Annotated in this window: 114 protein-coding genes and 1 pseudogene (1 of these 115 cut by a window edge); 64 read left to right on the top strand and 51 right to left on the bottom strand. The window is 64.3% G+C overall.

Features of this window, described 5'->3' with window-relative positions; translation table 11 throughout:
* The 3 genes from ACFFP0_RS21255 to ACFFP0_RS21245 form a co-directional block, all read left to right on the top strand.
* Positions 1 to 498, top strand: the 3' end of a protein-coding gene (locus ACFFP0_RS21255) for a sensor histidine kinase (protein WP_377264193.1). Its footprint begins 1101 nt before the window's first position; only the last 498 of its 1599 coding nucleotides appear in the window; the start codon falls outside the window, past its left edge; it ends in the stop codon at positions 496 to 498.
* Positions 470 to 1384 (top strand): peptidoglycan-binding domain-containing protein, encoded by a 915-nt coding sequence (locus tag ACFFP0_RS21250; RefSeq protein ID WP_377264192.1) that lies wholly within the window; start codon positions 470 to 472, stop codon positions 1382 to 1384. Before ACFFP0_RS21255 ends, ACFFP0_RS21250 begins: the two co-directional genes overlap by 29 nt.
* Positions 1385 to 1484: 100 nt before the next feature.
* Positions 1485 to 1829, top strand: coding sequence for a DUF1491 family protein (locus ACFFP0_RS21245; protein WP_377264191.1), 345 nt, complete (start codon positions 1485 to 1487; stop codon positions 1827 to 1829).
* Between the two features lie 3 nt (positions 1830 to 1832).
* On the opposite strand, the gene ACFFP0_RS21240 is transcribed toward ACFFP0_RS21245, so the two are convergent.
* On the bottom strand, positions 1833 to 2924 hold the full coding sequence (locus ACFFP0_RS21240) for a DUF2336 domain-containing protein (RefSeq protein WP_377264190.1): 1092 nt from the start codon (positions 2922 to 2924) through the stop codon (positions 1833 to 1835).
* Between the two features lie 731 nt (positions 2925 to 3655).
* On the opposite strand from ACFFP0_RS21240, the gene ACFFP0_RS21235 reads away from it, so the two are divergent.
* The gene (locus tag ACFFP0_RS21235; RefSeq protein ID WP_377264189.1) at positions 3656 to 3832 is read left to right on the top strand and encodes a hypothetical protein; all 177 of its coding nucleotides are present in this window, start codon (positions 3656 to 3658) and stop codon (positions 3830 to 3832) included.
* 26 nt (positions 3833 to 3858) lie between these two features.
* On the opposite strand, the gene ACFFP0_RS21230 is transcribed toward ACFFP0_RS21235, so the two are convergent.
* The 5 genes from ACFFP0_RS21230 to ACFFP0_RS21210 all read right to left on the bottom strand — a co-directional run bounded on the left by ACFFP0_RS21230 (position 3859) and on the right by ACFFP0_RS21210 (position 8540).
* Positions 3859 to 4449 (bottom strand): DUF1254 domain-containing protein, encoded by a 591-nt coding sequence (locus ACFFP0_RS21230; protein ID WP_377264188.1) that lies wholly within the window; start codon positions 4447 to 4449, stop codon positions 3859 to 3861.
* On the bottom strand, positions 4442 to 5029 hold the full coding sequence (locus tag ACFFP0_RS21225; protein WP_377264187.1) for a DUF1214 domain-containing protein: 588 nt from the start codon (positions 5027 to 5029) through the stop codon (positions 4442 to 4444). The genes ACFFP0_RS21230 and ACFFP0_RS21225 overlap by 8 nt, the downstream gene beginning before the upstream one ends.
* A gap of 38 nt (positions 5030 to 5067) precedes the next feature.
* The gene (locus ACFFP0_RS21220; protein WP_377264186.1) at positions 5068 to 5799 is read right to left on the bottom strand and encodes a type II toxin-antitoxin system YhaV family toxin; all 732 of its coding nucleotides are present in this window, start codon (positions 5797 to 5799) and stop codon (positions 5068 to 5070) included.
* 3 nt (positions 5800 to 5802) lie between these two features.
* Positions 5803 to 6135 (bottom strand): type II toxin-antitoxin system PrlF family antitoxin, encoded by a 333-nt coding sequence (locus ACFFP0_RS21215; RefSeq protein WP_377264185.1) that lies wholly within the window; start codon positions 6133 to 6135, stop codon positions 5803 to 5805.
* A 161-nt stretch (positions 6136 to 6296) separates the two neighbouring features.
* Positions 6297 to 8540 (bottom strand): transglycosylase domain-containing protein, encoded by a 2244-nt coding sequence (locus ACFFP0_RS21210; protein ID WP_377264184.1) that lies wholly within the window; start codon positions 8538 to 8540, stop codon positions 6297 to 6299.
* A gap of 186 nt (positions 8541 to 8726) precedes the next feature.
* Here ACFFP0_RS21210 and ACFFP0_RS21205 point away from each other — a divergent pair, with 186 nt between their 5' ends.
* Positions 8727 to 9188 carry a YcgN family cysteine cluster protein gene (locus tag ACFFP0_RS21205; protein WP_377264183.1) on the top strand — a complete coding sequence of 154 codons (462 nt, stop codon included), beginning with the start codon at positions 8727 to 8729 and terminating at the stop codon, positions 9186 to 9188.
* Positions 9189 to 9377: 189 nt separating this feature from the next.
* Entirely contained in the window at positions 9378 to 10472 is a 1095-nt protein-coding gene (locus ACFFP0_RS21200; RefSeq protein ID WP_377264182.1) for a helix-turn-helix transcriptional regulator, read from the top strand.
* 29 nt (positions 10473 to 10501) lie between these two features.
* Here ACFFP0_RS21200 and ACFFP0_RS21195 read toward each other — a convergent pair whose 3' ends face one another.
* Together ACFFP0_RS21195 and ACFFP0_RS21190 are read right to left on the bottom strand one after the other, a co-directional pair.
* The gene (locus ACFFP0_RS21195) at positions 10502 to 11317 is read right to left on the bottom strand and encodes a hypothetical protein (protein ID WP_377264181.1); all 816 of its coding nucleotides are present in this window, start codon (positions 11315 to 11317) and stop codon (positions 10502 to 10504) included.
* 2 nt (positions 11318 to 11319) lie between these two features.
* Positions 11320 to 11655 carry a hypothetical protein gene (locus ACFFP0_RS21190; protein ID WP_377264180.1) on the bottom strand — a complete coding sequence of 112 codons (336 nt, stop codon included), beginning with the start codon at positions 11653 to 11655 and terminating at the stop codon, positions 11320 to 11322.
* Between the two features lie 124 nt (positions 11656 to 11779).
* On the opposite strand from ACFFP0_RS21190, the gene ACFFP0_RS21185 reads away from it, so the two are divergent.
* Genes ACFFP0_RS21185 through ACFFP0_RS21175 form a run of 3 tightly spaced genes read left to right on the top strand, consistent with a single transcriptional unit; the run spans position 11780 to position 14909 of the window.
* On the top strand, positions 11780 to 14227 hold the full coding sequence (locus tag ACFFP0_RS21185; protein ID WP_377264179.1) for a heavy metal translocating P-type ATPase: 2448 nt from the start codon (positions 11780 to 11782) through the stop codon (positions 14225 to 14227).
* Positions 14224 to 14649, top strand: a complete 426-nt coding sequence (gene cueR, locus ACFFP0_RS21180; protein WP_377264178.1) for a Cu(I)-responsive transcriptional regulator — start codon at positions 14224 to 14226, stop codon at positions 14647 to 14649. Before ACFFP0_RS21185 ends, cueR begins: the two co-directional genes overlap by 4 nt.
* A 59-nt stretch (positions 14650 to 14708) precedes the next feature.
* The gene (locus ACFFP0_RS21175; RefSeq protein WP_377264177.1) at positions 14709 to 14909 is read left to right on the top strand and encodes a heavy-metal-associated domain-containing protein; all 201 of its coding nucleotides are present in this window, start codon (positions 14709 to 14711) and stop codon (positions 14907 to 14909) included.
* A gap of 50 nt (positions 14910 to 14959) precedes the next feature.
* Here ACFFP0_RS21175 and ACFFP0_RS21170 read toward each other — a convergent pair whose 3' ends face one another.
* Positions 14960 to 15112, bottom strand: a complete 153-nt coding sequence (locus tag ACFFP0_RS21170) for a hypothetical protein (protein ID WP_377264176.1) — start codon at positions 15110 to 15112, stop codon at positions 14960 to 14962.
* 162 nt (positions 15113 to 15274) lie between these two features.
* Between ACFFP0_RS21170 and ACFFP0_RS21165 the strand changes: the two genes are divergently transcribed.
* Positions 15275 to 15478, top strand: coding sequence for a hypothetical protein (locus ACFFP0_RS21165; protein ID WP_377264175.1), 204 nt, complete (start codon positions 15275 to 15277; stop codon positions 15476 to 15478).
* Positions 15479 to 15633: 155 nt separating this feature from the next.
* Positions 15634 to 16764, top strand: coding sequence for an esterase-like activity of phytase family protein (locus ACFFP0_RS21160; protein ID WP_377264174.1), 1131 nt, complete (start codon positions 15634 to 15636; stop codon positions 16762 to 16764).
* Positions 16765 to 16853: 89 nt separating this feature from the next.
* Here the strand turns inward: ACFFP0_RS21160 and ACFFP0_RS21155 are convergent, their stop codons facing one another.
* A complete protein-coding gene (locus tag ACFFP0_RS21155; RefSeq protein ID WP_377264173.1) occupies positions 16854 to 17492 on the bottom strand; it encodes an outer membrane protein in 639 nt (212 codons plus the stop codon).
* Between the two features lie 201 nt (positions 17493 to 17693).
* Between ACFFP0_RS21155 and ACFFP0_RS21150 the strand changes: the two genes are divergently transcribed.
* Positions 17694 to 19082 (top strand): MFS transporter, encoded by a 1389-nt coding sequence (locus ACFFP0_RS21150; protein ID WP_377264172.1) that lies wholly within the window; start codon positions 17694 to 17696, stop codon positions 19080 to 19082.
* A gap of 72 nt (positions 19083 to 19154) precedes the next feature.
* Here the strand turns inward: ACFFP0_RS21150 and ACFFP0_RS21145 are convergent, their stop codons facing one another.
* From ACFFP0_RS21145 to ACFFP0_RS21135, 3 genes are read right to left on the bottom strand one after another with little or no spacing between them, the layout of a single operon-like run.
* Positions 19155 to 19613, bottom strand: coding sequence for a hypothetical protein (locus ACFFP0_RS21145; RefSeq protein ID WP_377264171.1), 459 nt, complete (start codon positions 19611 to 19613; stop codon positions 19155 to 19157).
* Complete coding sequence (locus tag ACFFP0_RS21140; RefSeq protein ID WP_377264170.1) at positions 19610 to 20383, bottom strand: hypothetical protein; 774 nt, start codon at positions 20381 to 20383, stop codon at positions 19610 to 19612. The genes ACFFP0_RS21145 and ACFFP0_RS21140 overlap by 4 nt, the downstream gene beginning before the upstream one ends.
* A 60-nt stretch (positions 20384 to 20443) precedes the next feature.
* A complete protein-coding gene (locus ACFFP0_RS21135) occupies positions 20444 to 20641 on the bottom strand; it encodes a hypothetical protein (protein ID WP_377264169.1) in 198 nt (65 codons plus the stop codon).
* Positions 20642 to 20929: 288 nt separating this feature from the next.
* Between ACFFP0_RS21135 and ACFFP0_RS21130 the strand changes: the two genes are divergently transcribed.
* The 3 genes from ACFFP0_RS21130 (at position 20930) to ACFFP0_RS21120 (ending at position 24730) form a co-directional block, all read left to right on the top strand.
* Positions 20930 to 22390, top strand: a complete 1461-nt coding sequence (locus tag ACFFP0_RS21130) for a protein adenylyltransferase SelO (protein ID WP_377264168.1) — start codon at positions 20930 to 20932, stop codon at positions 22388 to 22390.
* Positions 22391 to 22653: 263 nt separating this feature from the next.
* On the top strand, positions 22654 to 23226 hold the full coding sequence (locus ACFFP0_RS21125; RefSeq protein WP_377264167.1) for a hypothetical protein: 573 nt from the start codon (positions 22654 to 22656) through the stop codon (positions 23224 to 23226).
* A 76-nt stretch (positions 23227 to 23302) separates the two neighbouring features.
* A complete protein-coding gene (locus ACFFP0_RS21120; protein ID WP_377264166.1) occupies positions 23303 to 24730 on the top strand; it encodes a DNA-packaging protein in 1428 nt (475 codons plus the stop codon).
* Between the two features lie 30 nt (positions 24731 to 24760).
* Here the strand turns inward: ACFFP0_RS21120 and ACFFP0_RS21115 are convergent, their stop codons facing one another.
* On the bottom strand, positions 24761 to 25021 hold the full coding sequence (locus tag ACFFP0_RS21115; protein ID WP_377264165.1) for a hypothetical protein: 261 nt from the start codon (positions 25019 to 25021) through the stop codon (positions 24761 to 24763).
* A gap of 128 nt (positions 25022 to 25149) precedes the next feature.
* Between ACFFP0_RS21115 and ACFFP0_RS21110 the strand changes: the two genes are divergently transcribed.
* From ACFFP0_RS21110 to ACFFP0_RS21020, 19 genes are all read left to right on the top strand, one after another.
* Positions 25150 to 25764 (top strand): hypothetical protein, encoded by a 615-nt coding sequence (locus ACFFP0_RS21110; protein ID WP_377264164.1) that lies wholly within the window; start codon positions 25150 to 25152, stop codon positions 25762 to 25764.
* Between the two features lie 48 nt (positions 25765 to 25812).
* Positions 25813 to 26121, top strand: coding sequence for a Dabb family protein (locus tag ACFFP0_RS21105; protein ID WP_377264163.1), 309 nt, complete (start codon positions 25813 to 25815; stop codon positions 26119 to 26121).
* Positions 26122 to 26272: 151 nt separating this feature from the next.
* Positions 26273 to 27466, top strand: a complete 1194-nt coding sequence (locus ACFFP0_RS21100) for a phage portal protein (protein ID WP_377264162.1) — start codon at positions 26273 to 26275, stop codon at positions 27464 to 27466.
* A 54-nt stretch (positions 27467 to 27520) separates the two neighbouring features.
* Positions 27521 to 27802 (top strand): CopG family ribbon-helix-helix protein, encoded by a 282-nt coding sequence (locus ACFFP0_RS21095; protein ID WP_377264161.1) that lies wholly within the window; start codon positions 27521 to 27523, stop codon positions 27800 to 27802.
* 12 nt (positions 27803 to 27814) lie between these two features.
* On the top strand, positions 27815 to 28105 hold the full coding sequence (locus tag ACFFP0_RS21090; protein WP_377264351.1) for a type II toxin-antitoxin system RelE/ParE family toxin: 291 nt from the start codon (positions 27815 to 27817) through the stop codon (positions 28103 to 28105).
* A gap of 199 nt (positions 28106 to 28304) precedes the next feature.
* Entirely contained in the window at positions 28305 to 28628 is a 324-nt protein-coding gene (locus ACFFP0_RS21085; protein ID WP_377264160.1) for a DUF6107 family protein, read from the top strand.
* Positions 28629 to 28663: 35 nt separating this feature from the next.
* Positions 28664 to 29263 (top strand): HK97 family phage prohead protease, encoded by a 600-nt coding sequence (locus ACFFP0_RS21080; RefSeq protein WP_377264159.1) that lies wholly within the window; start codon positions 28664 to 28666, stop codon positions 29261 to 29263.
* Positions 29253 to 30518: a phage major capsid protein gene (locus ACFFP0_RS21075; protein ID WP_377264158.1), complete on the top strand. Its 1266-nt coding sequence runs from the start codon at positions 29253 to 29255 to the stop codon at positions 30516 to 30518. The genes ACFFP0_RS21080 and ACFFP0_RS21075 overlap by 11 nt, the downstream gene beginning before the upstream one ends.
* Positions 30519 to 30626: 108 nt before the next feature.
* Positions 30627 to 31196, top strand: coding sequence for a head-tail connector protein (locus ACFFP0_RS21070; RefSeq protein ID WP_377264157.1), 570 nt, complete (start codon positions 30627 to 30629; stop codon positions 31194 to 31196).
* On the top strand, positions 31196 to 31528 hold the full coding sequence (locus ACFFP0_RS21065; protein ID WP_377264156.1) for a phage head closure protein: 333 nt from the start codon (positions 31196 to 31198) through the stop codon (positions 31526 to 31528). The genes ACFFP0_RS21070 and ACFFP0_RS21065 overlap by 1 nt, the downstream gene beginning before the upstream one ends.
* Positions 31525 to 31923, top strand: a complete 399-nt coding sequence (locus ACFFP0_RS21060) for a DUF3168 domain-containing protein (protein WP_377264155.1) — start codon at positions 31525 to 31527, stop codon at positions 31921 to 31923. Before ACFFP0_RS21065 ends, ACFFP0_RS21060 begins: the two co-directional genes overlap by 4 nt.
* Positions 31924 to 32016: 93 nt before the next feature.
* Positions 32017 to 32424, top strand: coding sequence for a phage major tail protein, TP901-1 family (locus ACFFP0_RS21055; RefSeq protein WP_377264154.1), 408 nt, complete (start codon positions 32017 to 32019; stop codon positions 32422 to 32424).
* Positions 32424 to 32774, top strand: coding sequence for a gene transfer agent family protein (locus tag ACFFP0_RS21050; protein WP_377264153.1), 351 nt, complete (start codon positions 32424 to 32426; stop codon positions 32772 to 32774). Before ACFFP0_RS21055 ends, ACFFP0_RS21050 begins: the two co-directional genes overlap by 1 nt.
* The gene (locus tag ACFFP0_RS21045) at positions 32771 to 33049 is read left to right on the top strand and encodes a rcc01693 family protein (RefSeq protein ID WP_377264152.1); all 279 of its coding nucleotides are present in this window, start codon (positions 32771 to 32773) and stop codon (positions 33047 to 33049) included. The genes ACFFP0_RS21050 and ACFFP0_RS21045 overlap by 4 nt, the downstream gene beginning before the upstream one ends.
* 31 nt (positions 33050 to 33080) lie before the next feature.
* Positions 33081 to 33629, top strand: a complete 549-nt coding sequence (locus tag ACFFP0_RS21040; RefSeq protein ID WP_377264151.1) for a phage tail tape measure protein — start codon at positions 33081 to 33083, stop codon at positions 33627 to 33629.
* Between the two features lie 9 nt (positions 33630 to 33638).
* Positions 33639 to 34277, top strand: a complete 639-nt coding sequence (locus ACFFP0_RS21035) for a phage distal tail protein, Rcc01695 family (protein WP_377264150.1) — start codon at positions 33639 to 33641, stop codon at positions 34275 to 34277.
* Positions 34274 to 35149 carry a phage/gene transfer agent baseplate hub protein gene (locus ACFFP0_RS21030; protein ID WP_377264149.1) on the top strand — a complete coding sequence of 292 codons (876 nt, stop codon included), beginning with the start codon at positions 34274 to 34276 and terminating at the stop codon, positions 35147 to 35149. The genes ACFFP0_RS21035 and ACFFP0_RS21030 overlap by 4 nt, the downstream gene beginning before the upstream one ends.
* Positions 35146 to 35589 (top strand): NlpC/P60 family protein, encoded by a 444-nt coding sequence (locus tag ACFFP0_RS21025; RefSeq protein ID WP_377264148.1) that lies wholly within the window; start codon positions 35146 to 35148, stop codon positions 35587 to 35589. The genes ACFFP0_RS21030 and ACFFP0_RS21025 overlap by 4 nt, the downstream gene beginning before the upstream one ends.
* A 328-nt stretch (positions 35590 to 35917) precedes the next feature.
* The gene (locus tag ACFFP0_RS21020; protein ID WP_377264147.1) at positions 35918 to 39724 is read left to right on the top strand and encodes a baseplate multidomain protein megatron; all 3807 of its coding nucleotides are present in this window, start codon (positions 35918 to 35920) and stop codon (positions 39722 to 39724) included.
* 71 nt (positions 39725 to 39795) lie between these two features.
* Here ACFFP0_RS21020 and ACFFP0_RS21015 read toward each other — a convergent pair whose 3' ends face one another.
* A complete protein-coding gene (locus ACFFP0_RS21015) occupies positions 39796 to 40641 on the bottom strand; it encodes an SDR family oxidoreductase (protein ID WP_377264146.1) in 846 nt (281 codons plus the stop codon).
* Positions 40642 to 40736: 95 nt separating this feature from the next.
* On the opposite strand from ACFFP0_RS21015, the gene ACFFP0_RS21010 reads away from it, so the two are divergent.
* The 16 genes from ACFFP0_RS21010 to ACFFP0_RS20935 all read left to right on the top strand — a co-directional run bounded on the left by ACFFP0_RS21010 (position 40737) and on the right by ACFFP0_RS20935 (position 58393).
* On the top strand, positions 40737 to 41663 hold the full coding sequence (locus tag ACFFP0_RS21010; protein WP_377264145.1) for an AraC family transcriptional regulator: 927 nt from the start codon (positions 40737 to 40739) through the stop codon (positions 41661 to 41663).
* Between the two features lie 71 nt (positions 41664 to 41734).
* Positions 41735 to 41947 (top strand): hypothetical protein, encoded by a 213-nt coding sequence (locus ACFFP0_RS21005; protein ID WP_377264144.1) that lies wholly within the window; start codon positions 41735 to 41737, stop codon positions 41945 to 41947.
* 117 nt (positions 41948 to 42064) lie between these two features.
* Positions 42065 to 42331, top strand: coding sequence for a hypothetical protein (locus tag ACFFP0_RS21000; RefSeq protein ID WP_377264143.1), 267 nt, complete (start codon positions 42065 to 42067; stop codon positions 42329 to 42331).
* Between the two features lie 49 nt (positions 42332 to 42380).
* Positions 42381 to 43052, top strand: coding sequence for a response regulator transcription factor (locus ACFFP0_RS20995; protein ID WP_377264142.1), 672 nt, complete (start codon positions 42381 to 42383; stop codon positions 43050 to 43052).
* Positions 43042 to 44466, top strand: a complete 1425-nt coding sequence (locus ACFFP0_RS20990; RefSeq protein WP_377264141.1) for an ATP-binding protein — start codon at positions 43042 to 43044, stop codon at positions 44464 to 44466. The genes ACFFP0_RS20995 and ACFFP0_RS20990 overlap by 11 nt, the downstream gene beginning before the upstream one ends.
* Before the next feature lie 244 nt (positions 44467 to 44710).
* Complete coding sequence (locus ACFFP0_RS20985) at positions 44711 to 45178, top strand: RT0821/Lpp0805 family surface protein (protein ID WP_377264140.1); 468 nt, start codon at positions 44711 to 44713, stop codon at positions 45176 to 45178.
* A gap of 155 nt (positions 45179 to 45333) precedes the next feature.
* Entirely contained in the window at positions 45334 to 46470 is a 1137-nt protein-coding gene (ccmI, locus tag ACFFP0_RS20980; protein WP_377264139.1) for a c-type cytochrome biogenesis protein CcmI, read from the top strand.
* Complete coding sequence (gene ccmE, locus ACFFP0_RS20975; RefSeq protein ID WP_377264138.1) at positions 46467 to 46967, top strand: cytochrome c maturation protein CcmE; 501 nt, start codon at positions 46467 to 46469, stop codon at positions 46965 to 46967. Before ccmI ends, ccmE begins: the two co-directional genes overlap by 4 nt.
* On the top strand, positions 46964 to 48952 hold the full coding sequence (locus ACFFP0_RS20970; RefSeq protein WP_377264137.1) for a heme lyase CcmF/NrfE family subunit: 1989 nt from the start codon (positions 46964 to 46966) through the stop codon (positions 48950 to 48952). The genes ccmE and ACFFP0_RS20970 overlap by 4 nt, the downstream gene beginning before the upstream one ends.
* Before the next feature lie 176 nt (positions 48953 to 49128).
* Positions 49129 to 49668: a cytochrome c-type biogenesis protein gene (locus ACFFP0_RS20965; RefSeq protein ID WP_377264136.1), complete on the top strand. Its 540-nt coding sequence runs from the start codon at positions 49129 to 49131 to the stop codon at positions 49666 to 49668.
* A 136-nt stretch (positions 49669 to 49804) separates the two neighbouring features.
* The gene (locus ACFFP0_RS20960; RefSeq protein ID WP_377264135.1) at positions 49805 to 51379 is read left to right on the top strand and encodes a Do family serine endopeptidase; all 1575 of its coding nucleotides are present in this window, start codon (positions 49805 to 49807) and stop codon (positions 51377 to 51379) included.
* 153 nt (positions 51380 to 51532) lie between these two features.
* On the top strand, positions 51533 to 52210 hold the full coding sequence (locus ACFFP0_RS20955) for a response regulator transcription factor (RefSeq protein WP_377264350.1): 678 nt from the start codon (positions 51533 to 51535) through the stop codon (positions 52208 to 52210).
* 21 nt (positions 52211 to 52231) lie between these two features.
* Positions 52232 to 53623, top strand: coding sequence for a sensor histidine kinase (locus ACFFP0_RS20950; RefSeq protein ID WP_377264349.1), 1392 nt, complete (start codon positions 52232 to 52234; stop codon positions 53621 to 53623).
* A 39-nt stretch (positions 53624 to 53662) separates the two neighbouring features.
* Positions 53663 to 56623, top strand: a complete 2961-nt coding sequence (locus tag ACFFP0_RS20945; protein ID WP_377264134.1) for a bifunctional [glutamine synthetase] adenylyltransferase/[glutamine synthetase]-adenylyl-L-tyrosine phosphorylase — start codon at positions 53663 to 53665, stop codon at positions 56621 to 56623.
* Positions 56624 to 56721: 98 nt separating this feature from the next.
* Positions 56722 to 57567 (top strand): peptidoglycan-binding protein, encoded by an 846-nt coding sequence (locus ACFFP0_RS20940; protein ID WP_377264133.1) that lies wholly within the window; start codon positions 56722 to 56724, stop codon positions 57565 to 57567.
* Positions 57568 to 57613: 46 nt separating this feature from the next.
* A complete protein-coding gene (locus ACFFP0_RS20935; RefSeq protein WP_377264132.1) occupies positions 57614 to 58393 on the top strand; it encodes a hypothetical protein in 780 nt (259 codons plus the stop codon).
* A 170-nt stretch (positions 58394 to 58563) separates the two neighbouring features.
* Here the strand turns inward: ACFFP0_RS20935 and ACFFP0_RS20930 are convergent, their stop codons facing one another.
* From ACFFP0_RS20930 to ACFFP0_RS20920, 3 genes are all read right to left on the bottom strand, one after another.
* Entirely contained in the window at positions 58564 to 60912 is a 2349-nt protein-coding gene (locus ACFFP0_RS20930) for a PAS domain-containing sensor histidine kinase (protein WP_377264348.1), read from the bottom strand.
* Between the two features lie 216 nt (positions 60913 to 61128).
* Complete coding sequence (locus ACFFP0_RS20925) at positions 61129 to 61449, bottom strand: carboxymuconolactone decarboxylase family protein (RefSeq protein WP_377264131.1); 321 nt, start codon at positions 61447 to 61449, stop codon at positions 61129 to 61131.
* 162 nt (positions 61450 to 61611) lie between these two features.
* Positions 61612 to 62811 carry an MFS transporter gene (locus ACFFP0_RS20920; RefSeq protein ID WP_377264130.1) on the bottom strand — a complete coding sequence of 400 codons (1200 nt, stop codon included), beginning with the start codon at positions 62809 to 62811 and terminating at the stop codon, positions 61612 to 61614.
* Between the two features lie 116 nt (positions 62812 to 62927).
* On the opposite strand from ACFFP0_RS20920, the gene ACFFP0_RS20915 reads away from it, so the two are divergent.
* Entirely contained in the window at positions 62928 to 63479 is a 552-nt protein-coding gene (locus ACFFP0_RS20915) for a TetR/AcrR family transcriptional regulator (RefSeq protein ID WP_377264129.1), read from the top strand.
* A 25-nt stretch (positions 63480 to 63504) separates the two neighbouring features.
* Here ACFFP0_RS20915 and pepN read toward each other — a convergent pair whose 3' ends face one another.
* On the bottom strand, positions 63505 to 66153 hold the full coding sequence (gene pepN / locus ACFFP0_RS20910; protein ID WP_377264128.1) for an aminopeptidase N: 2649 nt from the start codon (positions 66151 to 66153) through the stop codon (positions 63505 to 63507).
* Positions 66154 to 66465: 312 nt separating this feature from the next.
* Here pepN and ACFFP0_RS20905 point away from each other — a divergent pair, with 312 nt between their 5' ends.
* On the top strand, positions 66466 to 67410 hold the full coding sequence (locus ACFFP0_RS20905) for a DMT family transporter (protein ID WP_377264127.1): 945 nt from the start codon (positions 66466 to 66468) through the stop codon (positions 67408 to 67410).
* 10 nt (positions 67411 to 67420) lie between these two features.
* Here ACFFP0_RS20905 and ACFFP0_RS20900 read toward each other — a convergent pair whose 3' ends face one another.
* The 5 genes and pseudogenes from ACFFP0_RS20900 to ACFFP0_RS20880 form a co-directional block, all read right to left on the bottom strand.
* Positions 67421 to 67573 carry a hypothetical protein gene (locus ACFFP0_RS20900; RefSeq protein WP_377264126.1) on the bottom strand — a complete coding sequence of 51 codons (153 nt, stop codon included), beginning with the start codon at positions 67571 to 67573 and terminating at the stop codon, positions 67421 to 67423.
* Between the two features lie 26 nt (positions 67574 to 67599).
* Complete coding sequence (locus ACFFP0_RS20895) at positions 67600 to 67791, bottom strand: hypothetical protein (RefSeq protein WP_377264125.1); 192 nt, start codon at positions 67789 to 67791, stop codon at positions 67600 to 67602.
* 172 nt (positions 67792 to 67963) lie between these two features.
* A complete protein-coding gene (locus ACFFP0_RS20890; protein WP_377264124.1) occupies positions 67964 to 68881 on the bottom strand; it encodes a uracil-DNA glycosylase in 918 nt (305 codons plus the stop codon).
* 92 nt (positions 68882 to 68973) lie between these two features.
* Positions 68974 to 70266, bottom strand: coding sequence for an Hsp70 family protein (locus ACFFP0_RS20885; protein ID WP_377264123.1), 1293 nt, complete (start codon positions 70264 to 70266; stop codon positions 68974 to 68976).
* A 145-nt stretch (positions 70267 to 70411) separates the two neighbouring features.
* Positions 70412 to 71301: pseudogene (locus ACFFP0_RS20880) on the bottom strand (LysR substrate-binding domain-containing protein).
* A gap of 104 nt (positions 71302 to 71405) precedes the next feature.
* Between ACFFP0_RS20880 and blaOXA the strand changes: the two are divergent.
* Both blaOXA and ACFFP0_RS20870 read left to right on the top strand, forming a co-directional pair.
* Positions 71406 to 72230, top strand: a complete 825-nt coding sequence (gene blaOXA / locus ACFFP0_RS20875; protein WP_377264122.1) for a class D beta-lactamase — start codon at positions 71406 to 71408, stop codon at positions 72228 to 72230.
* A 437-nt stretch (positions 72231 to 72667) separates the two neighbouring features.
* A complete protein-coding gene (locus ACFFP0_RS20870; RefSeq protein WP_377264121.1) occupies positions 72668 to 73495 on the top strand; it encodes a hypothetical protein in 828 nt (275 codons plus the stop codon).
* Between the two features lie 148 nt (positions 73496 to 73643).
* Here the strand turns inward: ACFFP0_RS20870 and ACFFP0_RS20865 are convergent, their stop codons facing one another.
* The 5 genes from ACFFP0_RS20865 to ACFFP0_RS20845 all read right to left on the bottom strand — a co-directional run bounded on the left by ACFFP0_RS20865 (position 73644) and on the right by ACFFP0_RS20845 (position 79754).
* A complete protein-coding gene (locus ACFFP0_RS20865) occupies positions 73644 to 76775 on the bottom strand; it encodes an efflux RND transporter permease subunit (protein ID WP_377264120.1) in 3132 nt (1043 codons plus the stop codon).
* Complete coding sequence (locus ACFFP0_RS20860) at positions 76772 to 78010, bottom strand: efflux RND transporter periplasmic adaptor subunit (RefSeq protein ID WP_377264119.1); 1239 nt, start codon at positions 78008 to 78010, stop codon at positions 76772 to 76774. Before ACFFP0_RS20860 ends, ACFFP0_RS20865 begins: the two co-directional genes overlap by 4 nt.
* A 189-nt stretch (positions 78011 to 78199) precedes the next feature.
* Entirely contained in the window at positions 78200 to 78403 is a 204-nt protein-coding gene (locus ACFFP0_RS20855; protein WP_377264118.1) for a hypothetical protein, read from the bottom strand.
* A gap of 83 nt (positions 78404 to 78486) precedes the next feature.
* Positions 78487 to 78843, bottom strand: coding sequence for a hypothetical protein (locus ACFFP0_RS20850; RefSeq protein ID WP_377264117.1), 357 nt, complete (start codon positions 78841 to 78843; stop codon positions 78487 to 78489).
* 122 nt (positions 78844 to 78965) lie between these two features.
* Positions 78966 to 79754: an SDR family oxidoreductase gene (locus ACFFP0_RS20845; RefSeq protein WP_377264116.1), complete on the bottom strand. Its 789-nt coding sequence runs from the start codon at positions 79752 to 79754 to the stop codon at positions 78966 to 78968.
* Between the two features lie 258 nt (positions 79755 to 80012).
* Between ACFFP0_RS20845 and ACFFP0_RS20840 the strand changes: the two genes are divergently transcribed.
* The gene (locus ACFFP0_RS20840; protein ID WP_377264115.1) at positions 80013 to 81674 is read left to right on the top strand and encodes an electron transfer flavoprotein-ubiquinone oxidoreductase; all 1662 of its coding nucleotides are present in this window, start codon (positions 80013 to 80015) and stop codon (positions 81672 to 81674) included.
* A 6-nt stretch (positions 81675 to 81680) separates the two neighbouring features.
* Here ACFFP0_RS20840 and ACFFP0_RS20835 read toward each other — a convergent pair whose 3' ends face one another.
* Together ACFFP0_RS20835 and ACFFP0_RS20830 are read right to left on the bottom strand one after the other, a co-directional pair.
* Entirely contained in the window at positions 81681 to 82046 is a 366-nt protein-coding gene (locus ACFFP0_RS20835; protein ID WP_377264114.1) for a type II toxin-antitoxin system VapC family toxin, read from the bottom strand.
* Positions 82043 to 82276: a type II toxin-antitoxin system VapB family antitoxin gene (locus tag ACFFP0_RS20830; RefSeq protein WP_377264113.1), complete on the bottom strand. Its 234-nt coding sequence runs from the start codon at positions 82274 to 82276 to the stop codon at positions 82043 to 82045. Before ACFFP0_RS20830 ends, ACFFP0_RS20835 begins: the two co-directional genes overlap by 4 nt.
* 183 nt (positions 82277 to 82459) lie before the next feature.
* Between ACFFP0_RS20830 and ACFFP0_RS20825 the strand changes: the two genes are divergently transcribed.
* On the top strand, positions 82460 to 83071 hold the full coding sequence (locus tag ACFFP0_RS20825; RefSeq protein ID WP_377264112.1) for a L,D-transpeptidase: 612 nt from the start codon (positions 82460 to 82462) through the stop codon (positions 83069 to 83071).
* 77 nt (positions 83072 to 83148) lie between these two features.
* Here ACFFP0_RS20825 and ACFFP0_RS20820 read toward each other — a convergent pair whose 3' ends face one another.
* A complete protein-coding gene (locus ACFFP0_RS20820) occupies positions 83149 to 84165 on the bottom strand; it encodes a zinc-binding alcohol dehydrogenase family protein (RefSeq protein WP_377264111.1) in 1017 nt (338 codons plus the stop codon).
* A gap of 127 nt (positions 84166 to 84292) precedes the next feature.
* Between ACFFP0_RS20820 and ACFFP0_RS20815 the strand changes: the two genes are divergently transcribed.
* On the top strand, positions 84293 to 84688 hold the full coding sequence (locus ACFFP0_RS20815; RefSeq protein WP_377264110.1) for a winged helix-turn-helix transcriptional regulator: 396 nt from the start codon (positions 84293 to 84295) through the stop codon (positions 84686 to 84688).
* A 33-nt stretch (positions 84689 to 84721) separates the two neighbouring features.
* On the opposite strand, the gene ACFFP0_RS20810 is transcribed toward ACFFP0_RS20815, so the two are convergent.
* Complete coding sequence (locus ACFFP0_RS20810; protein WP_377264109.1) at positions 84722 to 85963, bottom strand: MFS transporter; 1242 nt, start codon at positions 85961 to 85963, stop codon at positions 84722 to 84724.
* Positions 85964 to 86210: 247 nt separating this feature from the next.
* Here ACFFP0_RS20810 and ACFFP0_RS20805 point away from each other — a divergent pair, with 247 nt between their 5' ends.
* Complete coding sequence (locus ACFFP0_RS20805; RefSeq protein ID WP_377264108.1) at positions 86211 to 87149, top strand: diacylglycerol/lipid kinase family protein; 939 nt, start codon at positions 86211 to 86213, stop codon at positions 87147 to 87149.
* A gap of 12 nt (positions 87150 to 87161) precedes the next feature.
* On the opposite strand, the gene ACFFP0_RS20800 is transcribed toward ACFFP0_RS20805, so the two are convergent.
* The 3 genes from ACFFP0_RS20800 to ACFFP0_RS20790 all read right to left on the bottom strand — a co-directional run bounded on the left by ACFFP0_RS20800 (position 87162) and on the right by ACFFP0_RS20790 (position 91721).
* The gene (locus ACFFP0_RS20800) at positions 87162 to 89318 is read right to left on the bottom strand and encodes a mechanosensitive ion channel family protein (protein ID WP_377264107.1); all 2157 of its coding nucleotides are present in this window, start codon (positions 89316 to 89318) and stop codon (positions 87162 to 87164) included.
* Positions 89319 to 89536: 218 nt separating this feature from the next.
* Positions 89537 to 90277 (bottom strand): GGDEF domain-containing protein, encoded by a 741-nt coding sequence (locus ACFFP0_RS20795; protein WP_377264106.1) that lies wholly within the window; start codon positions 90275 to 90277, stop codon positions 89537 to 89539.
* Positions 90278 to 90389: 112 nt separating this feature from the next.
* Positions 90390 to 91721, bottom strand: coding sequence for a glutamine synthetase family protein (locus ACFFP0_RS20790; RefSeq protein WP_377264105.1), 1332 nt, complete (start codon positions 91719 to 91721; stop codon positions 90390 to 90392).
* Positions 91722 to 91805: 84 nt separating this feature from the next.
* Between ACFFP0_RS20790 and ACFFP0_RS20785 the strand changes: the two genes are divergently transcribed.
* Positions 91806 to 93173, top strand: coding sequence for an aspartate aminotransferase family protein (locus ACFFP0_RS20785; protein WP_377264104.1), 1368 nt, complete (start codon positions 91806 to 91808; stop codon positions 93171 to 93173).
* On the opposite strand, the gene ACFFP0_RS20780 is transcribed toward ACFFP0_RS20785, so the two are convergent.
* From ACFFP0_RS20780 to ACFFP0_RS20770, 3 genes are all read right to left on the bottom strand, one after another.
* On the bottom strand, positions 93146 to 94705 hold the full coding sequence (locus ACFFP0_RS20780; RefSeq protein ID WP_377264103.1) for an ArnT family glycosyltransferase: 1560 nt from the start codon (positions 94703 to 94705) through the stop codon (positions 93146 to 93148). The genes ACFFP0_RS20785 and ACFFP0_RS20780 overlap by 28 nt on opposite strands.
* A gap of 93 nt (positions 94706 to 94798) precedes the next feature.
* Positions 94799 to 96325: a glycosyltransferase family 39 protein gene (locus ACFFP0_RS20775; protein WP_377264102.1), complete on the bottom strand. Its 1527-nt coding sequence runs from the start codon at positions 96323 to 96325 to the stop codon at positions 94799 to 94801.
* Positions 96300 to 97319 carry a glycosyltransferase family 2 protein gene (locus ACFFP0_RS20770; RefSeq protein WP_377264101.1) on the bottom strand — a complete coding sequence of 340 codons (1020 nt, stop codon included), beginning with the start codon at positions 97317 to 97319 and terminating at the stop codon, positions 96300 to 96302. Before ACFFP0_RS20770 ends, ACFFP0_RS20775 begins: the two co-directional genes overlap by 26 nt.
* 99 nt (positions 97320 to 97418) lie before the next feature.
* Between ACFFP0_RS20770 and ACFFP0_RS20765 the strand changes: the two genes are divergently transcribed.
* Positions 97419 to 98387: a lysylphosphatidylglycerol synthase transmembrane domain-containing protein gene (locus tag ACFFP0_RS20765; RefSeq protein ID WP_377264100.1), complete on the top strand. Its 969-nt coding sequence runs from the start codon at positions 97419 to 97421 to the stop codon at positions 98385 to 98387.
* Here the strand turns inward: ACFFP0_RS20765 and ACFFP0_RS20760 are convergent.
* The 4 genes from ACFFP0_RS20760 to ACFFP0_RS20745 form a co-directional block, all read right to left on the bottom strand.
* Positions 98384 to 98818: a type II toxin-antitoxin system VapC family toxin gene (locus ACFFP0_RS20760; protein WP_377264099.1), complete on the bottom strand. Its 435-nt coding sequence runs from the start codon at positions 98816 to 98818 to the stop codon at positions 98384 to 98386. The two genes, ACFFP0_RS20765 and ACFFP0_RS20760, sit on opposite strands and share 4 nt — an antisense overlap.
* A gap of 51 nt (positions 98819 to 98869) precedes the next feature.
* A complete protein-coding gene (locus ACFFP0_RS20755) occupies positions 98870 to 99085 on the bottom strand; it encodes a type II toxin-antitoxin system VapB family antitoxin (RefSeq protein ID WP_377264098.1) in 216 nt (71 codons plus the stop codon).
* Between the two features lie 45 nt (positions 99086 to 99130).
* A complete protein-coding gene (gene amn, locus ACFFP0_RS20750) occupies positions 99131 to 100633 on the bottom strand; it encodes an AMP nucleosidase (protein WP_377264097.1) in 1503 nt (500 codons plus the stop codon).
* A 74-nt stretch (positions 100634 to 100707) separates the two neighbouring features.
* Positions 100708 to 100878, bottom strand: coding sequence for a hypothetical protein (locus ACFFP0_RS20745; RefSeq protein ID WP_377264096.1), 171 nt, complete (start codon positions 100876 to 100878; stop codon positions 100708 to 100710).
* A 169-nt stretch (positions 100879 to 101047) separates the two neighbouring features.
* Between ACFFP0_RS20745 and ACFFP0_RS20740 the strand changes: the two genes are divergently transcribed.
* The gene (locus ACFFP0_RS20740; RefSeq protein ID WP_377264095.1) at positions 101048 to 101746 is read left to right on the top strand and encodes a glutathione S-transferase family protein; all 699 of its coding nucleotides are present in this window, start codon (positions 101048 to 101050) and stop codon (positions 101744 to 101746) included.
* A 104-nt stretch (positions 101747 to 101850) separates the two neighbouring features.
* Here ACFFP0_RS20740 and ACFFP0_RS20735 read toward each other — a convergent pair whose 3' ends face one another.
* The 5 genes from ACFFP0_RS20735 to ACFFP0_RS20715 all read right to left on the bottom strand — a co-directional run bounded on the left by ACFFP0_RS20735 (position 101851) and on the right by ACFFP0_RS20715 (position 104439).
* Positions 101851 to 102129, bottom strand: coding sequence for a hypothetical protein (locus ACFFP0_RS20735; protein ID WP_377264094.1), 279 nt, complete (start codon positions 102127 to 102129; stop codon positions 101851 to 101853).
* A 416-nt stretch (positions 102130 to 102545) separates the two neighbouring features.
* Positions 102546 to 102833: a hypothetical protein gene (locus tag ACFFP0_RS20730; protein WP_377264093.1), complete on the bottom strand. Its 288-nt coding sequence runs from the start codon at positions 102831 to 102833 to the stop codon at positions 102546 to 102548.
* A gap of 101 nt (positions 102834 to 102934) precedes the next feature.
* Entirely contained in the window at positions 102935 to 103192 is a 258-nt protein-coding gene (locus tag ACFFP0_RS20725; RefSeq protein ID WP_377264092.1) for a hypothetical protein, read from the bottom strand.
* An 86-nt stretch (positions 103193 to 103278) separates the two neighbouring features.
* Complete coding sequence (locus ACFFP0_RS20720; protein ID WP_377264091.1) at positions 103279 to 103512, bottom strand: hypothetical protein; 234 nt, start codon at positions 103510 to 103512, stop codon at positions 103279 to 103281.
* A 588-nt stretch (positions 103513 to 104100) separates the two neighbouring features.
* Entirely contained in the window at positions 104101 to 104439 is a 339-nt protein-coding gene (locus tag ACFFP0_RS20715) for a DUF2147 domain-containing protein (RefSeq protein WP_377264090.1), read from the bottom strand.
* A 508-nt stretch (positions 104440 to 104947) separates the two neighbouring features.
* Between ACFFP0_RS20715 and ACFFP0_RS20710 the strand changes: the two genes are divergently transcribed.
* Positions 104948 to 105214 carry an SEL1-like repeat protein gene (locus tag ACFFP0_RS20710; protein WP_377264089.1) on the top strand — a complete coding sequence of 89 codons (267 nt, stop codon included), beginning with the start codon at positions 104948 to 104950 and terminating at the stop codon, positions 105212 to 105214.
* A 158-nt stretch (positions 105215 to 105372) separates the two neighbouring features.
* Here ACFFP0_RS20710 and ACFFP0_RS20705 read toward each other — a convergent pair whose 3' ends face one another.
* The 3 genes from ACFFP0_RS20705 to ACFFP0_RS20695 form a co-directional block, all read right to left on the bottom strand.
* Positions 105373 to 106482, bottom strand: coding sequence for a pyridoxal phosphate-dependent aminotransferase (locus tag ACFFP0_RS20705; RefSeq protein WP_377264088.1), 1110 nt, complete (start codon positions 106480 to 106482; stop codon positions 105373 to 105375).
* Positions 106483 to 106557: 75 nt separating this feature from the next.
* Complete coding sequence (locus tag ACFFP0_RS20700) at positions 106558 to 107421, bottom strand: LysR family transcriptional regulator (RefSeq protein ID WP_377264087.1); 864 nt, start codon at positions 107419 to 107421, stop codon at positions 106558 to 106560.
* A 330-nt stretch (positions 107422 to 107751) separates the two neighbouring features.
* The gene (locus ACFFP0_RS20695; RefSeq protein WP_377264086.1) at positions 107752 to 108105 is read right to left on the bottom strand and encodes a hypothetical protein; all 354 of its coding nucleotides are present in this window, start codon (positions 108103 to 108105) and stop codon (positions 107752 to 107754) included.
* A gap of 284 nt (positions 108106 to 108389) precedes the next feature.
* Between ACFFP0_RS20695 and ACFFP0_RS20690 the strand changes: the two genes are divergently transcribed.
* Both ACFFP0_RS20690 and ACFFP0_RS20685 read left to right on the top strand, forming a co-directional pair.
* The gene (locus ACFFP0_RS20690) at positions 108390 to 109607 is read left to right on the top strand and encodes an NAD(P)/FAD-dependent oxidoreductase (protein ID WP_377264085.1); all 1218 of its coding nucleotides are present in this window, start codon (positions 108390 to 108392) and stop codon (positions 109605 to 109607) included.
* A 10-nt stretch (positions 109608 to 109617) separates the two neighbouring features.
* A complete protein-coding gene (locus tag ACFFP0_RS20685; protein WP_377264084.1) occupies positions 109618 to 110418 on the top strand; it encodes an aldolase/citrate lyase family protein in 801 nt (266 codons plus the stop codon).
* Positions 110419 to 110508: the final 90 nt, after the last annotated feature.

Raw genomic sequence — 110508 nt, 5'->3', positions numbered from 1 at the left:
GGCAACGCCATCAAGTTCACCGGACCGGGCGGCGTCGTCTCGATCGACGCCATGCTTTCGGGCGACGACGTGGTGATCTCGGTGAGTGATACCGGCATCGGCATCGCCGCCGACAAGCTGGAATTCATCGGCCAGCCCTTCATGCAGGTTGAAAATGCCTATACCCGCGCTTACGAAGGGACCGGTCTCGGCCTCTCGCTGGTCAAGGGCCTGGTGGCGCTGCATGGCGGCCGCTTTGCGATCTCCAGCCGCCCGGGCGAGGGGACCGTGGTGACGATATCCCTGCCGGCCGATGGTTCGGGCGTCCAGGGCATGCGGGATGAAACCCGGGAGGAGAAAGTCGAATTCCCGCCGAGGCTGACTGCAGCCCGGCAGGCGCCCCAGGAAACAATCCGGAAGAAGACGGCCCAGAACGCGTCTCAGAACGCGGCCCGGAATATGCCCATGATGGACGAACAGGATTTTGTCGATGACCGCGCGGAAGCGAAAATCGCCTGACAGGAAAAAGCCCGTCAGGCAGCCGGGCCTTCTATCGAACCTTGCTTCGTCGGCAGGGCGGGCCATCGTGCGCCATCCGAGGCCCGTTTTCGGCATTGCCGCCTTCGGCGTGATCTTCAGCTTCGTCGCCGCCAATGCGCTCTGGTATCAGCCGGGCGGCCATCCCGCCCCTTTCCTCGCCACCCGCGACGCGAGCGATCCGAACGCCATCGCCGGCTATCGGCCGATGCGCCGCGCCGCGCCCGAGGACGTGACGACCTTCCGCATCGAGCGTGCCGATCCGGACGCGTCCCGGCCTGCCCCCGCCGCCGGTCCTGCGCCGGCTTCGGCCCCGGTTTCCGCTCCCGCGGCCGCCGTGCCCGCCGCTTCCCCGACGCCGCGCCCCCAGGCTGCGGAACAGGCCGCGCCGCAGCCCGCCGCACCCGCAGCGCAGAAGCCGGCCCCGACCGAGACCGCAAGGGCGCCCGCCGCAAGGCCCGCGCCGCAACCGATGCCGTCGTCTCCGCCGAAGGTCGTCCCCGTGAGCCGTCCGGCCGAAAGCGTCGCGGCCCGTGGCGAGGACCCCGTGGCGGCGGCGATCCGCGCCTCGGAGCGCGGTCCGGCCATGCGTCCGCCGGCCGACATACCCAACACGGGCTCGACCCCGCGCAGGCCCGTCGCGCCCGTTGCCCAGAGACCGGTCTCCTCTTCGCCCTCGACGGATCTCGTGCTGCAGATCCAGCGCGGCCTGTCGAATATCGCCTATGCGGATGTCACGGTGGACGGCGTCGCCGGCGAACAGACCAAGGCGGCCATCCGCCGGTTCGAGAAGCACTACCGGCTGCCGGAGACCGGCGAGCCCAACGATATGGTGCTGAAGAAGCTGAAATCCATCGGAGCGCTCTAAGCCCGCTCCCCTCTAAGCCTAGCCCTTGCCGGCATCCGGTTCTGCCGGAATGACGTGCCGGCCCGTTTGCCCTTCGCGCCGAAGCGCCGTAAGACGGGGCATGCGCCTCAAGTCAGATATCTTCGTTTCCGCTCTCGTCCGCCGCGTCTTCGGGCTCGGCGCTTTCGCCGCCGTCGAGAAGAAGGGCGCGGAGGAGGCCGGCGCCATCTTCATCCGCCAGCGGTTCCGCGACGGGCTGGAGACGCTCTACGCGCCGGCTCCGCAGAATTTCTTCGGCGAGGATGACGGCGGCCGCAAGTTCGAGGTGAGGGCGCAGAAGGCCGAGCCGGAAACGGTTCGCGAGATGCTGTCGCGCGAACTCCGCTTCGATCCGGATCTCTGGCTGGTGGAGCTGGAGACCGACGATGTCGCCGATCTTTTCGAGGTGGTGAAGGCGGGGGAATAGGGCTCAGCGCGCCCGGTACAGACCGTGGAGCGGCCTGCGGGCGCTCGCCGTCGTGCGGATCAGCCGCGGCTCGGCCTCGTAGTCACCGGCGTCGCGGTCGTTCGAGGCGACCGGCTGCTGCTGCGGCTCCGCATAGGTGTACCGGTCGGCGCGGCGCCAGGCTTCGACGCGCCTGCCGCATTCGTCCTCGTCGAGCGCTTCCCAGAGGACCTGCGCGCGGCTCACGCCGCCTTGCCCGGCGCTCAGGTGGTCGTAGAGCCGCTTCAGGATGAAGACGGCGTCCTCCTCCTCCATGGCGAGGCCTCTGAGCGTGGTGGCGAGCTGCTGGCCGGAAATATCCAGCATGATGCGTTCGGAAAGCCAGAAACTGGCCGAAAGCGCATCGGCGAGCACGGTGGCGAACAGGCCCATCTCGCGGTCGCGCGCAAACCGGACGAGGAGCGCTTCCTGGAGCGGGGAGAGATTGCGCAGGCCGAGCCGGTCGCCGGCCGGCCGGTCGATATGCCCGGCAAGCGCCTTGATGCGCTGGCGCAGCAGTTCCTCGCGGTCGAGCCGCCCGATGTCGTCGGCCAGATCCGGCGCGGCCTCATCGGGCCGGGTGTCATCGGGCAGGGGGGCGTTGAGCGCGGTTTCGCCCGGCACGGCCGCTTCCGCATCCTCCTCCGCGCCGCGACGGGTCGTGCGGTCGAAGCGCAGCCCGACAAGCGCGTCGATGACGGTCGGCGACAGCGCTTCGCGGCGCACGATGGCGCGGGCATGCGGCTCACCCTGCGTGCGGGCGATCGTGATCAGCGCATCGTCGGAAAGGCAGGTGGAGGAAATCAGGAAGGGCGCCGCCACGGTGATCGGCTGGCTGGCGATGAAGAAGGCGACCGCCGGCGGCACGGTCCTGCACTGCGACAGCGCGGCGACCGCCTCGCGGCGTGCCTCTTCGGACGAGGCGGAGAAGAGCGGGGCGAAGAGCTCGGCGAATTGTCGAAGCTCCGACCGCGAGGGGTACGGAAGACTTTCGAAACTCGTCACGGTGGCCATCAACACCACATCCTTCTTACGCATGGCCGGGGGCCTCTCAAGGTCGCGAAACTCGTTCGTCACGGGCAAACTCACGTCAACGCAATACAATCCGGAGGTGCCGCGATGCATTCAGGATTGCCGTAAGACCCACCCGATGCCGTCGTCGTACCTTGCCTGAGGTCACAAACTGAAACTTTCCCCGCAGGCGCCGCATCGCTCACGAAGCTGTGAGAACATCCGCCGGACGAGACGCCTTGGTTTAACCAGATGCTAACGCTCTGAGGGTTAACAGTCGGTGAAAACGGATCGTTTCGATACGTCCGTGACTTGTTGGGGTATCCGTCGTTTCGTCATGGGAAACACCGCGCCCGGCATCGGCCGGCCTGCGGTTGAACCAAACGGCCGCTTCTGCGTTTTTGCGACGGACAACAGACATGCATCGGTAGCAACTGCTATTTTAGCATTAACTGACTATTAAGGCTGGTCTGGCTGAATTTGGGGAGTAACCGGCGCGTATTGCCGGGTTTTCAAGTTCGGGATGGCCCCGCGTTTGAGGTCCGGCTTGCCCGGCCTTGGGGCCATCCCCCGAAGCGCATCGCATAGGGATCGCGACCGCGCTTCGAGCGGCAGGTTCAGGCGGAACCGGCCGTCAGTGCCGTAATGTCGCGGCGCCTCTTTGTCGACGCGGCGTCGCGATGAGAAAGGCGCGAATGTCCGAAGCCTGGCTTTCGGGAAGCGCCAGCCCCATCAAGAGGGCAGGGTGAAATCGGTCCGTCTTCATCCGTCTCGAATTCCTTGAAACGGAGACGAGCATGGCAGAGATCGTAGTGCTGAACAGATGGCGCAGTGAAAACGCACGCCGGCCGCAGATCAGGATCGGCGAGGCGGAGGACGCCGGCCAGCTTCTGCTGTTCACCGGCGTGCGTTACGAACGCTTCGACGATCTGGGCGACCGCAAGGCCGAAAACCACGCGGTCCGCGCCGACTGAGGCGTGCTTCCCGCGCGATGGCCTTTTCAGAACCGGCTTCTGGAACGCCATTCGAAGGGCGCGCAGGCCGCCTGGCTGAGGAATTGCGACGCGATATCCGCAAAGCTCCGCTGCGGGGCGAGACTTCTCAGGACCACATAGCCTTCCGCCTTGCCGGTTTCCACCAGGATCGACTGCGCGATCGGCGGGGGCAGCGACTTGCGCAGCGTGGTGATCTGCACGGGCGTGGCGACGACCACGTCCAGTCCGCCACCGGCCGATGTGCGGTCGTTGATGCTGAAGACTTCGTTGGACGACTGATCGTAGATGGCGAGCGACCAGAAGGGCACGTCCGCACCGGGCGCCGTCAGCCGCAGCGGTCCTTCGGCGACGTCGAAGGCGCAGACCGCCACCTCCACGAAGGGATCGTCCTTGGCGAGACCGGCCCGGTCCCGCTGCTCCCCCAGCCGATAGAAGCGATGGATCTCGCCTTCCGCAAGGACGCGCGTATAGGCGTCCCGTTCGCTGAAATCCGGCAGCAGGAGGATGATGACGAGATGCAGCAGCGCCGCGCCGATAAGGCCCGTGACCACGGCGAAAAGAACCTGCAGGGCAAATCCGGGCCTCGTTCTAGGCATTGCCGCACCCGATCCGCACGATGCGCGGCATGGTGAGGTCGATGAGCCCCGAACTGCCGGCGGTCGGCGTGTCGAGCAGGGTCAGCGTCAGGCGGAACGTCCCGCCGGCGGGCACGGCAAGCCAGTTGCCGGGCTCGGCGGTCGCGGAGATGGCTATATCGAAATTGCCTTCCCCGTCGCGCAGGACGGTGCGCGAATTCACCGCCATCGGCAGGTCGGAACGGGCCGGTGGCGGCGCGGCGCCCGGGGACGTCGCAAACAGCGTCCAGAAGCGCGCCGGCGGCGTATGTCCGGTGAGACGATAGGAGCAGTTTCCCGAAAGCCGCGCGCCGCTTTCGTCCGCCGCGGCGGTGAAGACGAGGCCTTCGGCGCTCGCATAGAGAAGCTTGCCGGCGTTTGCCCGGTGCGATTTCGCGTAAGGGTCGGCCGCGGCCGTCTGGACTTCCGGAAACGCCTCCCAGGACCCGAGCTTGATGGCGCCGAACCCGACGGTCGCATTCAGCGCCGCGAGGGTGGACCAGATCCCGCCGCCGAAGGCGATGACAAGCGCGATCGCGATGAGGAAGGGAACACGGAACACGGGTTTGCTTTGGCCCTCGGGATAGCTGGGCCAGAGGGTTAGCACTGATTCCCCCCGGAAGGAATGCGATGTTTGATTAAAAAGCGAAACGTCCCTGCGATGATGTCGGGGCAGCGGCGCCGACAGTGCGGCCTTGTCTCTCCCCTTGTGGGAGAGAAAGCGATCATCGAAGTTGATCGAGCCCGGCATGGGGAGAACGAGGCGGGCTTGATCTGCGATGCGTTTTCAGGTCGCAGGGCGCGCATCCTGTGCGTCTGGAGCGATGCTCTAATCCCGTTTTTCACCTTGGACGTATAGGCTTTGTTCAGGCGTTTTTCGGCCTTGTCGTCGGATGCCGCTTTCAATAGCTTTTCCCAGTCGTCCGGCGGATTGCCGTTGTTCAACATTTCCTTGAACACGGCATAGGCATCTGTCTTTGAACCATAGGTTCTCAGGGTGTTCTCGTCATTGACCCAGGCGAAGATTATCACCTTTGCCCGACTGCTATAGCGAAAGAAGAGACGGAAACGCGCGGCCCCAAATTTCGCCCGGAACCAATGCCGCCGTTCGGAGCCGAGCGTCTTGCCTTGGAGATACGACGTGGACGTCGGCTCCTGAGGAACTTTGTCGAACATGAGGGCAAGGAGTGCGGCCAGCAACTTGGCGTTCGCGGTCTCTTGGTAGCCCTCAGGGTTTTTCCGTGCCAGCTCGTCAACCGATGCGGTCAGTTTCTCCAACTGGTCGAGCAAAAGCGGATGAGCACGTATGGTCCAGCCATTGATGACAGGCATCGGTCAAATATTCACATCACCTACGATCGGATCGTCCAGGTCGACATGCATCCCTCTGGTCAATTCCACCATCCGTTCAATCAAAGCGTTGGGAAACTCCTGGACGTGCTCAGGATGCTTTTTCATATCTTCTGCAAGGAATGCAAGAAAACCGCCGATCACGGGGTCGTCATCGTCGTCCTCGATTTCCCTCTCGAGGGAGACATGCCTGTTTTCATCGACATAGAAGGCAACTCGCCCGCCATATTCGAGACCGAGCGCATCCCTTACGGGCTTCGGAATGGTTACCTGGCCTTTTTCGGTAATCGTGCCGACCTTCTTCAGTAGAGCGGGCATCTGAATCTCCCTTGTTGAGTTGAAATGTAAGGAAAATCGCTTACTTTGTCAAAGGTCAGATGAAGCAATCTGCGGGAGGAACTCGTGGTGATGTTGTTTTGTCCGGCGGCAACCGCCAATTGATCCATACGTTGGCAAGAGGCGGCGCAGGCTGCCCGGCCCTACCGCCGCAGCTCCATGTGGACGGTGGTGATGGCGGTGGCAGGCGGCCCGGCGGCGGAGGCTTCGCCCGTCTGGCGCGCATCGGCGACCTTTGCCGCCGGCGCAAGGGGGCTCGCATCCTTCAGCTTGGCGGCGATCTGTTTCAGGAGGCGGGTGGTCTCGGCCGAAAGCGAGCGCGGGCGGATGAGCGCCGGCAGGCCGGGCTCGTCGCCCTCCTTCTTCTTCGCCACCTCGGTTCCCTTGTGGTTGCCGGTCGGCAGCGGGTTCTCGATCCCGGGGATGGGCTTCAGCTCGATGCCCTGATGGGCATAGTCCATCAATGTCTTGAACGTCATGGCCGGCAGCGATCCGCCGGTCATGTTGTTCATCGAGGTGAAGTCGTCGTTCCCGAACCAGACGGCGGTCGTGTAATTGCCGGTGAAGCCGATGAACCAGGCGTCGCGATAGCTCTGCGAGGTGCCGGTCTTGCCGCCGGTCACGATGCCGCCGTCGAGTGCCGCCCGGCGGGCTGTGCCGATCACCGGGATCTGGGTCAGGATGCGGTTCATCGAGGACATGGCCTTTTCGGACAGGACCCGGGTGGCCGGCAGTTCGTCGCGGCTGAAATCGTAGAGCACGTCGCCGCCATAACCCACCACCTGCTCGATGCCGTGGCGGCGCGATTGCATGCCGCCCGCCGGCATCACCGCATAGGCCGTCGCCTGGTCGAGCACCGTGACTTCTGACGTGCCGAGCGGAATGGTCTTGTCGTTCCTGAGCGGCGTCTCGATGCCCATCGCCCTGGCGGTCTTAACGATCACGTCGGTGCCGAGATAATCCTTGGCGAGCCGGACCGGCACGGTGTTGAGCGACTGCGCCATGGCGGTCAGCAGCGTCACCTTGCCCTTGTAGGAGCGGCCGTAGTTCTGCGGCGACCAGCCGCGCCAGGTGATCGGCGCGTCGGACACGACCGATTCCGGCGTGAAGCCGTTTTCCATGGCGGCGGAATAGGTATAGAGCTTGAAGGATGAGCCCGGCTGGCGCAGCGCCTTCGTGGCGCGGTTGAACTGGCTCTCGCCATAGTCGCGGCCGCCGACCATGGCGCGCACGGCTCCGCCGTTCTCGATCATCACCAGCGCGCCCTGCTTGACCTTGTAGCTATCGCCGTATTCGCGCAGGTTGGATTCCATGGCCGCTTCGGCGGCCTGCTGCAGGCCGGCGTCGATCGTGGTGCGCACGACGACGGAATGTTCGTGGAACTTGCCGGCCGCGGCAAGCCGCTGCACCTCGTCGAAAGCCCAGTCGAGGAAATAGTCCGGCGCCTTGGCGTCCGCCCGGTCGATCACGCTTGCCGGGTTGCGCCGGGCGGCGATCACCTGGCCTTCGCTCATCAGCCCGCTCTGCACGAGGTTGGACAGGACCTCGTTGGCGCGGCCGCGGGCGGCGGGCAGGTTGACGTGAGGGGCATATTTCGCCGGCGCCTTGAAAAGGCCCGCGAGCATCGCGGATTCGGCCAGATTCACCTCGGTGATGTTCTTGCCGAAATAGAATTGCGACGCCGCCGCCGCGCCGAACGTGCCGGCGCCCATATAGGCGCGGTCGAGATAGAGCGACAGGATTTCCTTCTTCGAAAGGTTCGCCTCCAGCCACAGCGCCAGGAAGGCTTCCTTGATCTTGCGTTCGATCGATCGCTCGTTGGTGAGGAAGAGGTTCTTGGCGAGCTGCTGGGTCAGCGTCGAGCCGCCCTGCACGACGCCGCCCGCCTTGGCGTTCTCGGTCATGGCGCGGGCGAGCCCGATGAAATCGATGCCGAAATGGTCGAAGAAACGGCGGTCCTCGGTCGCCAGCACGGCCTTGATCAGGTGGTCCGGCAACTCGTCGATCGGAACGGAATCCTCGTGGATGATGCCGCGATGGCCGATGATGTTGCCGTAGCGGTCGAGGAAGGTGACGGCGAAATCGCCGCGGTTCCTCCAGTCCTCCTTGGTCTCCTCGAAGGCGGGCAGCGCGAGCGCCAGAAGCGCCACGAAACCGGCCGTGCCGAGCGTCATCGCCTCGCCGGCAAGCTCGAAGCCGAGCCGCTTCAGGCCGCGGACGCGGAAACGGCGGGAGAAGATGGTGATCTCCTCCCATATCTCTCCCAGCTTGAAGCCGAGGTTCCAGACGGTGGAATCGATCCAGGAGTCGATGCGCAGCAGGAGGTGGCGTTTCCTGCGCGGCCGCCCGGAAGGCAGTTCTTCGGGTGACTTTGGCTCGTCCTGCAACTTGGAAATCCCTGCCCTTTTTGATGAGATGTGCTTGACGCCGTCCCGCCGAGGGATCAAAGGCATGAGTTTCTCACCGTTATTCAGCAATAGCTGACAAATGGTTTATGCGCGATAGCCGAATCGCAACAGGTAAAGGGCGGCTTCGGACATTTGTTCCATGTTGCCGCAAAAGTGATCCGAGGAATGACTGACGAACCTTTCTGGAAGACGAAGCGGCTCGAAGAGCTCACCCAGGACGAATGGGAAAGCCTCTGCGACGGCTGCGGGCTCTGTTGTCTCAACAAGCTGGAGGACTGGGATACCGGCGAGGTGGTCTTCACGTCGGTGGCCTGCCGGCTGCTCGACGGGGAAAGCTGTCGCTGCACGGATTACGAGAACCGTCAGGCGACGGTGCCGGACTGCATCCAGCTGACGCCGGAGACGGTGAACGAGATCGCCTGGCTGCCGCCCACCTGCGGCTACCGGCTGGTGCGTGACGGCGAGGATCTCTACTGGTGGCACCCGCTCGTGTCCGGCGATCCGGAGACCGTGCATCTCGCCGGCATCTCCGCCCGCGGCCGCACGGTCAGCGAGACGGACGTGGACGTTGAGGACTTCGAGGACTACCTGGTGGACTGGCCGCTGACGGTCGGAGCCAAGGCTTAGCATTTCAGAACTGAAATGCCGCTTTTCTTGGAAAACATTTGCCTGCTTGCCGGTTTTTTCTTGGCAGGCTGGGAAAACGAGTTCTTACTTACGTAAGATTGCGAATATACCGTCATCCATGCGGGGTATAGACCTGAGCGGGATATTCCACATTCGTTCGATGGCAGTCCGATGAAAGCAGAGAGTACATTGGCGGACCGCCTCTACGAGGCAGCACTCGTTCCGGAGCTTTGGACGGAGGCCTGCGAGAAGCTGGCGGCGGAAGTCCGGTCGAGCACGGCGTCCATCTTCACCGTCGATGCCCTCGGCAACCACCGCTACGTGACGACGCCCAACCTGGCCGAGACCTTTGCCCGGTTCTCCGTGAGCGACCTCAGGTTCAGCAACGCCCGTCCGGTGCGCGCGATGGAGAACTCCCCCTTCTCGTTCGTGCGCGTCACGGACATCTTCACCGCCGAGGAATGCGCGGGCGACCCGATCCAGCGCGAATTCATCGAGCCCGCCGGCATGCGGTGGGAGGCGGGCTGGGTCTTCCAGGAGCCGACCGGGCACACGGTGGTCATAACCCTGATGCGCGCCAGCGGGCTCGACAATTTCTCCGACGAGCAACTGGCGCACCTGAACCTCCTGAAGCCGGACATCGCCCGGGCCGCCTACATGTCGTCGCGGCTCGCCTTCAGCGAGGCGCGTTCCATGACCGAGACGCTCTCCATGCTCGGCCTGCCGGCGGCCGTGATCGGCGACGGCGGCCAGGCGATCGCCATGAATCCGGAAATGGAGACGCTCTCCCCCCGCATCCGCACGGGCGCCGGCGACCGCCTCATCCTCGAAGGGCCGGGCGCCAATGCGCTCCTCGACGATGCGATCCGCCGGTACCGGGCGCAGGCCGTGCCGACCGTGCAGTCGCTGCCGATGATGCCCCACAATGGTGCGCCGGCGCTGATCCTGCATCTCCTGCCGATCCGCCGCGCCGCGCGCGACATCTTCTCCCGCTCCATGGCGGTGCTGGCCGTGACCGAGGTGGGCAAGGTCGGCCCGCCGGACATGCGGGTCCTCTGCGGCCTGTTCGACCTCACGCCGGCGGAGGCCCGCGTGGCGCGCGGCATCGCGATGGCGCAGACCCCGGAAACGGTCGCGGCCTCGCTCGGCGTCTCCCTCGAAACCGTCCGCTCGCACCTGAAGCGGATCATGGGCAAGACCGGCACCACCCGGCAGGCGGAACTGGTGCTGCTGCTTTCAGGCCTGTCCGCCCCCGGTTTCACCACCGGCACGGACAGCGACTAGCCCCGCCGCCGGGGCCTGCCTTTTGATCCCTAGACGTGCCCGCCCCAGTCGGCTGGCTTCTCGGGGAAGGCAGGCACGATTTCCGGCTCCGATGTGGCGCGCCGGAGCTGGAAGGCCTGATCGGCATTTCCGGATATTTCCACGGGAAAACCTTCGGAATCGGCAGCGAGCAGTCCGACGATGTCTGGTGGTGCGGACCGGACGTAGGTTTCGGCGCGATCGAGGGCGTATTCCAGCTTCTGGCGGATCGCCGCGGCATCATATTCCTCGGGAAGCCCTTTCACGGATTGATATTCTTCGGACGCCATCGACAGGCCCCGGTGGCGAATCTCGTCGATGATCCTCACGGGGGAGTAGTGCGGGGGCTTACCGGCAGCCGCCATCATGAGCGGCCCCAGGGGACAATATCGTTCTGCGATCATGACGAGATCGACATAGTCCCTTGCCTTGCGGCGGGTCGATGCCGCCAGCACCTTGTTGATCGCGAGGTCCGACTGATGAAGCCTTGCCCCCCATTCGTCATCACGGATCAACGGGAAGAACCGGTATCGGGATTCACTCATCCATTGAATGAGGGTGCTTTCGCCATCGCGGGATACGGATGCTTCCACGCAGCCATAGATGAGGACGTCGACGGACACGATGAAGCCGTTGGTGCGCAGTGCCTTCATGTCCCGTTCCGCAACGGGGCCGATCTCCTCGTCCGTATCGTGAAAGATATCGATATCGTCCGAAAGACGCGGCCAGTCGCGATTGAGGACGAGGCCGCCGGCCAGATAGCTGGTCTCGGACCGGTTCTTCGCGATCGAGGCCATGATGGCTCTTTGCAGCGCAGTGAGAGCCATGACTAGTTCTCCAATTCTGCGAGCATGCGTCTGCCGATCGCAAAGGCCCGGGCATCCCCGCGTTCCATCAGGGCATTGGCGATGACGCGGGACTTGTCCTTGAGATCGGGCAGGCGGTCGAGGTCGATATTGTCGAGAACCCGCAGCCTGTAAAGATCGAGCGCTTGATCGACCGACCGCTGCAGCCGCTCTTTCCTCTGCCGGTGCTCATCCCGCATCGCTGCGGCCTGCGAAAGGATATCGGCCCGTCTGTCCACGGGCACGAGGACTTCCACCCGCACGAGATCGGCGGCTCCTCCGGTTTCGCGATAGCGTTTGATCCGGTCCCGAACAGTCATGGCCAGCTCCTTCCGGCATCGAAGATAGGCGTATCCGGGATACGATACAAGAGTATTTGATTTCACCCCTTGACCTTCCCATGATGGGAAGCCCCACATAGGGCGGGAAACAGAGAGTCCGCCCATGAACCAGACCGTGAAACCGATCCACAAAGCCGAACCCCTCACCATTCCGGTCGAAGGGATGACCTGCGCCTCCTGCGTGCGCCGCGTCGAGAACGCCGCCGCCAGGGTGCCCGGCATCGATAAGAGCGCCGTCAATTTCGCCACGAAGAAGCTGACGGTGGAATCCGCAGAGGGTTTTTCGCCCGACGACCTCGAAAAGGCGATCCGGAAAGTGGGTTACGAGGTTCCGCCCGGCGCGATGGAGCATGCGCTGCGCGAGGCGGGCATGCTGCCGGCGGCATCCGCCGGCCATGCCGGGCACCAGCATCACCACGATCATACCGGCCATGAAGGCCACGCCGGCATGGATCACGCCCGGATGGATCATGCCCGGATGGATCATGCCGCCATGGCGTACGATCGTGCGGCCCATGCCGGCGGGCACGACCACATGCATATGCACCAGGGCGAGGAGGGGGCGCTGAAGCGCGACCTCGCCATCGCCCTCGTGCTGACCCTGCCGCTCTTCGTGCTGGAAATGGGCGGGCATGTCTACGATCCGTTCCACCACTGGCTGATGGGCGTCATCGAGACGCAGAACCTCCATTATCTCTATTTCGTCCTGGCGACGGCGGTGATCTTCTGGCCGGGCTTCCGGTTCCTCCGGCTCGGCCTGCCGGCGCTCCTGCGCGGGGCGCCGGAAATGAACTCGCTGGTCGCGGTCGGCGTGCTGGCGGCCTACGGCTATTCGCTGGTGACGACGTTCGCGCCCGGCCTGCTGCCGGAAAGCGCCCGCTTCGTCTATTACGAGGCCGCCACGGTGATCGTCACGCTCATCCTGTTCGGCAGGTTGCTCGAGGCGAGGGCGACGGGCCGCACCGGCGAGGCGATCAAGAAGCTCGCCGGCCTGCAGGCCAAGACCGCCCGCGTCGAGCGGGATGGAAAGACGGTCGACATCCCCGCGGGCGAAGTCGTGGCCGGCGACGTCGTGGTGATCCGGCCGGGCGAACGCGTGCCCGTCGACGGCACGGTGATCGACGGTTCCTCGAATGTCGACGAATCGATGATCTCCGGCGAGCCCCTGCCGGTGGAGAAGGCCGCCGGCGCGACGGTCATCGGCGGCACGATCAACAAGACCGGCTCGTTCCGCTTCCGCGCCGACAAGGTCGGCCGCGACACGATGCTCGCCCAGATCATCCGCATGGTCGAGCAGGCCCAGGGCTCGAAGCTGCCGATCCAGACGCTGGTCGACCGGGTGACGGCCTGGTTCGTGCCGGTGGTGATCGCCATCGCGCTCCTCACCTTCCTGGTCTGGTTCTTCTACGGCCCGAGCCCGGCGCTCGCCCATGCGCTGGTCAATGCGGTGGCGGTGCTGATCATCGCCTGCCCCTGCGCCATGGGGCTTGCCGTTCCCACCTCGATCGTCGTCGGCGGCGGCCGGGCGGCGGAGCTCGGCGTGCTCTTCCGCAAGGGCGAGGCATTGCAGGAATTGCGCAATGTCGGGCTCGTCGTGGTCGACAAGACCGGCACGGTGACCAAGGGCCGGCCGGAACTGACCGATCTCGTCACGGCGGAAGGTTTTGCGGCTGACGAGGTCTTGCGGCTTGTCGCAAGCGTCGAGGCGCAGTCCGAACACCCGATCGCCGAGGCCATCGTCAAGGCGGCCGAGGCGAAGGGCCTCGTCGTGCCGAAGGCGGAGACGTTCCGGTCGGTCACCGGCTACGGCATCGAGGCCGTGGTGGATGGCCGCAAGGTCGCGGTCGGCGCCGACCGGTTCATGCAGAAGCTGGGGCTTTCGGTGGAAGCGTTCGCCGAAGCCGCCGCGAGGCTTGGCGACGAGGCGAAGACCCCGCTCTACGCGGCGGTAGACGGCCGGGTCGCGGCCGCGATCGCGGTCGCCGATCCCCTGAAGCCCGCGAGCCGGGATGCGATCCGGGCGCTGCAGGCGATGGGCGTCGAGGTCGTTATGGTGACCGGCGACAACCGCCGCACGGCGGAGGCCATCGCCCGCCAGGTGGGCATCGGGAAGGTCGTCGCCGAGGTCCTGCCGGAGGGCAAGGTGAAGGCGATCCACGAGCTTCGGTCCGGCGGCCGGAAACTCGCCTTCGTGGGCGACGGCATCAACGATGCGCCGGCGCTTGCCGAGGCCGATATCGGCATTGCCATCGGCACCGGCACGGATGTGGCGATCGAAAGCGCCGACGTGGTTCTGGTCGGCGGCGAGCTTTCCGGCGCCGTCTCCGCCATCGCCATGAGCCGCGCGACGATGACCAATATCAGGCAGAACCTCTTCTGGGCTTTCGGTTACAACGTGGCGCTGATCCCCGTCGCGGCGGGCGCGCTCTACCCCGCCTTCGGCTGGCTGCTGTCGCCGATGATCGCGGCCGGCGCCATGGCGCTGTCGAGCGTCTTCGTGCTCGGCAACGCGCTGAGGCTCAAGGCGGTGAAGATTGGAGAATCGCGATGAATATCGGCGAGGCTTCGAACGCCTCCGGCGTTTCCGCCAAGATGATCCGCTATTACGAGGAGATCGGGCTGATCCGCCCCGTGGGCCGCACCGGCAACAATTACCGGGTCTACGGCGACGAGGAAGTGCATGTGCTGCGCTTCATCAAGCGGGCGCGTTCGCTCGGCTTCTCGCTGGAGGAGACCGAGACGCTGCTGAAGCTCTGGCAGGACAAGAGCCGGACGAGCGCCGCGGTGAAGGAGGTGGCGACCTCCCATATCGCCGATCTGGAAAGGCGCATCGCCGAGATGCAGGGCATGGTGAAGACCTTGACGCATCTTGCCGACTGCTGCGGCGGCGACCACCGGCCGAACTGCCCGATCCTCGACGACCTTGCGGGAGAAGCGCCCGCGCCGTCGGGCAAGGCAAGGCATCACGCTTGACCTTCCAACCGTTGGAAGGTGCAGAAGAGAGATATGTTGGAACAAGGAGATTTCCTGGAATGACTGCGATTTTCAACGTGCCGGACATGACCTGCGGCCATTGTGAGAAGACGGTGCGCGGCGCGCTGGGCGAAGCCCTGCCGGGTGCTGCGGTGGCGATCGATCTTTCGGCCCACAAGGTGACGGTCGAGGGCGACGCGGCGGCAGCCGAGGAGGCGATTCGTGAAGCCGGTTACACGCCGGAGCGCGTGGCGATGTGAGGCGCCCTGCGGCGCTGACCGGGCGGCATCTCCCGCCGCCCTTTTCATCTTCAATCCTGGTCCGGCTTCACCTTGGACTTGATGGTCTCCAGGGCGCGCTCCTCCCTTTCGATCAGCTGTTCGATCGTGCTTCTCCGGTTCTCGTCCGTTTCCAGCATCGAACGGAAACGTTCGATGTTTTTCCTTGCGATGAATTCCTGCACCACGACCCCCGCCCGAGCTGATGCTTAAGGTTGCAGGATAATAGCCTCTCGAAATTTTGACAAACGTCAAATTGCGTGGCGGCATACTCCTTTGGGGGGAACTCCTCCTGTTCTACCCCCGCGCGGTCAGGCGAAAAGGAAGTACCGTAGATTTGATTACGTATGTTTCCCAAGTTTTTAGAGGGTCTTCCTGAGCGTATTGTTGAAGATGAAGACGTGCGGGAGGACACCATGGTCTTGTTTGGGGATACGGAGACTTTCATAGCCGCCCTGATCGCCAGTTTTCTTCTGTCGGCGGGTTTCCGGCTTGCTGAAAACCTCGCCGCCAATGTCGCGGAGCTCCGGGCCTACGGATTCAACGAATAGGCGCCGTCGCGGTGGCGCGGTCGGACGGGTCCCGACGGAGCCTGTCATGAAAATTTTATATCTATGAAAGGCCGACGTTACACGACGGCAAAATTCCTGTGGCAAGGGAAGCGGCAGTTTTTGCGACCGTTCCTCGAATTGCCGGATATTGATTCATGCTCAAATCGTTGCTTTCGACCGTTGCCCTCGCCATCCTTCTCGCTTCCCCGGTTCCGGCCGCCGAACCCGGCGTCACGGTTGAAACGCCGTGCCCGTTCGGCGATTGCCAGGCCGGCATCGCGCTTGCTTTCGCCGGGGAATACGTGATCCCGACCGGCGCGCAGTTCGACGGGATCGAGCTCGGCGGCCTGTCCGGCCTCGAATACGATCCGGCGGGCAATCGCTTCATCGCCATCTCCGACGATCGTTCGGAAAAGGCGCCGGCCCGTTTCTACGAGCTTGCCATCGATGTCTCCGCGGCGGGGATAACCGATGTGAAGGTGCTGAAGACCGTGACCCTGAAGGACCGGAACGGCGCGGCCTTCGCCGCCAAGTCGGTCGATCCGGAATCGATCCGCCTGGGCAAGGACGGCCTCTACTGGTCGAGCGAGGGCGACGCCAAGCAGCTGCTGCCGCCCTTCGTGCGCGTTGCCGCCGCGGACGGCTCCTTCATCCGGGAATTCGAGCTTCCCGCCGGGTTTGCCCCGACCGCCGACAAGTCCGCCGGCGTCCGCGACAACCTGGCGTTCGAAGCGCTCGCCGTTTTGCCGGACGGCGATGTGATGGCGCTGCCCGAATCCGCGCTTTACCAGGACGGCCCCATCGCCGGGCTGGCGCGCGGCGCGCTCGCCCGCATGATCCGCTACGATGCGGCGACCGGCAAGCCGAAGGCGCAATATGCCTATCCGATCGAGCCGATCCCGCAGGCGCCCACGGTGGAAAAGGGCTGGAACGACAACGGCGCCTCGGAAATCCTGGCGCTGGACGACCATCGCCTTCTGGTGGTCGAACGCGGCTTCGCGCAGGGTTTCGGCAATTCGATCAGGGTCTTCATGATCGACATCGCGGGAGCGACCGATATTTCCGCCGTGGCGTCGCTTGCAGGCGCGGAGGCGCCGGTCGTGCCGGTCCGCAAGAGCCAGGTCCTCGACATGCGGGCGATCGGCCTGCAGCCGGACAATATCGAGAGCGTGACCTTCGCAAAGGGCACGGATGGCAGCGACATGCTGGTCTTCGTCTCGGACAACAATTTCTCCAGGGAGCAGAAGACGCAGTTCATCGCCTTCAAGGTCGTCAAGCGGCCCTGAACCGGCCCTGAACCGGTCACCGCCTTCACCGGATGGAGCGCCGTTCCGATCATCTGCGCCCGGGCGATTCCACCTGAACGCAGGATGTTCTAGAACTTCACGCCGATGCCGACATTGATGACGTGCTGGTTGAAGTCCGTGTCGAAGCCGGCCAGGCTGCCGTCGCCATAGTCGTTGTAGCGATATTCGATCCTGCCAAAGACGTTGTCCGTGAAGGCATAGTCGAGACCGGCGCCGACCGTCCATCCGTTCAGGGTGTCGTCGTCGTTCACGCCGGAGCCGTCGACGCTGATATTGGTCATCGTCCAGCCGCCCGCGGCATAGAGGAGCGCCCGGTCGAAGGCGTAGCCGACACGGGCGCGCACGCCCCCGGAAAAGCCGGTATCCATGTCGAACCCGCCCGTATAGCTGTTCTCGTTCCAGTCGTAGTTCAGGTCGCCTTCGACACCGGCCACGAAGCCGTTCGAGAACTGCCAGTTATAGCCCACGAAACCGCCGAACCGGCCGCCGTCGAAGCTGTCCGAACCGCCGCCGCCAGCCGTCGTCGCATCCCCTTCGCCCCAGGCATAACCGCCGTGGAGACCGGCATAGGGGCCGGACCAGGTGAACGATACCGGCGTTTCCACCGCCTCCGGCGCGGCGGGAACCTGCGGCACGGCATCCGCGGCAAACACAACGGAAGAGGCGGTCATGGCGGCCGACGCAGCGAGAATGAAAAGAGCCCTCATGGGATTCCCTCCGGTTGGTGACGGAAGGGATGTAGTGCGATCTGCTTGAAAAGCTATATCTAAAATATGGAATCCTGCAAAAGGGACTGTTCCAATAAGATATTGAAATATATCGACTTTTATTTCCATTTCGGGTCTTGACCTCAACTGCCCTTGAGGTTGTAGCGTGCCGGCAACCGTGACAAGGAGAAAGGGGCGGGCATGTTGCAGGAAATGGATGCGGGCTGGTCGAGGCTTCTGAGCGGCCGGGACGGGGCGATGCTTGCGCTGATCTCGGCGGGCATAGGGTTGCACGCGTTCAACCAGTTCGCCATCGTCGCGGCGCTGCCGCCGGCGGCGGAGCAGATTGGCGGGACGCAATATTTCAGCTGGGCCTACACGCTGTATTTCCTCGGTTCGATCGCCGGCGGAACCGGCGCCGCGGCATTGCGCGACCGGTTCGGCACGCGCGCCGGCCTCGTGGTTTCGACGCTGGTCTTCGCATTCGGCGGCCTGATGGCGTTCGCCGCGCCGGCCTTTTCCTGGATCATGGCCGGCCGGCTTCTCCAGGGCATCGCCGACGGCCTGATCGTGGCGGTCTGCTACAGCCTCATCCCCGCAAACTTTTCCTCCGCGCTGGTCGCCAGGGTGTTTGCGGTCGAGGCGATCGTCTGGGCCGTCGCGGCGATCGCCGGCCCCCTGGCGGGCGGGCTTCTGACCGAGGCCTATTCCTGGCGGGCGGCATTTCTGGCGGTCGCGCCCTTCGTCCTGCTCCTGCCGGTCTTCGCGTTCGCCGCGCGGCCGCGCGTGACCGAGGCGGCGCCGGTTCCGCTCTCCTTCGCCACGATCACGCTCTGCCTCGCCGCCTCCTTCGTCCTGTCCCTCTCGTCGGTCGCAACGGGTGGCGTCATGCAGGCCGTGGCGATCGCGGCGGGGGCGGGGCTGTTCGTGCCCGCGCTGAGGCTGGACGGCAGGATCGGTCCGAGGCTCTTTCCGGCTGGCGCCTTCCGGCTCGGTTCGGTGCTGGGGCACGGGTTCTGGGTGCTGTTCCTGATGTCTGCCAGCCATTCGGTCGGCAGCGTCTACCTCGCCGTGATGATCGGCGCGGTCTTCGATTTCCGCCCCTCGGTGGTGGGCTATCTCGTGGTGCTCATGGCGCTCACCTGGAGCGTGGTGGCGGTGATCGCGAGCCGGGTGGCGGCGCGCGAGGCCCGCCACGGGTGGATGCGCAGCGGCCCGTTGTTCCAGCTTTTCGGTTTCCTGTCGCTCGGCGCATCCTTCGCCACCGGTCATGTCCTCCTGCTGGTCCTCGGCCAGGTGGCGATCGGCGTCGGTTTCGGCACCGCCTGGGCAAATGTCAACCAGGCGGCGATGGAGGCGGCCGACCGGGTGGAGCGGGATCTGGCGAGCGCCCTCCTGCCGACGATCTCGACCGCGGGTTATGCGATCGGCGCGGGTGTCGCCGGCATGATCGCCACGGCGACCGGGCTGGTCTCCGCGCTCGCCACCGGCGATGCCGCCGGGCCGGCGTTCTGGCTCTACGGCACGGCCGCGGCCGGCGCGGCGCTGACCTTCCTGTTCGGCTTCGGCGTGCGGCTGAAGGAGGCGTAGAGCGCCGTGCGCCCGAACGCAGATCAGATGCTCTGGGGCCGGCGACGCCGGATCGCCGGCTTGCCCGACCGGCTATTGGCGCAGCCGGTCCAGCTCGCTGCAGGGACCCTGTTCGAAGAGGGCGACAACGGGCTGGTAGTCTGTGTCGATGCCGGCGGTATTGGCGACGATGAACAGGATGTGCCGGGTGATCGCCCGGAGATAGGGAAACGCGCTATAGATCCTGCCCCTGTAGAGAAACGACAGCCGGTCGAAATCGGTGGAAAGCTGCATCAGGTAGCCGAGGCTCTGCCCCTGCGGGTCCGCGGCGTTGAGGACGAGCTTGCAGGCGGCGGCATCCGCCGTCCCGTACGAGCCCTCCTGCTCGGTGCTGACGGGCAGGCCGATCGATCGCATCGGGGCGAGGACGTGCGCGCTGGCGACGCCGTGATACCAGCTCTGATAGGCGACTTGCCGCAGGTCGCCCGTCCGTTCCTTCAGCACGACCGGAACGACGAGCAGCAGGACGACGGCTGCGAACAGGCGGATCATGCGCGCACCTCCCGTCCCGGCCGTGCGGATGCGAAACAGATCATCCAGAGCGTGGTGACGAGGCCGACGACCTCTCCCGCCATGCCGTGATGCAGGGGTTCGTAGAGATCCATGAAGCGGATCATGGCGAAGAGGCGCGCCCAGTTGATCAGCACGACGCCGACAAGCCCGAGGGCAAGCCAGCCGGGATACCGCAGGGGGCTGATCTTCTTCACCGCCGAAAACGCCAGCCACGCGAGAAGCATGTAGGAAATTCCGTGGAAGGAGGAGCAGGCCCACAGGATCAGCACCGGATCGTTGCCGTCGCCCGGCACGACGAAATTGCCGCTGTTGCCGTATCCGGCCGCCAGCGCCGTCACATAGGCGTCGATGGAGAGCACCGGCGTGCCGATCGCCATCACCGTCATCAGGCCCCAGAATTTCGGCACGGTGAGATAGATGCAGAGCATTCCGAGCGTCCGGTCGGAGAGCAGGATGCGAATGCCGAGAATGGTCAGCGCCACCCAGGAAAACCAGCCGAGCGGGATATAGAGGAACAGCGCCACGGCAATGAGGATCGCCCGTTCCGCCCAGCGGGGGAGGGCGGCGTCGAGGGGCGCTCTCCAGACGGTCCAGGCCGTCCACAGCACCGAGAAGATCAGCACGGGATGCACGTCGCCGCCCGTGAGCATGGCCGGGACCACGCCGTCTTCGACAACCGTCTTGCGGATATCGTCGAAGACGGCGTTGCCGAAGGCGCAAAGGATGAGGATGGAATAGAGGGGACCCACGGTGCTCTCTTTCTCTCGACGGAGAAGTCCGCTGCGGCGGTGACCGCCGCAGCGGCTGCGTCAGCTCTTGTTCCTGCGCGCGGTGTAGAAGAACAGGCCGGCCGCCAGCGGAAGGCCCAGTGCCGCCAGCGGAAGCGGAGCACCCTTGCTGTGGCCGTAGCCGTGACCCTTGCCATTGCCGCCCTGGGCGGCGAAGGCGACTCCCCCGTTGATTGCCAGTAGTGTCACTACGGCAAGCGTAAACATACTCTTCTTCATGATTTCTCCCTAAGAGCAACGACATTGTTGCAGTAGAGCTATGAATGTAAGGGAGTATTTATACAAGGTGTTGCTCATAATATGCTTAAGATCGGAAGCCGGATAAATTTCTCCCCGGATTTATACTTGACGAAGATCAATTCTGGCCGCCGCAAGCGCCTCTTCGCCATGCCCGGCGAAGCCCGCCCGCGACTTCGGCAACAAAAGCGTCTTTCGCTTGTTCGGCAGGGGAGATTCCCCATATTGGGGGGACAGGGTGATTTCAAAAACCCCAGGAGACGCATTCCCGTGTTCCAGTTCGATAATTCCTATGCCCGCCTGCCGGACAGGTTCTTCGCCTCCGTCTATCCCGAGCCGGTGAAGGGGCCGAGGCTGATCAAGTTCAACCAGGAACTCGCAGACGCGCTTGGCGTCGAGGCGGATTTCTCCGATCCCGCGCGGCTTGCGGCGATCCTGGCGGGCAACGTGGTGCCGCCGGGCGCGTCTCCCATCGCCATGGCCTATGCGGGCCACCAGTTCGGCAATTTCGTGCCGCAGCTCGGCGACGGCCGGGCGATCCTGCTCGGCGAGCTCGTGGATCGCGAGGGCCGGCGCCGCGACATTCAGCTCAAGGGCGCGGGGCCGACGCCCTTTTCCCGCCGGGGCGACGGCCGCGCCGCATTGGGGCCGGTGCTGCGCGAATACATCGTTTCCGAGGCCTTTGCGGCGCTCGGCATTCCGGCGACGCGGGCGCTCGCCGCGGTCGCCACCGGCGAGCCGGTCTATCGCGAGAGGGTGGAGCAGGGGGCCGTCTTCGTGCGCGTGGCGGCGAGCCATGTGCGGGTCGGCACGTTCCAGTTCTTCGCCGCCCGCGGCGACAATGACGGCGTGAAACTGCTCGCCGACTACGTGATCGACCGGCACTATCCGGAGCTGGGGGGCGCGGAAAACCCCTACCTGCCGCTGCTGCAGGCGGTGGCCGGGCGGCAGGCGCGGCTGATCGCCCGCTGGATGGGTATCGGCTTCATCCACGGCGTGATGAACACCGACAACATGACGATTTCGGGCGAGACGATCGATTTCGGCCCCTGCGCCTTCCTGGACGAATACGATCCGATGAAGGTGTTTTCCTCGATCGACCAGATGGGCCGCTACGCCTATCGCAACCAGCCGGGCATCGGCCAATGGAACATCGCCCGGCTGGCGGAATGCCTCCTGCCGCTGCTCGACAGCGACGAGGACAGGGCGGTGGATGCGGCGAACGCCGTGCTGAAGGAATTCGGCGAACGGTTCCAGCGCCAGTGGATCGACGTCTTCCGCGCCAAGACCGGCCTTTCCTCCGCAGCGGACGGCGACGGCGAGCTGATCCAGGCGCTGCTGGCCGCCATGCATGCGGGCGAGGCCGATTTCACGCTGGCCTTCCGGCGGCTTGCCGACGCGGCCGGGGGGCGCGACGAGGCTTTCCTCGCCTGCTTCGCCGATCCGCGAGAGGCCGCCGACTGGCTTTCCCTGTGGCGGGAGCGGCTGGCTGCAGAGGAATTGCCGGGCGAGGAACGGGTGGCGGCGATGCGCGCCGTCAACCCCGCCGTCATCCCCCGCAACCACCGGGTGGAGGAGGCGCTTTCGGCCGCCAATTACGGCGATTTCAGCTTTTTCGAACGGCTTCTCGAAGCGCTGGAAAACCCCTTCGAGGAACGCCCGGAATTCGCCGACCTGATGACGCCGCCGAAGCCGGAGGAAAGGGTGCTGCGCACCTTCTGCGGAACGTGAGCACCTTCGCGGCTTCCATAAAAAAACGCTAAATAGGAAAATAGTCCTTGACGGCGTGACGGTGGTTTGATAGTGTTCCGCCATAGTCGAAGAATTGCGCCGACAGGCAGCCGGAAGGTTGTCGGAGCAAGGCTTCCAGTCATTGGCCCGGTTCCTGAACCGGGCCTTCTTTTTATCTGGCATCGGCAGGCATGGCGCGGGCGACCGGAAACGGACGCCGCCGCGCGGCCGTGCGCCGTAACATGCCTACCGGACGATCGGCCATGGATGAATTCGAGAATTTCGATCCGACGCTTTTCGGGCTCTGGACGGAACGCCCTGCCTATGGCGACGCGGTCGTCATGGATGACGGGCCGCTCGCCGGCGAGGTGCGCGGCGTGCTGCTGGAAACCAAGTCGGCGGAGGTCGCGGTGGCGCCGGCCGAGGAGTTGCGGCGGCTGCTCAACGAGATGACGGTCGAGATGCGCGACCAGTTTTCGGCCTTCCGCAGGATGCGGGCCTCGGCCGAAAAGGCGCTGGAAGACGGCGACGAGGCAGCGCAGAAGCTCGCCCGCGCCGACGTGAAGGCCGCGACCGACGCCATGTCGCTCATCGTCCGCACGCTGGAAAAAGTCGACAGCCTGCAGCGCCAGCTCGCCCGCGACCGGGAGATCGAGGCCGAGCGGGTGGCGGACGAAGGCGGATACGAGGAGGCCAGGCAGCGGCTGTTGAACTTGATCGAGGGAAAGGCGAATGCCAGGGCGGTCGTTCTTTACAACCAATGGAAGCTTTCTGGTCCTCCGGAGGGCATCGGGCTGCACGGCCCCGGAACCGACCCGCCACAAGAACCGGAATGAAAGACGGGCGGAAGGAGCCGAGGCGTGGGGCCAGCGGAAGCGATTGTCGAAGCTGGGCACGGTGCACAAATCGGCGATGAGCGCTGTGAACCAGCAGCATGAGGCCGATTGCATGGCTGCCGAAGACCCGGCCGGTCAGATTCTTGCAAGGATGGCTGGCCACGAGCCCGCCCGCGAAGATCCGGTCCCGGTCTCGATCTCAGTCCCGGTCCCGGTCGCGCCGGCCGCCAGGGACGCCCTGCCTCCGATCGTCATCGACGGAGTGAGCTTCCCTTGCGAACATGTGAACAGCTTCGGTCGCGACTGGACGGTGAACGGCCGTGACGAGCAGAAAGCTCCCGGGGGCGACTGGCGCACATGGCTGATCATGGGCGGCCGGGGCTCCGGCAAGACCAGGGCCGGCGCCGAATGGGTGCATGCCGTGGCGTCCGCGGGCAGCCGCTCCGGCCTGCGGATCGCGCTCGTGGCCGAGACGCTGGGCGACGCCCGCGAGGTGATGGTCGACGGGGTGTCCGGCATCTGCCGGGTCGCGCGCTCGAAGCCTCCGGAATTCGAGGTTTCGCGGCGCCGGCTCGTGTGGCCGAACGGCGCGGTGGCGCAGATTTTTTCCTCCGAGGACCCGGAGGCGCTGCGCGGGCCGCAGTTCCATTTCGCCTGGTGCGACGAGCTTGCCAAGTGGAAGCACGCCGAGGAAACCTTCGACATGCTGCAGTTCGGGCTCCGGCTGGGGGCCGATCCGCGCCAGCTCGTGACCACCACGCCGCGCCCGGTGCCAGTCCTCAAACGACTGATCGCCGATCCCGGCACGCGGCTGACGAGGATATCGACCGCGGAGAATGCCGGCAACCTTGCGCCGGGGTTCCTCGCCGCGCTGGAAGCGCGTTATGGCGGGACGAGGCTCGGGCGGCAGGAGATCGCCGGCGAACTGATCGAGGACCGCGAGGACGCGTTGTGGAAACGCGCCGGCATCGAGGCCTGCACGACGCGTTTCACGGGGGCGCTGAGGCGCATCGTGGTCGCGGTCGATCCGCCGTCCGGTTCGGGCAGCGGCTCCTGCTGCGGCATCGTGGTGGCGGGGCTGGAAGCGGGCGGCCGGGCGGTCGTCCTCGCCGATTGCTCCGTGGAGGGAATGAGCCCCGCCGGCTGGGCGCATGCGGTGGCGAAAGCCTTCTCGCGCTTCCAGGCGGACCGGGTCGTGGCCGAGGTGAACCAGGGCGGCGAGATGGTGGGGGCGATGCTGAGAAGCGTCGATGCGGCCCTGCCGCTGGCCATGGTGCGCGCCACGCGGGGAAAGTTCCTGCGGGCGGAACCGGTGGCCGCGCTCTACGAGCAGGGACGGGTCACCCATGCCGGGCGGTTTACCGAGCTGGAAGACCAGATGTGCGACTTCGGCCCCGAGGGACTGTCGTCCGGGCGCTCCCCGGACCGGCTCGACGCGCTCGTCTGGGCGCTGACGGCGCTGATGCTGGAAGGGCAGGGGGAACCGCGCGTGCGGGGCATCTGAGCCCGCGCGGCCCCGGTCGTCGGTACGGTGTCAGCGCTGGGGCTTGGGCTGCGGCGCGGCGTTTTCGCGCATCTGCTTCCATTCGGATTCGATGCGTTCGACGACATGCTGGGGGATCGACTTGGAAGGGGCGGCCTGCACGGGCTGCTGCATCATCATGATCTCCTTGTTCATCCGGGTTGTGTCGCGATCCTTAGATCGCTTCCCACGCTTGAGGTCTTTGTTTTTAAGCACACTGCGATCGCAAAACCGCTGCGCGTTCTTGCGCGACATGCCGCGGAAAGCCGACATGAACGTCGTGTGCCGGAGTTGGTTCCACACCGCCGGCGAAAAGTAAATCGCTCGCTAAACGCTTAAAACGATTTAGTTTTTCTAAACCGATTGAAACTTTTCCAACGCGGTAAAAGGATAGGCTTAACATGACGTCTGATCGGGCTGCCTTCTTCGATCTGGTCCGGGCGAAACCGTTCCGGGGCCGGCTGGGCGAGGGGCAGGTGCGGGGGCTGGGCGCGATTCTCGACGGCTGGAACCGGCTGTGGCCCGGGGGCCGGCGCGATGCGCTCGCCTATGTGCTGGCGACCGCCTTCCACGAGACGGCCGCGACGATGCAGCCCGTCCGCGAGACGCTGGCCGGCACGGACAAGACGGCGATCGCCAGGCTGGACGCGGCCTTCGCCGCCGGCCGGCTGGGATCGGTCAGGACGCCCTACTGGCGGCCGGATACGGATGGAAAAAGCTGGCTCGGGCGCGGGCTTGTGCAGCTCACCCACCGCAGGAACTACGAGGCGATGTCGAAGGTGACGGGCATCGACCTCGTCGCCGATCCCGCAAGGGCGATGGAAATGGATGTCGCGGTGACGATCCTCGTCGAGGGCATGCGGCGCGGCAGCTTCACCGGCCGGCGGCTCGACGACTATTTCAGGCCCGGCAGGGCGGACTGGCGCACCGCCCGCACGATCATCAACGGAAAGGACCGGGCCGGGCTGGTGGCGGGATACGGTCGCACGTTCCTGCAGGCGCTCGCGGGGCTTTGATGCGGGCCGCGGATATGATAGCCGGCGGTGCGTTCATCGGAGTGCATCATGATCCGCCACATCGTTTTCTTCACCGCGCGCAGCGAGAATGACCGACAGACCGTTCTGTCCGGCCTGTCGCTGCTGACCGAGATACCGCATGCCACGCTTCTGGAGATCGGCGTCAACAAGAAGAGCGACCAGCTCGGCAATGACGTGGATTTCGTCGTTTATGGCGAATTCGACGACGAGGCGGCGCTGGCCGCATACAAGGCGCATCCGCTCTACCAGCAATCCATCGAGCGGGTGAGGCCGGTTCGCGAAATGCGGCTTGCGGCCGATTACGACACCCAGACGGCGGCGCGCCGTCCGGTTTGAGGCCGGGGCCGGCGGCCCCCGCGACAGCATCGGCCCGAAGTCGGAATCGATTTTCGGCAGGCGCGATGCATGGATTGAATAGACCGGAGCGGCATCCCCGCCTTTCCCTTTGAGGGGAGGGCGTCCGTCCGCGTGAGATCGAGAGGCGAACATGAAATCCCCATTCCGGCGGGCGTGGTTTTCCACGCGCGGGCGACAGACCGTGCCCGAAATTCCGAAGACCGAGGCCAAGATGGCGCAAGGGAGCGCGGCCGGGTTCGCGCTTCTTTCGGGCGAGGGGGCGGCCCATTGGTCCGGCCGTTCCTACGCGGCGCTCTCCCGCATCGGCTTCATGCGGAACCCGGTCGCCTACCGCGCCATGCGGATGATCGCCGAGGCGGCCGCCGCCGTGCCCTGGCTCGCCTACGAGGGGAGGAGCGAGGCGACGGAGCATCCGGCGCTTGTCCTGCTGGCAAGGCCCAATACGCGGCAGGGCGGTCCGGATTTCTTCGAGGCGCTTTACGGGCACCTGCTGCTTTCCGGCAATGCCTATGTGGAGCCGCTGCTGATCGGCGCGAGCCTGCGCGAACTGCATCTGCTTCGCCCCGACCGGGTGAGCGTGGTGGAGGGTCGCGACGGCTGGATCGCGGCCTACGATTATCGCGCGGGCGGGACGACGCGGCGGCTGCCGGCGGAGGTTGCGGACGACGGGAGCCTGTCGCTCATGCACCTGAAGCTGTTCCATCCGCTCGACGATCATTCCGGCTTTCCGCCGCTCGGGGCGGCGGGCGCCGCGCTCGACCTTTCCAATGCGGCGGCGGCCTGGAACAAGGCGCTGCTGGACAATTCGGCCCGGCCTTCCGGCGCGCTGGTCTACCAGCCGAAGGACGGCGGCAATCTTTCCGCCGATCAGTACGAGCGGCTGAAGGAGGAGCTGGAGGCGGGATATTCCGGCGCCGTGAATGCCGGGCGGCCGCTGCTGCTCGAAGGCGGGCTCGACTGGAAATCGATGGGGCTTTCGCCGAAGGATATGGATTTCATCGAGGCGAGGAACGGCGCGGCGCGCGACATCGCGCTCGCCTTCGGCGTGCCGCCCATGCTGATCGGCATTCCGGGCGACAACACCTATGCCAATTATCAGGAAGCAAACCGCGCCTTCTACCGGCTGACGGTGCTGCCCCTGATCGCCCGCACTGCCGCGAGCTTCACCGCCTGGCTGTCGCAGGCGTATGGAGACGGGCTGCGGCTGGAGCCGGACCTCGACCGGATCGCCGGGCTTTCGGCCGAACGCGAGGCGCTCTGGGCAAGGGTGGGAGCCGCAGCCTTCCTCAGCGACGAGGAGAAACGCGAGGCGGTGGGGTATTAATCAGGCTGGAAGCCGTGTAGATTGTAATACGCCGTATTACAAATGGAGGCTCCCATGGCCGACAAGCCGGTTTTGTCCGATCCGATCACCATCCGTCTGCCGCTCGATGTTCTGAACGACATCGAGACGATCGCCGGGACGGCGGACCGCAGCCGCTCCTGGGTGATCGTGCGCGCCCTGAAATATTACCTGACGGCGGAAGGAAGCGAACTCCTGGAAATTGCCGCGGCACGTCAGGAGGTTCGCGACGGCAGGGTGATGGACATGGACGATCTGCTTGAGGAACTGGACATCCTGAATGCGCAGGATGGCAAATCCCGGCACGACGCTGCATGAAAAAGGGTCCGGATTTCCGCCATGGCGGCGGAGTATATCCGGTCGGAGCGGGCCTATCTTGCGAAATTCAGCATTCCGGCTGCCCGCGAGCTGGGCAGAAAGCTGCGCAATGCCCAGTCGTTGCTGCAGCGGCATCCGGAGATGGGCAGGGTCAAGCCTGGCTCCAACGGAGTGCGGCTCATGGTTGTCGCGCCCTATCTCATCGAATACGAAATCGATTCCGAAGGGGTTCTGATCCTGATCATCCGGCATGGCAGACAGGATGACCGGCAAGAGGAAGACGAAGACGTCTACGAGCGCTAGAAGGCAGGCTCGCGCCCGGAAGCGATGACGCTGTCGGGCCGGTTCCGTGTGTCGTTGAGTCTGCTCCGGCGACCTGACCCAACGCGTGAACCCGTGGACTCGACTTCGCAGCAGACGGCGTCAAGCGTTTCTGAAGATTGACGAAAAGCGGCCGGGCGCCGCTGGTCTTGTCAGCAAATCCAAAAAAGAGGGATTGAAAATGTCTGACCTCGGAAGCGATCCGGGCGTCGGCATCGCCAAGGTGTTGGGCGCCATGGCGGGAGCGGGCGTCTCGCTGATCTACCTTTTGCCGAAGACCCGCCACGAGGCGGCGAGCCGGTTCCTGACCGGCGTGAGCTTCGGGCTGATCTTCGGCGGCCCGACCGGCCTCTGGCTGACGACAAGGCTCGGCATCGCCGGCACGCTTTCGGGCGCGGAGGTGATGCTGGCCGGTTCGGCCGCGGCCAGCCTCTCCGCCTGGTGGGTGCTCGGCATACTGGCCCGGCTGGCGGAGAGATACGGCTCCCGGCAAGGCCGCGGCTGAGCAGCCTCCATTCCAATCATCGCAGGAGAATGCCAATGCACGCTTATCGCGGGCCGCGCCCGCCTGTACGCCCGACCGCGCGCAAATTCGCCAATCTGGAACTTGCCGGCGTCGCCGGCGACGGGACTTTTTCCGGCTATGCCAGCGTCTTCGGCGAGGTCGACCTCGGCAAGGACACGATCGAGCGGGGCGCGTTCCGCAACTCGCTCACCGAACGCGGGGCGCCGGGCGTGCGCATGCTCTACCAGCACGATCCGAACGAACCGATCGGCGCCTGGAAGACGATCCGCGAGGATGCCCGCGGGCTTTATGTCGAAGGCGTCCTGTCGCCGGGCGTCGCCCGCGCCCGCGAGGTGCTGGCGCTGATGAAGAGCGGCGCGCTGGACGGGCTTTCGATCGGCTTCCGCACCGTCAAGGCCCGCACCGACGCCAGGACGGGCGTCCGGCGGATTCTCGAGGCCGATCTGTGGGAAATTTCCGTGGTGACCTTTCCGATGCTGCCTTCGGCGAGGGTTTCCAACGTCAAGCATGCGCGGTTCTTCCGGGACCGGGAGACCGAGCTCGTCCGCCAGATGCGGCGGGCGGCGAAGATGATGATGCAGTCAACCTTCAAAGGAAAACGATATGACGGATGAGACCAGGATGATGGCAGGCGTTGCGCCCGAGGTGAAGACCGTGCCCGAAACGGTGACGGCGGCCTTCGACGATTTCATGGAAGCCTTCGAGGCCTTCAGGGAGGTCAACGACCGCAGGCTCGGGGAGATCGAGCAGAAGCTGACGGCCGACGTCGTGACGCGCGACAAGGTGGACCGCATCAACCGCGCGATGGACGACCAGAAGAAGGTGCTCGACCAGCTCGTGCTGAAGAAGGCGCGGCCGCAGCTTGGCGGCGGCGGTGGCGAAATGTCTGCCGAGGTCATGGAGCACAAGGCCGCCTTCGACGCCTATGTCCGGCGCGGCGAGGAAGGAAGCCTGCGCGAGCTGGAGGCCAAGGCCTTCTCCGCCGGCACGGGGGCGGATGGCGGCTATCTGGTCCCGCCGCAGACGGATGCCGAGATCGGCCGCCGCGTCTCCGTGATCTCTCCGATGCGGGCGCTCTCGACCGTCCGCACCGTTTCCTCGGCCGTGCTGAAGAAACCGTTCGCGACGGCCGGGCTCTCGACCGGCTGGGTGGCCGAAACGGCGGCGCGGCCGCAGACCGGCACGCCGCAGCTTGCCGAGCTGTCCTTCCCGACCATGGAACTCTACGCCATGCCGGCGGCGACCCAGGCGCTGCTCGACGATTCGGCGGTCGATATCGAAGCCTGGATCGCCTCCGAGGTGGACATCGTCTTCGCCGAGCAGGAGGGCGACGCCTTCGTCCGCGGCGACGGCCTGAACAAGCCGAAGGGCTTCCTGTCCTATACGACCGTGGCGGAGGCCTCCTGGAGCTGGGGCAATATCGGCTACATCGCCACCGGCACCGGCGGCGGCTGGAAGGTCACGGGGCCGTCCGACACGCTGGTCGAGATCGTCTACACGCTGAAGGCCGGCCACCGCCAGAATGGCACGTTCATGATGAACCGCAGGACCCAGGGCGACATCCGCAAGTTCAAGGATGCCGACGGCAACTACCTCTGGCGCCCGCCGGCAAGCGCCGGCCAGCCGGCCTCGCTGATGGGCTATCCGATCGCCGAGGCCGAGGAGATGCCGGATGTCGGCGCCGGCTCGCTGTCGGTCGCCTTCGGCGACTTCCGCTCCGGCTATCTCGTCGTCGACCGGGCGGGCGTGCGCATCCTGCGCGATCCCTATTCGGCCAAGCCCTACGTGCTTTTCTACACCACCAAGCGCGTCGGCGGCGGCGTGCAGAATTTCGAGGCGATCAAGGTGGTGAAGTTTGCGGCAAGCTGATGCTGGCACGCGAACCAATAGCCAATAGCCAATGGGGGCGGCCGTTGGCCGCCTTTCCGCCCGGCTCGGTTCTATTCGCCAATTCCTGTTCGCCTCCAGAGGACCCCAATGACCTATGTCCAAACCATTCCGCCATCGGCGGAGCCGCTGACGCTTGCCGATGTCAAGGCGCATCTGCGTCTCGACGGGCCGGACGAGGACGCGCTGCTGGATTCGCTCATCAGCACCGCCCGGGAGCATCTGGAGCGGGAAATCGGGCTCTGCCTCCTCACGCAGGGCTGGCGGCTTTTTCTCGACCGCTGGCCGCGGGACGGCGTGATCCGCATCGCGAAGTCGCCGGTACAAGCGATTCATAACGTTACGGTTTACGACGCGGACGGGACCGCGCTTGAAGTTCCGCTGGAAGATCATCTGCTCGACGGCGAAGGCCGGCCGGCTCGGCTGTGGCTTAGGGCTCCGCCGGAGCCGGGCAGGGCGGTCAACGGCATCGAGATCGATTTCTCGGCGGGTTATGGCGAGGCCGGCACCGATGTGCCCGACACGCTGAAACGGGCCATGTCGATCCATGTCGGCCATATGTTCGCCTTCCGCGGCGCGATCTCCCCCGACCAGCAGCCGGCGGGCATTCCCGATGGCTACGAACGGTTGATCGCGCCCTTCCGGATTCGGAGGCTCTGATGGTCGTTTTCTTCGATCCCGGCCAGATGACGGCGCGGCTCGACCTCGAAGCGCCGGAGAGGGCGGCGGACGGACAGGGCGGCGCCGTCGTGAACTGGCAGGTGGCAGCCTCGCTCTGGGCGCGGATAGAACCCGTCTCCTTCCTGGTGACCGAAGAGGCCGCCGCCGAGCGCGGCACGATCACCCATCGCATCTGGATACGGTTCCGCGAGGACGTCGCGGCGGGCCAGCGGTTGCGCAAGGGCGCGCGGACATTCGCCGTGAAGCTGGTGCGCGACCCCGACGAGACCCGCCGCTATCTCGTCTGCCAATGCGAGGAGGAGGCCCGATGACGGCCGGGAACGCACTTCTGAAGGCGATCCACCAGCGGCTGTCCGGCGACGCGGCGCTCACCGCGATCGTCGGCGCGGACGGCATCCGCGACCGGCTTCCGCCACGGCCGAAGCTCCCCTGCGTGGCGTTCGGCGAGATGGAGACGCGGGACTATTCGACCTCGACGGAGGACGGCGAGGAGCATTTTCTGACGCTGGAAATCTGGTCCGGGGGCGACGGCCGGAGGGAGGCGCTGGAGATCGCGGGCATCGTCCATGCCCTGCTGCATGACGCGGCGCTGCCGCTGGAGGGGGCGGTGCTGGTGAGCCTCCTGCGGACGGGCCTGCGGACGAGGAGGGAGCCGAAGACGAAGTTCTATCTGGCCGAGATGCGTCTGAGGGCGGTGACGGAATAGGCTTGCGAAGGCCCGTTCTTCCCCCTCCGCGCCGGAGCCGTTCAATCCGGACGCCAATGCCGAAATCAGATTTAACCGGAAAGGATTTGGACCATGGTGGCGCAGAAGGGCAAGGACCTGCTGCTGAAGATCGACAACGGCGGCACGTTCCTGACGGTCGCCGGGCTGCGCTCGAAGCGGCTCGCCTTCAATGCGGAGACGGTCGACATCACCGACGCCGAGAGCGCCGGACGCTGGCGCGAACTTCTGGGCGGAGCCGGCGTGCAGAGGGCTTCGCTGACGGGCGCCGGCATCTTCAAGGACCAGGCGAGCGACGATCTGGTGCGGACGGCCTTCTTTGCCGGCAGCATCGTGAACTGGCAGGTCCTCATTCCCGCCTTCGGCACGGTTGCGGGGCCGTTCCAGGTCACGGCGCTGGAATATTCCGGCGAGCACAATGGCGAGATCCGCTTCGAACTGGCGCTGGAATCGGCCGGCAGCCTGACATTCGGAGCGCTGTGATGATCGCGGGCGGGCGGGCGAACCGCAGGCGCGGCGAGGTGGAGGCTGTGATCGATGGCGAGCGCCGCATCCTTTGCCTGACATTGGGGGCGCTGGCGGAGCTGGAGACCGCCTTCGCGGCCGGCGACCTCAACGGTCTGGCCGAGCGCTTTGCCTCCGGCCGGCTGAAGGCGGCGGACATGATCCGCGTCATCGGCGCCGGGCTGAGGGGCGGGGGCAACCTTTTCTCCGATGACGAGGTGGCCGCCATGAGCGTCGACGGAGGGATCGGCGGTTATGCGCGCATCGTCGGCGACCTGTTGGCCGCGACCTTCGGTCCCGAAGGGGAGGAACTGCCGGCAAACCCTTGAAAGCCGCAGCAGGCAGGCAAGCAGTTCCGGAACAAGCGCCAGGCGGTTTTTCGTCCGGAATTGCGGCCGGGGAGAAGACGGTTCGGGCAGAACCGTTTCCCTGGGAGGCGGCGATGCATGCCGGCTTCTGCCTGCTGCGGCTTCCGCCAAGGGATTTCTGGATGCTGACCCCCGTCGAATTCCTCGCCATGACCGGCGGCTTGCGGCCGCGGGGCGGGGCCATGGAGCGGGCGGGGCTGGAGGCGCTGATGAAGGCGTTTCCCGATGGGGCCTAGGCCCTCGGGGCGGGGAGACGGAGGGACGATCATGGAAGACGACGAGAACACATTCGCCGGCACGCTCTCCAGTGCCGAGGCGCTGTCCGGCGTGATGGCCGATCTGGAGAGCCGGTCGCAGCGCTTCGGCGCGGCGCTGACCGGAGCTTTGAGATCCGCCGCAAGCGGTGGAAAAGGGCTTGAGGACGTGTTGCGCGGCCTGGGCGGCCGGCTGAGCGATATCGCGCTCGCCGCCGGCCTGAAACCCCTGGAAAGTGCGCTCGGCAATGCCGTCAACGGGGTGATCGGCGGGCTGGCCGGATCGGTGACGGCCTTTGCCGATGGCGGCGTGGTGCGTTCCCCGAGCTTCTTTCCGATGGGCGGCGACATGGGCCTGATGGGTGAAGCGGGCGCGGAGGCGATCCTGCCGCTGAGGCGTGGACCGGACGGCGCGCTCGGAGTGGCCTCGACGGGCGGCGGGGCCGCGCCGCAGATCGTCTTCAACGTGACTGCGACCGACGCCGCAAGCTTCCGCAGGAGCGAGGGGCAGGTTTCCGCCATGCTGGCGCGCAGCGTCGCGCGCGGACGAAGAGGACTTTGAGGGGGTGCGATGAGCGGTTTTCACGAAGTGCGGTTTCCGCTGCGGCTGGCGCTCGGGGCAACCGGCGGGCCGGTGCGGCGCACGGATATCGTCAACCTGTCCAACGGGCGGGAGAGCCGCAACCAGCGCTGGCGGGATTCGCGGCGAAGCTATGACGCGGGCTCGGGGGTGAAATCGCTCGCCGATCTCTACGCCGTGCTGGAATTCTTCGAGGCGCGCGGCGGCCAGCTCCACGGCTTCCGGTTCCGTGATCCGGTCGACTGGACATCCTGCGGGCCGGGCGGGGCCGTTTCGGCATCCGACCAGGCGATCGGGATGGGCGACGGCATGAACGCAGCCTTCCAGCTCGTGAAGACCTATTCGGACAGCGCCGGGAGCTGGGTGCGGCGGATCGCCAAGCCCGTGGCGGGGACGGTCGCCGTTTCGGTGGATGGCGTGGCGAAGCCTGCCGGCTCATTCGTCGCAGACGCCGCGACGGGGATCGTCACGTTCCTGGCCGGGCACGTTCCGGCGGCGGGCGCGGTGGTGCATGCCGGTTTCGAGTTCGACGTGCCGGTGCGCTTCGATACGGACCGCATCGAGCTGAACCTTGCGCATTTCGATGCCGGACGCATTCCGGCCATTCCATTGACGGAGGTTCTCGCATGAGGGCGATACCGGCGGCGCTTGCCGCGCATCTCGCGAACGAGGCGACGACGACCTGCCACTGCTGGCGGGTGACGCGGCGCGACGGAGAAGTGCTCGGCTTTACCGAGCACGACCGCGATCTCGTCTTCGACGGCACGACATTCACGGCGGCAAGCGGCTTTTCCGCGAGCGAGGCGGAGGCTGCGGCGGGGCTTTCGGCAAGTGCCGACGAGGTGACGGGCGGGTTTTCCGGCGAGGCGATCAGTGAGGAGGACCTCGCGGCCGGGCGTTACGACGGCGCGCGCGTCGAACTCCTCCTGGTGAACTGGGCAATGCCGGAACAGCATATGCCGCTGAACGTTCGCGAGATCGGCGAGGTCTCGCGCGCCGGCGGGCAGTTCCGGGCCGAGCTGCGCAGCCTCGCGCATCGGCTGAACCAGCCGCAGGGGCGGGTTTACGGCCGCCGCTGCGATGCGAGCCTGGGCGATGCGCGCTGCGGCGTCGACCTGTCCATCTGGCGCGGCGAAGGCATGGTCGTCGAGATGCGCGATGCGAGCCGGATCACGGTATCGGGCCTTGGCGGGTTCGAAAGCGGGTTCTTCCGGCAGGGCATGTTGACGTTGTCGAACGGCGTGACGGCGGATGTCGACGTCCACGAGAGGGTGGCGGATGGTTCGGCGGAGCTGACCTTCTGGCTGCCGCTGCAGGAGCCGGTTGCGGTGGGCGATGCGTTCACGGTCACGGCGGGCTGCGACAAGTCTTTCGCGACCTGCAGGGCGCGTTTTGCGAACCATCTGAACTTCCGCGGCTTTCCGCATGTTCCGGGTGCCGATTTCGCCTATTCCTACGCGGATGGGGAGCGGGTCCATGACGGCGGTCCGATCTTCGAATGAGTGCGATGGGCGACAGGGTCGTTGCGCTGGCGGAAGGATGGATCGGCACGCCCTACCGGCATCAGGGGGCGGCGAGGGGCATCGGCTGCGATTGCATCGGGCTGATCCGCGGCATCTGGGGAGAGCTTTACGGCGATGAGCCCGGGCCGGTGCCGGCTTACGCGCCCGACTGGGCGGAACGGAGCGGCGAGGACCGGTTGCTGGACGCGGCGCGCCGGCTCTTCGGCGGGCCGCTGCCGATCGGCGAAGCGGAGCCCGGCGACCTGCTGCTGTTCCGCTGGCGGCCCGATTGCGCCGCCAAGCATGCGGGCATTCTCGTCAGGCCGCGGCATTTCATCCATGCCTATGAGCAATCGGCCGTGACGCGCTCGGCGCTCGTGCCTTCATGGAAGAGGAAAATCGCGGCGGTGCACCGGTTTCCCGATGTAAGTGGAGATTGAAAAAATGTGCGAACTCGCATATTTTCATGAAATGGTGAGCGAGGCTGCAACCCCGCTCACCGTGGACTTACCTTTTGAATACGGCCCGGACGGCTATAGACCAGCCCGTCCGGGTTATCCGCAAGGTAAGTGTAATGCTAATCGGCACAAGCCTCGTCGCATCACCTCCATGTTCCAGAGCAAGGCCTTTGCCTAGGCCGGTGGGGCCTATCCTCACCGGCACGCCGGCTGGCGCGGCGCTTGCTGCTTCTGCTCTCGAACGTCCCAACGCTATCACAATCTGAACGCGCATCCAGTGGCATTTGCCGGATAGCCGCGAGGTATTTCCATGGCCACTATCCTTTTCCAGGCGGCGGGCGCGGCACTCGGCGGCGTTTTCGGCCCTTTCGGCGCGATTGTCGGGCGGGCGGCGGGTGCGCTGGCCGGCGGCATGGTCGATCGCGCGCTGATCAATGCCGGTACGACGATCTCCGGGCCGCGGCTTGCGACCGCACGCATTCCGGGTGCGGACGAGGGGACGGCGGTCAACCGCCTTTATGGCACGGCGCGGATCGGCGGCACGCTGATCTGGGCGACCCGCTTCGAGGAGGAGGTGACGCGCGAGCGTTCCGGCGGCAAGGCGACAGGGCCGCGCGTCGAGACATTCCGTTATTTCGCCAACCTGGCGGTCGGTCTCTGCGAAGGGCCGGTCGCAGGCGTGCGGCGCGTCTGGGCCGACGGTCGCGAACTCGACCTGACGGCGCTCGAGATGCGCGTCCATCGCGGCGACGAGGACCAGCTGCCCGATCCGCTGATCGAGGCGAAACAGGGCGAAGGCAATGCGCCGGCCTATCGCGGGTTGGCCTATGCGGTCTTCGAGCGGTTGCCGCTCGATACGTTCGGCAATCGCATTCCGCTCCTGCAGTTCGAGGTGCTGCGGCCGGTGGGCCGGCTGGAACAGCAGATCCGCGCGGTGACGATCATCCCCGGCGCGACCGAGCACGGTTATGCGACCGCGCCGGTGACCGAGAAGACCGCCGAAGGCAGCGCCCGCATCCTCAACCGCAATGTGCTGACGGCCGGGACGGACTGGCAGGCCTCGCTGGACGAACTCCAGGCGCTCTGCCCGAACCTCGGGCGCGTGGCGCTGGTGGTGTCGTGGTTCGGGACCGATCTCAGGGCGGGGCATTGCCGGATCGTGCCGGGCGTGGAGGTGGCCGCGCGGCGGGAGGAGAGCGTTGCATGGTCGGTCGCGGGCATGTCGCGGGCCGAGGCGCATCCGGTGAGCCGGAACGGCGGCCCGGCTTTCGGCGGGACGCCCGGCGATGCAAGCGTGCTGCAGGCGATCGCCGATCTCAAGGCGCGGGGCCTGAAGGTCTATCTCTACCCCTTCCTGATGATGGACATTCCACCCGGCAGCGGCCTGCCCGACCCCTATGGCGGCGCCGGGCAGGCGGCCTATCCGTGGCGCGGCCGGATCACCTGTTTTCCGGCTCCGGGTCGGGAGGGAAGCACGGACGGGACGGCGGCTGCGCGGATGCAGGTGGACGCATTTGCAAACGGCGCGGAGGGATACCGCCGCATGGTGCTGCACTATGCGGATCTGGCCGCCGCAGCCGGCGGCGTCGACGGTTTCATCATCGGTTCGGAACTGCGCGGCCTGACGCAATTGCGCGACGAGACCGGTGCCTTTCCCTTCGTGCAAGCGCTGGCGGGCCTGGCCGCGGACGTGCGGGCAGTCGTCGGCGCGGCGACAAGGCTCACCTACGCCGCCGACTGGAGCGAATATTTCGGCCATCATCCCGAGGACGGTTCCGGCGACGTATTCTTCCACCTCGATCCGCTCTGGGCCTCGCCGGATATCGACGCGGTGGGCATCGACAACTACATGCCGCTGGCCGACTGGCGGGACGAAGACCTGTCTGCGGAAAATCCCGATGGTTTCAGGCTGGCGGACGATGCCGGGGCGATGGCGGGGCAGATCGCGTCGGGCGAGGGTTTCGACTGGTACTACGCAAGCGCGGCGGACCGGCGGAACCGGCTGCGCTCGCCGATCACGGACGGATCGGCCGGCAAGCCCTGGGTCTTCCGCTACAAGGACCTGTTCGGCTGGTGGTCGAACCGCCACTACGACCGGGCAGGCGGAGTGGAGAAGACATCGCCCACCGCCTGGACACCGGGGATGAAGCCGGTCTGGTTTACCGAACTCGGTTGCCCGGCCGTCGACAAGGGCGCCAACCAGCCGAATGTCTTCATCGATCCGAAATCGGCGGAAAGCGCGGCACCCTATTTTTCCGGCGGCGGTCGCTCCGACAGCATGCAGCGGCGGTTTCTGGAGGCCCATCACGGCTGGTGGCAGGGCGCGGACGCCCCGGCGGGCATGGTGGATTCCCGCCATGTCTTCGTCTGGACCTGGGATGCCCGCCCCGCGCCCGCCTTTCCCGAAGACCTGTCGGTCTGGAGTGACGGAGGCAACTGGCGCACCGGCCACTGGCTGAACGGGCGTCTTGGCGGCGCGACGCTTGCGGATACGATCGCGGCGATCCTCACGGAACACGGGTTCGGGGATTTCGACGTCTCGGATGTGGGCGGCGACCTGACCGGCTATGTGCAGGGCGAGGTGACCTCTGCCCGCGCTCTCCTGGAGCCGCTGCTCGACGTGTTCCAGGTGGATGTCGCGGAAGACGGAGGACGGTTGCGCTTCCGGTCGCGGCTGAAGGCGAGCATGGCGCCGAGGGAGGTCTCGGTGGTCGCCGATAGCGACGGCGAGCCGCTCTGGTCGGAACATCGCGGCCACGACAGCGATTTCGCGGCCGAAGCGGTGCTGACCTCGTACGATCCCCGGCTCGACTATGAGCAGGCGAGCGTCCGGTCCCGGCGGGCGCGGGCGGAAAGCCGGCGGACGTTGAGCCACGACCTGCCGGCCGTATTGCCGGGGGAGACGGCTCTCGGCGCGGTGGAGACTTTGCTGCGCACCCAGCGGATCGGACGAAGGACGGTGACGTTCGCACTCTCTCCGGCGGATATCGCCGTGGAGCCGGGCGATGCGATCCGGCTCTCCCTGCCGAATGGCGGCGGGCCAGACGGGATATTTGTCGTCGAGCGGATCGAAGAGGGCGCGGCGCGGCGGATCGAGGCGCGGCATTACGCGGCCCTGCCTTCATCGAACTATGCCGGCGAACTGGAGCGCAGGAGCGGTAGCGGAACGGTTTCGGATGCTTTCGCGCCGGTCGTGCATTTCCTCGACCTGCCGCGCTTCTCCGCCGGCGATGCGACGGGCTTCGCGCGCGTCGCCGGTTTCTGCAGGCCGTGGCGGCGCATGGCGCTCTCCTCGTCGGCCGGGACCGAAGGATATCGCGCCCGCACGGTCCTCGACCGGCCGGCGAAGGTAGGCGTCCTGGCGGCACCGCTTGCCGGCGGCATCACGGGGCGTTTCGATCACGGAAGCGTAGTCGAGGTCGAGCTTTTCTTCGGCGGGTTGTCTTCCGCTGCCGAACTGGCCGTCCTGAATGGCGAAAACCGCATCGCGGTGAAGGCCGGAAACGGCGCCTGGGAGATCATCGGCTTTGCGAATGCGGAAGAGGTGGCGCCGAACCGCTGGCGGCTCGCGAACCTGCTGCGCGGCCTTGCGGGTACGGAAGACGCGATGCTCGCCGGCGCCCCCGGCGGGGCGGCGGTCGTGGTCCTCGACGAGGCGGTGGTGCCGGTGGGACTGGCTGCGGAAGAACGCGGCCTCGCGATGAACTGGCTGATCGAAAGCCTGGGGCAGGCCGGCGGCCGTTCGGGCCCGCATGTTTTCGCGGGAGGCACGCGGGCCGAAACACCGCTGGCGCCCGTCCATATCCGGGGGGAACGGCAGCCGGCCGGCGACGCCCGCTTCACCTGGGTCCGGCGAGGCAGGATCGAGGCCGATGGCTGGGAGGGCGCGGACATTCCGCTGGACGAAGCGGGGGAGCGCTATCGTGTCGAGTTCCTCGATGGCCCGGTCGTCAGGCGCGCCGTCGAGGTGACCGAGCCCGCTTTCCTTTATCCGGCTGCCGACGAGATCGCCGATTTCGGCTCGATCCAGGCAAGCCTCTCCCTGCGCATCCGGCAGATGGGACGCGGCGTGCCGCTTGGCATTCCCGCGGACGCGGCGATCGAACTGGCCGTCTGACCGGCCGCCCTCCGGTTGGGAAGCCGCGGTCATGGCGGCTCCCGCTGACATGGCCCAGATCCGGGGCGGGGTTACTTCGCCATGTCGCGCCAGGCACTCTGGCCTACCAGCCGGCTCATCCCGGCAAGATACTGGTCTTCCGAGGTCGACCAGCGAAGCCGCGCATATTCCTCGACATCCGGCCCGACCACGTAACGCAGGCGGCGGGAAGGTTCGGTCGCGGCGGCATGGATCGCCTTGACGACCGATTGTTCCTCGGTCGATGCAAAAGGATAGTTCATCATCGACTGGAGGGCGTGGTCGAAATAGGCCTTGTACCCGTCGGGCACGGAGGCGGCCTGTGAGGCCGCCATGCCGGTGGCGGTGAAGTTCGTGTTTCGCATGGCGCCCGGTTCGATCAGCTTTATCCCGATGTTCTGCGATTCCAGCTCGTAGGACAGCGATTCGGAGAGGCCTTCGATTGCGTGCTTCGAGGCCACGTAGGCCGAAAGCAGCGGGACGGCGACAAGGCCCACGGCGGAACTGACGTTGACGATCGTGCCTCCGCCTCGGCGGCGCAGATGCGGCAGCGCCGCCTGCATGACATTCACCGTACCGAACACATTGGTCTCGAATATCCGGCGGAAGGCGTCGTCCGGCGTCGCCTCGAAGATCGAGAGCATCGTTATGCCGGCATTGTTGACGACCACGTCGAGGCCGCCGAAGCGCTCCACGCCGGCTGCGATTGCGGCATCGACGCTCGCGCGGTCGGATACGTCGAGGGCGTGTACGAGGACCCGGTCGGGATAACCGTCGGCGATATCCGGTTCCGGCTTTCGCATGGTGGCGACGACATTCCAGCCCTGGGCGGCGAAATGACGGGCGGTCATCCTGCCGAGGCCCGATGAGCAGCCGGTGATGAGAACAGTCTTGGTCATGGGATAGTGGCTCCATTTGCTGATAGGCACGATCTATCCCGGCGCAACGAAACGTTCTATAATGGATTGTCTGTTATTCATTATGGATCGTCTCAATGGATGCTTTAACCGATGTCATCGGGCTGCTGCGCCCAGGCACCGTGCTGCTCGGCAGCATGTCCGGTTTGGGAGACTGGGGTGTCGAGGTGCCTGAACAGCCGGGACCGACATTCTATTTCATCACCGAGGGGCGGTGCTGGTTCAAGGCTGGGGAGGGGGATCTGATCGAGCTGCATGAGGGCGATTACATCCTCTCCGTCAGGCCGATGAATGATCGGTTTCTCAGCGGGCCGGAAATGGAGACGGTCCTGTCGGACGAAGCCTTCAAGGCCCGCCATTCCGTCGATGGCGAGATACGGCTGGGTGATCCGGGCAGCGGGCCGCTGACGCGGATTCTGGGCGGTCTCGTCCGGTGCGACCCGGCCAATGCCGATCTGCTGATCGGGCTGCTGCCGCGTTTCGTGCATGTGCCGGCATCGGAACCGGGAGGCGCGCGATTGCGCACGCTCGTTTCGATCGTCCGGGAAGAGGCGGAGGACACCCGGCCCGGCCGGGACGCGATCCTCTGCCGCCTGATCGAGGTGATGCTGATCGAGACCCTGCGGCGCGAGTCGGCGTTTTGTTCGTCGCATGCGGGCCTGCTCGGCGGGCTTGCGCACCCCCAGCTCGCGCAGGCGCTTGCTCATGTCCATGCCGATGTTGCCCGCGGCTGGACGGTTGACGAGCTGGCGCGGCGGGTCGGCATGTCGCGCTCGGTCTTCGCACGCCGGTTCTCCGAGGCCGTGGGGCTCGCGCCGGTCGAATACCTGCTGAACTGGCGCATGGCCCTTGCCAAGGATGCGCTTCTGCGCGGCGGCCAGTCGCTTGAGGAAATCGCGGAACGTATCGGCTACAAGTCGGCGAGCGCGTTCAGCACCGCTTTCAGCCGTAGGATCGGCTGCCCTCCCAGCGAATACGCCTCCGCCTCCCGCGGCTCACGTTGATCCCGACCGGTCCCTGCCGCCGCCCTTCTTCGATATCTGCAACCCGAACAATCAAAAATGGAGACGAGAGCATGGACGGCATGAAGGAATGGTATCAGTCGAAAACGGTCTGGGGTGCGCTGGTCGCGGTCGGCGCATCGCTTCTGCAGATCGCCGGAATCGAGCTTGGCCCGGATATGCAGGCGGATCTCGCCGATATCGCAGTGACGCTCGCGGGTGCGGCCGGCGGTCTCCTTGCAATCTACGGACGGATATCGGCCGATGCTGGAATCAGGGGAAAATAGGCGCCTGAAGGAAAGCATTACGGACCATTCATTTGCCATTCAGCCGCCTTTGGCTACATATTTCACCACATGCCTTGGACATGAATCCTGTTTGTCTTGTGAGTGGAAATTGTAATCATGGCGCGACTGCCGATCATCGCGATACTGGCCGCCGGCATTGCCGGGTTTCCCGGCCTGCAGCCGGAAAAGGCCTCTGCGCGTGATTACCTTCTGCTCGTTGCGGGCGATTGCGGGTCGGCGGCGTCTCGCGTCTTGCGGGAAACCGGCGGCCAGCTTCTTTCCGCCCAGCCCTCTTCCGACGGCCAGACCTGTATCGTGACGGTACTCGTCCAGGGCAGCGGCAGCGAAAGACCGCGCAAGGTGACCGTAAGGGTTCCGATGTAGGCGCATCCTGCGCCGATATCGGCGGGGCATATGATTCGAGGGGCGGTGCATGCGCATTCTGGTGGTCGAAGACGACGTCAATCTCAACCGGCAGCTTTCCGATGCCTTGAAGGAGGCCGGTTACGTGGTCGACCAGGCGTTCGACGGCGAGGAGGGGCATTATCTCGGCGATACCGAACCCTATGATGCCGTGATCCTCGATATCGGCCTGCCGGCCATGGACGGCATAACCGTGGTCGAGAAGTGGCGTGCGGAAGGCAAGGGCATGCCCGTGCTGATGCTGACCGCCCGCGACCGCTGGAGCGACAAGGTGGCCGGCATCGATGCCGGCGCCGACGATTATGTCGCGAAACCCTTCCATGTGGAGGAGGTGCTGGCGCGCGTCCGCGCACTGATTCGCCGCGCCGCCGGGCATTCCTCTTCCGAGATCGTGTGCGGGCCGGTGCGGCTCGACACCAAGGCGTCCAAGGCAAGCGTCGACGGTGTGGCGCTCAAGCTCACCTCGCATGAATTCCGGCTGCTCTCCTACCTGATGCACCATATGGGCCAGGTCGTTTCGCGTACAGAGCTTGTGGAGCATATGTATGACCAGGATTTCGACCGCGATTCCAATACGATCGAGGTTTTCGTGGGCCGGCTTCGCAAGAAGCTCGGCGTCGATCTCATCGAAACGGTCCGCGGCCTCGGCTACAGGATGCAAGCCCCGACAGATGCGCATTAGGCTTCGCCCCATCGGACCAAGGTCGCTGACGGCACGCGTGCTGCTTCTCGCCACGGCCTGGTCCGCGCTGGCGCTGGTGGTGATCTCGATCGTCATCTCGCAGCTCTACCGGCAATCGGCGGAGCGCGCCTTCACCGATCTCCTGCGCGCCCAGCTCTACAACGTGATCAATTCGATCACGATCGGCGACGACAACCAGCTTTCCGGCAGCCCGCAGCTCGGCGACCTGCGCTTCTCGCAGCCCGAAACCGGCTGGTACTGGATCATCGAGCCGCTCGGCACGTTTGCGGCCAGACCGCTCTCCTCGTCGTCGCTCGGCACGTCGAACATCAGCGTGCCCTCGATTCTCGCCGTGCCTTTCAACAACCGCTACGAGCGCTTCTATCCCGCCACCGACGCGTTCGGGAACCACGTTCTCGTTGCGGAAACCGAGGTCGTGCTTGATGGCGAAGGCCGGGCGGCGCGCTTCCGGGTGTCCGGCAATCTGGGCGTGGTGGAGGAGGACATCCAGGCTTTCTCCCGCAATCTCTATATCGCGCTTGCCGTCTTCGGCTTCGGCAGCCTCGTGGTGAACGGTCTCGCCATTCTCTACGGCCTGCAGCCGCTGGACGGCGCCCGCCGCGCGCTCGAAGGGGTCAGGCGGGGCGAGGCGGAGCGGCTGGAAGGCGAGTTCCCGCGCGAGATCATGCCGCTCGCAAACGACATCAACGCCTTGATCGAAAGCAATCGCCGCATCGTCGAGCGGGCGCGCATGCAGGTCGGCAACCTCGCCCATTCGCTGAAGACGCCGATCGCGGTGCTGCTCAACGAATCGCGGATGCTGGACAAGGTCCAGTCCGACCTGGTGCGTTCGCAGGCGGAAGCCATGCAGGCCCAGGTGCAGTCCTACCTCAACCGCGCGCGCATCGCCGCGCAGCGCGAATCCCTGCTGGCGCGCACGGATGTGGAGCCGGTGCTGGAGCGGCTGGTGCGCGTCATGCGCCGTCTCAACCCGGAAAAGGAATTCCATCTCTCCGTTTTCCCGCCCGGCGTGGCGCTGGCCATGGAACAGCAGGACGTCGAGGAGACGGTCGGCAACTTGCTCGAAAACGCAGCCCGCTTCTGCAAGACGGGCGTCTGGATCACCGCGACGCCGACATCGGGGCCGCAGACCGCGGATGGCGATTCCGCGCGGCGCCAATGGGTGGAGATGGCCGTCGAGGACGACGGGCCGGGCCTTGAGCCGGACCAGATTCGCGAGGCGATGAAGCGTGGCCGGCGGCTCGACGAGAGCAAGCCGGGGGCAGGCCTCGGCCTGTCGATCGTGCAGGAGATCGCCGGCGAATATCAGGGTACGTTCGAACTGTCGCGCGGTACGCGCGGCGGATTGAGAGCCCAGCTTCTTCTGCCCGGCCTGACCAGGGATGCGGCATGACGGCGGCAGGTGCACGAAGCGCTGTCAGGGCAGGCAATCCATGTGTCCGCGGGGCAACACCCGGCCGATCCATGCCGGCGGTTCATGGACGAATAGATCGCCTGCTATATCTTTCCGTCGGAAGAAGCATCATTACAGTCTGCTGATATGCGAGGAATGAACGATCTCTGGATTCATGAATTTTCCCAGTAGCGCCATAATGATGCCATGCCGGGACGGGAGCAGTCTCGGCAGAGACAGCCGAATGAAGACGAAACGCGACCCGATTCCCGACGAGATGCGATCCCTGAACCTTCGAAATGCCGTTTCACTGCTTGTCGTCGCCGGTGTCCTCGCCGGTTGCGGCACGTCGTCGCGCGGCGGCACGGGTGGGCCGCGCAGTCTTCTTTCGCCGAAGCCTGCCGCATCCACCTCGTATATTTCCGAGTTGCAGGGCGGTATCGTCGGGCGCACCGGAGTGACGCTTTCGGCAAGCGACCGCTCACGGGCGCTGGAGGCGGAGTACCGGGCCCTGGAGGAAGCGGCCGTCGGCCAGACCATTCCCTGGAAGGGCGACGATGCAAGTGGTCAGGTCGTGGTCAACGCCCCCTATCAGGTGGGAACGCAGAACTGCCGCCAGTACCGGCACACGGTGACGGCCGGCGGGCGCGAGGCGACGGCGCGCGGCGCCGCATGCCGGAATTCCGACGGGACGTGGACGCCGCTGACCTGAAAGGCCTCCGCTTCGGCCGCACTTTGACCCAGGTCATGGAAGCCGGAGCGCCAGCGCTCCATATACCTGCCTAAACTTGCGGCGAAACGCCTCAAATTTGCGTCAACGCGGGCTCCACGGTTGGAAAGCACGCCTCGTTGCAGTAATGGGCCATTATGGTTTTATGGATCGTCCTCGCGCTTCTGACCGCGGCTGTCGCTGCTGCCCTGATCATGCCTTTCGCCCGTGGGGGCCAGGCGGGGTCTCCCGACCGCGCCGGTGAGGTGGAAGTCTATCGCGACCAGTTGAAGGAACTGGAGCGTGACCGCGCCCAGGGCCTCATCGGACCGCAGGAGGCTGAATACGCCAAGGCCGAGATCGGCCGCCGCCTGATCGCCGCCGCGGGGGCGGACGAAGGCAGGCCGCCTGCCGAGCCGCAAGCGCGGAGATATGCGCTGGTGACCTCTCTGGTGACGCTGCTGCCGCCGGTCGTCGGCCTCTGTCTTTACATCGCGCTGGGCAGCCCGGGCCTGCCGGACCAGCCGCTCGAGGCGCGTCTTGCCAATCCCGGCAACAACGTCGCCCTGCTCGTCGCCAAGGCGGAGCGGCATCTGGCGCAGAACCCCAATGACGGCGCCGGCTGGGATCTGCTTGCGCCCATCTATTTCCGTTCCATGCGGCTCGGCGATGCCGAAATGGCCTATCGCAACGCGATCCGCCTTCTTGGCCCCAACGCGCTCCGGCTGGCCGGTCTCGGCGAAACCCTCGTTGCCTCCAACGACGGGATCGTGACCGAGGATGCGCGCGCCGCCTTCGAAGAGGCGGTGAAGCTCGATCCCGGCAATCCACGCTCGCGCTTCTATGTCGGCCTCGGCCTGGAGCAGGCCGGCCGCGCGGCGGAGGCGCGGGCGATCTTCGAAGGGATCGCCAGGGATTCGCCGGCCGGCGCGCCCTGGATGCAGCTCGTCAACGAGCATATCGCCAAGAACGGCGGCGCGGGTGTTCCGGGCGGGGAGACAGCCCGCGCCCCCGGCAACCCGACGCAGGAAGACATGGCGGCGGCCGGGGCCTTGTCGCAGGGCGACCGGCAGGCGATGATCCGCGGCATGGTGGACAGCCTTGCGGAGAAGCTGAAGGAAGACCCCGACAACCTCGAAGGCTGGCTCAGGCTGGTGCGCTCCTATTCCGTGCTGGGAGAGAAGGAAAAGGCTGCGGAGGCCCTGAAGGACGGGCTGAAGCAGTTCCCGTCCTCCGGTGAACTGGTTGCGCTGGCCAACGAGATGGGGCTGACCGTCGAAGGAGTGACCCAATGACGCGCAAACAGAAACGGCTTGCGGTGATCGCCGGCGGCATGAGCTTCATCCTCGTCGCGGTGCTGCTGGTCATGTTCGCCTTCAGCCAGTCGGTCGCCTATTTCTTCATGCCGGCCGACCTCGCCAAGGCGGACGTCAAGCCCGGCACGCGCATCAGGCTCGGCGGGCTGGTGGCGGAAGGTTCCCTGAAGCGCGGCCAGGGTTCGACGGTGAGCTTCACGGTGACCGACGGCACGGGCGATGTGCCCGTGACCTACACGGGCATCCTGCCGGACCTGTTCCGCGAGGGGCAGGGCGTGGTTACCGAAGGCGCGTTCGACGCCGCGTCGCACGGTTTCGTGGCCGACAGCGTGCTTGCCAAGCACGACGAGAATTACATGCCGAAGGAGGTCGCAGACCGGCTGAAGAAGGAAGGCGTGTGGGAGGACGGCAAGGGCGGCGGCCAGGGCAGCGGCCAGGCGGCCGTCAAGCAGCCGGCCGGGGAGGCGACCCGATGATCATCGAGATCGGCCATTATGCGCTGGTTCTGGCGCTTGCCACCGCGCTGATCGTTTCGGTCCTGCCGGTCATCGGCGCGCGACGTGGCGACGCGGCCATGATGGCGCTCGGCACCACCGGGGCGCTCGTGACGTTCGCGCTGGTTTCCTTGTCCTTCGGAGTGCTGACCTGGGCCTATGTGGTTTCGGACTTCTCGGTGCGCAACGTCTGGGAGAATTCCCATTCGCTGATGCCGCTGATCTACAAATATTCCGGCGTGTGGGGCAATCACGAGGGCTCCATGCTGCTCTGGCTGCTGATCCTCGTCTTCTTCAGCGCGCTGGTGGCGGTTTTCGGCCGGAACCTGCCGGATACGCTGAAGGCCAACGTCCTGGCCGTGCAGGCCTGGATCTCGACCGCCTTCCTGCTCTTCATCCTGCTCACCTCCAATCCGTTCCTGCGGCTCGATCCGGCGCCGGCGGAAGGACAGGACCTCAACCCGGTGCTGCAGGATTTCGGCCTCGCCGTGCACCCGCCGCTGCTGTATCTCGGTTATGTCGGCTTCTCCGTCTGCTTCTCGTTCGCCGTGGCGGCTCTGATGGAAGGGCGCATCGACGCCGCCTGGGCGCGCTGGGTGCGGCCGTGGACGCTTGCCGCCTGGACGTTCCTGACGGCCGGCATCGCCATGGGGTCCTACTGGGCCTATTACGAGCTCGGCTGGGGCGGCTGGTGGTTCTGGGACCCGGTCGAAAACGCCTCCTTCATGCCCTGGCTTGCGGGCACGGCGCTGCTTCACTCGGCGCTGGTGATGGAAAAGCGCGAGGCGCTGAAGATCTGGACCGTGCTGCTTGCGATCATGACCTTCTCCCTTTCGCTGCTCGGCACGTTCCTGGTGCGGTCCGGCGTGCTGACCTCCGTACACGCATTCGCGACAGACCCGACGCGCGGCATCTTCATCCTCTGCATCCTGGCGCTCTTCATCGGCGGGGCCTTCGTGCTGTTTGCCTGGCGGGCGCCGATGCTGAAGGCGGGCGGGCTGTTCGCGCCCATCTCGCGCGAAGGCTCGCTGGTCCTGAACAACCTGATCCTGACGGTCGGCACGGCGACGGTTCTGACCGGCACGCTCTACCCGCTGGTCCTCGAAACGCTGACCGGCGAGAAGATCTCCGTCGGGGCGCCCTTCTTCAACATGACCTTCGGGCTGCTGATGCTGCCGCTTCTTGTCGCCATGCCTTTCGGGCCGATGCTCGCGTGGAAACGGGGCGATCTGCTCGGCGCCCTGCAGAGGCTCTACGTCTTCGCGGCCCTTTCGCTGCTCGCCGGGCTTGGCTTCTACTACGCCCACAATGGCGGGCCGGTGATGGCGATCTTCGGGCTCGCGCTCGGTTTCTGGGGCATGTTCGGCGCGCTCGCCGATCTCTGGTATCGCGGTAATTTCGCCAAGGTGGGGTTTTCGGTCGGGCTCAAGCGGCTTGCCGGCCTGCCGCGTTCCGTCTTCGGCACGGCGATCGCCCATTTCGGTCTCGGCGTGACGGTGCTCGGCATCTTCGCCGCCTCCGTTTTCGGAACCGAGACGGTGGTGGAGATGAAGCCGCGCGCGTCCGTGGACGTCGGCGGTTATTCCCTGACCTTCGACGGCATGCGCGAGGCGGTCGGCCCGAACTATACCGAGGAGCGGGGGCATTTCACTGTGGGCCGCGGCGGAGTGGCCGTGGCGGACGTCTGGTCGTCCAAGCGTCTCTATACGGCCCGGCGCATGCCCACGACGGAAGCGGGCATCCTCACTTTCGGGCTGAGCCAGCTTTACGTGTCGCTCGGCGATCCGATGGAAGGCGGCGGCATCGTCGTGCGCATCTGGTGGAAGCCGTTCATCCTCTGCATCTGGGGCGGTTGCCTCGTCATGATGTTCGGAGGTTTCGTATCGCTGTCGGATCGGCGGCTGCGCGTCGGCGCACCGAGCCGGAAGGCGAAACCGGTCAAGACACGGCTGGAGGCGGCGGAATGACCGTGTTCGGGCAGACAGTGTCTTCGTCCTTTGGACCGTCGGGACATTTCCCCGGTGGAGGTCGACAGGTCGCTGCCGGTGCGGCAATCTCCTGCTTCTCCCCAGCGGGGAGAAGTGCCGAGCGAATGCGAGGCGATGAGGGCGCTGCAGGGCACACGCTCGCCCATGGGATATCGATGGCTTCACCCCCCTCATCCGACCCTTCGGGCCACCTTCTCCCCGCCGGGGAGAAGAGGGGAAGGCGCCGGTCTGCCGGCTTATGTCTTCGGTCGCTTTTCCTTCTCCTGATCGTTTTCCTCGTCCCCCTCCCGGCCTTTGCCGTCAACCCCGACGAGATCCTTTCCAATCCCGTCCTCGAACAGCGTGCCCGCAATCTTTCGGCGCAATTGCGCTGCATGGTCTGCCAGAACCAGTCGATCGACGATTCCAACGCCGAGCTTGCCCGCGACCTGCGCGTCCTGGTGCGGGAGCGGCTGACGAACGGCGATACGGACCGGCAGGTGATCGACTACGTCGTCTCGCGCTACGGGGAGTTCGTGCTCCTGAAGCCGCGCTTCGGCGCCAAGACGATGATCCTCTGGGCAATGCCGGTGCTGCTGCTTCTGGCCGGCGGCGTCGCCATTCTCGTTTTCGTCCGCACGCGCCCGAGCCAGAAGGCGGTTGCGGCCCTGACGTCCGAGGAACAGGCGCGCATCGACGAGCTTCTGAAGAAGTAGGGTCGGCCGAACATTACCAATATTTCATTCGGCCGCCACCTGCAGTTAACGTGTTGCCGCCTATATCTTGGTCATCCACCGCCCGCTGGACCTCCAGGCCAGCCTTAATGACTGAAAGAAAAAGGTAGCTCCTAAGATGCGCAATATCGGACGTCCCTCTCTGAAGACCGTCTTGAAGACCACCACGGTTGCTGGTCTTGCGGCGATCATGCTTTCGAGTGGAATCCCGGCTCAGGTCGTGCAGTCCTTCGCGGCTCCGGTCAGCGTCACCGCCCCGCAGGCTCCGAGCTTCGCGGACGTCGTCTCCGCCGTCTCTCCCGCCGTCGTTTCCGTTCGCGTCCAGTCCGACACCCAGGTCGCCTCCGACGACAACAGCAATTTCTCCTTCAATTTCGGCGGTCGCGGTTTCGACCAGCTTCCGGACGACCACCCGCTGAAGCGGTTCTTCCGCGAATTCGGCGGCCCCGATTCCCGTGGTCCCGGCGATCGCGGCCAGGACCGTGCCGAACGCGGCGGCCCGCGTGATCGCGACGGCAACCGTCCGCATCGCCTGCGCCCGACCGCGCAGGGCTCCGGCTTCTTCATTTCCGAGGACGGCTACCTCGTCACCAACAACCACGTCGTTTCCGATGGCGCCGCCTACACGATCGTGCTGAACGACGGGACCGAGCTCGAGGCGAAGCTTGTCGGCAAGGACAGCCGCACCGACCTCGCCGTGTTGAAGGTCGACGCCACCAGCCGCAAGTTCACCTATGTCACCTTTGCGGACGACGCCAAGGTCCGGGTCGGCGACTGGGTCGTTGCCGTCGGCAACCCGTTCGGCCTCGGCGGCACCGTGACCGCCGGTATCGTCTCGGCCCGCGGCCGCGATATCGGTTCCGGCCCCTATGACGACTATATCCAGGTCGATGCGGCCGTGAACCGCGGCAATTCGGGTGGCCCCACCTTCAACCTCTCCGGCGAAGTGGTCGGCATCAATACCGCGATCTTCTCGCCCTCCGGCGGCAATGTCGGCATCGCGTTCGCGATTCCCGCCTCCACCGCCAAGGATGTCGTGGCCGACCTGATGAAGGACGGCAAGGTCGAACGCGGCTGGCTCGGCGTGCAGATCCAGCCGGTGAACCAGGACATCGCCGAATCCCTTGGCCTCAAGGAAGCCTCCGGCGCTCTCGTCGTCGCTCCCCAGGAAGGCTCGCCGGGCCAGAAGGCCGGCATCAAGGAAGGCGACGTGATCACGGCCGTCAACGGCCAGCCGATCAAGGATGCCCGCGACCTGTCGCGCCGGATTGCGGGCCTCGGCCCGAACAACAAGGTCGAGATCGCCCTGTGGCGCGATGGCAAGTCCCAGACCGTCTCGGTCACGCTCGGCAACATGCAGAGCGACGAGGCCGCCGCTGCGGACCCCAAGCAGCCCGACGCCCCGGCTCCGTCCAGCGAGAAGACGCTTGCCGATCTCGGCATCACCGTCTCGCCGGCCGAGGATGGCTCCGGTCTCTCCGTGACCGATGTGGACCCGGATTCGGAGGCTGCCGCGCGTGGCCTGAAGACCGGCGAAAAGATCGTGTCGGTCAACAACCGGAAGGTTGAGAACGCCGCCGACATCGGCAAGGTGATCGAACAGGCCCGCAAGGACGGCCGCACCCGCGCGCTGTTCCAGGTGGAAGGCGGCGGCAACAGCCGCTTCATCGCCCTGCCGATCAACGAAGGCTGATCCTTTTCTGCTGCATTGACCGAGGGGCGCCGCCGGCAACGGCCGGCGCCTCTTGCTTTGAGAGGAAGAAACATGGAGACGAGTGTCCGTTATTCTGCCGAAACCACCGAATCCCATGGTGCAAAAACGGGCGGTGACGCTATTGTTCCGCACATGAAGATTCTGGTGATCGAAGACGATCTTGAGGCGGCCGCCTATATGACCAAGGCCTTTCGCGAGGCGGGAATCGTGGTCGACCATGCGAGCGACGGCGAAAGCGGCCTCTTCATGGGCACGGAAAACTCCTACGATGTCATGGTCATCGACCGCATGCTGCCGCGGCGTGACGGCCTTTCCGTCATCAGCGAGCTCCGCAAGCGCGGCGTCAATACGCCGGTGCTGATCCTTTCCGCCCTCGGCCAGGTGGATGACCGCGTGACCGGCCTGCGTGCCGGCGGCGACGACTACCTGCCGAAGCCCTATGCTTTTTCCGAACTGCTGGCCCGTGTGGAAGTGCTCGGCCGCCGCAAGGGTGCGCCGGAGCAGGACATGGTCTACCGCGTCGGCGACCTGGAACTCGACAGGCTTTCCCACGAAGTGAAGCGGGCCGGCAAGGAAGTGCTGCTGCAGCCGCGCGAATTCCGGCTTCTCGAGTATCTGATGAAAAACGCCGGCCAGGTGGTGACCCGCACCATGCTGCTCGAAAACGTCTGGGACTATCATTTCGACCCGCAGACGAACGTCATCGACGTGCATGTCTCGCGGCTGCGCTCGAAGATCGAAAAGGACTTCGACAAGCCGCTGCTCAAGACCATCCGCGGCGCCGGCTACATGATCAAGGACGAAACCTAATTGCTCGCACGCGCCCGCCTGATGTTCCGCTCGACGGCCGTGCGGTTGTCGGCGCTCTATATCCTCCTTTTTGCGCTTTGTGCCGCCTTCCTGGTTTTCTACGTCACGGCCATGTCCGAGCGGCTGCTTGCGCAGCAGACGCGCCAGACGCTGCAGGAGGAAGTGCAGGATATCGAGCGGGCCTTCGAGCGCGGCGGGGTTAATCTCCTCGTGCGCATGATGGAGCGTCGTGCGCGCCAGCCGGGCGCGAACCTTTACGTGATCGCCGGACCGAATGGTGAGATACTGGCCGGCAACGTGGCATCCGTGCAGCCGGGCGTCCTGGACGAACAGGGCTGGACGGAAGCTCCCTTCACCTACGAACCCTATTCCGAGGTCGATGGCCCGCGGCGCCACCTCGCGGTCGCCAACGTGCTGCGTCTCGACAATGGCCTCAGGGTGATGGTCGGGCGCGATCTCGGCGATCCGGGTCGGTTTCGCGGGATCGTTCGCCGGGCCCTGATGGTGGCGCTGACGATCATGGGGATCGGCGCGCTGGTGATCTGGTTCGGCATCGGCCGCAACGCGCTGAAACGCATCGACCGCATGTCGGCGGCGAGCCAGAAGATCATGGCGGGCGATCTCTCGCAGCGCCTGCCGGTGGGGAAATCGGGTGACGAGTTCGACCGGCTGTCGGATTCGCTGAATGCCATGCTCGGCCGTATCGAGAAGCTGAACGAAGGCCTGCGCCAGGTCTCCGACAACATCGCCCATGATCTGAAGACGCCCCTGACCCGGCTGCGCAACAAGGCGGCCGATGCGCTCGGCGAGGATCGCGAGGATGTGCGCCGTGCCGCGCTGGAAGGCATCATCGCCGAATCCGACCAGCTTATCCGCACGTTCAACGCGCTTCTGATGATCTCACGCGTGGAAGCGGGATCGATCGCGGCCGAAATGTCGGATGTCGATCTTTCGGCGATCTCCGCCGACAGCGCCGAACTTTACGAGCCGGTGGCGGAAGAGGCGGGTCTCTCGCTCACCACGGCGCTCGAGCCGGGGCTGATCGTCCATGGCAACCGCGAGCTTGTCGGCCAGGCGATCTTCAACCTGCTCGACAATGCGATCAAATATGCGGCCGAAGGCAAGGGCGAGGCGAAGGTCGGCGTGAAGCTCGCGAAAAAGGACGGCACGTTGCGGTTGTCCATCTGCGACAACGGTCCCGGCATCCCGCCCGACCGGCGCGACGACGTGCTGAAGCGGTTCGTCCGCCTCGACGAGAGCCGCTCCAAGCCCGGAACGGGCCTTGGCCTTTCGCTGGTCGAGGCGGTGATGGAGCTGCACGGGGGCTCGCTCGAACTTTCCGCCACCCATGAAGGGGACGTCGAAGCGCCCGGCCTCACGGTCACCATGGTCTTTCCCGCGCCGAAGCCCTAATTGGGATAATGGACGAGGGAAAGATTCGAGGAGGCTTCGGTGGCGGACAAGACGAACCGGCTTGATGCGGTGAAGGCGGACGTCATCCGCCCGCTGAACCAGACGGAAACCAAGACCGCCCTGAGCGCGCTGAAGGAGATGGGCAGGAGCGAGCCGTCGGTCGCCGGCCTTCTCGGAAAGGAAAGCCCGCTTAGGGATTTCATCACCGCCGCCTTCACGCTTTCGCCTTTCCTGCGCGACACCGCGGCCGTTTCTCCCGCGCTTCTCGCGACCGCGATCGGCGAGCCTCTGGAGCCGGCCCTGCAAAGGCTGGTCGAGACGGCCAGGAACGCCTGGCGGCCGGAAGGCGGCGGGACGCCGTCCGAAAGCGAGGTGATGACGGCGCTGAGAACCGCGAAGCGTGGCTTGAGCTTCCTTGTCGCGCTTGCCGATCTTGCCCGGATATTCTCCGCCCGGGATACGACCCGCTGGCTGAGCGCCTTTGCCGACGCGTCCGTGGCCGGCGCGATCGATCACCTGCTTCTTGCAGGCCATGAGAGCGGCAAGCTGAGGCTTGCCGATCCGTCCGATCCGGGCCGGGGCTCGGGCCTGATCGTGCTTGGCATGGGCAAGCTCGGCGGCCGTGAGCTGAACTATTCCTCCGACATCGATGTCGTCGTCTTCTTCGATCTCGAAGCGGGCACGCTGGTCGATCCGCTGGACGCGTCGGAAATCTATGCCCGGATGATGCGGCGTCTCATCCGCATCCTGCAGGAGCGCACGGCGGACGGCTATGTCTTCCGCACCGACCTGCGCCTGCGTCCCGATCCCGGCTCAACGCCGCTTGCCGTTTCGCTCGACGCGGCGCTGATATACTACGAGGGCAGGGGACAGAACTGGGAGCGGGCCGCCTTCATCAAGGCGCGGCCCGTCGCGGGCGACATTGCCGCCGGCGAGAATTTCATGCGGTTGCTCACGCCGTTCGTCTTCCGCAAATATCTCGACTACGCCGCGATCGCCGACATCCACTCCATCAAGCGGCAGATCCACGTCCACAAGGGCCATGGCGCGATCGCCGTGAAGGGGCATGACGTGAAGCTCGGCCGTGGCGGCATCCGCGAGATCGAGTTCTTCGCGCAGACGCAGCAGCTGATCGCCGGCGGCCGCATGCCGCCATTGCGCGCCCGGGAGACGGAGACCGCGCTTCGGGCTCTTGCCGAGGCGAAATGGATCACGCCGGAGATCGCCGAGGAACTCACCGGAGCCTACTGGTTCCTGCGAGACGTGGAGCATCGCATCCAGATGGTGCGCGACGAGCAGACCCATAACCTGCCGGAGACCGATACCGAGCTGAAACGCATCGCCTTCATGCTGGGTTTTGCAGATATCACCGGGTTCTCGGCCAGGCTGGAGGAGGTGCTGCGTACGGTCGAAAGGCGCTATGCCCGGCTCTTCGAGCAGGAGGCCAAGCTTTCGGGCGGCGACGGCAACCTCGTCTTCACGGGACAGCAGGACGACCCCGGAACATTGAAGACGCTCGCCGCGCTCGGCTTCACGCGGCCGGCGGACATGTCCCGCATCATCCGTACATGGCATTACGGGCGCTACCGCGCGACCCAATCGGTCGAGGCCCGCGAGCGGCTGACGGAACTCATGCCGGCCCTCCTCAAGGCCTTCGGCGAAAGCCGTCGCGCCGACGAGGCGCTTTTGCGGTTCGATCATTTCCTGAAGGGATTGCCCGCCGGCATCCAGCTCTTTTCGCTGATCGGCAACAATCCGCCTCTGCTGGCGCTCATCGTGACGATCATGTCGTCGGCGCCGCGGCTGGCCGATATCATCGCCTCAAAGCCGCATGTCTTCGACGGCATGCTGGACCCCGGCCTGATGGCCGAAATGCCGACCCGCGACTATCTTTTCCATCGCCTCGCCACCTTCATCGGCGGCGCGAGGGCCTACGAGGAACTGCTGGACCGCCTGCGCATTTTCGCCGCCGAGCAGCGTTTCCTGATCGGCATCCGGCTGTTGACCGGTACGATTTCCGGGGAGCAGGCGGCTCGCGCCTTCACGCATCTCGCCGACCTCCTGATCGAAGCCGCGCTGAAGGCCGTCATCGAGGAGATCGAGCTGGCGCATGGGTCCTATCCCGGCGGGCGTGTTGCGATCATGGGCATGGGCAAGCTCGGAAGCTTCGAGCTCACGGCCGGTTCCGACGTCGATCTCATCCTTCTCTACGACTACGACAGCGAAGCTGCGGAAAGCGAAGGGCCGAAGCCGCTCGATTCGATGCGTTACTTCACCCGGCTGACGCAACGGCTGATCTCCGCCCTTTCCGCGCCGATGGCCGAAGGAGTGATCTTCGAGGTGGACTTGCGCCTCCGGCCCTCCGGCAACAAGGGACCGGTCGCGACCCGCATCAATTCCTTCGGCAAGTATCAGCGGGAAGAGGCCTGGACCTGGGAGCATATGGCGCTGACGCGCGCGCGGCTGGTCTGCGGAGACGAAAGCCTCGCGGAAGAGACGAAGCAGGTGATCGCCGAAGTGCTCTCCGCCAAAAGAGGCGTTGCGAAGATCGCTTCGGATGTCGCCGAGATGCGCAAGCTGATCGAAGCGGAAAAGCCGCCGCGCGACATCTGGGATTTCAAGCTCATCCCCGGCGGATTGATCGATATCGAGTTCATCGCGCAATACCTGCGTCTCGTCGCGCCGGCGAAGGGCATGGTGCCCGACACCTACGGCTGCAGCACAGCCGAAGCCCTGCAGATGCTCGGCGAGACGCTGATGAAGCCGGCCGATCTCGATGTCTGCCTGGAGGCGCTGCGCCTGTTCACCGAGCTTTCCCAGATCATCAGGCTCTGTGTCGACGGCCCGTTCGACCCGCATGATGCACCCGCCGGCCTGCTGGAACGCGTCTGCCGGGCAGGCGATTGCCCCGACATGGGAACGCTGGAAGGAGAGGTCAAGCGGCTGTCCAAAGCAGTGCGGGATGTGTTTCGGACATCCATAGGTAAATTGCAAAAGTAAACTTCTACCAAAAATTTTATCACCGGAAATTGTAATCCCTATTCCATAAACTTTATTTGTGTGTATTCTTCCATAAGTTGTTGATTGGGAGGGGTGCTATGCTGGATAGAGTTTCGAATTCGGCTGCGAACTCGGATTTTCCGGTTGCGGCGGCGGTGCTGGATATTCGCTATCCGGAGAAGGTGATCAAAAGAGGGGAATTCAACTCCCTTCCCGTCAGGCGGATACAGGAGCGCCTGAACGAGACGCTGAAGGCCAATCTGATAGAGGATGGAGACTTCGGTGAAGCTACGGAGAACGCCGTCCGGCTCTTTCAGGCGCGGCATGCGGGGATCGGAGGCGAGGAACTTGAAGTCGACGGAGAAGTCGGCCAGACGACCTGGGCGGCGCTTTTCGGGGCGGAGTCGATATACAACTACGGCGGGTTGCCCGCCCGTGGCGATCTCCGCAGCCTGGTGATCACGATCGCGGCGTCGCAGATCGGCGTCACGGAGCGGCCGATAGGATCGAACCGGGGGCCGCAGGTCGACGAATATATCAGGGCGGCGGGGCTGGACCCCGCGCAGGGCAACTATCCCTGGTGCGTCTGTTTCCTGCAGTGGGATTTCCGCAAGGCGGCCCAGACCCTCGGCACGCCGTTGACCATTCCGAGGACGGCCGGCGTCCATGCGCTTTGGGAACTGGGACAGCGGACGGCGAACGACGTCGTTCGCGCCGGCGCCGCAAAGCCCTCCGCCATCCGGCCGGGAATGATCTTCCTGATGGACACCGGAGGAGGCAAGGGGCACGCCGGACTGGTGGAGGCCGTGGAGGGAGACCGCCTCGTCACCATCGAAGGCAACACCAACGACGGCGGATCACGCGAGGGTTACGGTGTCTTCAGGCGCCGCACCCGCAAGGTCGCGATGCCGGGGCTGCTCGGATATCTGGACTTTTGTTCCTGATGGCCAGGAGGTTCTAGACACTGTCGGGGATGGGGGAAATATAACGATGAGCGAAGAGGTTTCCGGCAGGCAGGCGAATGTGGTCGAAGGCTGGTGGGAGAGGAACTTCAAGAACCATCTCGCGGCGCTGGTATTCGTCTGCTCGTTCGGCGGCGTTTTGCTGACCGCGAGTTGGACCCTCGGTCAGAGCGCCGAAATTGGACGGCAGATATTCAACGTTCTCGCGCCGCTCTTCGGAACCTGGGTCGGAACCATCCTGGCCTTCTATTTCAGCAGGGAGAATTTCAAGGAGGCCAACGACGCGGTCAGCCGGCTTGTCGACAGGGTGACGCCGGAACAGCGCCTGGCCCGGACACCGGTACGCGACGTGATGAAACCACGCGCATCGATCAAGGCGCGCGATTTGAAGGAGGGCGAGGAAGAAGGCAAGATTGCGGTTCGGGAACTGATGAAGCTGGTCGGCGAAGGTTATTCGCGGGTGCTGATATTTACCCCTCGTGGTGTCATCAAATACGTGATCCATGAAAGCACCCTCAATAAGTTCATCGCGGACCGGTCCGCTCCAATCGAGGCGGGCGCACCGCTTCCGGCCCCTCCGCTCGACGCCAGCCTTACGGAATTGCTGGCGCACAGAGCGGGCAGCCAGACGATCGGGGAAATCGCCAGGCGCTTTGTGTTCGTGAAGGAGGAGGCGACGCTTGCCGATGCGCGTGCCGCGATGCTGGCCGTGAAAGGATGCGAGGATGTCTTCGTGACGAAGAGCGGAAAGCAGGATGAGCCGGTTCTCGGCTGGCTGACCAATACGGATATAACCCGCGATCTCTGAGCGGGAAAAGGGGGAGGAGTGAATGCGGCAGGGCGCGTCTGCCCTGCCGCTTTCCTTCAGTTCCGCAAAACCGTTGTCGCCGCCGGGATCAGGGCGATTTCAGGCGCGACCGGCCTGGACCCTGAACCCCGATCCGCATCAAGAACGTCGGAGAGGGGCGCTGGAACCGCTCAGACTTTTCGGCATCCTGCCCTGGCGACCGCCAGGGGGCGGTCCGGAATGTGCAGCGAAACGACCGTGCCTCTGCCGACCTGCGAGCGGATGCGCATCGTGCCGCCATGGAGCGAGACGAGGGAGCGGGAAATGGCGAGCCCCAGCCCCGATCCACCCTTGCTCTTGGCATATTGGCTTTGCACCTGTTCGAAGGGCTGGCCGATCTTGCTGAGCGATTCAGTCGGGATACCGATGCCCGTATCGGCGATGGTCAGCACGACGCTCTTTTCCAGCTTGCGGACGCGCAGTTCGATCTTGCCGCCCTCGTTGGTGAATTTCACCGCATTCGAAAGCAGGTTGAGCATCACCTGTTTCAGTGCCCGGCGGTCGGCGACCATGTTGAGGTTGTCGCACAGGCGCCGGCAGATGGAGATGGTCTTGTCCTGCGCGGCGATCGACGTCAGCCGCAGGCTTTCCTCGATCAGCGGTTTCAGGTCGACCGCTTCGCACTGGATGCGCATATGGCCGGCCTCGATCTTTGACATGTCGAGGATGTCGTTGATGACGTTCAGGAGGTGCTTGCCGCTGTCATGGATATCCTTTGAATATTCCAGGTATTTCGGTGAGCCGAGCGGACCGAACATGCCGTTGACGAGGATTTCCGAGAAACCGAGAATGGCGTTGAGCGGCGTTCTCAGTTCATGGGACATGTTGGCGAGGAATTCGGATTTGGCCTTGTTGGCCGCCTCGGCGCGTTCCTTCTCCGCCTGGTAATTGGCGTTGGCGATCGAAAGCTCCGCTTTCTGCCGCTCCAGCTTCTTCTGCGAGGAGGAGAGGTCGCCGATCGTCGCCATCAGCCTGCGCTCGCTGTCGCGCAGCCGTTCCTGGTGGCGTTTGAGGAGCGTGATGTCGGTTCCGACCGAGACGAGGCCGCCATCGCGGGTGCGGCGTTCGTTGATCTGCAGCCATCGCTCGTCGGCAAGCTGCACCTCGGTGGTGCGGGAAAACCCGCTACCGTCGGGATCGGCGACGCGCCGTTCGATGACCGGCCGTGCCGCCGCCGCATTGACGGCGGCGCGTTCTGTGCCTGGCACCAGCACGCTATCCGGCAGGCCGTAAGCCTGCTGGAAGTGGGTATTGCACATGACCAGCCGGTCGTTCTTGTCCCACAGTACGAAGGCTTCCGAGGTGCATTCGATCGCGTCCGCGAGCCGCTGGTCGGCCTCCGCATAGCGCTGGGCGAGACGGTGCTGCTCGGTCACGTCCATGGCAATGCCGATGACATGCGTGCGGCCTGCCGCCGTCTTCACGATCTGGGCGCGGGCGCGCATCCAAACGTAGTGTCCCGCCGCGTGGCGCATGCGGAAGACCTGGTCCACCTGCTTGGCATTGCCGCGGCCGATGGCGCGGGCCAGCGTATAGATGTTGCCATCGCTCGGATGCATCATCCGCGCGGCATCCGCAAACGAGATGACGTTGCCGGCCGGCGGCAGGCCGAGCATCTCGTACATGGAGCCCGACCAGAAAAGCCGCTTGTTGGCGACGTCGAAATCCCACAATCCGCAGCGTCCGCGCGACAGCGCGGTTTCGATGCGCAGATTGGATTCCACGAAGATGTCGTCGGCCTCGCGGGCGCGTTTGACCTGCATGTAGTAGGCGTAGAGGATGATCAGCAGGATCGCGGAGATGCCGGTGAACAGCGTGACGTTCAGGGACACCTCTCGCCGCCAGAACTGGTTGAGACCGGCAAGCGACTGGGCCGCGACGATGAGGGCGCCCTCCGTGCCGACCGGTTCGATTGCGGCGTAATGGGGAATGTCGCTGAAATAGGTCTCGATGACGCCGTCCCCGTCGCCGAACCGGCGCAGCGCCGCGGTTTCCGGCAGCACGGAGGTGAGGCGCCGGCCGACATAGGCCGCGGCCTCTTCCGAACCGCCGAAGATGCGTCCGGCCTCGTCGGCGAAAAGGACGAAGGCGCCCGTGCCAAGCATTTCCTGCGGCAGGACGGATCGAAGCTTCGCTTCCGCCGCCGTCCGGTCATGGCTGGAGAAGATCGCCGCATCGCCGGAAAGCGCCGTGCTCGCCGCCGCCGCCATCAACGCCGTCGATTGCCGCGCCGCATCTTCCATCCGCCCATGCTCGGCCATGATCCCGAGAATGCGCGAGGCCGCGACGACGGCCAGGAAGGCGATAATGAGAAGGGGAATGGAACGTTTCAGAACAAGCTCCACCCGCGGGATCTGCCGCGAGATGGGTTTGACGGAAAGCCGCGCCTCATCCGGGATGATACGCCCCAAACTCGAGAAGCTCGGAAATTTGAAACGCAACCGTCCCTCGGCCGCGGTTACCCGCTGCACGTCCGACATCGTTTTCATGTAGTCCCTCGTGGTGATTCGAGGCGCCGCTCGCCCGAATCTGACTTAATGAATCATTAGTGATTCTTCGTGTCCAGAGGGTTGCTAATATTTTTTTAACGATTTGATTTCATTGCGAATCGGATGGGCCGCCATCCTGCCCGAAGCGCTTCGGGCGTGCGGCTCGGCATCAGCGAGGCGGCAAATCACCTGCCAAGGGCGAGGCGACTAGCTGTTGTCATAGGCATCGAGCGCGATCGGAAGGGCCTGGATCACGGCATTGCCGACCGCAGGCAGGCCGGTCAGAATGGCGCTGACGATCTCGTCGCGGGTGGCTCCCAGCGATTTGGCATGCGCCACATGGAAGGCCAGGCCGCTTTCGAGCCGAACGGCGGCGAGAATGCCGATATAGACAAGCTCTTCCGTCCTGGCATCCAGCGTCGAGGCGTCTCCGAGTTTCCGCACGGCCTCGAGCCAGGCGCTCTGATGGGCGGGTGCTTCCTTCATGAATGTCTGAAACGCATCGCTGACCCGAGTCATGTCGCTCATGTGAAGCCGCTCCCAACCTAAGAACCGTCCAGATCGGCGGAATTCTCCGCACGCCGGCGAATGATGCCGCAAGATCGGACCTTGCGGCATGACATTCGTCAATGCGGAAAACATTCGACTTCCCGCAGCGGACCATTGAGATCGGCAGCGTTCGACCGTTCTTCAGGCGGCCGGGCTTTCCATGAGGCTGGTGCGGGTGGCGGCGATGGAAATCGCCGCGAGCAGGATGATCACGACGCCGTAGACATAGGCTGTCAGGGACAGGCCGAGCACAGGCGCCGCAAGGCCGGCGATGATCGCGGGAACTGCGAATGCGAGGTAGCTTTCGACCAGGAAAGCGGAGAAGAGCCCGGCCCGCTCATAGCCTTCGGCAAGCGGCAGGACGATCTTCAGGATGTTCGAGAAGATCGATCCGAAGCCGAGACCTGCGGTCGCCGTGCCGAGAAACAGCAGTCCGACCATCTTTTCCTCCACGCCGACAAGCGTGATGGCGACGCCGATCATCAACCCGGTCGTGCCGGTGAAAAGCACCCGCTGCGGCGTGAGCGAGCGGAAGACGAAAACCGACGCGGTGGCGCTCAGCATCAGCGTCGCGACGACCGATCCGCCGACGAAGGGCGAGGTGATGCCCGTCACGACCGCGACCAGCGTCGGCATCAGGGAAAGATAGAAGCCACCGAGCGACCAGCCGGCGACATTTACCGGGGTGACCTTGAGCAGCAGCCCGCGAGCGCGGCGCGGCACGCTGATGCGAGGCCGCATCGCGGCGAGCGCTCCGGGGCGGCCGGCGGCGGTCTCGGGCATGAAGGCGAGCATGACGAGGCCGGCAAGGGTGACGACAAGCAGGATGGCATAGACGAACTGGGTCGGGGCAGGCGCGAAGGCGACGAGCGTGCCGCCGGCCAGCGTGCCGATCATCAGGCCGAGGAAGGCCGTGATGCTGTTGAGGATCGGACCATGCCGCTTGTCGGTGTCGAGGATGGTGGCTCCGAAGGTCGGGAAGGCCACGCCGGTGGCGAAGCCCTGGACGATACGGCCGGCGATCAGCATGGCGCCGGATTCGGCGAGCATGAAGATCGCCAGCGCTGCGGCGTTGAAGACGAGCGCGACGAGGATCATCGGGCGCCGGCCGACATAGTCGGAAAGCCCGCCGAGCGTCAGCAGCGCCGCAAGCAGCGCGAAAGCATAGGAGCCGAAGATCAGCGTGATCATCCCCGGGGAGAGATGGAAAAGCTCCTGGTAGAGGTGGTAGAGCGGCGTCGGCGCGCTGCTGCAGGCTGAAATCAATACGGCGAGGACGAAACTGTAGACCGTCATCCGGAACGCAGACGGAGATGCGGCCGAAGGGAGGATGCTGTTCATGGTTCTCACCTTAACGCAAAATCTTAGCGTTAGCGGGATATAGTTGCACTTCGTCGCTAATGCAATATCTTTGCATTAAGGATTTCAGTTTCGGCAGATGCCGCCAAGGAGAAGAAATGGCCAGGGAGATGTTGCGGCAGGGCGGACGAAGCGCGCGCATCCAGGCCGAGGTGCATCGCACGGTTCAGGAATTGCTGAAGGAGATGGACCGCGGCGAAATCACCGTCCCGATGATCGCCGAGAAGGCGGGGGTGACGCCATCGACCATCTATCGCCGCTGGGGCGACCTTTCGGAACTCCTGGCGGACGTGGCCGTCGCCCGGATGCGGCCGATCGCCGATCCGGAGGATACGGGTGCGATGGCCTCGGATCTCGAAGCTTTCATCCTGCAATATGCGGAGGAAATGTCGTCCAAGGTCGGCCGCGCGATGATGTCGGACATACTTGGAAGCCTGGAAGGCGACGCCCCGGTGAAATGCTGCCAGTATACCTATCATCACCTGGAGACATTGCGGGAGCGCGCGGCGGCGCGCGGCGAGGTGCCGTTCGAGGCGAACGAGGCTATCGACTTCGTCGTGGCGCCGATCGTCTACCATATCCTGTTCGGCGACCGGGAGCCGACGCCCGGCTATTGCCGGGCGCTGGTAAGGCGATTCTTAAAGAGCTAGGGCCGCACGCTGCGGCACCCTGGCCTCATCCTTTCAGCATGCGCTCGACGATGTCGCGTACGTCCGTGGAGAGGGTTTCGGACCGTTCGATCGTCATCAGCGCGGAGCGGGCATGGTCGGCGCGCTGCGGCTCCAGCGAGCGCCAGGAGCGCATCGAGGTGAGGATGCGGGCAGCAAGCTGCGGGTTCCTCGGATCGATCGCAAGGATCTGCTCGGCAAGGAAACGGTAGCCTTCGCCATCCGGATGGTTGAAGCCTGTCGGGTTGGAGAAGGCGAAAGTACCGATCAGGGAGCGGACGCGGTTCGGATTGTTGGCGACGAAACGCGGATTTTCCATCAGCGCCCTGATGCGGGCAAGCGCGCCCGCGCCTGGAATGGTTGCCTGGATCGAGAACCACTTGTCGATGACGAGCGCGTTGCCGTCGAACCGTTTCAGGAACGTGTCCAGCGCGGCGGTGGTTTCCGGCGTGTCCGGGAAGCGGTGCGCGAGGACGGTGAGCGCCTGCGCCAGGTCGGTCATGTTGTCGGCGGTGGCGAAGGCCTCCGCAGCGCGGGCCGGAGTGCCGTCTGCATAGGTCAGGTAGGAAAGCGCGATATTCCTGAGCGACCGCTTGCCGGCACTTGCGGCGTCCGGCGTATAGGGGCCGGCCACCTTCATGCTGTCGAAAAGCGCAAGGAAGGCCTTGGCTCCGGCCTTGGCGACCGCGGACAGGATCGCGTTGCGGCCGGCATGGATCGCATCCGGATCGTTGTTGCCGCCGAGCTCGCGGGCGATATCGGCCTCGCTCGGCAGGGTCAGCACCTGGGCACGGAAGGCAGGTTCCAGCGTTTCGTCGGCGGCCGCTTCGAGAAGGGCCGAGATCAGCGCCGGATCGCAGCCGATTTCCTTGCCGTCGCGGGCATCGCGCGCGGCCTGCATCAGGTTCGGTATGGCGAGATCGGTGAGTGCCTGCCAACGGGCGAAAAGATCCGTGTCGTGGCGGGCGATATGGGCGAGATCCGCCGGCGTCTGGTCCAGATGCAGGTTGATCGGCGCCGAGAAGGAGCGGTTCAGCGACAGCACCGGACGGGAGGAAATGCCGGAGAAGGTGAAGGTCTGCTTGCGCTCGGTCAGGTGCAGCACGTCGCCGGTCACTTCGCCGCCCTTCACCGCCGTCGGCGTCGCAAGCGAACCGTTGTCGAGGATGAGCGCGAAGGAGAGCGGAATATGCATCGGCTCCTTGGCCGTCTGGCCGGGGGTCGCCGGGATCATCTGCTCCAGGGACAGCGTGAATGTTCCGCTCGCCTGCTCATAGCTGCTGGAGACGGTGACGAGTGGCGTACCGGCCTGCTGGTACCAGAGCGAGAACTGCTTGAGATCGCGGCCGCTCGCATCTTCGAAGCATTTGACGAAATCCTCGACCGTCGCGGCCTGGCCGTCATGGCGCTCGAAATAGAGGTCCATGCCCGCCTTGAAATCGGCCTTGCCGAGCAGGGTCGCGATCATGCGGGTGACTTCCGAACCCTTTTCGTAGACGGTCGTCGTGTAGAAGTTGTTGATCTCGCGGTATTTCGTCGGCCGGACCGGATGGGCGAGGGGACCCGCATCCTCCGGGAACTGCTCCGATTTCAGGTGCCGCACCTCGGCGATGCGCTTCACCGGACGGGAGCGCTGGTCCGCCGAGAACTCGTGGTCGCGATAGACCGTCAGGCCTTCCTTGAGGCAGAGCTGGAACCAGTCGCGGCAGGTGATGCGGTTGCCGGTCCAGTTGTGGAAATATTCGTGGGCGATGATCGCCTCGATATTCGCGTAATCCTGGTCGGTCGCGGTTTCCGGGTCGGCCAGCACGTATTTGTCGTTGAAGACGTTGAGGCCCTTGTTCTCCATGGCCCCCATGTTGAAATCGGACACGGCGACGATCATGAAGATGTCGAGGTCGTATTCGCGGCCGAACCGCTCCTCGTCCCATTTCATCGAGCGCTTCAGCGCATCCATGGCATAGGCCGCGCGCGGCTCCTTGCCGTGCTCGACATAGATCTTCAGCTTCACTTCGCGGCCGGACATGGTCGTGAACGTGTCCTCGACCACGCCGAGATCGCCGGCAACCAGCGCGAACAGATAGCTCGGCTTGGGATGCGGGTCGAACCAGGCGGCAAAGTGGCGGCCCTCGTCGTAGTTGCCGCCGCCGAGGAAATTGCCGTTCGACAGGAGATGCGGATTGGCAGCCTTGTCGGCGATGATGGTGATCGTGTAGGGCGCCAGCACATCCGGCCGGTCGGGGAAATAGGTGATGCGGCGGAAACCTTCCGCCTCGCACTGGGTGCAGTAGACGCCGCTGGTGCGGTAGAGCCCCATTAACTGGCTGTTGGCTTCCGGATTGATGAAGGTCGTGACGGTGATTTCGAAGGGTGTCTCGGCGGGCAGGTCGCGGATGACGAGGCTTTCCGGTGTCGCGTCATATTGGCTGGCCGGGATTTCGTTCTGGTCCAGCAGCAGCCCGGACAGCGTCAGCTCGTCGCCATCGAGCACGAGCGGAGCCGAGGGATCGACGCCTTCGCGCCGGTGGAAGATCAGTCGCGCCTCCACCTTCGTATTGGTCGGATCGAGCTCGAAAGTCAGATCGACGCGTTCCAGGACAAAATCGGTAGGGCGGTAGTCTGCCAGATGAATGATCTGGCCCGTGTCTGTTCGCATGTTGCTTCCTGAACCGGCTCTTCGAAAATGGCATCAGGAGCTTGAAATGCTCCTTTTAACTGGCACTCGCCGCTGCCGTGCGGCATACTTGCATGCAATGCTAAACGATTGTTGAAACTTTGGCTAAATTAAACCTCTTTTTGCTTCCGTATATTTCGCGGAAGTTTTCAGAGGGTCACGGATATTGATCGACCTATCATCAGTTTTGATCCCGCTCGCCGCACTTTTCCGTTACTTTGCCGACAAACTGAATCTCCCCGCCATTCCGCCAGGCTCCGTTTTCGATGCGGCCTAAGTTTCAATGAGTTGTTGATGGCCGCCGATGCCCTGAATCCCCTGCGGGGGATCATGTTCAAAGTTTCCTCCGTGGTGGTTTTCGTGATGATGCAGACCTGCATCAAGTCCGCAGGTCCCGATATTCCGGCCGGCCAGATCACCTTCTATCGTTCCGCCTTCGCGCTCGTTCCGATCGTTGCCTATCTGGCCTTCCAGTCGGAATTGCGTGGCGCGTTCCATACCGACAGCCTGTCGGGCCACATAAAGCGCGGCTTTCTCGGCATCCTCTCGATGGTCTGCGGCTTTTATGGCCTCGTGCACCTGCCGATGCCGGATGCGATCGCCATCGGCTATTCCTCGCCGCTGCTCGCGGTCGTCTTCGCGGCGATCTTCCTGAAGGAAACCGTGCGCATCTATCGCTGGACGGCGGTCATGGTCGGCATGGTCGGCGTGGTGATCATCTCATGGCCGAAGCTCACCATGTTCGAGGAGGGCGGCATGGGATCGGAACAGGCGACCGGGGCGGCGGCCGTCATCCTGTCGGCGGTGCTGGCCGGTTTTGCGATGATCCAGACACGGCAGCTCGTGCGCACCGAGAAGACGGCGACCATCGTCCTCTATTTCTCGCTGACGGCGGCACTGTTTTCGCTGGTGAGCCTGCCTTTCGGCTGGGCGACGATGACGGTTTCGGAAAAGCTGTTCCTGATTGCCGCCGGTTTCTGCGGCGGCATCGGGCAGGTGCTCCTGACCGAGAGTTATCGCAATGCGGACGTTTCGACGGTCGCGCCGTTCGAATATACCTCGATCCTGCTCGGGATCGGCATCGCCTATGTCCTGTTCGGGGATGTGCCGACGGTCAGCATGCTTGCGGGAACTGCCATTACTGTTTCGGCGGGGATATTCATCATCTACCGCGAGCATCGGCTCGGGCTGGAAAGAAAGGCGGCGCGCAAGGCTTCGCCGCCGGGCACGGGCGCCTGAAGGCAGCCCGTCAGAGCGGAATCGCCGCGGTTGCGGGATTGACCTTTTCGGCGCTGAGACGGGTAGCGCCCGCACGGCTGAACTCGCGCGAGGCGTTCACTGCCGCGCCGATCTGAAAGAGGTTCTCGCGCAGGGTACGGATCGGATGGAGGATGGCCGTCATGATCGTTCTCCCGGTCTTCGGCTCGATCAGCGTTCGCGGAAATCGGCGAAGATCGCAGCCGGACGCGTGATGCCGAGCGGACGTCCCAGAGCGCGGGAAGTCATCTGCTCGTTCGTTGCCGAGCCGAAACGGTGATAGCCCTGCGTAGACCGCGGCTGCAGGCCGGCGATCCGGAGGGTTTCGAAGCCCGAATGGATCGGGCGGAAGCGCGTCGTCATTGCCTTGGTTCCTTAAACCTATTCCTCCCAAGACACGGTGCTAATATTGCGATGCAGCATCGATTCTGCAATGCGGAAGAACGCTGCGCTGCCATGCGTCATATGCATAGCGATCTTCATATTTTCGTAACCTTGTGTCATTTCGGCACATCTTCGCTCGAAATACGGGCAATCAATGGGCGGAAAGCCGCGATTTGAAGGTCAGGAGATCCTGCCAGGCGAGCGCCTTGTTGGCCGGTGCGGCAAGAAGTTCCTGCGGATGCAGTGTGGCGATCGCTGCGGCGTTCATGCCGCCGAACGAAATCTCGCGCCATTCGCCCCGCATCGAGTGGATCGTGCCGTTGCCGCCGAAGAAGAAGCGGGCGGGGAAATTGCCGAGCAGCAGCAGGAGCTTTGGCTCCGCAAGCGCCACCTGCCGTTCGAGAAAAGGTCGGCAGATATCGAGTTCGGCCTGGGAGGGCATGCGGTTGCCCGGCGGCCGCCAGGGAATGATGTTGGTGAGCACCACCCCCTCGCGCGAAAGCCCGATCGCGCCGAGCATCCTGTCGAGAAGCTGCCCCTGCCTTCCCGAAAAGGGCGTTCCGTCGCGGTCGTCGTCGGCGTTCGGCATCGGGCCGATCACCATGATGCCGGAGGCGGGATCGCCGCTCGCGAACACGGTGGATCGCGCGCCGTTTTTCAGATTGCAGCCGTTGAAGGCTTCCAGCGCCGTCTTGAGTTCGGAAAGCGAGCGGGCGCTGTCGGCGGCGAATCGCGCGGAAGCCACAGCCTCGCCGTCGGGCACGGCGACCGAGAGGGAAGGGGCGGGGGCGGCGGGACGCATGGCCGGGGCGGGGCGATTCCGTGCCGGAGCACCCTCGGTGCTGCGTGGCGCCGTTGTCGGCTCGTTGCGGCCGGATTCGTTCTGGACGGGCTGTTGCTGCCGCGCCGTCGCGGGCATCCGGGCTTCCGCCTGTGCCGCCTTCTGGGCCGCGAATTGCGCGAAACGATCGACCGGTTCGTCCTCGACGAGCCATTCGACGCCCGAATCCGCATAGAAATGCAGAAGGGCGGCAAGCTCGGACGGATCAAGATCTCTCGCGGCGCTCATGAGGTCACCCTATAGCATGTCGCCTCGAAGGGGGAAGACAGCGCGGCATATCGATCTCTCCGCAAGGAGGGGGAAAGGAGTTTGCGGCTCCGTCACGCCGCCCACTGTTGAACGTTGTCGCTCTCGCCGATCAGCGCCAGACCATGCGCGATCGACAGCAGTTCGCCGCCGCTCTCGATCTTTCCCGCATCGAACCGGCGCGTGAAAATCCGCCTCACCGCCGGCACGAAGGACGTGCCGCCGGTCAGGAAGACCTTGTCGATGGCGGCGGGCGCCGTGCCGGTTTTTTCCAGCACCTCGTCGAGTGCGCCCTCGATTCGTCCCAGATCCTCCGCGATCCAGTCCTCGAAATCGGCGCGCCTGACCATCTTGCGGCCGGCACGTCCAAGCGGCGGAAAGTTGAATTCCGCTTCTTCCGAGCCGGAAAGCGCCATCTTGGTGGCCGAAATCGCCTGGTAGAGCGGATAACCTTCGTCGTGTTCGACGAGGTCGATGAAGAGCTCCAGCTTGTCCGGATCGAGCGCCGAGCGGACCAGCGATTTCAGGTCGGTGAATTCACGCGTGGTCTTGAAGATCGAGAGCTGGTTCCAGCGGCTGAAATTGATGTAGTAGCCGGCCGGCACTTCCAGCACCTTGTCGAAGCTCTTGAAGAACGTGCCCTTGCCGATCTCGGGTGCCACAAGGCTTTCGATCATGCGCGCGTCGAAATGGTCGCCGGCGATGCCGACGCCGGAATGGCCGATCGGGGTCGCCATCAGCTTGCCGGCCTTGCGTTCGAAACGGATCAGCGAATAGTCGGTCGTGCCGCCGCCGAAATCCGCGACCAGCACGGTCGCATCGCTCTTCAAGGTCTGCGCGAAATAATAGGCGGCCGCCACCGGCTCGTAGACATAGTGGATTTCCGGAAAGCCAAGTCTGGTCAGGGCCTCGTTGTAGCGCTCGGTGGCGAGCTTCGCATCCGGGTTGGCGCCGGCGAAGTGTACCGGCCGCCCTGCGATCACCCGTGAGACGTCCGTCGGCCAGTTGCCCTCCGCATAGGTTCTAAGCCGCCGCAGGAAGATCTCCATCAGGTCCTCGAAGAGATGCCGGCGGGCGAAGATCAGCGTTCCCTGGAAGAGCGCGCTTGCGGCGAAGGTCTTGATCGACTGCAGGAAACGACAGTCGCCGGGATTGTCGATGAACTGGCGGATGGCGGCCTGCCCGGCCTCGACCTTCAGCGCCTGGGCGCCCATCACCGGGTCCTTCATGAACGAGAGCGCGGTGCGCATCGTATCGGTCACGCCGGCGCTGCTGGTGAAGGTCATGGAATGTGTCCCGGCGCCCCCGTCCGAGAGCGCCAGAACCGTATTCGTCGTGCCGAAATCAAGCCCGAGCGCCCGTGCCATGGTCGTGCTCCTTGTTGGTCGCCGATGATCATTGAACCGGAGCGAGATGCTCCGAACGTGAAAAGGGCGCGGATATGCGCCCTCGAATTGTCTCTGAGAGCGCGCGTGATGGCACAGGCGGAGGGGAATGGCAACCCCGGCCGCTTCAGTTTTCCGCCTGTCGTCGGGTCTCCTCCGCCTGTTCCGCGAGCCAGTTGCGGAACATTTCCATGGCAGGCGTGACCGAGCGCGATTTGAGCCGCGTCAGCCAGTAGCTTCCCTTGGAGACATAGATCGGAAAAGGCTGTTCGAGCTCTCCGGCGGCGAGCTGCCGGGGGAACATCAGGGGAGGTGCGAGCGCCACGCCGGCCCCTTGCAGGGCGGCTTCGATCATCAGCACCGAACTGTCGAAAACCACGCCCCGGATCGGCGGGGAGGGAATGCCCGCCTTCTCGAACCAGCCCGGCCATTCGTCCGTGCGGTAGGAGCGCAGGAGCGTCTGATGCGCCACATCTTCCGGGGCCGTGATCCGGGCGGAGATCGAGGGCACGCAGAGCACCGAAAGCGGCGCCTCGAACAGCACCTCCGCCTCGATGTCGTGCCATGCGCCGTTGCCGAACTTGATCGTGTAGTCGAGCCCCTCCGCCGCGATGTCGACCCGGTTGTTGTTGGTCGAGAGCCTCAGGTCCACGAACGGGTATTTCTCGCGAAAATCGGCAAGCCGCGGCAGGAGCCAGCCGACCGCGAGCGTGCCGACGGCCCCGAGCTTCAGCACTTCCCGCACATGCCCGCCCTCGAACCGCTCCAGCATGTCGGCCATGCGGTCGAAGCTCTCCTTCAGCGAGGGCAGGAGGGCCTGCCCTCCTCGGTGATCATCAGCCCGCGCGGCAGGCGGCGGAAAAGCATCACGCCGAGCCGCTGTTCCAGGATCTTCACCTGATGGCTGACTGCAGCCTGCGTGACGCAGAGCTCGATCGCCGCGCGGGTGAAGGAAAGATGCCGTGCGGCGGCCTCGAAGGCACGGAGCGCGTTCAACGGCAAATAGGGCCGGACCATGGCAATGACCTAGATTGATTTATGTCTGGCCGCAGATATCATCGTTTGATCGGGGCTCGCAAGCCGACCTAGAAAAGCCGCGTCGAACCATTTGGAGGACGATCATGGCTTTCAGAAATTCTCTCATTCTTGCCTTTTCTCTCGGAATTACCGCCGCTTTTCTCGATTGTGTCTCCGTCCGCGCGGCGGAACCGATCCGTTGCACCGTCATCATCGATGAGAATAGCGGCGACACGCTTCATCGCGAGGGGACCTGCGACCAGGGCTTCTATCCGCAGTCGACCTTCAAACTGCCCTTGGCCATGATGGGCTATGACGCCGGCATCTTGACCGACGCGCAGAACCCGCGCTGGAAATACCAGGCGAAGTTCGGCGGACCGGAAAGGGTCAGGAAGGACGTCGATCCGGTCATCTGGGAACAGGACTCGATCGTCTGGTATTCGCAGGAACTTGCCCGCAAGCTGGGCAACCGTACCTTTGCCGACTACATCCAGCGTTTCGGTTACGGAAACCGGGACATTTCAGGCGGCCCGGGCAATACCGATGGTCTCACCGAATCCTGGTTGATGTCGTCGCTGAAAATCTCGGCGGATCAGCAGGTGGAATTCCTGCGCAGGTTCCTGACGGGGCGTCTGCCGATTTCCGACAAGGCCGTCGACATGACGCTCGCCATCGTTCCGCATTTCGAGGCCGGCGACGGCTGGGACATCCAGGGCAAGACCGGCTCCGGCTGGCTGCGCGACAAGGCCGGCAAGACGGATCGCGACCGCCCGCTCGGCTGGTTCGTCGGCTGGGCCATGAAAGACGACCGCCGCGTCGTCTTCGCAAGGCTGCTCATCGATACCAGGCGTTATGGCGAGACCCCGATCAGCCGGGTCGTGCGGGACGGACTGATCAAGGACCTGCCGAAACTCGCGGAAGGGTTCTGATATCCGGACACCTTCATTTGAGAGGTACTGCCAGCAAATTCGGGGAGAGGTGATCACTGTTGAAGGCAAGGGCTTATTTCCCCTGAAATCAGCGGTTTGAGCGATCATCTCTTCCTGACGGCATATTGCGACAGTCCGCCGGTGCGCTTTCGCAGGAAAAGAGAATTGCGAATGCTTGGCCAAGTGTTGGTTCCCTCCGTCATGCCCATCCGCCAGTCAGAAATCTTCGGCGCAGGGCGACCGGAAAATGAGCGCGACCTCCAGTATTCATTGCAACTATAACTATAGACAGCTTCCAGGTTTTCTGTTCTTTTGAACTTAGGGGCATGTGGGGGCATTCTTTGAAATACATTGGGTGGGTAATCCGGTTGCCGGCCCGTGGGTGGGCTGGCATCTCCCGTGGGTTGGCTCGATTCAAGCGTTGGGACTGGCGCTACTTGTCGATTGGCGTCGCTTCGCTGATCGCTATCGCGTTGACTTTTATCGCGCCGGTGGTTTGCCCGGTCGTCCTCGATATCCAAAAATTCGAAGGCGCCTTCTTTGCGTCGTGGGCGGCCGGCGTGGCGTTGTTTGCGCTTGTCGGTCTTATCGTTGCGATTGCCTCGGTGTCACGCCCGGATCGGGACCCATTCGATTCTCGCGCAAGAATTTTTCTGCAGCGGCAATCGGGAGGTCATATCGATTACATGGTGGACAAGCTTCGGGATACGATCGAGCCCTATGTCGACTACACGCGGAAGAAATTGATCGTCGAGGAATGGCGGGAGGATCACGGGAAATTCAAGATCCGCCACGAGACGAAAAGCGTTCTTCGCGGCTTCATGGACGATGTGCCGGCCAAGTTTCCGGCGAAGCTGAATTATCTTGCGAAATGCGACCCGCCGCCGGGTGGTCAAAAGCCTTGCGTATCCTACATTCGAGTCAATGGTGAGGATGTTCATCACTTTGCGGAGTTCGATCGGGAGTTCCTCTATGACTTCGAAGGCGCGGCGCCGAAATATGGGCAATGTGAGGTCGAACATGTGATGACCTACTGGATCGAATCCGCTAATGAACAGAACAGACATAAGCCGATCCGGTTTACGCGTGCGCTTGACGTCGTGGTCGAGAACAAAGACCGCAAGCATTCGATAATGGTCAGGATCGAGGCGGGCGCGAAACCGCAGGATATCTTGCTGAAACCGGGCGATGAACGAACGGTTATTCAGCTTTTCGAAAGACGTCCAGATGATTATGTCTATGACTTTCGGATTCTGCCTGCATGACGCCGCAATCGAAGTGTTGAATGAAGGAAAGGAAAGAAGTTATGAGACGTGGTGATGAAATTGGCGTATGACGCTCAAATGAAAAGACCCGCTTCAGCGGGTCTTTTCATTTGAGCCTGTCCTGTTTTGGTTGAAAGCTCGTTCCGGCTCACTCCGCCGCGATCGCCGCCGGCATGTCGGTATCGTCGTTGGCTTCGTGCCGGTCGTCTCGTTTCCGGCCGAACAGCCTTCCCAGGAACTGCCCGAAGCGGTCCATTTCCACGAAGATCACCGGTGTGATGAAGAGCGTCAGCGCCTGGCTGACGACGAGGCCGCCCACGACGGCGATGCCGAGCGGCTGGCGGAGTTCGGAGGAGGCGCCGGTGCCGAGTGCGATGGGCAACGCCCCGAGCAGCGCGCAGAAGGTCGTCATCATGATTGGCCGGAAGCGCCTGACACAGGCCTCGTGGATCGCGGCCGAGGGTGTCTCGCCCTTCGAGCGCATCGTCTCCACCGCCACGTCGATCATCATGATCGCGTTCTTCTTGACGATGCCGATCAGCATCAGCAGTCCGATCAGCGCGATGATGGAAAGGTCGAACCCGAAGAGCTTCAGCGCCAGCAGCGCCCCGAAAGCCGCCGCGGGCAGGCCCGAGAGGATCGTCAGCGGGTGGATGAAGCTTTCGTAGAGCACGCCCAGCACCACGTAGATGGTCAGCACCGCCGCCAGGATCAGAAGCGGCGTATTGCCCTGCGATTGCTGGAAGATCTGCGCGGTGCCGCCATAGGTGGTGAACACGTCGTTCGGCATCTGCAGGCTTGCCTTGATCTGGTCGATCGCCGCCGTCGCGTCGGAAAGCGAAACCCCTGCGGGGAGATTGAAGGACACCGTCGTCGAAACGAGCTGGCCGGTCTGGTTGATCGTCACCGGCGCCGTCCGGCGCACCACTTGCGCGAAATTGGACAGCGGCACGAGCAATCCGCTGGAGGACATGATCCGGATGTCCTGCAGCATCCGGTCGTTCCACTGCCTTGTATTGTCGAACTCGGTGATGACGTCGTAGCTGTCGCCGGTCGACTGGATTTCCGCCGCCGTATACCCGCCGAAGGCCATCTGCAGGGTTTGCCGGAGCTGCTGGTCGGTGACCCCGAAGGCGGCCGCCTTTTCCGCGTCGACCTTGATATTCGCCTCGATCGCGTCGTTCTGGGCGTCCGAGGTCACGTCGGTGAAATGGTCGCGATCGGCCCGCATGGCCGCCTGCATCTTGCCTGCCCATTCGCTGGTCTGGGAGGCGTTGAGCGCCTGCACGACGAGCTGGTATTGGCTGGCCGTGGAGCGTCCGCCGAAGCGAAGGCTCTGCTGCGGCGTGATGAAGCTCTTGATGCCGGCGATCCTGGCAGTGGCCTGTCTGAGCTCCCGCAGCGTCTGTTCGAGCGGCGGGCGCTGGTCGCGGCCCTTCAGTTCCACGAAGATCGTGCCGTTGTTGAGCGCGCTGCGCCCGTTGCTGCCGACGCTGGAGGTGACGTGCGCCACGGCCGGGTTCTTCTGCACGGCGGCCGCCACCTGCGCTTGCAGATCGCGCATCGCCGGATAGGAAATATCCTCGCGGGCCTGCGTCGAGATCGTCAGCCGGCCGATATCCTCCGTCGGGAAGAAGCTGGTCGGCAGCGTCCTGAAGAGATAGGCCGAGCCTCCGACCGAGGCGAGGAAGACGAGCATGACGATGCCGCGATGCCTGAGGCACCAGCCGACCGCACTGTCGTAGGCGTTCAGAGTGCGGCCGAAACCCGCGTCGAAAACGCGGGCGACCAGGCCCGGATGGTGTTCGGCGTCGGAGAGGCGCGAACCGAGCATCGGCGTCACCGTCAGCGACACCACGGCCGAGGCCATGATGGCGAGCGCGACGACCATGCCGAATTCGTTGAAGAGACGCCCGACGACCCCTCCCATGAGCAGGATGGGAATGAAGACCGCGATCAGCGATACCGACATGGAGATGATCGTGTAGCTCACCTCCGAGGCGCCCTGGATCGCCGCCTTCATCACCGGCATGCCGTCCTCGACATGCCGCATGATGTTCTCGAGCATGACGATCGCGTCGTCGACGACGAGGCCGACCGAGAGCGTCAGGCCGAGCAGCGAAATGTTGTCGATGCTGTAGCCGAGCACATACATGGCCCCGAACGTGGTGATCAGCGACAGCGGCACGGCGAGCGCCGGCACGATGGTGGCGGAAAGCCGCCCGAGGAAGAGATAGATGACGAGCACGACGAGTGCGATCGTCAGGAATAGCGTGAACTGCACGTCATCGATCGAGGCGCGGATCGCCGTCGAGGCGTCGTTCATGACGTTGATCGAGACGGAGGCCGGCAGTTCCGACGAAAGCGCCGGCAGCTTGGCGCGCACGGCGTCGACGACATCCACGGTATTGGCGTCCGGCTGGCGCTGGATGGCGAGGACGATCGCCGAGTGGCCGTCATACCAGCTTCCGGCGTTGAGGTTGGCGACGCTGTCCTGCACCTCGGCGACGTCGCCGAGGTGCACGGGCGCGCCATTCGGGTTGGCGATCACCAGCGAACGGAACTGGTCGGCGTTGGTGCGCTGCGTTTCGGCATTGATGGTGAGCCGCTGGCTATCGTTCTGGAGCGAACCGACAGGCGCCTGGCTGTTGGCGTTGGCGATGGCGCTGGTGACGGTGTCGACGCCGAGATTGCGGGCCTGCAGTCTGGCCGGATCGATCTCGACGCGCACCGCATAGGTCTTGGCGCCGAAGATCGAGACCTCGGCGACACCCGGCAGGGTGGAGAGGGCCGGGGAGAGCACGTCCTCGGCAATCTCGTCCACCTTGCTTGGCGGCAGGCTGTCGCTGCGGACGGCGAGCAGCAGCACTGGTGCGTCGGCGGGATTGGTCTTGCGGTAGCTCGGCGGCGTCGTCATGTTGTCCGGCAGTTGCCGGGTCGCCTGCGAGATTGCCGCCTGCACATCGGCGGCGGCCGCGTCGATGTTGCGGTTGAGGTCGAATTGCAGCACGATCGAGGTATTGCCGAGCGAGTTCGCGGCGCTGATCTCGCTGACGCCCGGAATGGTCTCGAACTTCTTGATCAGCGGGGTGGAAACCGCCGTCGCCATGGTCTGCGGCGAAGCGCCGGTCAGCTGCGCGGAAACGTTGATCGTCGGGAAATCGACCTGGGGCAGGGCGGCGACCGGCAGGAGGTTGTAGCCGGCAAGGCCGGCGAGCACCGCGCCGATTGCCAGCAGCGTCGTGGCGACCGGGCGCCGGATGCAGAATTGCGGGATCATCGCGCAGCCCCCACTTCGACCGGCCGGTCGCCGCCGTTGTCCCTGCCTTTCGCGGAGGTCGTCCCGCTGGCCTTGCCGCCGGTGAATTCCTCCGTTACCGCCGCTCCGTCCACGAGCTGGACCTGACCTTCCACCACCACATGCGCGCCTTCGGCAAGGCCATCGGCGATTGCCGTGTCGGAACCGTTCGAGCGCGCCACCTTGACAGGGGTCACATGCACCTTCCTGTCGTCGCCGACCGCATAGACGAATGGACTGTCGGCGCCGGGGTTGACCGCCACCGTCGGCACGACGATGTCCATCTTGCCGCTGTCGAAATGCACGGTCACGTTCAGCGACTGGCCCGGCCAGAGGGTGCCTGACGGGTTGTCGAACCTCGCCTTGGCCAGAATCGTGCCGGAGGCCGGATCGACCGTATTGTCGAAGAAGCTCAATGTTCCCGTCGACGCCGTGCCGCCGTTCTGCGGCACGGCGTCGACCGCGATGGAACCGGTGCCGAAGCCCTGCTTCAACTGGCCGAGATAGGCTTCGGAGAGATGGAATTTCACATAGATCGGATCGTATTTGGCGATCGTCACCACGGCCGACCCGGTGCTCAGGTAGGCGCCCGTGCTGATGTCGATATCGCCGAGCCGCCCGTCGAAGGGCGCGCGGATGTCGGTATGCTCGACCACGATCCCGTCGGCGGCGATCGCGGCCTTGTCGCTCTCGACCGTGGCGGCCGCCGTGTCGCGCGCGGCGCGTGCCTCGTCGGCGGCCTGCTGGGTCCCGGCATTGCGCCGCACGAGGTCGTTGGCGCGCTGGAGAGCGGTCTCGGCCTGCGTCAGGGTCGCCTGGTCGCGCACGAGCAGTGCCTGGTCCTTGGCAAGCGCGGCTTTCGCGGTGCGGTCGTCGAGCTTGGCAATGAGATCGCCGGCCTTCACCGTCGCGCCGTCGGTGGCGGCGATGCCGGTGACGAGCCCCTGTTCCTGCGCGGCGATCGTGGTGGTTTCGTCCGCGATCGCCGAACCCGCGGCGGTGACGTCCATCGGCAAGGCGGAACGCGCCGCGGCAATCGTTTTCACCGCGGGTGGCGCGCCGCCGCCGCGCCGCCGCTGGTTCTGCGCCTGATCGCTTGCCTTGTCGGCGGAGGCGTGTTGCGCGGCGGATGCGAGGAAGGGAAGCCGGTCGCGGAATTCCCAGCCCGCGACACCGGCAACGACGAGAATGCCTGCGAAAATCCAGATATGTTTCATGGGGCACCGCTTGGGCTTGAGCCTGCCGATGACGACCTTCATCGAACAGCCCATATTGCGGCGCCGGAGAGGCCGGTCCAGCCCCGTTTGCTCACGAACCGGTGAAAGCGGATTAAATGTTAGTAATGAGGGGGTTGGATGAACTGAAGTTAATCTTTCTCGCCTTCCGGCTGTAATTCGGCGTCGCCCCTAGCGGAGAAATCGCCGCGCACCCCAGATGACGGCGAGCCCTATGATGGCGGCGACCGCGCCGTTGACGATCCAGGGCGTCTGATTGATCATGAAGCTTGCCGCCGGATAGGGGAAGGCGCCGCTTCCCTGGCCCATCCACAACAGGCCGAGCGCCACCAGCAGGATGCCGGCCACGGAAAGAGCCGTTCTCACCAATGTCATGGCAAACCTCCGATCAAATCCTCACAAGGGAGATTATAGGCTCTTGCGGAGGACCCGGCGAAACGCGATCGCGTGATGTCGTCTCAAACGTCTTCGTAATAGGTGGCGATCAGCGATCTTGGCGCCATCTCTTCCTCGTCGGCGAGGATGAAGCTGCCGACAATGCGGCTGGCGGGGGAAAGACTGTCCAGCAGGTTGCGGATGACGACATCCTCGACGGCGTCCAGGCTCCTGGCGCGCAGGGTCTCCTGCCGGGAGATCGCGGTCGTTTCGGAGGCGTGCCGTGTCGCCGCCTCCCATGTGCCGGCATAGGACGTGGCGGCCGGACCGGTGGCAAGCGTCTGCGAGATCGCCGCGGCGGCGGAGGCCGGGGCGTGCGGTGCAGGGGAGGTGGTACTCGGGGCGGGGGCCTCGGTGGCCCCCGAAATGCTTTCGATCATGCCGGCGATCCTTTGAATTCGGGGGGACCGGCTTGTCTTCTACACCGCGCGCCTTGAAATACAGGCAATGGCGGCGAGGCAATTCGATTCAATGTTGAACGATCGAGCGGCTGCCTGTCCGTTCAGATCGACCGCGAGGCGCCCCCGTCGACGCGCAGCATCGTGCCGGTGACATAGCTTGCCGGAACCGAGCACAGGAATGCGGCCGCCGCCGCGAACTCCTCCACCTTGCCGAGACGACCGGCGGGGATGGTCTTCAGCGAGGCGGCGCGCACGTCCTCCAGGGTCTTGCCGGTGCGCCTGGCGTTCGCGCCGTCGAGTTCGTCGATACGGTCCGTGTGGATGCGGCCGGGAAGCAGCATGTTGGCGGTAATGCCGAAGCCCGCGACCTCCGCTGCCAGCGTCTTGCTCCAGCCGACAAGCGCCGAGCGCAGCGTATTGGAGAGCGCCAGATTGGGAATGGGCTCGATGACGCCGGAAGAGGCGACGGTCAGGATGCGGCCGAAACCCTGCTTTTTCATCTGCGGAAGGAAGGTGTTGGTGAGCGTGATGACGCGCAGCACCATGGACTGGAAGAACGCGTCCAGCTTGTCGGTCGTCATTTCCTCCGCCGTGCCGGGCGTCGGGCCGCCGGTATTGTTGACGAGGATGTCGATCCCGCCGAGTTTCTCCCTGACCGCGGTCACCATGGTCTCGACGAAATTGTCGTCCGCAAGGTCGCCCCAGACCCAGTCCGCCTTGCCTTTGCCCTCGGCATTGATCGCCTTGCAGTTCTCCGCCAGCCGGTCGCCGGAGCGCCCGACGAGGAGAACGTTCACGCCGTCTGCCGCAAGCGCCTTGGCGATGCCGAGGCCGAGCCCGCGGGACGAAGCGAGTACGAGGGCGCGTTTGCCTTTGAGACCGAGATCCATTTCTATTCCTTCCCCAATTCCTGTCAGCGATGTTCCGCCTTTATAGCAGTGGGCTCAGGGGGCGAAAGGCCGAACTTGCTTTCTCCGGTTCACCGCCTATATTGACGTGAACGTAAACGTAATTTGAGGAAACGGAAACGCCAATTGCGTGATTGACAAGGCGAAAGACGCTTTCCTGCCTCGACAAGTGGTATCGCTTTTGTCAAGACAGGTTTGTCATATTCTTGGGAGCAGGCAAGGGAGCCAGGTGGAGTGGGCATGAACGCGCAGGATCTCCCTGAACGGGAGATGATGGAATTCGACGTTGTGATTGTGGGTGGCGGACCTGCGGGTTTGTCGGCTGCGATCCGTCTGAAGCAGGTCGATCCTGAGCTTTCGGTCGTTGTGCTGGAGAAGGGTTCGGAAGTGGGCGCGCACATCCTGTCGGGTGCGGTGGTCGACCCGGTCGGGATCGACGCGCTTCTGCCGGGCTGGCGGGACGAGGAGGGCCATCCGTTCAGGACGCCGGTGACGGCGGATCATTTCCTGTTCCTGGGTCCCGCCGGTTCGGTGCGCCTGCCGAACGTCATGATGCCGCCGCTGATGAGCAATCACGGCAATTACATCGTCTCGCTCGGAAACGTCTGTCGCTGGCTGGCCGAAAAGGCCGAAGCGCTGGGCGTCGAGATCTATCCGGGCTTTGCCGCGACCGAAGTGCTTTATAACGACGAGGGCGCGGTGATCGGGGTCGCGACCGGCGACATGGGCATCGGGCGGACCGGCGAGCCCGGCCCGAACTACACGCGCGGCATGGCGCTGCTTGGCAAATACACGCTGATCGGCGAGGGCGTGCGCGGGTCGCTGGCCAAGCAGCTGATCCGGAAGTTCAGACTGTCCGACGGCCGCGAGCCGCAGAAGTTCGGCATCGGGCTGAAGGAACTGTGGCAGGTGAAGCCGGAAAACCACCGTCCGGGTCTGGTGCAGCACTCGTTCGGCTGGCCGCTCGGCATGAAGACCGGCGGCGGGTCGTTCCTTTACCATCTGGAAGACAACCTGGTGGCGGTCGGCTTCGTGGTGCACCTGAACTATAAGAACCCCTATCTCCATCCGTTCGAGGAGTTCCAGCGGTTCAAGACGCATCCTTCGATCCGTGGCACGTTCGAGGGGGGCAAGCGGCTGTCCTACGGCGCGCGCGCCATCACCGAGGGCGGATACCAGTCGGTGCCGCGGCTTTCCTTCCCGGGCGGGGCGCTCATCGGCTGTTCGGCGGGGCTGGTCAACGTGCCGCGTATCAAGGGCAGCCACAATGCGGTCCTGTCGGGCATGCTGGCGGCCGACAGGATCGCCGCGGCGATCGCGGCGGGCCGGGCGAACGACGAGCCGGTGGAGATCGAAAACGAATGGCGGCAGACGCCGATCGGCCAGGACCTCAAGCGGGTGAGGAACGTCAAGCCGCTGTGGTCGCGGTTCGGCACGGGGGTGGGGATCGCGCTCGGCGGGCTGGACATGTGGACGAACCAGCTGTTCGGCCTTTCCCTTTTCCGCACGCTGAAGCACGGCAAGACGGATGCGGCGAGCCTGGAGCCGGCGGCGCGGCACGAGAGGATCGACTATCCGAAGCCGGACGGGGTGCTGACCTTCGACCGGCTGTCCTCGGTGTTCCTGTCGAACACCAACCACGAGGAGGACCAGCCGGTGCATCTCAAGGTCCGGGACATGGAGCTGCAGAAGCGTTCGGAGCTCGAGGTCTATGGCGGGCCTTCGACGCGCTACTGTCCGGCGGGCGTCTACGAATGGGTGGACAAGGACGGCGAGCCGGCTTTCGTGATCAACGCGCAGAACTGCGTGCACTGCAAGACATGCGACATCAAGGACCCCAACCAGAACATCGACTGGGTCCCCCCGCAGGGCGGCGAAGGGCCGCTCTATCAGAATATGTGAGTTGGCTCAGGCCTCATATCCCACGCCAAGCGCCATCGCGACCTTCGCGAGGCGCTTGTTACGGGTCCACAGACGTCCGCCCGGCTGTAATTGAACGGATGTAAGCAGATGCGCATCGACATAGCCGATGCCGCTTCCCATCAGGGAGTGCCGTTTGATGAAGAAGAGGACCTCGGAGTCGAGGGCGACGGTCGCTTGCGGCAATTCCGAAAGCGATTGGATAAATAAATCGTAGCGTGGCATGGGTCCGAGCGCCAATTCGCCGGTGACGAAAGGATGGACCAGAACCTGCCTTCGTTTGAGAAGAACTTCGGCCTGTTCCTCACGCCTGCGGATGTGATCGATCCAAACCGAGGTGTCGAGCAATATCACTCGGAGCCGTCCCGGTCTGACCCGTCCCAGGTGCCATCGCTGTTCCAGCGTCGCCGTGGAGGCGCCTTTGCATCGGGTGCGCTTCCCCCCAGCATGATCAATCTGCGCGCGGCCTCGTCCTGAATCAAACGTGTGAGTGCTTCCTTCAGAAGCGCTGACCGTTCCTTGATGCCGGTGACTTCCTGTGCTCGGGCCACGAGCGCATCGTCCAGGGTAACGGTGGTTCTCATGTCCGGGTCCTCCAGAAGGGCAGCATCAAAAGTGGCATCAAATGATGCATTTTTCAATGCGGCAGAAGGCCGTCCCCGGAGCTGACGCACTTGTGATTAACGTCTGCGGCGCGCGTTTATCACTTCATTAACCATAACCTCCTTAATTTCGTGCCGACATCTTGACGCACTAAGGACACATTCATGTCGATCTCCCGCCGCGGGTTCCTGGCTGGTCTTCCGCTTCTTCTTGCCGGCTGCGCCTCCACCATCAACGATCAGACGAACTACGCAGCCCTGCCGAACGAGCAGTTCCCGTTGAAGACCGTGCCGGTTGACAGGATCAAGCCAGAGTTGCGCCGTCAGGAAGTGGCCTATGTCACGCCGCATGGAGCGGGCACCGTCGTTGTCGATACGCCTGCCCGCCGCGCCTATTATGTCCTCGGGGAGGGCCGCGCGATCCGCTATGGCGTCGGCGTCGGCCGCGCTGGCCTTGCGCTTGCGGGCAATGCCTATGTCGGCCGCAAGGCGGAATGGCCCTCGTGGACGCCGACCCTCAACATGCAACGCCGCGAAGAGCGTTACCGCAAGCTCGCCGGCGGCATACCGGGCGGTCCGAACAACCCGCTTGGCGCGCGCGCCATGTATCTCTACCGTGGCGGCAACGACACGCATTTCCGCATCCATGGAACCAACCAGCCGGATTCGATCGGTCACGCCATGTCGAGCGGCTGCATCCGCATGATGAACCACGACGTCATCGATCTCTATGATCGCGTCAAGGTCGGCGCCAAGGTCGTCGTCATCCAGGCCTGATCCACCGCCGCAGGCCTGTTGCAGAAAAGCCCGCCGTTTCAGCCACGGCGGGCTTTTTCCGTTCCGCCGGTAGCGTCTCAGAAGCCGGAGAGCACGATCTTGCCCCTGGTGCGGTTGCTCTCGATCATCGCATGGGCCTTTTTCAGGTTGGCGGCGTTGATCGCGCCGAGCGTTTCGGAAAGCGTGGTGCGGATCTTTTTCGCATCCACCAGTTCGGCGACATGGTTCAGCAGCTTGTGCTGCTCGATCATGTCGGACGTCTGCCAGACGGGCCGGGCGAACATCATTTCCCAATGGACGGAAAGCGCCTTGCTCTTGAAGAGGCGCAGGTCCAGCGGTTCCCTGGCGTCGTCGATCAGCGAGAGGCGCCCCTGCGGCGCGATCAGCTCCAGGATGTCCTTCAGATGATCTTCCGTGTGCGTCGTCGAGAAGACGAAGGCGGGGGCGCCGATCGCCAGTTCGGCAAGCTGGCCGGCCATCGGCCTGGAATGATTGAGGACGTGATGGGCGCCGAGTTCCCTGATCCACTGCTGCGTCTCCGGCCGCGAGCCGGTGCCGATCACGGTGACATCGGAGAGCTCGCGCAGGAGCTGGATGGCGATCGAGCCGACGCCGCCGGCGCCGCCGATGACCAGCACGGCGTTCCAGGCGCTCGCCACCTTGTCCTGCACCTTCATGCGGTGAAAGAGCGCCTCGTATGCGGTGATCGCCGTCAGGGGCAGGGCGGCCGCCTCCTCGAAATTCAGGGTCTTCGGCTTGAACCCGACGATCCGTTCGTCGACCAGATGGAATTCCGCATTGGTGCCGGGCCGGTTGATCGCGCCGGCATAATAGACCTCGTCTCCGGGCTTGAAGAGCTTCACATCCGGACCGGCGGCCTTCACCACGCCGGCTGCGTCATAGCCGAGAATCCGGTATTGGCCGGGTTCGACCTGCGCGGAAGCGCGGATCTTGGTGTCGACGGGGTTCACCGAGACCGCCTTGATCTCGACGAGAAGATCGCGGCCCTTCGCCTCCGGAACGGGCAGTTCGAGATCGATCAGCGAGGTTTCGGCGGCGATGGTCTGGGGCGCGTTGAAGCCGACGGCATGCATGGACAGTCTCCTTGGTTCGTGGATCGCTTTGATTGCCTGGAGACTAGATGGCGCGTATGGTTCGGGAGCGCAAGAATGCACATTTTTGGTGTATAGTGCCAAAAAGTATACCGTGAAAGGACCGCCCATGTCGAAACCGCGCGCCAAGCTGACCGACAATTTTCCCGGTTGCCCGGTGGAATCGACGCTCAGTTTTCTCGATGGCAAATGGAAGGGCGTGATCCTCTATCACCTGCTCGAAGACGGCACGCTACGCTTCAACGAACTGCGCCGCCGCATTCCGTCGGTCACGCAGCGCATGCTGACCAAGCAGTTGAGGGAACTGGAAGAGGCGGGCCTGCTGGAACGCACGGTGTTTCCGGTGGTGCCGCCGCGGGTCGACTACAGCCTGACGCCGCTCGGCCTCAGCCTCGAGCCGGTCGTCGCCGCGCTTCGCACCTGGGGCAAGGAGCACGTCGTGTGCGAAAACGGACGGAAATACATGGTGATGCCGGGGGAGGAGACGGGTTCCAGGGCGGCGTAGGTTGCGGGCCGCGCCCGGCTCCTGCTTCGCCAGTCAGGCAGTCTTCCGGCTCTTCTCCAGCGCGACGGAGGCGAAGAAGACGCCGAGGCCCAGCAGCGAAAGGAATGCGCCCACGTAGCCGGTGGCCGCAAAGCCCCAGCCCCAGGCGATGACCAGGCCGCCGAGCCAGGCGCCGAGCGCATTGGCGATGTTGAAGGCCGAATGGTTGGACGCGGCGGCAAGCGTCTGCGCATCCGCCGCCACATCCATGAGCCGAGTCTGCAGGGCAGGGCCGGCCGCAAAACCGCAGCCGATCAGGAACACGCAGAGGCACAATATCGCGGGATATTCCGCAAAGAGGCCGAACGCGCCCATGACGATGACGTTGAACGCCATCACGCCGCCGATCGTGCCCCGCAGCGAGAGGTCGGCGAGCCGCGAGCCGACGATATTGCCGACATTCATGCCGATGCCGAACAGCGCCAGCACGATCGACACCATGGTGACGGGCATCTGGGCGGTCACCGTCGTGGTCGAGGCGATATAGCTGAAGACGGAGAACATGCCGCCGAAACCGACGGCGGCAATGCCGAGCGTCAGCCATACCTGCGCGCGGCCGAAAGCGCTGAGTTCGCGCCAGATGCTTGCGCCTTCCTGCACCTTGTCGCGCGGCTGGAAATACCAGAGCAGCGCAACCGTCGCCGCGCCGATGCCGCCGACGAGGAAGAAGGCGGCGCGCCAGTTGAGCACCTGTCCCATGAAGGTGGCGATCGGCGTGCCGACCAGCGTCGCGACGGTGAGGCCCAGCATCACGCGGCCGACGGCGCGGGTGCGCTTGTGGAGCGGCACCATGGAGGCCGCAACCAGCGCGGCGACGCCGAAATAGGCGCCATGCGGCAGGCCGGTGACGAAGCGCAGTACGGTGAAGCTCCAGAAGGTCGGGGCGATCGCGCTGAGGATATTGCCCAGCGCGAAGACGGTCATCAGGATCAGCAGCAGCGAGCGGCGCGTCATCCGCGCCGCCGCGACGGCGATGATCGGGGCGCCGACGACGACCCCGAGGGCATAGGCGCTGATGACGTAGCCCGCTTCCGGGATGGTGACCTGATAGGTGGACGCGACGTCCGGAAGCAGGCCCATGATCGCGAATTCGCCGGTGCCGATGCCGAACCCGCCGACTGCGAGCGCGATCTCGATCAGGATGACGGCAAGCGGCGAAAGGGCCGGAGCGGCCTCACGGGGGCTGGCTTCCGTGCGGTCGCGAGCGGAATCGAAGGGGACGGCGGAATCGGTCATGAAACGAAATCTGCTTGAAAAAAATGCGGGCGAGACACGAGGCATCCACCCGCTCTGGAGGCGAGCGGTCATCGAAACGACCTGACTTCGAGATTAGCATGCCATTGTGCGTTGCGGTAGGCCCCTTGTCCGTTTCACACGATTGTGTGTGCGCCGCCGAAGGCGCCAGGATGTTGATAAAAGCTTCGGCCGCAACCATTTCTCTCATCATTCGTTGTTCCGCCGCCCATCCCGCCCAGAGTATGCGATGAACCTGTTTGCCGTCTTCAACCGCGATGGCGGTACTTTCCGAACCACGGACATGGACGCCTATTGCGCCCGGGCAGTCCGTTCCTTCAAGGCTGCCGGCCATGAGATCGAGTGCCATGTCGTTTCCGGCGGCGAGGTGGTGGCGACCATGGAAAGGGCGGCGTCGACCAGCGGCGTCGAAGGCCTGATCGCCGGCGGAGGCGACGGCACGATTTCCGCCGCGGCCGGCATCGCCTGGAAAAGCGGCATCGCGCTCGGCGTCGTTCCGGCCGGCACGATGAACCTCTTCGCCCGCTCGCTGAAACTGCCGCTCGACATCTGGCAGGTGCTGGACGCGCTGGCGGTCGCGACCCCGGAGCGGATCGATATCGCCAGCGCCAACGGCAGGAGCTTCGTGCACCAGTTCTCGGCGGGCATGCACGCCCGCATGGTGCGCTACCGCAATTCCATGACTTTCGGCTCGCGGCTGGGCAAGATGCGGGCGAGCGTGCGGGCGGCGGTGGGCGTCATGTTCAATCCGCCCGAATTCGAGGTGGAGTTCAGGGCCGAGGGCACGGCCGGCCATCGCCGGGTCTCGGCGATCTCGGTCTCCAACAACGAGTTCGGCCGCGATCCGCTGATGTATGCCGACAGTCTCACCCGCGGCCATCTCGGCTTCTACATCGCCGATCCCCTGAGGCCTGCGGGCGTTGCGGGCCTGGTTTTCGATATCCTGCGGGGGCGGCTCAAGGAGAACGCTTCCGTCACCGCCATGACGGCGGCGGAAGTGGAGCTGCATTTCCCGCGTGAGCGGCATGATATCCGCTGCGTCATCGACGGAGAGCTCCTGCCGATGGCGCGCGATGTCCTGTTGAAGATCCATGCGGGGGAGCTGACCGTCCTGGTCAACGAGCGGCAACCCCGTTTTGAGGTGGAGCGGGACGGAAGCGGCATATAGCCACGAAAGGCTTCAAGCCGCCGCGATCGGGGCGGGGGCGGGTTGCTGCGAAAGCGCCGCCGCGGCCGCCTCGAGCGGGGTCGTGGCGTTGGAGCGCACCGTCACGGCATTCGAGGCGAACTCAAGGCCCGCCTCCTTGAAGGCGACGATGAGCCGTTTCATGGCTTCCCTCTTCAGGATGCTGGGATTGCCGGGGCGGCAGGTGAATTTGAACCGGACGACCATGGATGTTTCGGTGATGTCCTGGATGCCCTGCATCTTGAGCGGAAGCAGGAATTCCGGCCCGAATTCCGGGTCTTCCAGCATGGCGAGGCCCACCTTCTTCGCCGCCTTCCGGATGGTTTCGGCATTGGCGTCGCGCTCGAACCGCAGCTCGAATTTGATCGTTCCCCAGTCCCGGCTGTAGTTGGTGACGGAGCTGATCTGCCCGAATGGTATCGTATGGATAGGCCCGTTGTGATGGCGCAGCCGGATCGAGCGCACCGTGATCTGTTCCACCGTGCCCTTCAGCTTGCCCGTATCGATATATTCGCCGATGCGGAAGGCGTCGTCGGCGATAAAGAAGATGCCGGATACGATATCCCTCACCAGCGCCTGCGACCCGAAGGACAGCGCCAGGCCGAGGACGCCGAAACCGGCCAGAAGCGGCGCGACGTTGATGCCGAGGGAGCTGAGGATCAGGAGGCCTCCGACTGCGAGCACGGCGCCCAGCGCCAGGTTGCGGACGACGGGCAGGGCGGTCGACAGCCGGCTCGTCGGCTTCTTCTCCGCGTGGTCGTCTTCCTGGCCGGGAAGCATGATCTGCGTCGACGGGGCGATCGATTCGAAATAACGCCAGATCAGCGTGCAGACGGCCCAGCTCGCCACCACCGCAAGGCTGAAACGCTCCAGCCAGACGATCCAGCCCGTCGCAAGCGCCGCCGCCTCGCCCGCCATCAGCGGTTGCCACAGCGCTGTGATGATGTGCAGGCCGCCGACCCAGACCGCGCCGGAAATCACCACCCGAAGGCTTGCCAGCATGGAGGTGAGCAGTCCGGCGCCGTTGATCTGCTCGCAGTGCCGGGCGAACTCGTCCATCAGCGCATAGGCGCCCATGGCGAGGATCGGCAGGATGAGGAGGAGGGCTTGCGTGGCCCCGGCCGCGAAACTCCAGCGGGCGCTGTCCGGCGTGCCGGCGACCATGAAGCCGGTGAGCCATATCAGCACGGCCGTCAGGGCGTAGAAGTCGGGCAGGAGGTTGCCGACCAGGCGTCGGATGATGCCGGGATTGGGGCCGATGAAGGCTGCGCGAATGCCTTTCCGCCCGCCGATGAACCAGGTGAGCTTCAGGATTGCCAGCGCCGTGTTGCCGATCAGCAGCCACCCTTCGAGAGCGCCCATGTTCAACCCGAGCGAAACCGCCAGGCGGATGGTCTCCACGAAGAAGGCGCCTATGAACCCGTAGGCGACGAGCATCCGGAAATGCCAGCTCGGCCTTTCGATGTTGACCAGGGAACTGCCGGCGGCCGTGGGTTTGAAGAGAAAGCGGCCGATCGTGACATAGATGGTGGAGATCACCACCGCCGTCACCGCGCCCCTTGCGATGCGGAACGAGACCGAACCCGGATCGAGCATGGCAAGCAGCGTGAATCTGGTTATCGCCAGGAAGATGGCGATGGAAAGCAGGTCGCCGATGGCGCGCAGCGCAGCCCGGCGGAATTTCCCCGCCATGCTGGGCGATGCATGCCTGTGCGGCAGGACGCCCGCCACCAGAAAGCGCAGCAGCAGGGTTCCGCAGGCGCCCGCAAGAACGGCCAGCAGCGCCACGAACAAGGCTCGACCGTGGGTGCTTCCCTCCGCCGCGAGATCGCTCCGCGTCATGCTGAGGACGGTCGAAAAGTCGGAGAAGCCCGAAAGTGCGATCGTGGCGCCGCGTACTATCGAACCGGAAAGCATGTCCCAGGTGGCCATGCCCATGTTGGTCGCGGCCATTTCCGGGGAGGTTTCCATGGCCGGTTCCGATGAGGCGGCCTTCTGGTCGTTCCCGGCGGCCTCCACCTTCACCGTGACGGGCCTGCCCGCCTGTGCGGCGAGATCCAGGACGCGTTTGATCTCCGCCTCGTTCTGACCTTGCCGGACGACGAGTGTCAGGGGTTCCTGCTGCCCGAGGGAGCCGGCTGCTCCGGGCAAGAGCATTGCCGCCGCGACGGCCAAGACCCGGCAAATCTGCAAAAAAATCCCTATCCGCTTCATCCGACGTTCCCTGAGGCCGTCCGGGCGTCAACCACGCCGCATCCGGACGCCGACGGCCCTCCACAGGACCAGACGATCTGTATATCAGGAAGTCCGATCGAGGAGAATGTGGATAACGCCGACAGGCCCTGTGCCGGGCAACCCGTCGGCCTTGTTCATATGGACGAAACGACCCGGTTTCGTCCGAGCGCCTTTGCTTCGTAGAGATTGATGTCGGCCGCCTTGAGGCAATCGGTGGGGTCGAAGCCCGTGCCGCAGTGGATGGCCCCCATGCTGGCGGACACCGGAACTTCCGTCCCGGCGGGCTGGAGGTCCATCCGTTCGATGAGTTCGCGAAGCTCCTTGCACCGCCTCAACATCGCGTTGACCGTCAGGCTGCCTTGAAAGAGGGCGAATTCCTCGCCGCCGAGACGGCCCGCTATGTCGAACTGCCCCTGGTAGGCCGCAAGGATCTGCCCTGTCTGGCGCAGCACCTCGTCTCCGATGGCGTGGCCATGGCGATCGTTGATAGACTTGAAGTGGTCGAGGTCGAGGAAGATCAGGGCTCCGGTCACGCCCTGGCGGCTGAAGGTGCCGAGTTCCTCCAGAAAGGCGCCGCGGTTGAGGAGGCCCGTAAGGCTGTCCCGGCGGGATTGCAGGCGAAGTTCTTCATAGGCGATCGCGAGTTTCCGAAGTGCTTCCGAAGCCACGGCCTCGGCGCGCCTGATCCTCTCCGCCTGCCAGAAATGCAGGGCCGAAGCCGGAATGGAGATGGCAAGCGGACAAACGATGGTCATCACCAGACCGGCGCCGGCCACCTGTCCACCCATCATCGGCACGAAGGCGAACGACAGCGCGAGCGAAGCGAGCACGGATAGCAGGCCTGCGACGAGTGATTTGATGATAACGATACGCATCGATTGGGCCGCAAAACATCAACTGTTCCGCTCTTATGCACTATGAATTTAAGATAGTTTGAAACAATTGCATAAATATCGATCGCATGCGGCGGCGGGAGGCGGTCCGGCCTCAGATACGCGGCAGATATGTCTGGTAGTCGAAGTCGCTCACCGTGCGCAGGTAGGTGATCGCCTCCTTGCGCTTCGTGTCGCCATAAAGCTTCCGGTAGCGCTCGCCGAACACCTGCCCGATGAAGGGCGAGGCTGAAAAATCCTCGACCGCGGTCAGGAAGTCGTGCGTCAGGCGCCTGGTGCCTGTCGGCGGCTCCTTGCCTGGCTCGGTGGCCGGGCCGGGATCGAGCATCTCGTCGAGCCCGAGCAGCATGCCGCCGAGGATGGCGGTGAGAAGCAGGTAGGGGTTCGCATCGGCGCCGGCGACGCGGTGTTCGATGCGGGCGGCGGGGCCGTCCTTGTCGGGAATGCGCACGGCCGTCCCCCGATGTCCGAACCCCCAGTCGATATCGACCGGCGCGAACGAGCCCGGCTGGAAGCGGCGGTAGGAATTGGCAAAGGGCGCGAAGACGAGTTGCGCATCCCGCATGGTCTGCAGCATGCCGGCGCAGACGGATTTCAGCCTAGCCGGATCGCCGCCCTTGGCGTCCAGCACGTTGTCGCCGTTGCGATCGATGACGCTGGCATGCACATGCAGGCCCGAGCCCGCCTGTTCGGCATAGGGTTTCGCCATGCAGGTGGATTTGAGCCCATGCTTCCTGGCCGCCTGTTCGGCGATGCGCTTCAGATAGACGCAGTCGTCGGCGGCGGCCAGCGCGTCGGCGCGATGCAAGAGGTTGATCTCGAACTGGCCGGGGCCGAATTCGGCGGTCGTGGCATCGGCGGGCAGGTCCTGCGCTTTCGCCCAGGCCCGTACCGTCTGCAGATAGCCGTCGAGCGCATCGACGGCATTCATGTCGTAGAGCTGGAAACCGTTTGGCCGGTCGCGATACGTCAGCCGTTCCGGCGGGCGGGGTCTTCCCGTCTGCCGCCAGTCGTCCTGAACCACGTAGAATTCGAGCTCGGTCGCCACCACCGGCGTCAACCCGCGCTCGTCGTAGCGTTTCAGGAGTTCTGAAAGTATGGCCCGGGGGTCCATGAAGCTCGGCCTGCCGTCGAGCTCATGCATGGAGGAAAGCACCTGTTTCGAGCCCTCCGGTCCCCAGGGCATCGGCGCGAGGCTGCGCTCGTCCGGAATGCAGACGCCGTCCGGATCGCCTATCGTCAGCGACAGCCCCGTTATGTCGTCGTTGTCGTCGCCCCAGATGTCCAGCGATTGCGTGGATGTGGGAAGCCGCACCGCGCCGTCCCAGACTTTCCGTTCCTTGTCGAGCGGGATACGCTTGCCGCGCAGATCGCCGTTCATGCCGACGAGCAGGATTTCGATATGGGGCGGAACGGTGTCTGTCATGCGGACGATCTTCTGAAGGGTGTTGCCGAGCCCCGTTCGTAGCCGATAAGAATTGGCGGCACAATCTGAGGCCGTGAGAGTCCCATGAACGAAAAGCCCGCCCTGTCCAATCTTGCCGCCATCGATGCCGCCCATCACCTGCATCCCTTTTCGGACATGAAGGAACTGAATGCCAGGGGCACGCGCGTGATCGAGCGCGGCGAAGGCGTTTTCATCTACGACACCAGCGGCAAGAGATACCTGGACGCCTTTGCCGGGTTGTGGTGCGTCAACGTGGGCTACGGCCGCAAATCGATCGCCGAGGCGGCCTATCGGCAGATGCAGGATCTGCCCTATTACAACACCTTCTTCGGCACCACGACGCCGCCCGCGACCCTGCTCGCCCAGAAGATCGCGTCCCATGCGGGCGAGCGGCTGAAGCGTGTCTTCTTCACCAATTCCGGTTCGGAGGCGACCGACACCTGGTTCCGCATGGCGCGGGTCTACTGGAAGGCGTTGGGCAAGACCGAAAAGACGCAGGTCATCGCCCGCAGGAACGGTTATCACGGCTCCACCGTCGCCGGCGCCTCGCTCGGCGGCATGAAGCTGATGCACGAACAGGGCAATCTTCCGATCGAAGGCATCCATCACATCGGCCAGCCCTACTGGTATGCGGAGGGTGGCGATCTCTCGCCGGCCGAATTCGGTCTGAAAGTCGCCGGCGAGCTGGAGGCGAAGATCGACGAGCTCGGTGAAGACCGCGTGGCGGCCTTCGTCGCCGAGCCGATCCAGGGGGCAGGCGGCGTCATCATCCCGCCGGAGACCTATTGGCCGGAGATCGCCCGCATCTGCAAGGCGCGGAACGTTCTGCTCGTCGTGGACGAGGTGATCTGCGGTTTCGGTCGCCTCGGCGCCTGGTTCGGCCATCAATATTATGGCGTCGAGCCGGACCTTGCGCCGATCGCCAAGGGCCTGTCATCCGGTTATCTGCCGATCGGCGGCGTGCTGGTGAGCGACCGCGTCGCCGACGTGATGGTGGACGAACTCGGCGACTTCTACCACGGCTTCACCTATTCCGGTCACCCCGTCTCCGCCGCGGCGGCGCTCGAAAACATCCGTATCATCGAGGAGGAGGGGCTGGTCGCGCGGGTGCGCGACGATATCGGCCCCTATTTCGCTGCGGCCTGGAAGAGCCTGGAGGATCATGAGGTGGTGGGACAGGCCGAAAGCGTCGGCCTGATCGGCGGGCTGCAGCTCGCCGCCGACAAGGCGACCCGTCGCCGCTACCGGAAACCCGACGATATCGGCACGCTGGTGCGCAACCACTGCGTCGAGAACGGCCTCATCATGCGTGCTACCGGAGACCGGATGCTCGCTTCGCCGGCATTGACCATTAGCCGTTCGGAAATCGACGAAGTGATCGGCAAACTGCGCAACGCGCTCGATCACCTGCGCGATACGGTGGAGGCGTAAGGTCTGCCGCCGATATCGAAGGCCGCATAGGCGAAGATATATCGGTCTTCCGGTCTGCCGTAGGTGTAGGGGAGCGCCACCGTGTGGATCTGCGGCGATCCATACTCCACGCCTCGCTCCTGCAGGTATCGTTCGAACTTCGCCGGCAGGGCCGAGGGAATGCTGTCCGGAGTGGCTCGCCAGACGAAGAGAAGCCGATCGTGATGCGGCAGGGGTGGTGGTTCCAGGCCAATTGGCGTGGACAAGGCCAGCACCGGGGGCGATTGCAGATGAACCCGCAGGTTTCCCGCCATATGGGTGTCCAGAGTAACGACCGCCGTTGGCCTGGAGGTCAGCTGTGACCGAACCTCGTTCGAGATGGCCGCAAACGGATAGTTCGGATATTGATAGAGGCCGGTGAGAGAGGCGGTGGTGACCCGCCCTGTGAGTATGGTCGGTATGAGGACCATGGTCACGACCGCGACGCCCCATATTCTTTTCAGCCCTCGGTGGAATGAAAGAGCGGACGCGTCGACCTTCACCGCGAGATAGAGTGGCAGGACGAGGAGAACCGGCGTCAGCCAACGGTCGCGGACCTTTTCGACCCCGGCGAAGAGGACCATCAGCACGATCAGGCCCAGGGCAAAAACCAGCATCCGCCCGACGAGCCGGGCGGAATCGCTGCGGGCTCCGACAATTGCGGTCAGCTTTTCCCGGTAGGCGAGGGTGAAGATGATTGCCGTCAGCCCGCCGAAGCCGATCGCAGCCAGGCCGAGCGATCCCAGGCCTCCCAAAATGGCGACCAGAGGTCCGTTGCCGGCGCCGGTCAGTTTTCGCATCGTATGAGCGCTCGCTGCCATGAAGTGCTCGGTCAACCACATCGCGTGAGGAGCCGCGATCACAAACGCGACGGCGCCGGCAATCAGCAGCCGCCAGTCGAGAAGGCGCAGGCGCCATGTCCTGTCGCTGGCGATCGCCAAAAAGGCTGCGACCGGCAGTAGCACGAAGTTGTATTTGGCGATGACGCCGAGCCCGGTGGCGAGGCCGAGCAGAAGAAAGGACGGGATCGACGGCCGGTTGAGTGCGCGGAAAAAAGAATAGAGGAACAGTGCGGAAGTGAAGATCGTGGCAACCGTATGGCTGAGATCGCGCTGCGCCTCGAAAGCCACTTGCGGGATCGTCAGCAGGCCGAAGGTTGCCACGATGGCGAGGCCCCTGTCCTTGATGACCTGTCGCGCCGCCATCCAGTAGAAGATGTAGGAAGCAAGCAGCAGCAGGCCCTTCAGGATCGAAAGCGTTGCAAGCGAGAGGCCGAAAACCTGCACGGTTCCGTATTGCAGCCAGTTGTAGAGCGGCGGCTGGGAACTGTATCCGGAAAGCAGCCATTGCGAGAAATAGGCCTGCTCCGCCTCGTCCAGTTCCAGTCCCTGGGGAAGCGCCATCCGGACGAGGAAGTTGACCGTGAAGTAAACAGGAAGCGCTGCCAGCAGAAACGTCTGACGTTCCACTGGCAATCGGATGCCATATCCGAGCAGTTGGCCCTGTTGCAGCAATTCCCTCTCCGCTACACAAGAATAGGATTCCGATGAGTAGAGAAGAATTGCAACAGTAATTTTTCAGCGGCCGCTGGCGGGTGCTGAAATATGTCAGGGCCGGTTTTCGGTGGCGGGCGCCCAGGCATAACCGAAGGTGACGCCGTCGCGACCTCCGGAGAAGAGGTAGGGAACGGTTCTGGTGGTGGGTATGAGCCGCTCCGGGGCGATGCCGTTTTCCTGCAGATAGGGTTCGAGCCCTCCCGGCGGCAACGCGCTGCCGGGGTCTGTGCGCCAGATGACCAGTCCCGGCCGGTTCCGTTCGCTCTGGTTGAGGAGCGGTGTTTGCCCGAAACTCGGCAACAGCACGCGCGCATCCGGCATCTGCAGCCGGGCGCTCGCGGCGAGGAAGGGATCGGCGGCAATGACGTAGGCCGGCTTCCCGCCCTTGGCCTCCGTCATGATCTCTTCGATGAACGGACCTGACGGGAGGTTTTCCTTCGTGTACTGACCGAAATGCGGACCGATCACGTTACCGAGCGCCATGTAGGCGATGAAACCGAGCGCCAGCGCGGACACGGGAAAGAGCATGCGCGGAATGCTGCGGCCTGTGTCGACGCCGGCGGCATCGAGCTTCAGGCAGAGATAAAGCGGCAGCAGGACGAGGAAGGGAGAAAGCCATTTCTCGCTGATCGTGGTTGCCCCGAAGCCGAGCCCGATCATCCCGACCGCGACGAGGCAGAGCAGGATGGTCCGGCCGATGACCCGGGTCCAGAGGCTCGTCGCTCGCCAAGTGTCGACCAGCGGCCGCCGGAAGGCGATCAGGAAGAAGGCGAGAACCGGCAGCGTGCCCGCCAGCGTGGCGGTTGCCAGCGTACCGAGGCCGGACAGGCGGTCGACGACGGCATTGCCGGAAGCGTCCTCGCGCATCGCCTTGATCGTGCCTGCCGTTGCCTCCGTGAGGTTTCCGAGTACCCACAGGCCGTGCGGCAGGCAGATGACCACCACGACCAGCAAGGCCGGAACGAGCCTCCAGTCGAAGATCCGCCGGCGCAGGGCCGGCTCCGGCAGGATGGCGAGGATCGCCGCCACCGGCACGACGACGAAATTGTACTTGGCGATGAGCCCGATGCCGACGGCAAGGCCGGTGAGCATGTAGCCGGCGAGGTCCGGCCGCGTCAGCGTTCGCAGGAAGGCATAGGTGAACAGCGAAACCGCGAACAGCGTGGCGATCGCGTGCGTCAGGTCCCGCTGCGCCATGACGCTGACGGCCGGCATGGCGATGACGCCCAGCATGGCGATGGCGACGAGCCGCCGGTCCTTGAGCACGATCCGTGCCGCCAGTCCGTAGACCGCGCATGTGAGGAACAGCAGCAGGTTCTTGACGAGCGAGATCGCGAAGATCGACGGGCCTGCAAGCTGGATGACGGCATATTGCAGCCAGTTGTAGAAGGGGGGCTGCCGCCCGTAACCCATCAGGAAGAACTGCGATTGGAAGAGCTGCTCCGCCTCGTCGCTTTCCAGCGCCTCCGAACGCAACACGCGCAGGATGACCGCGAACACATAATAGGCCGCGATCAGCCAGAGGACGAGGTCGGGACGACGGGCGAGCGCGTCACTGATGCGCCTGATCGCCCTCATAGACTTCCCTGACGATATAGCTGAGCGCCGTATCTTCGCGATAATAGGTGCGGGCGATCATCTCGGCGAGGATGCCGGTGGTGATCATCTGCACGGCCGACAGGAACAGCATGACGCCGATCAGGAAGAGCGGCCGCGTGCCGATATCGTTGCCCACGATGAACTTGTCGATGAAGAGATAGGCGAGGATGAGGCCCGACAATGCGCCGAGGCCGAGGCCGAGGGACCCGAAGAAATGTCCCGGCCGCGCCTTGAAGCGCATGAAGAACATGACCGAAAGCAGGTCGAGGATCACCCGGAAGGTACGGGAAATGCCGTATTTCGAGACGCCGTGCTGGCGCGCGTGGTGCGTCACCGGCATTTCGCCGATCCTGGAGCTCGGCACGACGCCGGCGACCCAGGCCGGGATGAAGCGGTGCATCTCGCCCATCAGCTTCACCTGCTTGATGACCGAGCCGCGATAGATCTTCAGCGAACAGCCGTAGTCGTGCAGGCGCACGCCGGTAATGCGGCCGATCAGCCGGTTGGCGATCCAGGAAGGCACCTTGCGCAGCAGCAGGCCGTCCTGGCGGTTCTTGCGCCAGCCGACAAGCAGGTCGAGCTCGCGCCGCTCCAGTTCGCTGACCATGCCGGGGATATCCTTGGGGTCGTTCTGCAGATCGCCGTCAAGCGTGGCGATCAGCCGGCCTCCCGCCTGGTTGATGCCCGCCTGCATGGCGGCCGTCTGGCCGAAATTGCGCTGCAGCGCGACGATCTTGAGGTCGAGGCCGGGCCGGTTCAATGCGGCCTTGGCATTGGCGATCGTCGCATCCGTGCTGCCGTCGTCGACGAGGATGAGTTCCCAAGTCGCAGGATAGTTGGCCATTGCCGCAGTGATCCGCTCGATCAGCGGCCCGACGCTTTCCTCTTCGTTGAAGAGCGGCACGACGAGGGACAGTTCGATCGGTTCGGCCGTCGCGATACGGCTTGTGACCGACTCTGCTGTTGTACGCACCTTGTCTTTCTCCTAGAACCTCGGGCCTGATTGGACGCGCCGTTGCCGCGGCGATGATCAGGAACGTCACCCGAAACCTTACATGGGGCATCCTAGTATATGAAGAATTATCCGGTTGCCAGCCGCCGCGCATGGATAATTCGCCACGCCATGACGCTCGCTACGATCGCGATCATCCTCGTCTATGCCGCCTTCATCCAGTGGGTCTGGGGCTGGCGGAGCGTCGTGTCGCTCTGGAGCGGCGCCGGCTGGACCTCCGCCCTCATTGCCCTGGCGGCCCTGCTCGGCACCTATGTGCTGCGCACCTGGCGCATCTACGATTATTTCCCGCGGGAAACGGGAGGGCATTTCGGCACGTTGTTCCGCCTGGTGCAGGTGCATAACCTGCTCAACATCATGCTGCCGTTTCGCACCGGCGAGGCGAGCTTTCCGCTGTTGATGAGGCGCGAATTCGGCCTGGCCATTGCGCGAGGCACGTCGGCATTGTTCGTTATGCGCCTCTTCGATCTTCATGCGCTGCTCGCCGCCGCCGGCACGGGGCTTGCGTTGCAGACCGGAAAACTCTGGGCCTGGGCGCTCTGGCTCCTCTTTCTGGTCCTGCCGGCGGTCGCCTTCGCCCTGCGCCGCCCTGCGTTCGCCCTTGCCGGCAAGCTGTTGCCGGGAAAGGCGAGGAGACTACTGGACGAGGTGGAGGCGGGGCTGCCGTTCGATGCGAACGCCTTTGCCCGCGCCTGGGGAGCGACGCTCGTCAACTGGTTCACCAAGATCGCCGTGCTCGCCTGGGTTCTCGGCCTTCTGGGCGACCTGCGGCCGGGGGCGAGCTTCGGCGGCGCGCTCGGCGGCGAACTGTCCTCGGTTCTGCCGGTGCACGCACCGGCAGGCGTCGGCACCTATCCGGCCGGCATCACCGCCGGTGCGCTGGCCTTCGGCGCCGATGCCGGCAGGCAGGCGCTGGAAGGCCTCGGCCAGGCCGCCGTCAATACGCACCTTCTGGTGATCGTGTCCTCGCTGGCCGGCACGGCGCTGTCGCTGTTTGCGGCAAGGCCGACCAGGACGGATGGACATTAAAACGGTTCGCCAAGCATCCTGACAGCCTGCTGCAGCTTTTGATTGGCGCTTTGCCGAATCTTGCGAACCAGCGTGCCATCGGCAGTGATGAAAGAGCATCCGTCACGTACGGCAAGAGCAAGATACATACAGTCGTAAGCGGGATGATCCAGCTCGAAGGCAATTTGTGAGGCATCTTGTAAAAGAGGTCTCATTTCAACGAGTTCTATTTCCGCACTTTCGATGAGCATCGCCGCAAAACGTCCCTCGGCAAGGGAAAGCCCCTTTCTTCGCACCTTCTTCCAAAGAATATTGGCGCACTCTGCAATGAAGAGATCGGGTGCCACCAGTTTGTTGCCTTCCAGCAGGCTATGGCATCCGCGGTTCCCGGCTCTTCGACCACCCATTTTATCGCAATGCTGGCATCGACGATGAGCGTGGTCACCGCTCATCGCGTCCCTCGCGCAAAAGCTCTTCGGAGGGAGTTTGTCTGCGTTGCGCGGTTAACGCTCGGAATTCGGACGCCAATCTCTCGAACGTGGGTCGATTGTGATGGGGGCCGTCCCACCTATGCCTTCGAGCGCATGAAGAGCATTCATTTGACGATGGCTTTCGACAAGCCGGCGCAAGGCTTCCTCTACCGTCGCCTCGATAGGCAGGCCGGTGATCTCTTTAGCTTTGTTCAACAAGGCATCATCGAGATTGAGGGATGCGCGCATATAAGCCTCCATATCCCCCTTATATATTCCTAGATCGTGACGATGTCACTGAAACGCTGTTTCGTAGAAGCTCCTGAGCTTGCGCGAATGCAGTTTCTCGGTCGGCATGGCGGCGAGTTTCTGGACGGCGCGGATGCCGATCTGCAGGTGCTGGCTGACCTGGGTGCGGTAGAAGGCGGTCGCCATGCCGGGCAGCTTCAATTCGCCATGCAGCGGCCGGTCGGAAACGCAGAGCAGCGTCCCGTAGGGAACGCGGAAGCGGAAGCCGTTGGCCGCGATCGTCGCCGATTCCATGTCGAGCGCGATGGCGCGTGACTGCGACAGGCGCTTCACCGGCCCGCGCTGGTCGCGCAGCTCCCAGTTGCGGTTGTCGATCGTCGCAACCGTGCCGGTGCGCATGATCCGCTTGAGGTCGAACCCCTGGTAGCCGGTGACTTCCTCGACCGCGCTTTCCAGCGCCTGCTGCACTTCGGCGAGCGCCGGGATCGGCACCCAGACCGGCAGGTCGTCGTCGAGCACATGGTCCTCGCGCACATAGGCATGGGCAAGCACGTAGTCGCCGAGCCGCTGGCTGTTGCGAAGGCCCGCGCAATGGCCGACCATCAGCCAGGCATGCGGGCGCAGCACGGCGATATGGTCGGTGATCGTCTTGGCGTTCGAAGGGCCCACCCCGATGTTGACGAGGGTGATGCCCGCATGGCCCTTCTTCTTGAGGTGATAGGCCGGCATCTGCGGCATGCGCACCAGCGCCGGCGTTTCCGGCTTGTCGCAGCCGGCCGGCGTGATCGCATTGCCGGGCTCCACGAAGGCCGTGTAGCCGTCGCCGCCTTCCGCCATCAGCTTGCGGGCCCAGGCGGCGAATTCGTCGATGTAGAACTGGTAGTTCGTGAACAGCACGAAGTTCTGGAAATGGTCGGCGCTGGTTGCGGTGTAGTGGCTGAGTCGCGCCAGCGAATAGTCGATGCGCTGCGCCGTGAAGGGCGCGAGCGGTGCCGGCTCGCCCGCCAGCTGTTCGTATTCGCCGTTGGCGATCAGGTCGTCCGTATTGTTCAGGTCCGGCGTATCGAAGATGTCGCGCAGCGAGATGTCCGCGAGCGAACTCGTCGCGGAGGCTTCCACATGCGCGTTCTCGCCGAAGGCGAAATGCAGCGGGATCGGCGTCGTCGATTCCGAGACCGTCACCGGGACGTTGTGATTGCGCATCAATAGGTCGAGCTGTTCCTTGAGGTAGTGCCGGAACAGTTTCGGACGGGTGATCGTGGTCGTATAGATGCCCGGCGACGTCACGTGGCCGTAGGAGAGGCGGGAGTCGGGGTGGCCGAAGGAAGTCGTCTCGATGCTGACCTGCGGATAGCAGGCGCGATACCGGCCGGTCACTGCGGCGCCCTTTGCAAGCGCGCCGAAGGCATCGATCAGAAAGTGCGTGTTGCGCTCGTAAAGCCCGGTCAGGGCGTCGACCGCTTCGACCGGATTGTCGAAAACCTGCGGTTCGGCCGGGCTGGGGCTGATGAAGGAAAGGGGAGGTTGTGAAAAGATTCGTGTGTTCATGCGCTATTATAATGAGAACTCATTGACAATCAAACGACGTCAATTCCGTCCTCACCGGTTGATCGCATGATTTTTCAAAGCGTCGCCACGCAGTGTGGTATGGCCGGATGATGGCAGCTCGTGGCCGAGCCGACACGCATACCGGGGTCCCGGCGTCCGGGCTGCGCGACGAGTGCCGCGAATGCCAGCGCGAAAATCGTCATGATCAGCGTCACGATGGTCAAGCGGCGTGCAAGAACGAACATGGCTTTCTCCCGAACCTGACGCGCAAGATAAAGGCTGGGGACTGAACGCGTCCTGAGGGGCGGGTTCATCGGAAATTCAGGATGGTTAACAGGCGGCGGGAAGGGAGCTTGAAGAATCCCGGCGCATGACTAGCTCTTGTCGATGGTATTCAGAACCGGAGAACTTTTCATGACTGCGCCGATCGAACTGCATTACTGGCCGACCCCGAACGGCTGGAAAATCACCATCATGCTGGAGGAGACGGGCCTTCCCTACACGGTGAAATACGTCAACATCGGCAAGGGCGAGCAGTTCGAGCCGGCCTTTCTGAACATCTCCCCGAACAATCGCATGCCGGCGATCGTCGATCCCGACGGCCCAGGGGGAGAGCCTGTCTCGGTTTTCGAGTCGGGAGCGATCCTGCAATATCTCGGCCGGAAGACCGGCAAGTTCTATCCTGCGGACGAGCGCGCCCGTGTCGAAGTGGAGCAATGGCTGTTCTGGCAGGTGGGTGGTCTGGGGCCTATGGCCGGGCAGGCGCACCATTTCCGCGGTTATGCGCCGGAAAAGATCGAATACGGCATCAATCGCTATACCAACGAGGTGAACCGGCTTTACGGCGTGATGAACAGACGCCTCGCCGATCGCGAGTTTCTGGCCGGCGACTATTCGATCACCGACATGGCGTCGGTCGGCTGGGTCATCCCGCATGAACGTCAGGGGCAGGACCTGAACGATTTTCCGAACCTCAGGCGCTGGTTCGAAACGGTCATGGCAAGGCCCGCTGTGGCAAGGGGCGTTGCGATCGGCAAGGAGGAGCGCGACCGCATGAACCTTGCCGTCGACAAGGAGGCGCAGAACATTCTCTTCGGCCAGCGGGCGCGCTGAAGCGCAAGGGGAAGGGCCGGCCCGGAGCCGGTTCGCCGACGCGGAAATCGTATCCCGCGCAAAGGTTGCGACCTGCGCGGGATGCGGTGTCTTGAATCAAGTGCTTAGCTCTGTGGACGGGCAACGCCGGTGTAGTAGTCGCCGGGGTCCTGCGAGTTGTCTATGTCCGTATCCGCGCCTTCATTGCTCAGCGAAGGGGGGAGGGGCCGAATGCTGCCGGTCGGCATCCTGTCGACCGAAGTATCGTCGAGGTTGGGAGCATCGCCCTGGCGCGGAGCCATCATCGGGTAATCCTGATTGTAGTCCTGGGCGCTGGCGAAGCCGACGAAGGCTGCGGAAGCGATAAGGGCCGCTGCAATGCCGGACGTGAGATAGGTCTTCATTTCCTGTCCTTTCCATAGTCCCGTCATCTGGCGAAGCGATGTTACTCGCCCCGTCGAAGGTACAAATCGCTGGAAAGGCGGATCGTTCCAACAAACGACCCAACAAGCTGACCCAACAAACCGACATTGAGGGCTGCCTCCTTCTCCAGGAGCGATCCTGGAGAAGGAGAGGGCAGGACAAACGGCGCTGGAATCACGTTCGGCGGATTGAAACGTGATTGATTCGCCTGAGGGCTTCACTTACTCTTGAAGCCGGCGGCCGGTTTCAGAGTCCGGCCACCCCTGCACCGGAAAAACGATTGCGACCTGTTTTTCCAATCGGTGTCTTGAATGAACTGCGATACCAGCCGCCCCGGCGGCTGGTATTTTTGTCTGTGCGGCATGCGGGGGCGCGCCGCAACGGAACAGGCCCGGCGTCAGTTCGGGCGGTTCACGCCTTCGTAGTAGTCGCCGCGGTTGGGGCTCTGCTCGATCTGGCCGTTGGTGGAGTGGAAGCGAACGGCGGCGCGGCTGTCGCCGATGCTGCCTGTCGCGAACGTGTCCACATGGCTGCGGGCCGCAGGCACGACGTTGTGGTTGGCCGGAGCCGAGGTCCCGTTGCGGTCGATGCCTTCATAATAGTCGCCGTTGCCGGCAAGAGCCGCACCGGCGAAAGAGGCGGTTGCGATCATCGCTGCAACGAGAGCGGGAGCGATCCTGGTCATCGTTTTCATCCTTTCAGAGTTTTGCCCGCGACCTGAAGTTTGCGACCTGGCCTGCGGGCTTTGTTTCGGTATCCTGAACGACCTGGGGGCAGGTCGGGGGATCAGGTCGGGCGGTTCACGCCTTCATAGTAGTCGCCACGCTCGGGGGCCGTCTGGGCCAGATGCCATCCGGAGACGTCATGGGCGCGGGAGATCGAGCCGGTATATCCGTAGCTGTCCGACTGAGCCTTGTGGACCGATTCGGACGCCTGGTTCGGCCAGATGCCTTCATAATAGTCGCCGTTGCCGGCAAGGGCGGCACCGGCGAAGGAGGCGGCGGCAATCAGGGCCGCGATCAAGGGGGCAATAATCTTCGTCATGTTTTCGACCTTTCAGAGTTTTGCCCGTGACCTGAAGTTTGCGACCTGGCCTGCGGGCTTATTTCGGTATCTTGAATGAGCTGCGATCAGTTCGGGCGGTTCACGCCTTCGTAGTAGCTGCCGCTGCCGACCGGAGCCGGGATTTCCTTTGCCTTCTGTTGCCGGACGTCCCGGTTCTGGTCGATGCTGCCGGTCTGGACATGATCGACGGGACGCTCCTTGGAGACGCCTTCATAATAGTCGCCATCCGCCAGCGCTGCGCCGGCGAGAGAAACCGACGCGAGCAGGGCTGCGGCGATTGCAGAGGTAATAGTCTTCATGGACTTGTCCTTTCGGTCTGTGTCCGGTTTCGGAGTGGAATTGTGTTTGCAGGTGTTCATATCGGACCGATCGGTTCGATCCGAAAGCCCCCTATTTCGGAGACTGCTGTCAATGAAACGTTGACAGCAAAAATCCACCATGGTCGGGTACACGCAAAAATTGCTAAGCGCGCTAATTTTTGCGGAAGTGCTGCCGGTAAACCGATTAGGTTACAATATCGTAAGGTAATTATCATTTGAAAACAAAGAGATGCATGGCTTGGAAAGGAAGTTCGCCTCAGGCGTGCAAATTTGCTAAAAAACGGCTTTTCTGTGTCTTTTCCGTGGCAATATGATTGCGTCCCTGCCATTCAAGGGTTTCACAAAACCGTGACATTTGACGGCTGACGGATCTACAGGCGGGGATTCGATGCCGTTTTCGTGATCAGACTGCCTTACATGAATGCCGGCGCAGCAAAAAAATCGGTCATGTTTCCGATTATGGGGACGATCCGGGGCTTGGCTCCAGGCATGAAGATGCAATGGCCGCCGCCGTCTGGCGAGGCGGCGGTCGTGGAGCCTCTCGATAAGGAAGGAAGCTTGAAAGGGTCAGAGACGCGTCCAGGTCTGCGATTTGCAGAGGATCTTCAGGACGCATCCTCTCATCTTGAGGGAGTTGCCATTGATCGACCCTGATCCGCTATAGGTCTTGTCCTCGGCGGGGTCGGTGATCTCGCCGCTGTATTCGCCATCCTTGCCTGCCAGCCGTCCGATCTGCTTGCCGGCATATTTGCCGGTCCTGAGCGTCACGCAATAGGCGGTGCCGCATTTGCCGATGGCTGCCGTTTCGCCGCTGGCGGTCTTCCAGTTGCCTTCGATGGGCTCGGCGGCATGGGCGGTGGCGGCGGCAAGCGTCAGCGCGGCTGCAAGCATGAATCTTCGCATCATGATGGGTTCCTCCTCCTTCTCGACCGGTGGAACGCTGCCTGCTTCCCGCCAGTCGCGATGTCCTCCTGCTGCGCTCCTCAACGCAGGCTCAGCGAAACCTATCTTACGCACACGTAAAGGTAAATAGCGCCTGAGCGGAGGAAAGGAGGGTTTTTCGGCGTTTTCAGGGGCCGGATTTTCGGACGGAGGAAAGATCGATCCGGATTCATGGTTAGGGATGCGTTTAAATCCATTCCTGAAGTTTTCGTAAAATTCGCCGGAGAATCCTTAAAATGCAAGCTATCTCATGTTTAACGAAAAACCAAGTTTACCAAGTATTTGAACTTTGTTTTCCGCTAATTAATCATGCTTTTTAGGCGTCTCTTGGAGGGTTTGGGCGATAGTGGGTTCATCAAGACGAGCGGTACAAACCGCCGGCCGGAAGGATCGAAAAAGAGCCGCTTCAAGACGGTGATCCGGATGGAAAACAGGGCAGATGAACGACAGGCTTTAAACAGGGATCAAACCGATGGCACGCTTTGAAATGAACAATTCCGAACTGGCCACCATGGGTGGCGAAACCCGCGCCGATACGTTCTGCGAGATGGGACTGATGTATGCGACCGGCCGTGGCTGCCCGGTCGACCTCGTCTCCGCTCACAAGTGGCTCAATATCGCCGCGATCAAGGGGTCCGACCGCGCCGCGGAACTGCGCGCCGACCTCGCCGAGACGATGACCAAGATGCAACTCGCTGCAGCCCTTCGCGCCGCGCGCGAATGGATGACCATGCACTGATCTGCGTGCGATCGGATGAACAATGCCGGCCGGAGAAACGGCCGGACGATGAATAGATCCAGAGGGTACGGGAGCATTCGGTCCTGACGGGACCCGGATGCCTGGATTTGGGGCCGCAGCCGGCAGGAACAAGGCCGGCGCGGTCCCTTCTTTATGTCTCAGAGGTTTTTCAGGACCTTCGGCAGCGCTTCCTCTAGAAAAACCATGTCCGATTCCGGCCCCGTGCTGATGCGGATGCAGCGGTTGAGCGGCGCGACGCCGGGCATGCGGATGAACACGCCGTGCTCCATCAGCCCGTCGACGATGGACCGGGCATGGGCGCCGTCCCGGCCGCAGTCGATCGCCACGAAATTGGTGGCGGAAGGCAGCGGCTTCAGGCCGTTGGACTCCGCCACGCGGGCGATCCGCTCACGGGAATCCCTGATCCTGTCGATGACCTGGGAAAGATAGGCCTGGTCCTTGAGCGCGGCGAGCGCCGCGGCGACGCCGATCCGGTTCATGCCGAAATGGTTGCGGATCTTGTCGAAGGCCTGCGCGGTGCCGGGTGTCGAGATCGCGTAACCCACTCGCGAGCCGGCCATGCCGTAGGCTTTCGAGAACGTCCGGGTGCGGATGACGTTCGGCTGGTCGATGAGGGCGGAAATCGCCGGCGTGGCATCTGCCGGACCGGTCTCGCAATAGGCCTCGTCGAGGATCATCAGACAGCTTTCCGGCAGCGCCCTGGCAAAGGCGACGATGTTGTCGGCGTCCCACCAGCTTCCCATCGGATTGTCGGGATTGGCGAAATAGACGAGCGGCGCATTCTCGCGGCGAACGGCCTCCAGCAGGCCTTCCAGATTTTCGCGGTCGTCGAGATAGGGCACCGTCACCAGCCGTCCGCCATGGCCGGCGACATGGAAATTGAAGGTGGGATAGGCGCCGAAGGACGTGACGACCGGCAGGCCGGGATCGATCACCATGCGGACGACGAGGCCGAGCAGGCTGTCGACGCCTTCCCCGATCGCGATGTTGTCGGCTGCGCAGCCGAGATGGGAGGCGAGCGCTTGCTTGAGCTCGAAATTCTCCGGGTCCGCATATTTCCAGGTCTCGCCGGCAGCGGCGCACATCGCTTCGATGGCCAGGGGAGAGGGACCGAAGCCATTTTCATTGGCGCCGATACGGGCTTTCACGGCAAGGCCCCGGTTGCGCTCGATGGCTTCCGGACCGACGAAGGGAACGGTCGCGGGAAGTGCGCTGATCAACGGTGTGAAACGCGAGAATGCAGGCATGGATTGATTTCCGCTTTTCTAAAATCGGCACACAATAGGTGCGTTTCGTTGGCGCGCAAGTCCAGTTGAGGCTGTTCATGCCATTTGGCCGCTGAATCTCTTCTCTTCGCGCCGGAACAGGTCGCCAAGTCTTTCGATCACATGGCGCACTTCCGGCCGATGCCGGTCGTCGTCATTGGCGACGATCCAGATCGTATAGGTGAGTTCCGTGATGATCTCGCCTTCGCGCACCATGCCGGCATGCGAATCGCCCGCAAAGCAGGGCAGCACGCCCCGGCCGTTGCCGCCCGCAATCAGGCGCAGCAGCAGGCCCGGCGAATTGGTCCAGGTGCGGACGCCCGCCTCGTGGTGCTGGAAGACCCATTTGTCCGCCGGCGCGTGGGAGCTTTCGGTCCCGATCGAAACCCATGGCAGGCTCCCGTCCTCGGGAAGCCCCCGCGCCTTATAGACGGCATGCGCCACGCCGACCGACCGGCGGATCGCGACATTGCCGGATTCCGGACGGCGGCCGACAAGCCCCACATCCGCCTCGCGATAGGTGAAGTCCATGCCTTCGTGCAGCGACTTGCAGCAGAGCCGGAAGCGGTCGTCCTTGCCGCGGATATTCGCCGTGTGGTCGGCGATGAAGCCGGAAAGCCAGGCGTCGGCGCCGATCGATACGATCGGCAGGGCGAAGGCCTGTCCCCTCCAGTCGGCAATGTTGTCGGCCGTTCGCTGCATGGTGCGAACGTGCGCAAGCAGGGTCTCGCCGTCCGGCGCCAGCCGGTATCCCTGCTGGCTGCGTATGAAAAGCGTCCGGCCCGTGGTGCGCTCCAGCGCCAGCATCCGCCGTCCGATGGTCGGCGCGCTGAGACCCGTGCGGCCGGCCGCGCCGCTGAGGCCGCCTTCGGTCGCCACATGGAGGAAGAGCTTCAGGTCGTCCCAGCCTGCATCCGTCATTCGAGGCACCTTGTCGTTCAGCCCGCGCACTTCCGATCGTTCATGGATGAAAAGCGGCTTTCGCCGGCGTGTCTACAAACGTCGCCCGCAAGCGATTAGCTCGGTGGTGTCGCGTATATATAGATGGAGACGCCGCCATGCTTCTCAACTGGGTCACGCTCTGGGACGAACTGAGGAAGGAAAATGACGGACGAGGCAGGAGGCATCCCCTGGCCGATCCGCTGGAGAGCGCCGAATGGCGCGGGTTTCGGTGGGCCGTGCCGCTGCTTGCCAGGCTGGCGGGTGGGCGGCGGGGCGAAAATGCCGGCCGGCCCCGAAGGGCGGGCTCCGTCAGTGGCCGGTCTCGAAACTCAGCCGGATGGCGTGATGCATGAATTCCGGGTCGATCAGCATGTTGAAGCCGACGGTCACCTTCTCCTCCTCGCGGCGGATGAGGGTGCAGCCGATCTCGTCATGGATGCCGAGGATTTCCAGGAAGAAATTGTTCGGTACCGGCAGGTGAGGATTGACGTCGAGCTCGGCGCCGGCAAGCGAAATGGTTCGGATCAGGCAGCGCAGCCCCCTCTTGGTGCTGAGGTGGCGTTCGACGAAGATGATCTTGCCCGGCCGGTCGAGCGAGAACTTCTCGAAGATATGTTCGCGTGAATTCTTCAGCTTCGTGTCGTGTTCCATGGTCAGGGGCATGACACCCTCCTGCTTCTCCTTGGCTATGACTTTATTCCTCTTCCGCTGACACATTCTGAAACGGATATGTAAAATGCGATCGATCCGAGGAATATCGCCAGAAAACAGGGCATTTGCCTCGGAAGCAGGCACTTTTTCCTCCCCGTATGGAACAGCTCCCAACGCAAAGTGTATAATCCCGGATGTCGCGTTGTTGACGGGCCGGCGTCGCGGCGATACCCCTTGCCGTCGGACTATCGTGCTATCTCAGCGCAAAACATGAATTCTCGGTTTGGGAGTGAAGCGTGACGGGGAGACTGGTGATTGTCGGCGCGGGACAGGCGGGATTTGCGCTCGCCGCGAAGCTTCGCGCGCTCAAGGACATGCGGCCTATCACGATCATCGGCTCGGAGGATGTGATTCCCTACCAGCGCCCGCCGCTCTCCAAGAAATACCTGCTCGGCGAGATGGAGTTCGAAAGGCTGACCTTCCGCCCGGAAAGCTGGTATCCGGACAACGGCGTCGAGCTTCTGCTGTCGACCTATGTCGAGGAGATCGACCGCAAGGCCGCAAGCGTGCGCATGCAGGACGGCGCGGTGTTGCAATATGAGACGCTCGCGCTTGCGACCGGCTCGACGCCGCGCATGCTGCCGCCAGGCGTCGGCGGCGATCTCGGCGGCGTCTTTACCGTGCGCGACAAGCGGGACGCCGATCTGCTCGCCGGCGAGATGCGGCCCGGCCGCAGACTCCTTATTATAGGCGGCGGCTATATCGGCCTGGAGGCCGCAGCGGTTGCCCGGCATCTCGGCCTGGAAGTGACGCTGATCGAAATGGCCGACCGCATCCTGCAGCGCGTGGCGGCCCGGGAAACCGCCGACGTGATGCGCGCCATTCACCAGGGGCACGGCGTCGTCATCCGCGAAAGGACCGGCCTGCATCGCCTGGTGGGCGAGAACGGCAAGGTGCGTGCCGCCGAACTGTCCGATGGCAGCACGATCGAGGTCGATTTCGTCATCGTCGGCATCGGCGTCACGCCGAACGACCGGCTCGCGCAGGATTGCGGCCTTGATGTCGGCAATGGCGTCATCGTCGACGAATTCGCCCGCACCTCCGATTCTTCGATCTTCGCCATGGGCGACTGCGCCATGCTGCCGTGGAAGGGCAGGCGGATTCGTCTCGAATCGGTGCAGAATGCCGTCGATCAGGCAGAGGCCGCCGCGGCGATCATGGCCGGCGGCGGGACGCCCTACGACCCGAAACCCTGGTTCTGGTCCGATCAGTACGACGTGAAACTGCAGATCGCCGGCTTCAACATGGGATATGACGAGACGTTCGCGCGGCCGGGCGCCCGCGAGGGAAGCCTGTCCGTCTGGTATTTCCGCGAGGGGAAGTTCATCGCCGTCGATGCGATCAACGATGCCAAGGCCTATGTGACCGGCAAGAAGATGCTCGAAGCCGGCATCGAGCCGAACAGGGCCATCCTTGCCGATCCTGCCGCCGATCTCAAACAGCTTCTCGTCTGAGGGAAATGCGATGCCGGCTCCGAAGAATCAGTTCAAGGCGGGCTTGAAGGCGGGGCGGCAGCAGATCGGCCTCTGGCTCAACATGGGCGAGGCGCTGACGGCGGAAATCGCCGGCAAGGCCGGGTTCGACTGGCTGGTGATCGACGGCGAGCACGGGCCGAACGATCTGCGCAGCATCATGGCGCAGCTTCAGGCGCTTTCCGCTTCGCCTTCCGAGGTGGTCGTGCGCCCGCCGATCGGCGAGACCTGGATCGTCAAGCAACTGCTGGATATCGGCGCCCGCACGCTTCTCGTGCCTATGGTCGATTCGGCAAGGCAGGCGGAGGAACTCGTCCGTGCCGTGCGTTATCCCCCGCGGGGCGTCCGCGGCCTCGGCGCTGCCGTCGCACGCGCTTCCGGCTTCAACGCGATTCCCGATTATGCCGAGACCGCCGGCGACGAGATCTGCCTGATCGTGCAGGCGGAGACCATGGCGGCGATTCGCGACCTCGAGAATATCGCCGCGGTCGACGGCGTCGACGGCATCTTCATCGGTCCCGCCGATCTTTCCGCCGACATGGGTTATCTCGGCCGCATGGAGGCGCCGGAAGTGCAGGAGGTGATCGACAAGGCGATCGTGTCGATCGTGAAGGCCGGCAAGGCGGCCGGTATCCTCACCTTCAGCGAATCTCTGAACCGCCACTATCTCGATCTGGGAGCGACCTTCGTCGCCGTCGGGGCCGATGTGACGGAGTTTTCCGGCGCCTTGAGGGCTCTGGCAGCCCGCTACGACCGCGGAGCGGGAAACGCAGCGCCGCGTTCCGGCTACTGAGAACCGGCCGCCTGCGCCGGGCCGGGCGCACGCCCCGAATCGAATCGGAGGAGGCTGCGCTGGCGGCTCGCGGTGCCCGGAGCCTCGAAA

Origin of the sequence: Neorhizobium puerariae (assembly GCF_042429745.1) — a bacterium.
Classification (GTDB): Bacteria; Pseudomonadota; Alphaproteobacteria; order Rhizobiales; family Rhizobiaceae; genus Neorhizobium; species Neorhizobium puerariae.
This window is presented reverse-complemented; position numbering and strand designations above follow the sequence as displayed.

Coding starts and splice junctions, on each gene's coding strand:
- ACFFP0_RS21250 (WP_377264192.1), top strand. CDS start 470: ATGACCGCGCGGAAGCGAAAATCGCCTGACAGGAAAAAGCCCGTCAGG.
- ACFFP0_RS21245 (WP_377264191.1), top strand. CDS start 1,485: ATGCGCCTCAAGTCAGATATCTTCGTTTCCGCTCTCGTCCGCCGCGTC.
- ACFFP0_RS21235 (WP_377264189.1), top strand. CDS start 3,656: ATGGCAGAGATCGTAGTGCTGAACAGATGGCGCAGTGAAAACGCACGC.
- ACFFP0_RS21230 (WP_377264188.1), bottom strand. CDS start 4,449: ATGCCTAGAACGAGGCCCGGATTTGCCCTGCAGGTTCTTTTCGCCGTG.
- ACFFP0_RS21220 (WP_377264186.1), bottom strand. CDS start 5,799: ATGCCTGTCATCAATGGCTGGACCATACGTGCTCATCCGCTTTTGCTC.
- ACFFP0_RS21215 (WP_377264185.1), bottom strand. CDS start 6,135: ATGCCCGCTCTACTGAAGAAGGTCGGCACGATTACCGAAAAAGGCCAG.
- ACFFP0_RS21205 (WP_377264183.1), top strand. CDS start 8,727: ATGACTGACGAACCTTTCTGGAAGACGAAGCGGCTCGAAGAGCTCACC.
- ACFFP0_RS21195 (WP_377264181.1), bottom strand. CDS start 11,317: ATGGCTCTCACTGCGCTGCAAAGAGCCATCATGGCCTCGATCGCGAAG.
- ACFFP0_RS21190 (WP_377264180.1), bottom strand. CDS start 11,655: ATGACTGTTCGGGACCGGATCAAACGCTATCGCGAAACCGGAGGAGCC.
- ACFFP0_RS21185 (WP_377264179.1), top strand. CDS start 11,780: ATGAACCAGACCGTGAAACCGATCCACAAAGCCGAACCCCTCACCATT.
- cueR (WP_377264178.1), top strand. CDS start 14,224: ATGAATATCGGCGAGGCTTCGAACGCCTCCGGCGTTTCCGCCAAGATG.
- ACFFP0_RS21175 (WP_377264177.1), top strand. CDS start 14,709: ATGACTGCGATTTTCAACGTGCCGGACATGACCTGCGGCCATTGTGAG.
- ACFFP0_RS21165 (WP_377264175.1), top strand. CDS start 15,275: ATGTTTCCCAAGTTTTTAGAGGGTCTTCCTGAGCGTATTGTTGAAGAT.
- ACFFP0_RS21160 (WP_377264174.1), top strand. CDS start 15,634: ATGCTCAAATCGTTGCTTTCGACCGTTGCCCTCGCCATCCTTCTCGCT.
- ACFFP0_RS21155 (WP_377264173.1), bottom strand. CDS start 17,492: ATGAGGGCTCTTTTCATTCTCGCTGCGTCGGCCGCCATGACCGCCTCT.
- ACFFP0_RS21150 (WP_377264172.1), top strand. CDS start 17,694: ATGTTGCAGGAAATGGATGCGGGCTGGTCGAGGCTTCTGAGCGGCCGG.
- ACFFP0_RS21145 (WP_377264171.1), bottom strand. CDS start 19,613: ATGATCCGCCTGTTCGCAGCCGTCGTCCTGCTGCTCGTCGTTCCGGTC.
- ACFFP0_RS21135 (WP_377264169.1), bottom strand. CDS start 20,641: ATGAAGAAGAGTATGTTTACGCTTGCCGTAGTGACACTACTGGCAATC.
- ACFFP0_RS21125 (WP_377264167.1), top strand. CDS start 22,654: ATGGATGAATTCGAGAATTTCGATCCGACGCTTTTCGGGCTCTGGACG.
- ACFFP0_RS21120 (WP_377264166.1), top strand. CDS start 23,303: ATGAGCGCTGTGAACCAGCAGCATGAGGCCGATTGCATGGCTGCCGAA.
- ACFFP0_RS21115 (WP_377264165.1), bottom strand. CDS start 25,021: ATGTCGGCTTTCCGCGGCATGTCGCGCAAGAACGCGCAGCGGTTTTGC.
- ACFFP0_RS21110 (WP_377264164.1), top strand. CDS start 25,150: ATGACGTCTGATCGGGCTGCCTTCTTCGATCTGGTCCGGGCGAAACCG.
- ACFFP0_RS21105 (WP_377264163.1), top strand. CDS start 25,813: ATGATCCGCCACATCGTTTTCTTCACCGCGCGCAGCGAGAATGACCGA.
- ACFFP0_RS21100 (WP_377264162.1), top strand. CDS start 26,273: ATGAAATCCCCATTCCGGCGGGCGTGGTTTTCCACGCGCGGGCGACAG.
- ACFFP0_RS21095 (WP_377264161.1), top strand. CDS start 27,521: ATGGCCGACAAGCCGGTTTTGTCCGATCCGATCACCATCCGTCTGCCG.
- ACFFP0_RS21085 (WP_377264160.1), top strand. CDS start 28,305: ATGTCTGACCTCGGAAGCGATCCGGGCGTCGGCATCGCCAAGGTGTTG.
- ACFFP0_RS21080 (WP_377264159.1), top strand. CDS start 28,664: ATGCACGCTTATCGCGGGCCGCGCCCGCCTGTACGCCCGACCGCGCGC.
- ACFFP0_RS21075 (WP_377264158.1), top strand. CDS start 29,253: ATGACGGATGAGACCAGGATGATGGCAGGCGTTGCGCCCGAGGTGAAG.
- ACFFP0_RS21070 (WP_377264157.1), top strand. CDS start 30,627: ATGACCTATGTCCAAACCATTCCGCCATCGGCGGAGCCGCTGACGCTT.
- ACFFP0_RS21065 (WP_377264156.1), top strand. CDS start 31,196: ATGGTCGTTTTCTTCGATCCCGGCCAGATGACGGCGCGGCTCGACCTC.
- ACFFP0_RS21060 (WP_377264155.1), top strand. CDS start 31,525: ATGACGGCCGGGAACGCACTTCTGAAGGCGATCCACCAGCGGCTGTCC.
- ACFFP0_RS21055 (WP_377264154.1), top strand. CDS start 32,017: ATGGTGGCGCAGAAGGGCAAGGACCTGCTGCTGAAGATCGACAACGGC.
- ACFFP0_RS21050 (WP_377264153.1), top strand. CDS start 32,424: ATGATCGCGGGCGGGCGGGCGAACCGCAGGCGCGGCGAGGTGGAGGCT.
- ACFFP0_RS21040 (WP_377264151.1), top strand. CDS start 33,081: ATGGAAGACGACGAGAACACATTCGCCGGCACGCTCTCCAGTGCCGAG.
- ACFFP0_RS21035 (WP_377264150.1), top strand. CDS start 33,639: ATGAGCGGTTTTCACGAAGTGCGGTTTCCGCTGCGGCTGGCGCTCGGG.
- ACFFP0_RS21030 (WP_377264149.1), top strand. CDS start 34,274: ATGAGGGCGATACCGGCGGCGCTTGCCGCGCATCTCGCGAACGAGGCG.
- ACFFP0_RS21025 (WP_377264148.1), top strand. CDS start 35,146: ATGAGTGCGATGGGCGACAGGGTCGTTGCGCTGGCGGAAGGATGGATC.
- ACFFP0_RS21020 (WP_377264147.1), top strand. CDS start 35,918: ATGGCCACTATCCTTTTCCAGGCGGCGGGCGCGGCACTCGGCGGCGTT.
- ACFFP0_RS21015 (WP_377264146.1), bottom strand. CDS start 40,641: ATGACCAAGACTGTTCTCATCACCGGCTGCTCATCGGGCCTCGGCAGG.
- ACFFP0_RS21010 (WP_377264145.1), top strand. CDS start 40,737: ATGGATGCTTTAACCGATGTCATCGGGCTGCTGCGCCCAGGCACCGTG.
- ACFFP0_RS21005 (WP_377264144.1), top strand. CDS start 41,735: ATGGACGGCATGAAGGAATGGTATCAGTCGAAAACGGTCTGGGGTGCG.
- ACFFP0_RS21000 (WP_377264143.1), top strand. CDS start 42,065: ATGGCGCGACTGCCGATCATCGCGATACTGGCCGCCGGCATTGCCGGG.
- ACFFP0_RS20995 (WP_377264142.1), top strand. CDS start 42,381: ATGCGCATTCTGGTGGTCGAAGACGACGTCAATCTCAACCGGCAGCTT.
- ACFFP0_RS20990 (WP_377264141.1), top strand. CDS start 43,042: ATGCGCATTAGGCTTCGCCCCATCGGACCAAGGTCGCTGACGGCACGC.
- ACFFP0_RS20985 (WP_377264140.1), top strand. CDS start 44,711: ATGAAGACGAAACGCGACCCGATTCCCGACGAGATGCGATCCCTGAAC.
- ccmI (WP_377264139.1), top strand. CDS start 45,334: ATGGTTTTATGGATCGTCCTCGCGCTTCTGACCGCGGCTGTCGCTGCT.
- ccmE (WP_377264138.1), top strand. CDS start 46,467: ATGACGCGCAAACAGAAACGGCTTGCGGTGATCGCCGGCGGCATGAGC.
- ACFFP0_RS20970 (WP_377264137.1), top strand. CDS start 46,964: ATGATCATCGAGATCGGCCATTATGCGCTGGTTCTGGCGCTTGCCACC.
- ACFFP0_RS20965 (WP_377264136.1), top strand. CDS start 49,129: ATGGCTTCACCCCCCTCATCCGACCCTTCGGGCCACCTTCTCCCCGCC.
- ACFFP0_RS20960 (WP_377264135.1), top strand. CDS start 49,805: ATGCGCAATATCGGACGTCCCTCTCTGAAGACCGTCTTGAAGACCACC.
- ACFFP0_RS20955 (WP_377264350.1), top strand. CDS start 51,533: ATGAAGATTCTGGTGATCGAAGACGATCTTGAGGCGGCCGCCTATATG.
- ACFFP0_RS20950 (WP_377264349.1), top strand. CDS start 52,232: ATGTTCCGCTCGACGGCCGTGCGGTTGTCGGCGCTCTATATCCTCCTT.
- ACFFP0_RS20940 (WP_377264133.1), top strand. CDS start 56,722: ATGCTGGATAGAGTTTCGAATTCGGCTGCGAACTCGGATTTTCCGGTT.
- ACFFP0_RS20935 (WP_377264132.1), top strand. CDS start 57,614: ATGAGCGAAGAGGTTTCCGGCAGGCAGGCGAATGTGGTCGAAGGCTGG.
- ACFFP0_RS20930 (WP_377264348.1), bottom strand. CDS start 60,912: ATGTCGGACGTGCAGCGGGTAACCGCGGCCGAGGGACGGTTGCGTTTC.
- ACFFP0_RS20925 (WP_377264131.1), bottom strand. CDS start 61,449: ATGAGCGACATGACTCGGGTCAGCGATGCGTTTCAGACATTCATGAAG.
- ACFFP0_RS20920 (WP_377264130.1), bottom strand. CDS start 62,811: ATGAACAGCATCCTCCCTTCGGCCGCATCTCCGTCTGCGTTCCGGATG.
- ACFFP0_RS20915 (WP_377264129.1), top strand. CDS start 62,928: ATGGCCAGGGAGATGTTGCGGCAGGGCGGACGAAGCGCGCGCATCCAG.
- pepN (WP_377264128.1), bottom strand. CDS start 66,153: ATGCGAACAGACACGGGCCAGATCATTCATCTGGCAGACTACCGCCCT.
- ACFFP0_RS20905 (WP_377264127.1), top strand. CDS start 66,466: ATGGCCGCCGATGCCCTGAATCCCCTGCGGGGGATCATGTTCAAAGTT.
- ACFFP0_RS20900 (WP_377264126.1), bottom strand. CDS start 67,573: ATGACGGCCATCCTCCATCCGATCCGTACCCTGCGCGAGAACCTCTTT.
- ACFFP0_RS20895 (WP_377264125.1), bottom strand. CDS start 67,791: ATGACGACGCGCTTCCGCCCGATCCATTCGGGCTTCGAAACCCTCCGG.
- ACFFP0_RS20890 (WP_377264124.1), bottom strand. CDS start 68,881: ATGAGCGCCGCGAGAGATCTTGATCCGTCCGAGCTTGCCGCCCTTCTG.
- ACFFP0_RS20885 (WP_377264123.1), bottom strand. CDS start 70,266: ATGGCACGGGCGCTCGGGCTTGATTTCGGCACGACGAATACGGTTCTG.
- blaOXA (WP_377264122.1), top strand. CDS start 71,406: ATGGCTTTCAGAAATTCTCTCATTCTTGCCTTTTCTCTCGGAATTACC.
- ACFFP0_RS20865 (WP_377264120.1), bottom strand. CDS start 76,775: ATGATCCCGCAATTCTGCATCCGGCGCCCGGTCGCCACGACGCTGCTG.
- ACFFP0_RS20860 (WP_377264119.1), bottom strand. CDS start 78,010: ATGAAACATATCTGGATTTTCGCAGGCATTCTCGTCGTTGCCGGTGTC.
- ACFFP0_RS20855 (WP_377264118.1), bottom strand. CDS start 78,403: ATGACATTGGTGAGAACGGCTCTTTCCGTGGCCGGCATCCTGCTGGTG.
- ACFFP0_RS20850 (WP_377264117.1), bottom strand. CDS start 78,843: ATGATCGAAAGCATTTCGGGGGCCACCGAGGCCCCCGCCCCGAGTACC.
- ACFFP0_RS20845 (WP_377264116.1), bottom strand. CDS start 79,754: ATGGATCTCGGTCTCAAAGGCAAACGCGCCCTCGTACTCGCTTCGTCC.
- ACFFP0_RS20840 (WP_377264115.1), top strand. CDS start 80,013: ATGAACGCGCAGGATCTCCCTGAACGGGAGATGATGGAATTCGACGTT.
- ACFFP0_RS20830 (WP_377264113.1), bottom strand. CDS start 82,276: ATGAGAACCACCGTTACCCTGGACGATGCGCTCGTGGCCCGAGCACAG.
- ACFFP0_RS20825 (WP_377264112.1), top strand. CDS start 82,460: ATGTCGATCTCCCGCCGCGGGTTCCTGGCTGGTCTTCCGCTTCTTCTT.
- ACFFP0_RS20820 (WP_377264111.1), bottom strand. CDS start 84,165: ATGCATGCCGTCGGCTTCAACGCGCCCCAGACCATCGCCGCCGAAACC.
- ACFFP0_RS20815 (WP_377264110.1), top strand. CDS start 84,293: ATGTCGAAACCGCGCGCCAAGCTGACCGACAATTTTCCCGGTTGCCCG.
- ACFFP0_RS20810 (WP_377264109.1), bottom strand. CDS start 85,963: ATGACCGATTCCGCCGTCCCCTTCGATTCCGCTCGCGACCGCACGGAA.
- ACFFP0_RS20805 (WP_377264108.1), top strand. CDS start 86,211: ATGAACCTGTTTGCCGTCTTCAACCGCGATGGCGGTACTTTCCGAACC.
- ACFFP0_RS20795 (WP_377264106.1), bottom strand. CDS start 90,277: ATGCGTATCGTTATCATCAAATCACTCGTCGCAGGCCTGCTATCCGTG.
- ACFFP0_RS20790 (WP_377264105.1), bottom strand. CDS start 91,721: ATGACAGACACCGTTCCGCCCCATATCGAAATCCTGCTCGTCGGCATG.
- ACFFP0_RS20785 (WP_377264104.1), top strand. CDS start 91,806: ATGAACGAAAAGCCCGCCCTGTCCAATCTTGCCGCCATCGATGCCGCC.
- ACFFP0_RS20775 (WP_377264102.1), bottom strand. CDS start 96,325: ATGAGGGCGATCAGGCGCATCAGTGACGCGCTCGCCCGTCGTCCCGAC.
- ACFFP0_RS20765 (WP_377264100.1), top strand. CDS start 97,419: ATGAAGAATTATCCGGTTGCCAGCCGCCGCGCATGGATAATTCGCCAC.
- ACFFP0_RS20760 (WP_377264099.1), bottom strand. CDS start 98,818: ATGAGCGGTGACCACGCTCATCGTCGATGCCAGCATTGCGATAAAATG.
- ACFFP0_RS20755 (WP_377264098.1), bottom strand. CDS start 99,085: ATGCGCGCATCCCTCAATCTCGATGATGCCTTGTTGAACAAAGCTAAA.
- amn (WP_377264097.1), bottom strand. CDS start 100,633: ATGAACACACGAATCTTTTCACAACCTCCCCTTTCCTTCATCAGCCCC.
- ACFFP0_RS20745 (WP_377264096.1), bottom strand. CDS start 100,878: ATGTTCGTTCTTGCACGCCGCTTGACCATCGTGACGCTGATCATGACG.
- ACFFP0_RS20740 (WP_377264095.1), top strand. CDS start 101,048: ATGACTGCGCCGATCGAACTGCATTACTGGCCGACCCCGAACGGCTGG.
- ACFFP0_RS20735 (WP_377264094.1), bottom strand. CDS start 102,129: ATGAAGACCTATCTCACGTCCGGCATTGCAGCGGCCCTTATCGCTTCC.
- ACFFP0_RS20730 (WP_377264093.1), bottom strand. CDS start 102,833: ATGACCAGGATCGCTCCCGCTCTCGTTGCAGCGATGATCGCAACCGCC.
- ACFFP0_RS20725 (WP_377264092.1), bottom strand. CDS start 103,192: ATGACGAAGATTATTGCCCCCTTGATCGCGGCCCTGATTGCCGCCGCC.
- ACFFP0_RS20720 (WP_377264091.1), bottom strand. CDS start 103,512: ATGAAGACTATTACCTCTGCAATCGCCGCAGCCCTGCTCGCGTCGGTT.
- ACFFP0_RS20715 (WP_377264090.1), bottom strand. CDS start 104,439: ATGATGCGAAGATTCATGCTTGCAGCCGCGCTGACGCTTGCCGCCGCC.
- ACFFP0_RS20710 (WP_377264089.1), top strand. CDS start 104,948: ATGGCACGCTTTGAAATGAACAATTCCGAACTGGCCACCATGGGTGGC.
- ACFFP0_RS20705 (WP_377264088.1), bottom strand. CDS start 106,482: ATGCCTGCATTCTCGCGTTTCACACCGTTGATCAGCGCACTTCCCGCG.
- ACFFP0_RS20700 (WP_377264087.1), bottom strand. CDS start 107,421: ATGACGGATGCAGGCTGGGACGACCTGAAGCTCTTCCTCCATGTGGCG.
- ACFFP0_RS20695 (WP_377264086.1), bottom strand. CDS start 108,105: ATGCCCCTGACCATGGAACACGACACGAAGCTGAAGAATTCACGCGAA.
- ACFFP0_RS20685 (WP_377264084.1), top strand. CDS start 109,618: ATGCCGGCTCCGAAGAATCAGTTCAAGGCGGGCTTGAAGGCGGGGCGG.